Annotated in this window: 81 protein-coding genes, 1 rRNA gene and 1 pseudogene (1 of these 83 running past the window's edge); 37 read left to right on the top strand and 46 right to left on the bottom strand. The window is 57.3% G+C overall.

Translation table 11 applies throughout. The features are described 5' to 3' along the window. Positions 1-73: ribosomal RNA gene (locus H9I52_RS20450) — 16S ribosomal RNA — on the bottom strand; the annotation flags it as partial. 1,318 nt (positions 74-1,391) lie between these two features. Here H9I52_RS20450 and H9I52_RS20445 point away from each other — a divergent pair. From H9I52_RS20445 to H9I52_RS20385, 13 genes are all read left to right on the top strand, one after another. Beyond that, positions 1,392-1,952 carry an NUDIX hydrolase gene (locus H9I52_RS20445; RefSeq protein WP_187455388.1) on the top strand — a complete coding sequence of 187 codons (561 nt, stop codon included), beginning with the start codon at positions 1,392-1,394 and terminating at the stop codon, positions 1,950-1,952. Positions 1,953-2,313: 361 nt separating this feature from the next. After that, positions 2,314-5,361, top strand: coding sequence for a SusC/RagA family TonB-linked outer membrane protein (locus H9I52_RS20440; RefSeq protein WP_187455387.1), 3,048 nt, complete (start codon positions 2,314-2,316; stop codon positions 5,359-5,361). Between the two features lie 27 nt (positions 5,362-5,388). Continuing rightward, positions 5,389-7,041: a RagB/SusD family nutrient uptake outer membrane protein gene (locus H9I52_RS20435; RefSeq protein WP_187455386.1), complete on the top strand. Its 1,653-nt coding sequence runs from the start codon at positions 5,389-5,391 to the stop codon at positions 7,039-7,041. A gap of 54 nt (positions 7,042-7,095) precedes the next feature. Continuing rightward, entirely contained in the window at positions 7,096-8,748 is a 1,653-nt protein-coding gene (locus H9I52_RS20430) for a glycoside hydrolase family 28 protein (RefSeq protein WP_187455385.1), read from the top strand. Positions 8,749-8,787: 39 nt separating this feature from the next. Further along, complete coding sequence (locus tag H9I52_RS20425) at positions 8,788-10,716, top strand: glycoside hydrolase family 88 protein (RefSeq protein ID WP_187455384.1); 1,929 nt, start codon at positions 8,788-8,790, stop codon at positions 10,714-10,716. 576 nt (positions 10,717-11,292) lie between these two features. Further along, positions 11,293-12,969 (top strand): sodium:solute symporter family transporter, encoded by a 1,677-nt coding sequence (locus H9I52_RS20420; protein ID WP_187455383.1) that lies wholly within the window; start codon positions 11,293-11,295, stop codon positions 12,967-12,969. Positions 12,970-13,323: 354 nt separating this feature from the next. Then, positions 13,324-14,064, top strand: a complete 741-nt coding sequence (locus tag H9I52_RS20415; RefSeq protein WP_222940589.1) for a rhamnogalacturonan acetylesterase — start codon at positions 13,324-13,326, stop codon at positions 14,062-14,064. 116 nt (positions 14,065-14,180) lie between these two features. Next, positions 14,181-14,945 carry a rhamnogalacturonan acetylesterase gene (locus H9I52_RS20410; protein ID WP_316248060.1) on the top strand — a complete coding sequence of 255 codons (765 nt, stop codon included), beginning with the start codon at positions 14,181-14,183 and terminating at the stop codon, positions 14,943-14,945. Continuing rightward, complete coding sequence (locus tag H9I52_RS20405; protein WP_187455380.1) at positions 14,942-15,895, top strand: pectinesterase family protein; 954 nt, start codon at positions 14,942-14,944, stop codon at positions 15,893-15,895. Before H9I52_RS20410 ends, H9I52_RS20405 begins: the two co-directional genes overlap by 4 nt. A gap of 2 nt (positions 15,896-15,897) precedes the next feature. Next, on the top strand, positions 15,898-16,896 hold the full coding sequence (locus H9I52_RS20400) for a pectinesterase family protein (protein WP_187455379.1): 999 nt from the start codon (positions 15,898-15,900) through the stop codon (positions 16,894-16,896). A 61-nt stretch (positions 16,897-16,957) separates the two neighbouring features. After that, on the top strand, positions 16,958-18,601 hold the full coding sequence (locus tag H9I52_RS20395) for a glycoside hydrolase 43 family protein (RefSeq protein WP_187455378.1): 1,644 nt from the start codon (positions 16,958-16,960) through the stop codon (positions 18,599-18,601). Between the two features lie 609 nt (positions 18,602-19,210). Then, a complete protein-coding gene (locus tag H9I52_RS20390; protein ID WP_187455377.1) occupies positions 19,211-22,531 on the top strand; it encodes a SusC/RagA family TonB-linked outer membrane protein in 3,321 nt (1,106 codons plus the stop codon). Between the two features lie 38 nt (positions 22,532-22,569). Then, on the top strand, positions 22,570-24,417 hold the full coding sequence (locus H9I52_RS20385; protein WP_187455376.1) for a RagB/SusD family nutrient uptake outer membrane protein: 1,848 nt from the start codon (positions 22,570-22,572) through the stop codon (positions 24,415-24,417). Between the two features lie 132 nt (positions 24,418-24,549). On the opposite strand, the gene H9I52_RS20380 is transcribed toward H9I52_RS20385, so the two are convergent. Then, positions 24,550-25,587 (bottom strand): LacI family DNA-binding transcriptional regulator, encoded by a 1,038-nt coding sequence (locus H9I52_RS20380; protein WP_187455375.1) that lies wholly within the window; start codon positions 25,585-25,587, stop codon positions 24,550-24,552. Positions 25,588-25,895: 308 nt separating this feature from the next. On the opposite strand from H9I52_RS20380, the gene kduD reads away from it, so the two are divergent. The 13 genes from kduD to H9I52_RS20310 all read left to right on the top strand — a co-directional run bounded on the left by kduD (position 25,896) and on the right by H9I52_RS20310 (position 40,920). Further along, a complete protein-coding gene (gene kduD / locus H9I52_RS20375; protein WP_187455374.1) occupies positions 25,896-26,666 on the top strand; it encodes a 2-dehydro-3-deoxy-D-gluconate 5-dehydrogenase KduD in 771 nt (256 codons plus the stop codon). Between the two features lie 26 nt (positions 26,667-26,692). Next, positions 26,693-27,514, top strand: a complete 822-nt coding sequence (gene kduI / locus H9I52_RS20370) for a 5-dehydro-4-deoxy-D-glucuronate isomerase (protein ID WP_187455373.1) — start codon at positions 26,693-26,695, stop codon at positions 27,512-27,514. 44 nt (positions 27,515-27,558) lie between these two features. Further along, positions 27,559-27,912, top strand: a complete 354-nt coding sequence (locus H9I52_RS20365; protein ID WP_187455372.1) for a cupin domain-containing protein — start codon at positions 27,559-27,561, stop codon at positions 27,910-27,912. A gap of 30 nt (positions 27,913-27,942) precedes the next feature. Further along, complete coding sequence (gene pelA / locus H9I52_RS23115) at positions 27,943-30,030, top strand: pectate lyase (RefSeq protein WP_262386160.1); 2,088 nt, start codon at positions 27,943-27,945, stop codon at positions 30,028-30,030. A 10-nt stretch (positions 30,031-30,040) separates the two neighbouring features. Further along, positions 30,041-31,564 carry a tagaturonate reductase gene (locus tag H9I52_RS20350; RefSeq protein WP_187455371.1) on the top strand — a complete coding sequence of 508 codons (1,524 nt, stop codon included), beginning with the start codon at positions 30,041-30,043 and terminating at the stop codon, positions 31,562-31,564. Next, positions 31,564-33,216, top strand: coding sequence for a UxaA family hydrolase (locus H9I52_RS20345; RefSeq protein ID WP_187455370.1), 1,653 nt, complete (start codon positions 31,564-31,566; stop codon positions 33,214-33,216). Before H9I52_RS20350 ends, H9I52_RS20345 begins: the two co-directional genes overlap by 1 nt. 13 nt (positions 33,217-33,229) lie before the next feature. After that, positions 33,230-34,720: a glucuronate isomerase gene (gene uxaC / locus H9I52_RS20340; protein WP_187455369.1), complete on the top strand. Its 1,491-nt coding sequence runs from the start codon at positions 33,230-33,232 to the stop codon at positions 34,718-34,720. Continuing rightward, positions 34,635-35,645 (top strand): sugar kinase, encoded by a 1,011-nt coding sequence (locus H9I52_RS20335; protein ID WP_139517634.1) that lies wholly within the window; start codon positions 34,635-34,637, stop codon positions 35,643-35,645. The genes uxaC and H9I52_RS20335 overlap by 86 nt, the downstream gene beginning before the upstream one ends. Before the next feature lie 23 nt (positions 35,646-35,668). Further along, the gene (locus tag H9I52_RS20330) at positions 35,669-36,325 is read left to right on the top strand and encodes a bifunctional 4-hydroxy-2-oxoglutarate aldolase/2-dehydro-3-deoxy-phosphogluconate aldolase (RefSeq protein ID WP_139517633.1); all 657 of its coding nucleotides are present in this window, start codon (positions 35,669-35,671) and stop codon (positions 36,323-36,325) included. Between the two features lie 6 nt (positions 36,326-36,331). Further along, positions 36,332-37,654 carry an MFS transporter gene (locus H9I52_RS20325; RefSeq protein WP_139517632.1) on the top strand — a complete coding sequence of 441 codons (1,323 nt, stop codon included), beginning with the start codon at positions 36,332-36,334 and terminating at the stop codon, positions 37,652-37,654. Then, entirely contained in the window at positions 37,654-38,115 is a 462-nt protein-coding gene (locus H9I52_RS20320) for a nuclear transport factor 2 family protein (RefSeq protein ID WP_139517631.1), read from the top strand. Before H9I52_RS20325 ends, H9I52_RS20320 begins: the two co-directional genes overlap by 1 nt. A gap of 103 nt (positions 38,116-38,218) precedes the next feature. Further along, on the top strand, positions 38,219-39,244 hold the full coding sequence (gene fbp, locus H9I52_RS20315; protein WP_139517630.1) for a class 1 fructose-bisphosphatase: 1,026 nt from the start codon (positions 38,219-38,221) through the stop codon (positions 39,242-39,244). A gap of 137 nt (positions 39,245-39,381) precedes the next feature. Further along, positions 39,382-40,920, top strand: coding sequence for an aldehyde dehydrogenase family protein (locus H9I52_RS20310; protein WP_187455368.1), 1,539 nt, complete (start codon positions 39,382-39,384; stop codon positions 40,918-40,920). A gap of 111 nt (positions 40,921-41,031) precedes the next feature. Here the strand turns inward: H9I52_RS20310 and H9I52_RS20305 are convergent, their stop codons facing one another. Together H9I52_RS20305 and H9I52_RS20300 are read right to left on the bottom strand one after the other, a co-directional pair. After that, positions 41,032-41,430, bottom strand: a complete 399-nt coding sequence (locus H9I52_RS20305) for a hypothetical protein (RefSeq protein ID WP_187455367.1) — start codon at positions 41,428-41,430, stop codon at positions 41,032-41,034. 65 nt (positions 41,431-41,495) lie between these two features. Beyond that, complete coding sequence (locus H9I52_RS20300) at positions 41,496-41,663, bottom strand: DUF2256 domain-containing protein (RefSeq protein WP_187455366.1); 168 nt, start codon at positions 41,661-41,663, stop codon at positions 41,496-41,498. A gap of 102 nt (positions 41,664-41,765) precedes the next feature. Here H9I52_RS20300 and H9I52_RS20295 point away from each other — a divergent pair, with 102 nt between their 5' ends. Beyond that, on the top strand, positions 41,766-42,494 hold the full coding sequence (locus tag H9I52_RS20295) for a class I SAM-dependent methyltransferase (protein ID WP_187455365.1): 729 nt from the start codon (positions 41,766-41,768) through the stop codon (positions 42,492-42,494). Positions 42,495-42,589: 95 nt separating this feature from the next. Here the strand turns inward: H9I52_RS20295 and H9I52_RS20290 are convergent, their stop codons facing one another. Continuing rightward, positions 42,590-43,471 carry an NAD(P)H-binding protein gene (locus tag H9I52_RS20290; protein WP_187455364.1) on the bottom strand — a complete coding sequence of 294 codons (882 nt, stop codon included), beginning with the start codon at positions 43,469-43,471 and terminating at the stop codon, positions 42,590-42,592. A gap of 142 nt (positions 43,472-43,613) precedes the next feature. Here H9I52_RS20290 and H9I52_RS20285 point away from each other — a divergent pair, with 142 nt between their 5' ends. Both H9I52_RS20285 and H9I52_RS20280 read left to right on the top strand, forming a co-directional pair. Beyond that, positions 43,614-44,294: a TetR/AcrR family transcriptional regulator gene (locus H9I52_RS20285; protein ID WP_187455363.1), complete on the top strand. Its 681-nt coding sequence runs from the start codon at positions 43,614-43,616 to the stop codon at positions 44,292-44,294. A 279-nt stretch (positions 44,295-44,573) separates the two neighbouring features. Continuing rightward, positions 44,574-45,128: a hypothetical protein gene (locus H9I52_RS20280; RefSeq protein WP_187455362.1), complete on the top strand. Its 555-nt coding sequence runs from the start codon at positions 44,574-44,576 to the stop codon at positions 45,126-45,128. Positions 45,129-45,267: 139 nt separating this feature from the next. On the opposite strand, the gene H9I52_RS20275 is transcribed toward H9I52_RS20280, so the two are convergent. Then, positions 45,268-46,476: an anhydro-N-acetylmuramic acid kinase gene (locus tag H9I52_RS20275; RefSeq protein ID WP_187455361.1), complete on the bottom strand. Its 1,209-nt coding sequence runs from the start codon at positions 46,474-46,476 to the stop codon at positions 45,268-45,270. Between the two features lie 339 nt (positions 46,477-46,815). On the opposite strand from H9I52_RS20275, the gene H9I52_RS20270 reads away from it, so the two are divergent. After that, positions 46,816-47,265, top strand: a complete 450-nt coding sequence (locus tag H9I52_RS20270; protein WP_222940587.1) for an acyl-CoA thioesterase — start codon at positions 46,816-46,818, stop codon at positions 47,263-47,265. Positions 47,266-47,374: 109 nt separating this feature from the next. Here H9I52_RS20270 and H9I52_RS20265 read toward each other — a convergent pair whose 3' ends face one another. From H9I52_RS20265 to H9I52_RS20255, 3 genes are all read right to left on the bottom strand, one after another. Beyond that, on the bottom strand, positions 47,375-47,917 hold the full coding sequence (locus H9I52_RS20265; RefSeq protein ID WP_139517620.1) for a DinB family protein: 543 nt from the start codon (positions 47,915-47,917) through the stop codon (positions 47,375-47,377). A gap of 205 nt (positions 47,918-48,122) precedes the next feature. Further along, positions 48,123-49,106 carry a pyruvate dehydrogenase complex E1 component subunit beta gene (locus tag H9I52_RS20260; protein WP_139517619.1) on the bottom strand — a complete coding sequence of 328 codons (984 nt, stop codon included), beginning with the start codon at positions 49,104-49,106 and terminating at the stop codon, positions 48,123-48,125. Positions 49,107-49,250: 144 nt separating this feature from the next. Continuing rightward, on the bottom strand, positions 49,251-50,978 hold the full coding sequence (locus H9I52_RS20255; protein ID WP_187455360.1) for a tetratricopeptide repeat protein: 1,728 nt from the start codon (positions 50,976-50,978) through the stop codon (positions 49,251-49,253). Positions 50,979-51,221: 243 nt separating this feature from the next. On the opposite strand from H9I52_RS20255, the gene H9I52_RS20250 reads away from it, so the two are divergent. Continuing rightward, complete coding sequence (locus H9I52_RS20250) at positions 51,222-51,440, top strand: PspC domain-containing protein (protein WP_187455359.1); 219 nt, start codon at positions 51,222-51,224, stop codon at positions 51,438-51,440. Here H9I52_RS20250 and H9I52_RS20245 read toward each other — a convergent pair. From H9I52_RS20245 to H9I52_RS20185, 13 genes and pseudogenes are all read right to left on the bottom strand, one after another. Further along, entirely contained in the window at positions 51,375-52,487 is a 1,113-nt protein-coding gene (locus H9I52_RS20245) for a glycosyltransferase family 2 protein (RefSeq protein ID WP_262386159.1), read from the bottom strand. The genes H9I52_RS20250 and H9I52_RS20245 overlap by 66 nt on opposite strands. After that, entirely contained in the window at positions 52,468-52,803 is a 336-nt protein-coding gene (locus H9I52_RS20240) for a YbaB/EbfC family nucleoid-associated protein (RefSeq protein WP_139517614.1), read from the bottom strand. The genes H9I52_RS20245 and H9I52_RS20240 overlap by 20 nt, the downstream gene beginning before the upstream one ends. Positions 52,804-53,271: 468 nt before the next feature. Further along, positions 53,272-53,946 (bottom strand): flavodoxin, encoded by a 675-nt coding sequence (locus H9I52_RS20235; RefSeq protein ID WP_262386158.1) that lies wholly within the window; start codon positions 53,944-53,946, stop codon positions 53,272-53,274. Positions 53,947-54,107: 161 nt separating this feature from the next. Next, complete coding sequence (locus H9I52_RS20230) at positions 54,108-54,623, bottom strand: nuclear transport factor 2 family protein (RefSeq protein ID WP_187455357.1); 516 nt, start codon at positions 54,621-54,623, stop codon at positions 54,108-54,110. Between the two features lie 69 nt (positions 54,624-54,692). After that, positions 54,693-55,145, bottom strand: a complete 453-nt coding sequence (locus H9I52_RS20225) for a cupin domain-containing protein (RefSeq protein WP_187455356.1) — start codon at positions 55,143-55,145, stop codon at positions 54,693-54,695. A gap of 61 nt (positions 55,146-55,206) precedes the next feature. Next, complete coding sequence (locus tag H9I52_RS20220) at positions 55,207-56,802, bottom strand: carboxylesterase/lipase family protein (RefSeq protein WP_187455355.1); 1,596 nt, start codon at positions 56,800-56,802, stop codon at positions 55,207-55,209. Positions 56,803-56,874: 72 nt separating this feature from the next. Further along, entirely contained in the window at positions 56,875-58,041 is a 1,167-nt protein-coding gene (locus H9I52_RS20215; protein ID WP_187455354.1) for an aldo/keto reductase, read from the bottom strand. A 27-nt stretch (positions 58,042-58,068) separates the two neighbouring features. Continuing rightward, positions 58,069-59,049, bottom strand: a pseudogene (locus H9I52_RS20210) (aldo/keto reductase). A 566-nt stretch (positions 59,050-59,615) separates the two neighbouring features. Continuing rightward, the gene (locus tag H9I52_RS20205; RefSeq protein WP_187455353.1) at positions 59,616-60,512 is read right to left on the bottom strand and encodes a helix-turn-helix domain-containing protein; all 897 of its coding nucleotides are present in this window, start codon (positions 60,510-60,512) and stop codon (positions 59,616-59,618) included. A 242-nt stretch (positions 60,513-60,754) separates the two neighbouring features. After that, positions 60,755-61,606: an aldo/keto reductase gene (locus H9I52_RS20200; RefSeq protein ID WP_187455352.1), complete on the bottom strand. Its 852-nt coding sequence runs from the start codon at positions 61,604-61,606 to the stop codon at positions 60,755-60,757. A 407-nt stretch (positions 61,607-62,013) separates the two neighbouring features. Beyond that, positions 62,014-62,547, bottom strand: a complete 534-nt coding sequence (locus tag H9I52_RS20195) for a hypothetical protein (RefSeq protein WP_187455351.1) — start codon at positions 62,545-62,547, stop codon at positions 62,014-62,016. A 473-nt stretch (positions 62,548-63,020) separates the two neighbouring features. Further along, the gene (locus tag H9I52_RS20190) at positions 63,021-63,938 is read right to left on the bottom strand and encodes a DUF5996 family protein (RefSeq protein ID WP_187455350.1); all 918 of its coding nucleotides are present in this window, start codon (positions 63,936-63,938) and stop codon (positions 63,021-63,023) included. Positions 63,939-64,012: 74 nt separating this feature from the next. Then, positions 64,013-64,738, bottom strand: a complete 726-nt coding sequence (locus tag H9I52_RS20185) for a M48 family metallopeptidase (RefSeq protein ID WP_187455349.1) — start codon at positions 64,736-64,738, stop codon at positions 64,013-64,015. 272 nt (positions 64,739-65,010) lie between these two features. Between H9I52_RS20185 and H9I52_RS20180 the strand changes: the two genes are divergently transcribed. Beyond that, on the top strand, positions 65,011-65,598 hold the full coding sequence (locus H9I52_RS20180; protein WP_187455348.1) for a cupin domain-containing protein: 588 nt from the start codon (positions 65,011-65,013) through the stop codon (positions 65,596-65,598). Positions 65,599-65,715: 117 nt separating this feature from the next. Here the strand turns inward: H9I52_RS20180 and H9I52_RS20175 are convergent, their stop codons facing one another. The 22 genes from H9I52_RS20175 to H9I52_RS20070 form a co-directional block, all read right to left on the bottom strand. Further along, positions 65,716-66,246: a TetR/AcrR family transcriptional regulator gene (locus H9I52_RS20175; RefSeq protein ID WP_187455347.1), complete on the bottom strand. Its 531-nt coding sequence runs from the start codon at positions 66,244-66,246 to the stop codon at positions 65,716-65,718. A gap of 177 nt (positions 66,247-66,423) precedes the next feature. Beyond that, positions 66,424-68,694, bottom strand: coding sequence for an NADP-dependent malic enzyme (locus H9I52_RS20170; protein ID WP_187455346.1), 2,271 nt, complete (start codon positions 68,692-68,694; stop codon positions 66,424-66,426). 54 nt (positions 68,695-68,748) lie between these two features. After that, a complete protein-coding gene (locus tag H9I52_RS20165) occupies positions 68,749-69,078 on the bottom strand; it encodes a DUF3861 domain-containing protein (protein WP_187455345.1) in 330 nt (109 codons plus the stop codon). 40 nt (positions 69,079-69,118) lie between these two features. Further along, positions 69,119-70,324, bottom strand: coding sequence for a 3-oxoadipyl-CoA thiolase (pcaF, locus tag H9I52_RS20160; RefSeq protein WP_187455344.1), 1,206 nt, complete (start codon positions 70,322-70,324; stop codon positions 69,119-69,121). Positions 70,325-70,330: 6 nt separating this feature from the next. Next, positions 70,331-71,689, bottom strand: coding sequence for a 3-oxoacid CoA-transferase (locus H9I52_RS20155; protein WP_139517606.1), 1,359 nt, complete (start codon positions 71,687-71,689; stop codon positions 70,331-70,333). A 24-nt stretch (positions 71,690-71,713) separates the two neighbouring features. Next, complete coding sequence (locus H9I52_RS20150) at positions 71,714-72,955, bottom strand: 4-hydroxybenzoate 3-monooxygenase (protein WP_187455343.1); 1,242 nt, start codon at positions 72,953-72,955, stop codon at positions 71,714-71,716. Between the two features lie 4 nt (positions 72,956-72,959). Next, positions 72,960-73,346 carry a 4-carboxymuconolactone decarboxylase gene (gene pcaC, locus H9I52_RS23110; RefSeq protein ID WP_139517604.1) on the bottom strand — a complete coding sequence of 129 codons (387 nt, stop codon included), beginning with the start codon at positions 73,344-73,346 and terminating at the stop codon, positions 72,960-72,962. 9 nt (positions 73,347-73,355) lie between these two features. Next, positions 73,356-74,135, bottom strand: coding sequence for a 3-oxoadipate enol-lactonase (gene pcaD / locus H9I52_RS20140; protein WP_187455342.1), 780 nt, complete (start codon positions 74,133-74,135; stop codon positions 73,356-73,358). A gap of 6 nt (positions 74,136-74,141) precedes the next feature. Continuing rightward, on the bottom strand, positions 74,142-75,500 hold the full coding sequence (pcaB, locus tag H9I52_RS20135; protein WP_187455341.1) for a 3-carboxy-cis,cis-muconate cycloisomerase: 1,359 nt from the start codon (positions 75,498-75,500) through the stop codon (positions 74,142-74,144). Positions 75,501-75,513: 13 nt separating this feature from the next. Next, positions 75,514-76,080 carry a protocatechuate 3,4-dioxygenase subunit alpha gene (gene pcaG / locus H9I52_RS20130; protein ID WP_187455340.1) on the bottom strand — a complete coding sequence of 189 codons (567 nt, stop codon included), beginning with the start codon at positions 76,078-76,080 and terminating at the stop codon, positions 75,514-75,516. Between the two features lie 2 nt (positions 76,081-76,082). Further along, positions 76,083-76,808 carry a protocatechuate 3,4-dioxygenase subunit beta gene (gene pcaH, locus H9I52_RS20125; protein WP_187455339.1) on the bottom strand — a complete coding sequence of 242 codons (726 nt, stop codon included), beginning with the start codon at positions 76,806-76,808 and terminating at the stop codon, positions 76,083-76,085. 13 nt (positions 76,809-76,821) lie between these two features. Then, positions 76,822-77,955, bottom strand: coding sequence for an FAD-dependent monooxygenase (locus tag H9I52_RS20120; protein WP_187455338.1), 1,134 nt, complete (start codon positions 77,953-77,955; stop codon positions 76,822-76,824). 62 nt (positions 77,956-78,017) lie between these two features. Then, complete coding sequence (locus H9I52_RS20115; RefSeq protein ID WP_139517598.1) at positions 78,018-78,779, bottom strand: cyclase family protein; 762 nt, start codon at positions 78,777-78,779, stop codon at positions 78,018-78,020. 52 nt (positions 78,780-78,831) lie between these two features. Next, positions 78,832-79,128, bottom strand: coding sequence for an antibiotic biosynthesis monooxygenase family protein (locus H9I52_RS20110; protein ID WP_187455337.1), 297 nt, complete (start codon positions 79,126-79,128; stop codon positions 78,832-78,834). A gap of 94 nt (positions 79,129-79,222) precedes the next feature. Beyond that, positions 79,223-80,137, bottom strand: coding sequence for a fumarylacetoacetate hydrolase family protein (locus H9I52_RS20105; RefSeq protein ID WP_187455336.1), 915 nt, complete (start codon positions 80,135-80,137; stop codon positions 79,223-79,225). 43 nt (positions 80,138-80,180) lie between these two features. Continuing rightward, positions 80,181-80,939 (bottom strand): SDR family NAD(P)-dependent oxidoreductase, encoded by a 759-nt coding sequence (locus H9I52_RS20100; protein ID WP_187455335.1) that lies wholly within the window; start codon positions 80,937-80,939, stop codon positions 80,181-80,183. Continuing rightward, complete coding sequence (hisD, locus tag H9I52_RS20095; RefSeq protein ID WP_187455334.1) at positions 80,923-82,215, bottom strand: histidinol dehydrogenase; 1,293 nt, start codon at positions 82,213-82,215, stop codon at positions 80,923-80,925. The genes H9I52_RS20100 and hisD overlap by 17 nt, the downstream gene beginning before the upstream one ends. Before the next feature lie 51 nt (positions 82,216-82,266). Continuing rightward, positions 82,267-83,370, bottom strand: coding sequence for an alpha/beta hydrolase family protein (locus H9I52_RS20090; RefSeq protein WP_187455333.1), 1,104 nt, complete (start codon positions 83,368-83,370; stop codon positions 82,267-82,269). Positions 83,371-83,411: 41 nt separating this feature from the next. Then, a complete protein-coding gene (locus tag H9I52_RS20085; RefSeq protein WP_262386157.1) occupies positions 83,412-84,365 on the bottom strand; it encodes a VOC family protein in 954 nt (317 codons plus the stop codon). A gap of 50 nt (positions 84,366-84,415) precedes the next feature. Next, the gene (locus H9I52_RS20080; protein ID WP_187455331.1) at positions 84,416-85,903 is read right to left on the bottom strand and encodes a glycoside hydrolase family 1 protein; all 1,488 of its coding nucleotides are present in this window, start codon (positions 85,901-85,903) and stop codon (positions 84,416-84,418) included. 3 nt (positions 85,904-85,906) lie between these two features. Next, positions 85,907-86,374 (bottom strand): hypothetical protein, encoded by a 468-nt coding sequence (locus tag H9I52_RS20075; RefSeq protein ID WP_187455330.1) that lies wholly within the window; start codon positions 86,372-86,374, stop codon positions 85,907-85,909. 262 nt (positions 86,375-86,636) lie between these two features. After that, positions 86,637-87,539, bottom strand: a complete 903-nt coding sequence (locus tag H9I52_RS20070; RefSeq protein ID WP_187455329.1) for a helix-turn-helix domain-containing protein — start codon at positions 87,537-87,539, stop codon at positions 86,637-86,639. Between the two features lie 536 nt (positions 87,540-88,075). On the opposite strand from H9I52_RS20070, the gene H9I52_RS20065 reads away from it, so the two are divergent. The 4 genes from H9I52_RS20065 (at position 88,076) to H9I52_RS20050 (ending at position 97,910) form a co-directional block, all read left to right on the top strand. Next, on the top strand, positions 88,076-90,931 hold the full coding sequence (locus H9I52_RS20065; RefSeq protein ID WP_187455328.1) for a TonB-dependent receptor: 2,856 nt from the start codon (positions 88,076-88,078) through the stop codon (positions 90,929-90,931). 147 nt (positions 90,932-91,078) lie between these two features. After that, positions 91,079-92,695 (top strand): glycoside hydrolase family 43 protein, encoded by a 1,617-nt coding sequence (locus tag H9I52_RS20060; protein ID WP_187455327.1) that lies wholly within the window; start codon positions 91,079-91,081, stop codon positions 92,693-92,695. A 64-nt stretch (positions 92,696-92,759) separates the two neighbouring features. Continuing rightward, the gene (locus H9I52_RS20055) at positions 92,760-94,325 is read left to right on the top strand and encodes a GDSL-type esterase/lipase family protein (protein ID WP_187455326.1); all 1,566 of its coding nucleotides are present in this window, start codon (positions 92,760-92,762) and stop codon (positions 94,323-94,325) included. A 228-nt stretch (positions 94,326-94,553) separates the two neighbouring features. Further along, the gene (locus H9I52_RS20050; RefSeq protein ID WP_187455325.1) at positions 94,554-97,910 is read left to right on the top strand and encodes a glycosyl hydrolase; all 3,357 of its coding nucleotides are present in this window, start codon (positions 94,554-94,556) and stop codon (positions 97,908-97,910) included. Positions 97,911-98,039: 129 nt separating this feature from the next. Here H9I52_RS20050 and H9I52_RS20045 read toward each other — a convergent pair whose 3' ends face one another. Then, positions 98,040-99,047: an SDR family oxidoreductase gene (locus tag H9I52_RS20045; RefSeq protein ID WP_139517585.1), complete on the bottom strand. Its 1,008-nt coding sequence runs from the start codon at positions 99,045-99,047 to the stop codon at positions 98,040-98,042. A 60-nt stretch (positions 99,048-99,107) separates the two neighbouring features. Next, complete coding sequence (locus tag H9I52_RS20040) at positions 99,108-100,187, bottom strand: NAD(P)-dependent alcohol dehydrogenase (RefSeq protein ID WP_187455324.1); 1,080 nt, start codon at positions 100,185-100,187, stop codon at positions 99,108-99,110. A 586-nt stretch (positions 100,188-100,773) separates the two neighbouring features. On the opposite strand from H9I52_RS20040, the gene H9I52_RS20035 reads away from it, so the two are divergent. After that, on the top strand, positions 100,774-102,082 hold the 5' portion of the coding sequence (locus H9I52_RS20035) for a tachylectin-related carbohydrate-binding protein (RefSeq protein ID WP_187455323.1). 1,151 nt of this gene lie beyond the right edge of the window; the window shows 1,309 of its 2,460 coding nt (coding positions 1-1,309); its start codon is at positions 100,774-100,776; its stop codon lies beyond the right edge, outside the window.

The following is a 102,082-nucleotide window of genomic DNA, read 5'->3' as shown; positions in this document are numbered from 1 at the left end:
CCGCCCGTTCGACTTGCATGTATTAGGCCTGCCGCTAGCGTTCATCCTGAGCCAGGATCAAACTCTCCATTGTATAAGTTACTTGCTGCCTTTGCCGAAGCAAAGACCATGTCGAGTGCTGATCCGACCCGTATTACCGAGCGTGATCGATTTTGTTACGCTGGATGCCGGGCGGCCCGAAAGCCGCCCGGCCCTATCCTTTTGTCTTTTCCAAACATTCAAAGAACGTGTGCCCGCCCCGTTGGGCCGACCTGGCCGCGGCCTGCGCCGCGTCTGCTGTACTCCGTTTTTCCCGCCGCCTTTCGCTTGGGGGGACAAAGGTACAACCTTTTTGCTGCCATCCAAGCAAGAAGCGAAAAAAATTTACTTCGTTTCGCCGGCCCTGCTGGCCTGACTCCCTTCCTTCCGAAGCGGGCTGCAAAGGTAACACCGCCTGGCCGCCGTTTGCAAGCCCCCCGCGAAAAATATTTTTCGGCGGCCGGTGCCCCACAAACCCGGGCCGCATCTGCCCAAAAGAGCCCCGCCCGCTTCCCGGTTGGGCCTGCAAAGATGCACGACTCGCTCCCTTTTAAGCAAGAGGTAATGTGTTATTAATACGAGAGTGCTTGATAGACAGAGAGTTTATTTTTAATCGAGGCTACAATTATTCTACAACAGGCATTGATAGAATGAAGGGTAGGATCCTAGGTAAGCTCGGATCTTAATTATTCCGCTTTCCCAATAAGCCAAGGATATTAAGTTGTGTTAGAATCGCAACCGTATTTCGATATAAAATGGATCAGAGAGATTAAAAGAAGCTAGCTAGACGCTGTGGCTTATGAGAAAGCTTGACGTACCTTATCAGTGGTTTGGGCTATCAATAAGTTAATATGATGCTTACGCCATTTGCTTTGTAAACGGGTTATCTCCGAAATGACAGTAGGAGAGATGGCGGCTAAATACCGGCAGTCGAGAGTGATGCTTGTTTTACCACTGCGCCGAGCGTGGCGTAGAGCCTGCAATAACTCATTGCCATTATCCGAATCCGAATCGGTAGGAATTAGCAAATAGGTTTCGGGCAAGATTTCGTGGAAGACTGGCATGGGTGGGAAGTTGGGTGGTTGTGGACAAAAGGGGCTGTTAAGTTGTAAGCTCAGTTGGGGGATCTGGGCATACTATATAATATACGGACTGAGAGTCGAACAGGTAATAGCGAGGGATAATGCATATGCTTACCTATAGCCTAATAACCGATAAACGATTTGAAGTATTAAAACAGGGAGCAAGGTTGGTCAGGAGTCGCAGAGGGTAAGAAGGGTGCGGGTCTGGACATAGATGATTGGTGCTTAATAAGATACGTAAGCTTGTCAATACTAAGCCTAATTTGCGGTTTCAGATGTTCTGCTGTTGATATGAAAAACGAAATCCAGCCTTGGGAGACGCTAAAATCCGATATTGTATTTGACCATAAATGGTATCAGTTGCGTCGCGATTATGTAAGGCTACCGAACGGGCTTGAACTAGACGATTATTTTGTAAGTGTGCGGCGTAATGTGGCCCTCACTTTTCCTTTGACGGACGACAACCACGTCATATTTGTACGTCAGTATAAGCATGGTGTGCAGGATATCTTGATAGAACTGCCTGGGGGAGTGATAGATGAGGGAGAAATCGAGCCTCTAGAAGCGGCCAAGCGTGAGCTGTTAGAAGAAACAGGGTATGCGTCTGATAACATGCAGTTTCTACTTCAAGTGGCTGATAACCCCACCAAAGACACCAATAAGATTTACTTTTTCTTGGCCCGAAACGCCCACCAAGTGAGCGCGCAAAACCTAGATCGTACCGAAAATATCGAAGTGGTGAAGGTGCCAGTGGCAGATGTTGAAGGAATGATCATGAGTGGACAAATCCGCGTATCTGGCTCCGTTGCATTGTGCTTATTGGCTTTAAAAGAACTAGAAAAAGAAATTTAGTGTAAGCGACAGTCAGTCAATAGGTTATGTATTAATCATTCACGGCTCTGAATCAGAGCGAAATTGCTTGGCTACTCTTGAAATGAGCTGCAAAAACGATTGAGTGGTATCGATATAATCTAACTCTCAGCAAGAGCTGGAATTAAGCCCAAAGCGGCTTTAAGTGCTAAAACCGCTTTTGAAGCAGCTGCATAAAGCCACAAGGATAGCCCGAATCACGCTTGTGGCAACGTTCCCGATAACGATTGCATAAATATTGAAGGCGCTTCGCCTTCGAAAACCGAATTATTGCTCTAACCTTAAGTGGGACGCGTGGCCTACCAAGTGTGCTGATTTCTTAAACAAGTTAAATTTTGACAACATGAGGAAGTCTTTACTGATGGTGCTCCTGTCTTTATGGATGGGTACACAAGCGATGGCCCAACAAAATCACCCGATTACCGGGCGGGTGTTGGATGCAGCCACGGGCGACGGCTTGCCGGGCGTAACGGTTGTAGTAAAAAATACCACGATTGGCACGGGCACTGATGGCACTGGCAACTTCTCACTCAGCGTGCCCGACAATGCTACTCTGGTGCTCAGCTACGTGGGCTACATCACTGAAACGATCAGTGTAGGCGATAAAACTACTCTGAGCGTGAAGCTGAAAACCGACCAGAAAGCTTTGGATGAAGTAGTTGTGATCGGCTATGGTGAGGTGAAGAAGAGTGATGTAACCGGCTCTATTGTTTCGGTAAACCCTGAGGACATCAAGAAAACGCCTTCAGCCAACGTAATGGAATCATTGCAGGGCCGATTGCCGGGCGTAGATATTACGCGCAGCAGCGGTGCCACCGGTGCAGGAGTGAACGTAACCGTGCGCGGCAACCGCTCCCTGACGGCCAACAACGGTCCGTTGTTCGTGGTAGATGGCGTACAATACACTTCTATACAAGACATTAACCCCAATGATATTCAGTCGATGGAGGTGCTGAAAGACGCGGCTTCCACGGCTATTTACGGTTCACGCGGAGCCAACGGCGTCATTATCGTGACCACCAAGCGCGGCGCCGCTGGTAAGACGCGCGTTTCTGTAAACTCCTACATTGGCCAAACGGAAGCTATTTATTATCCGCACGTCAACGATGGAACAGGCTACATCGCCCAGAAGCGGGAAGCCAACCGCACCACTGGTTTGTGGAGCAGCCCCGCCGACGACGCCAAAATCTTCACGCCAGCAGACGCCGCAACGATTGCCGCGGGTGGCACAGGCTACAACTGGCCAAGCTTATTCCTGAAAAAAGGCACGCAGCAGGAACACCAAGTGGGAGTTTCGGGCGGGTCGGAGAAGACCAAGTTCTACACTTCCTTCGACTTCTATAACGAGCAAGGCATTCTGCGCATGGACAACCTAAACCGGTATTCCTTGCGCTTCAACATCGACCAAGCCATCAACGACAAGGTAAAGATTGGCTTGCAGAACCAGCTAACGTATTTCAACCAAAATGCCCGTCGCGACCCACTTAACATTGCCAATAAAATTGATCCGTTGGGCGCACCCTACGATGAAAACGGCAACGTGGTGGTATTCCCAAACAACGGCAAAGATATCAACCCGCTTTCGGACGAAGTAGCCGGCAACTACCAAAACAACGCTCGCACAACGCGCACATTCACAACGGCTTACGTTGATTATCAGATTGTGCCGGGCTTGAGCCTGCGGTCGAATCTGGGCCTGACGCTGTCGAACTCCCGCACGGGTATTTATCTGGGTTCCAATACTGTAGACCGCGCCGGCTCGGTGCCGCTCTCGTCGTACGGCACGCAGTATGACACCAACTGGAGCTGGGAAAACATTCTGAACTACACCAAAACCTTCGGCGACCACTCCCTGACGGTTACCGGCATCACGTCGCTGCTTACGTTCAACACCGAAACATCGCGGGCCCAAGGGGCTAACCAGCTGCTGGCTTCACAGCTTTATTATGCGCTGGGCAACGCCAGCCAACAGTTGGGCATCAACAGCGCCTACCAGAACAGCAAGCTGATCTCATTTGCGGGACGGGTGCAATACAACTACAAGAGCCGCTACCTCGTGACGCTGACCGGTCGGGAAGACGGCTCATCGAAGCTGGCTGCAGGCAATAAATGGGCATTTTTCCCATCGGCGGCGGTGGCTTGGCGCATCATCGAAGAAGACTTCATGAAGGATATCTCGGTGCTGTCGGACTTGAAGCTGCGCACCAGCTACGGCATCGCTGGCAACTATGATATTCCGCCTTATTCGTCGCAATCAGTACTTACACGCATTCCGTTTGGGTACGGCGAAACTTCGGCGCCGGGCTACGCATTCAGCTCGCGTATTGGCAACAACGCCTTGGGCTGGGAATTGTCGGGCACGGCGAACATTGGCCTCGACTTTGCCTTCCTGCAAAACCGGCTCTCGGGCTCGGTGGATGTGTACCAGACCAACGCTGGTATCAAAAACTGGATTACGGGCGAAGAAGGTGGTCTTTTGCTAAATCGCTTTCTGCCAATGACTTCTGGGGTAGGGTATATCACTCAGAACATCGGCAAAACCCAGAACCGTGGCATCGAGCTAGGCCTGAACGCACGCGTTATCGACAAGCAGGATTTCAAATGGAACGTGCAGGCTAGCTGGTTTAAGAACCAAGAGAAGATCGTGTCGCTGGCCACCGAAGCCAATGACATTGCCAACGGCTGGTTCATTGGCTCGCCAACGCGCGTGTTTTACGACTACGAAAAGATTGGCATCTGGCAGACTGCCGAGGCTGATTTAGCCAAAACCTTCGGTCAGAAACCCGGCCAGATTAAAGTGAAGGACCAAGACGGCGACGGCAAAATCACGCCGGCCGACCGCAAGATTCTGGGTTCGGCCCTGCCGAAATGGAACGCCAGCTTCAGCAACGATTTCAGCTACAAAGGCTTCGACTTGTCGTTGCAGTGGTTTGCGCGCTACGGCCAGATGCTCAACTACGAATACAACCAGATATTCGACCCCCAAGGCATCGAAAACAGCTCGAAGCAGGACTACTGGACACCCGAAAACCCGACTAACAGCTACCCCCGGCCAGATGCCAGCGTGTCGAAGAGTAGCATGCAGTATTTCAGCACGTTATCATACCGCGATGGCTCTTACCTGAAGTTGCGCGCCGTAACGTTGGGCTATAACATTCCGGCCGCTTTCCTACAGAAATTCTCGATGTCTTCGGTGCGGGTGTACGTGCAAGGAAAGAACCTGGCAACGTTCAGCCACATCAAAGACTACGACCCCGAACGGGCCGCCGCTGCTGTAGCCGGCCCGCCCAGCACGGGCCTTACCAACGCTTCGGCTGCGCCTTCCAACACGGCCGCGCTGTCGAATCCAATTCCGCGGGTGCTGACTGCTGGAATTAACATTAATTTCTAAATCGTTGATAATCAAATAGATACTAAAATGAAGTCTTCAACGATCAAATTAGTCTTGACAGCCAGCTTGCTCACGGTACTTTCCACGGCCTGCGACAAGCAGCTAGACGAATACAATCCATCGGGCCTCACGGCTGAAAACGTCTATACGACGCCCGCTGGCTTCGAAACACTCGTGAACGCGGCCTATTCGTACACGCGCTGGTGGTATGGAAAAGAGGATGGCTACGCTCTGTCGGAACTGGGCACCGATTTGTGGCTGCGCGGTGCCGGCGACGTATATCCCGAGCTGACCGACTATACGTCCAACCTGCAATCCAACCAGAAAGACGTTGATACAGAGTGGGGGCGGCTCTATGCGGCCGTGAACGTGTGCAATGCGGGGATCAAACGCATAGGCCAGTCGGGAATGAGCGATGCGCAGCAGAAGATCCGCGAGGGCGAACTGCGTTTCCTGCGGGCTTTTTATTACTGGCACATCGTCGAAACGTGGGGCGGCGTGCACTTCACCACCGAGCCTACCGAAGGCGTGCAGACCACTGCCAACAAAACGCCAATAGAAACTTTCTACAAGCAAATATTTGAGGATCTGACAGTTGCAACGGCCAATCTGCCTGCTACAACTACCGATTATGGCCGCGTGACTAAGCCCGCCGCTGAGGCTTTCTTGGCGAAGATGTATCTCACTCGCGGCCAAAATAAGGAAGCCGGCGACTTGGCCGAAAAGGTAATCACTAGTTACACCTTTGCGTTGCAGCCTAAATACGCCGATTTGTGGTCAATGACGAATCTGGAGAACAAAGAGATCGTCTGGGCCGTCAACTACTCCAAAGACCTGAACCTCAACGACCGCGTGGATGCCACTTTGTATCCCGATGGTCACCCGCGCGGCGCCAACAACGGCCATCTGCTCTGGACGATGAAGTACGACGACCAGCCCGGCATGACCCGTGACATCGCCAACGGTCGCCCGTTCAACCGCTACATGCCGTCGCTGTTCCTGCTGAATCTGTTCAACGAGAAAATTGATTCGCGCTACGCCGCCTCGTTTAAAACGGTCTGGATTGCCAACAACTCGGCTACGGCGGGTATCAAGGTGGGCGACACGGCTGTTTTCGCTTCTAAATACATCATTCCGGCTAGTGTGCAGGCCAGCAAAAAGTATCGCACTTGGGACCAAAGCAAAGTGTACAAAGCCAACGGCGCGGCGGCCGGCGACCGGTTGCACTATGTGTGCCTGAAGAAATTTGACGATCCAACCCGGCCCACGGTAGCGGAGGAGCAAAGCGCCCGCGACGTGTATGTAATCCGGTTGGCCGACGTGTATCTGGTATCGGCGGAAGCCGCATTCAAGCAGGGCAACACGACGAAAGCCCTGGAACGCATCAATCAGGTGCGGCAGCGTGCCGCCATTCCGGGCAAGGAAAAGGATATGCTAATCACGGCTTCGGACTTGAGCCTGGACTTCATTCTGGACGAGCGGGCGCGCGAGTTGGCCGGCGAGCAGTTGCGGTGGTTTGACCTGAAACGCACCAACAAGCTGGTCGAGCGGGTACGCAAATACAACCCCGAAGCCGGCGCCAATATTCAGGATTACCACACGCTACGGCCCATACCACAACGCCAACTGGACGCGATTCAGAATAAAGCGGACTTTGCGCAAAATCCTGGTTACAACTAATTTATCTTCTCTGGTCTGCCTGGTTTAACGCCGGGCAGGCTTTTTCTTTTCTCCATGAAAACTTCCCTTTCCTCTGCGTTGCTGGTCTTGGGCGGCTGCTTTGCCCTCACAACGGCTTCAGCGGGCACCACGCCTAATTTGCCTACCGTCAAGGTTCCGGAGTTCCGCAAGGATACTGTCAACATCACCAAGTTTGGCGCGATACCCGATGGCCTCACCAAAAACACCGCCATTCAGCAAGCCATTGATGCGTGCAGCAAAGCAGGCGGCGGAGTGGTATTGGTGCCGCGCGGCCATTGGGTGACCGCTGGCCTTGAGATGCGCAACAACGTGAACTTGCACCTGGCCAAAGGAGCGTTGGTACAGTTCAGTGATCAACACGCAGATTACCACCTGATTAAGACTAGCTGGGAAGGCGTAGATGCCGTGCGTAACCAAGCCCTGATCTACGGCGAAAACCTCGAAAACATCGCCGTTACGGGCCAAGGTGTATTCGATGGCGCTGGGGCAACGTGGCGGGCTGTGAAGAAGAGCAAGCTGACCGAAACGCAGTGGAAACGCTTGGTAGATGGCGGTGGCGTGGTGAACGACAAAAAAGACACTTGGTACCCGTCGGCACAGGCGCTGAAAGGCTCCACGATCACGGAGGCGTTCTACCTCAAGCCTGGGCAAGATGTGAAGGACTTTGAAAATATCAAGGATTTCCTGCGGCCCGATATGCTGGTTTTGGCCAAGAGCAAACGCATTCTGCTGGAAGGCGTGACGTTTCAGAACTCGCCGGCGTGGTCGTTGCATCCGCTTATGAGTGAGGATATTACAGTACGCAACGTAACCGTGCTCAACCCCGAATACGGGCAAAACACCGATGCTATCGACCTCGAATCTTGCAAGAATGGCATCATCGAAGGCTGCTCGTTCGATGTGGGCGACGACGGCATCTGCATCAAATCGGGCCGCGACGAACAGGGGCGCAAGCGCGGCATGCCGACCGAGAATTTCATCATCCGCGATACCAAAGTATACCACGCGCACGGCGGCTTCGTGATCGGCTCTGAAATGTCGGGTGGGGCGCGCAATCTCTACGTCTCCAACTGCACGTTTATGGGCACCGACGTGGGCCTGCGCTTCAAGGCGGCTCGCGGACGCGGTGGGGTAGTGGAGAACATCTTTATCGACAACATTGACATGAAAGATATTGTAGGTCAGGCAATTATCTTTGACATGTACTACATGGCCAAAGACCCCGTGCCGCTGGCGGGCGAATCGACGGCGCCGCCTGTCATCAAGCCCGAACCGTTGAACGAAGGCACGCCCCAGTTCCGACACATCGAAATCAAAAATGTCACCTGCAACGGCGCCGAAACCGGCATCATGGTGCGCGGCCTGCCCGAAATGCCTATCAAGGACATTTCCATCGAAAATGCGGTGTTACAGAGCAAAAAAGGCCTTTTATGCATCGAGGCCGAGAACATTCGCCTCAAGAATGTGACGCTGCTTTCTACGGAAACCAAGCCGGTGTTGGAAGTCCAGAACAGCAAAGACATTACCTTGGATAACATTCGCTATACGCCCGGTGCCGAGCTGCTGATGCGCATCACCGGCGACCGCGCCAAGAACATCAAACTCGTGAACACCGACCGCTCGAAAGCTAAAAAGGAGCTGGAGCTGGGCGATAAAGTTTCCAAAAAAGTACTGAGCCTACGCTAGAACGCATAGTTTGGTAAATAATTGATAATCAGATATTTGATGAAAAAGGTATTTCTTTCCAGCGGTCTTCTGCTCAGCTTGCTGACGGCCAGCCCTGAGCTTTCGGCGCAGCAGCGGCCCATGTCGCAGCGCATGGCCGATGCTTTCATCTCGTGGCACCCCGATTCGATCATGATCGGCACGCGCAAAACGGTGCGTTGGGACTACGAGCAAGGGCTGATGCTGAAGGCGTTGGAGCGCGTTTGGAACCGCACCGGCGACGGCAAGTACTTCACCTACATCACGAAGGACTTGGACTTGTTTGTGCAGCCCGACGGCACCATTCGCACCTATAAACTGGAAGATTATAACCTCGACAACCTCACCACCGGCCACGCCTTGCTTACGCTCAGCCAGGTGTCGTTGCCGGGGAATGAAAAGTACCAGAAGGCAGCTCAGCTGCTGCGCAAACAGCTTGATGGTCAGCCGCGTACCAAAGCTGGCGGCTTCTGGCACAAGAAGATTTATCCAAACCAGATGTGGCTGGATGGCTTGTACATGGCCGAGCCGTTTTACGCCGAATACAGCAAGGTTTTCAATCAGCCGCAGGGCTTCGACGACGTAGCCAAACAGTTTGCGCTGGTCGAGAAAAACTTGGTCGACCCCAAAACCGGCCTGATGTACCACGGCTACGACGAAAGCCGGGAGCAGAAGTGGGCCAACAAGCAAACCGGACAGTCGCCAAACTTCTGGGACCGCGGAATGGGCTGGTACGCGATGGCGTTGGTAGATGTGCTGGATTACTTCCCGGCCAATCATCCGCAGCGCGCCCAGCTTATCAAGGATGTGCAGCGCCTGGCGCCCGTGCTGGCGAAGTACCAAGATCCCAAAACCGGTACTTGGTCGCTGGTCGTGGATCAAGCCATGCGCAAGGGCAACTACGCCGAAGCTTCGGGCAGCAGCATGTTTGTGTACATGCTGGCCAAAGGCGTGCGCATGGGCTACCTCGACAAGAAATACATGGCCGTGGCCCAAAAAGGCTACGACGGCCTGCTGAAAACATTCGTGGCAACCGAAGCCGATGGTGGGCTGGCCTTCAACGGCACCGTGAGTGTAGGCGGCCTCGGCGGCACCCCGTACCGCGATGGCAGCTTCGAATACTACCTCAGCGAGCCCCTGCGCAAGAACGACTTGAAGGGCGTGGGACCGTTCATATTGGCGAGCACCGAAATGGAAATCGCGGCCGAACAGGGCGTGGGCAAAGGCAAAACCGTAGCCGTGGATAACTATTTCAACCACGAGGTGCGCAAAAATCCGCTAAGCGGACAGGAGGAAACCTGGCACTACACCTGGGACGAGCGCACGCACGGCGGCTTCTACTTCTGGGGCAGCCAGTTCCGTGAGCTTGGCGCCAAAACCGTGATGGTGCCTACCGCGCCTACGGCGGCTTCTCTGAAAGGCGTGGACGTGTACATCATCGTAGACCCCGACTCCAAAAAGGAATCGCCCAAGCCCAATTTTGTGCAAGCGGCTGACGTAAAGGCCGTTAGCGATTGGGTAAAAGCCGGAGGGACCTTGGTATTGATGGCCAACGACACCTCTAACTGCGAGATTCCGCACTTCAACGAATTAGCCAAAGCTTTCGGAATGAGCTTCGTGCCCAAAAGCCTGAACATGGTGCAGGGCAATCAGTTTGAGCAAGGCCGCGTGGATATTCCGGCCGGCAATGCCATTTTCAAGAACACGAAAGCAGCTTATATCAAGGAGCTGGCACCTATAAGCACGCAGGGCACCGCTAAAGCACTGGTTTCCAAGGGCAGCGACATCATTATGGCTACGGCGAAGGTGGGCAAAGGAACCGTCTTCGCTGTGGGTGACCCGTGGCTGTACAACGAGTATACCGACGGGCGAAAGATTCCGGCGGTGTATCAAAACTTCAATGCCGGTAAAGATCTGGCAACCTGGCTGCTGCAACAGACTGGGAAATAGGAAGTTGTACAGCCACAATCATTGTTTCGGCCCTGCGTAAGTATCTGTTTAGTAGATACTTACGCAGGGCCGATTTTTTGGCAAACTGCTGCTGCTTTGAAGTACTCCTTTGGTTTGTAATGCTTGGTTGGTGGACACCCACCGAGGCAGTCGCCACGGGCTGCGCAGGCTTACCGTAACAGCTGTCAAGCCCGGGGTCGCCGATTGCTGGAGCCAATGCCGTCCAAAACCAATTTGCGGGCGGCTCAAACCTCGATTGCTCAAATCGGAATAGATGCGATAATTAGCTCTTCAATTAGAAAAAAGTAGCATTTTACACTCCCAAATCACAAATGCATGCTGGTTTCACTTGCTGCCCACCATCAGACCGCTTGCTCTTGCCTTCTTACAATGGCGATGCACGAATTGCATATTTCCACATGCATACTGTCTGATAACACGGCAGGGCTAGCCATATGTAAAACTTTCTCCTGATTTGTCATGCCCTTGACGTCGGCCTAAAACGATTGTTAACCGAGTAATTTCTGCTTTTCTCTAACCCACAACCGCCTTTCTTCCTGCTTTTATCAGCTCATCATGAACCAGCTCGCCACAGCGGATTACGTTGTTTTTCTAGTCTATTTCCTGATCGTATCGACGTACGGTATCTGGATTTATAGGCGCAAACTGGCCCACGCCGGCCCCCAAGACTCCAAAGATTACTTTCTCGCGGAAGGCTCGCTGACGTGGTGGGCCATCGGGTCTTCCCTGATCGCCTCCAACATCTCGGCCGAACAAATGGTCGGCATGGCCGGCTCGGGTTTCAAAATGGGTCTGGCCATTGCCACTTACGAATGGATGGCCTCCATTACCCTCATTATTGTGGCCGTGTTCTTCATCCCGATCTACTTGAAGAACCACATTTTCACGATGCCGCAGTTCCTTAATCAGCGCTATAACAGCACTGTAGCCATGATTATGGCCATTTTCTGGCTGATGCTGTATGTGGTCGTAAACCTGACTTCTATCCTGTACCTGGGCGCCATCGCCATCAACAGCGTATCGGGCATCAGCATCACAGCCTGCATGTACGGGCTGGCCATCTTCGCCATCTTCATTACCCTGGGCGGCATGCGGGTAATCGGTTTTACGGACGTAATTCAGGTGTTCTTTCTGATTCTGGGTGGTCTGGCTACTACGTATTTGGCCTTGAATCTGGTGGCTGAGCACCAAGGCTCTTCGGGCGTGTTGAATGGACTAGCCATCATGAAGACGGCGGCCAACGACCACTTGCACATGATCTTCGATCGGTCGAACCCTAACTACATGGACTTGCCGGGCCTGACTGTGCTCGTCGGCGGCATGTGGATTGTAAACCTCAACTATTGGGGCTGTAACCAATACATCACGCAGCGCGCCTTGGGTGCTGACTTGCCCACGGCCCGTTTTGGCCTGCTATTCGCCGCTTTCCTGAAGCTTCTGATGCCCGTTATCGTAGTGCTGCCGGGTATTGCAGCGTTCGTACTCTACAAGCAGAACCTGTTCCAAACTGAGATGATGCAGGGCGGCGAAATCAACCCCGACCGCGCGTATCCGGTGCTGCTCAACTTGTTGCCGGTAGGTCTGAAAGGCTTGTCTTTCGCCGCTCTGACGGCTGCCGTAGTAGCTTCGCTGGCGGGTAAAGCCAACAGTATCGCTACCATTTTCACGCTCGACATCTACAAGAAGGTAATCAACCCGGAAGCCAACGAGCAGCGCCTCGTAATCGTCGGAAAAATTGCCGTAGTAGTGGCCATGATCCTGGGCGTTATCATCGCTCCTCACTTAGGCATCGACAAAAAAGGCGGTTTCCAGTACATTCAGGAATACACAGGCTTCGTGTCGCCGGGTATTTTTGCGATGTTCATCCTCGGTTTCTTCTGGAAGAAAACGACTGCTAACGCGGCCTTGTTTGCCACGATCGGGGGCTTCCTGCTGTCGGTAGTGCTGAAGTTCCTGCCGGGCTTTGCAGACCTGTCTTTCCTGTCGCCGTTCGGTTTCTCTATCAAGAACCCAGAAGGCGTGTACGAGATCCCGTTCCTCGACCGGATGGGCTTTGTGTTCGTTTTCTGCATCATTGCCATGATCATCATCAGCCTGATCGAGAACTCACAAGGCAAGAAAACCAAGGGCCTGGAAATCGATCGGAGCATGTTCAAAACCTCCCGCGGCTTTGCCATTGGCTCCATGATCATCTTTGCCGTCATCACGGCGCTGTATACCGTATTCTGGTAATAGGTAAGTATTTGTATATCAAATACTTGTGTGTAGTACAATCGCGCCAGGTTTCGTTAAGTCGGAGCCTGGCGCGATGCTTTTCTACCCAACCCCTTAGGCGGACTTAGCAGAGGGTGTTTGGCAAACGGCAACCCATAGGGCTGGAGTCAAGGCACAAAATCTGCGCTACCGGTAATGCGTTCGGGAATGGTTTGTCAACGTTCCCGGCAACGATTGCACAAATAATCTTGCCGTTGGGCGCCTTCTGCTTCTCAAATTCGGCGTACTTGCCCAATTCGGACAACTTGGTGCATTTCTGCTTCTCTGCTTATGACTAACCGCTTGTTGCCTGCCGTGTGGCTTTTGGGGCTGATGCTGATGGGTTTTACGGCCTCGCCTCCGGCCAAAATCAAGGTGTACCTGATTGGCGATTCCACGATGGCGAATAAGGAGGTGAAAGCCTTTCCCGAAACAGGGTGGGGGATGCCATTCGCCGTGTTTTTCGACGAGACCGTGACCGTTGATAACCGCGCCCAGAATGGTCGCAGTACCAAAAGCTTCATCGCCGAAAACCGTTGGCAGCCAGTTGCTTCTGACCTGAAACCCGGCGACTACGTGCTAATTCAGTTTGGCCACAACGACGAGGTGCCGACCAAAGCCACATACACGCCCGAGGCCGATTTTAAAGCCAATTTGGTGCGCTTCATCACGGAAACCCGCAGCAAAAAAGCGACGCCCATCCTGATTACGCCCGTAGCGCGGCGCAAATTCGACGCGACCGGCAAAATTGAAGAAACGCATGCCGCGTACGCGGGCCTTGTGCGTACCGTCGCGCAGGCCAACAATGTGCCGCTGATTGATCTGGACAAGGAAAGCCAAGAGATGCTCCAGCAATTTGGCGTCGAAAATTCCAAGCTGCTGTTCAACCACTTGGCGCCGGGCGAGCACCCCAACTACCCCGACGGGCGTGAAGACAATACGCATTTCAGCGAGCTAGGCGCCCGCAAAATGGCTGAGCTGGTGCTGGCCGATATTCGGAACCTAAAGCTGGAATTGGCCGATCGCATCGTGCGACGCGAAGTGAAAACCACCGTTGACCCGCAGGCGCGCTAAAGCGTATTGTTTATAAATGTTTGATTGTCAAATACTTGCCCATAAAGTAGTTGCGTGACTTTCTCCTTATGTTGATCAGAATATTGAAGAATGCTTGGCCAGTTGCCTTGCTACTCTTGCTGGCCTTTGTTCAGGCGCCGCCCAAGAAGATCAGGCTTTATCTGATTGGCGACTCGACGATGGCCAACAAGATCAAGCAAACTTTCCCGGAAACGGGTTGGGGCATGCCGCTGGGCACCTTTTTCGACTCGACAGTAGTAATCGACAACCGCGCCCAGAACGGGCGGAGCACCCGCACCTTTCTGGCCGAAAACCGCTGGCAACCCGTCGTGGATGCTCTGCAGGAAGGGGATTACGTGTTTATCCAATTTGGACACAACGACGAAGCCGAAAACTACCCCGACCGCTACACGCCGCCGGCCGACTACCGCAAAAACCTGATCAAGTTCGTGACCGAAACGCAGCGCAAAAAGGCCAATCCGGTATTGCTCACGCCAATTACGCGCCGCAAATTTGACAAGGACGGGCACATTATGGAAACCCACGTTGCCTATTCGGCCGTGACTGTGGAGGTTGCCCGGCAGTATAAGGTGCCGCTGATCGACCTCGACAAAATGAGCCGCGAACTGGTGCAGCAATTTGGCGTCGAAAACTCCAAGCTGCTGTACATGCAGCTTGCGCCCGGCGATCATCCTAACTACCCGCTGGGCCGGAACGACAACACTCATTTTACCGAGCTGGGCGCTCGCAAAATGGCGCAACTTGCTGTAAATGAAATAGAAGCGCAACGCTTGCCTTTGGCTGAGCGCATTGCCAAGCCCCTACCCAAAAATGCGGTGCCGCCGCCCGCTGGCAAGGACGCGCAACCAACTACCCCATGAAAAAAACACTAGCATTCTTCTGCCTGAGTTGGCTGTTGCTTGGCCGCGCCTTCGGTTATGATTTCGTTGTGGCGCAGGACGGCAGCGGGCAGTTTCGCACCGTGCAGGAAGCCTTCAACGCGGTGCCCGATTTTCGGAAGAAAGTCACGACTATCTTCATCAAAAAAGGCACTTATAAGGAAAAGCTCATCCTGGCCGGATCGAAGAATTTCGTCAAAATCATCGGCGAAGACCTGAACCAAACCGTGCTGACGTACGACGACTACAACCAGAAGAAAAACATCTTCGGTGAAGACAAGGGCACGTCGGGCTCGTCGAGTATTTACATCTACGGCGGCGATTTTTCGGCCGAAAACATCACCTTCCAGAACAGTTCGGGGCCAGTAGGGCAAGCGGTGGCCGTGTGGGTGGCCGGCGACAAGGCCCGGTTTAAAAACTGCCGCTTCTTGGGCTTTCAGGATACGCTGTATACTTTCGGCTACGGCAGTCGCCAGTACTACATAAACTGCTACATCGAGGGCACAACCGATTTTATTTTCGGCTCATCGACGGCGTTTTTTGAGGACTGCACCATTTTCTGCAAGAAAGGCGGCTCCTTCGTGACGGCCGCTTCCACGCCCGACAGCGTGCGGTACGGCTACGTATTCAAGAATTGCAAAATCACCGGCGAAACGCCCGCCGCCAGCTATTACCTCGGCCGACCGTGGCGGCCTTACGCCAAAACGGTGTACCTCAACTGCGAGCTCGGCGACCTGATCAAGCCCGAAGGCTGGGACCCCTGGGGCAGCGAAAGCAACAAGAAGACGGCCTATTATGCTGAGTATCAAAGCAAAGGCAAAGGTGCCGCTCCCAAACAGCGCGTACCGTGGTCGCATCAGCTCACGGCTGCCGAAGCCGAGCAGTACAGCCGCGACAAGGTTCTGCGCAACTGGAATCCTACGCTAGACTAGCCATGCGCTTACTTCCTCTGCTATTAGCTTTCGGCCTGCTGCTGCCCGCGCCACTCGTACACGCCCAAGCGGTTTCCGCGTCTTCACGAACAAACCCGCCGATCACGCACCTGACCGTGGCCCAAGACGGCTCTGGTGATTACAAAACCATACAGGAAGCGGTAAACGCCGTGCCCAATCAATCGCTGGTTCCGATCACCATTGAGGTTAAGAAGGGTATTTACCGCGAAAAACTCGTGGTGCCGAGCCCCAAAACGCATATTGTGTTGGTGGGAGAGGACAAGAACACCACCGTCATCACCTACGACGACCACTCAGGTGTCAACGGCATTGATACCTTCTCGTCGCATTCGGTGCTGGTGCAGGCCAATGATTTCGCTGCTGAAAACATCACGTTTGAAAACACTGCGGGCTACACAGCCGGGCAAGCCGTCGCCTTGCATGTGGAAGGCGATCGGTGCTCTTTCCGCAACTGCCGAATCGTGGGCAACCAAGATGTGCTGTTACTGGCTACCGACAACAGCCGACAATATTACCGCGACTGCTACATCGAAGGCACAACCGATTTCATCTTTGGGGCATCCACCGCTGTTTTCGATCATTGCACGGTACACAGCAAGAAAAACTCCTTCGTTACTGCTGCCTCAACCACGCCGCAGCAGAAGTTTGGCTTCGTATTCCTGAACTGCAAGCTCACCGCCGACACTACTCTAGCCCAGAAGGTATATCTCGGGCGGCCTTGGCGCCCCTACGCGAAAGTGGTGTACATCAATACCGAAATGGGTAGCCACATCACGCCGGCGGGCTGGGAAAACTGGCGTAACCCAGCGAATGAAAAGACAGCCTACTACGCTGAGTACAAGTCGTTTGGGCCAGGAGGTAATGTCAAAAGCCGCGTGGCATGGTCGCACCAACTCACAAAAAAAGAAGCCAAGCAGTACACACTCAAAAATATCTTCGGTGGTCAAGTCCCGTGGAATCCGGTGGAAACAATTAAGTGATTAATAGTCAATATGTTGCGTGTTTTATGCTTATAGATTGCTCTTGCTTGACCTTTAGCTCATGATTCAGCCCTACCGACTTTATGTACTCGCTTTCTTTGCCGCCTTTCTAGCGCCGGAACTGTCATCGGCGCAAACGCCAAGTGCATCGTTGTCGAAAGTATGGGTGCCGGATTTGGGCAACGGAACCTACAAAAATCCAGTGCTTTACGCCGACTACTCCGACCCGGATGTAGTGCGCGTTGGCTCCGATTATTACCTGATTTCTTCCAGCTTCAATGCCGTGCCGGGCTTGCAGATTCTGCACTCTAAAGACTTGGTCAACTGGACGATAATAGGAGCGGCGTTTACCAAGCAGTTGCCTCTGGCGCGCTACAACGAGGTGCAGCACGGCAACGGCGTGTGGGCGCCGGCCATTCGGTACCACAAAGGGCAGTTCTACATCTATTACCCCGATCCGGACTTGGGAATATTCGTGACGCGCGCTAAAAACCCAGCCGGACCGTGGGAAACTCCCGTGTTGGTAAAGGAAGCCAAAGGCTGGATCGACCCCTGTCCGCTTTGGGATGAGGACGGTAAAGCGTACCTCGTACATGGTTTTGCCGGTTCTCGCGCGGGCATCAAAAGCATTATTGCGGTGAGCCCCATGAGCCCCGACGGTCTGCGCCTTATCGGAGACGATGCGCTGGTATTCGATGGCCACGGCAAACACCCAACGATCGAAGGACCAAAGTTTTACAAACGCAACGGCTACTACTACATCTTCGCACCGGGCGGCGGCGTGCCCACCGGTTGGCAGGTAGTGATGCGCTCCAAAAACGTGTTTGGCCCCTACGAAGACCGCATCGTGATGGACCAAGGCAAAACGCCCACCAACGGCCCACACCAAGGCGCCTGGGTGGATACCCCCAGCGGCGAAAACTGGTTTATGCACTTCCAAGATCAAGGCCCCTACGGCCGCGTGGTGCATTTGCAGCCCATGAGTTGGAAAAACGACTGGCCCATCATTGGCGAAGACCCCGACGGCGACGGCAAAGGCCAGCCCGTGCTTACGCACCGCAAACCCGCCACAAAAGGCCAGGCCCAGCCGCAGGCCACGCCAGCCACCTCCGACGAATTCAGCAGCAACACGTTGGGGCTGCAATGGCAATGGCACGCCAATCCGCAGGATTACTGGGCGTATCTCAATGGGCCACAGGGCTTTCTGCGCCTCTACTCGGTGATGTTGCCTGAAGGCTTCAAAAACTTCTGGCAAGTACCTAATTTATTGCTGCAAAAGCTTCCTGCTGAGGTATTTACGGCCACCACCAAGCTTACTTTTACGCCGCGCGTTGAGGGCGAAAAAGTGGGCCTGATTATGATGGGTATGGACTACGCGTATGTGGCCGTGACCAACCAAGGCGGCAAGCTTCAACTAAGCCAAACCGTCTGCCAAAATGCCGATAAGCAAGCGCCGGAAATCACTACCGCCCCCATTGCCGTGCCGCAGGCCGAGCAGCCGCTCTACTTGCGCGTGGCCGTGAAGCCCGGCGCCAAATGCCAGTTCAGCTATAGTTTTGACGGACAAAGCTTTCAACCCATTGGCGCTGATTTTCAGGCGCGTGAAGGCCGATGGATAGGAGCGAAGGTTGGGCTGTTCTGTACCCGCAGCACCAAGTTCAACGACTCGGGCAATGCCGACATTGATTGGTTTCGAATTGAATAATATAAAATATTGATAGTCAAAGGTTTGTAAACCAACTCAAGCATTCTTTTGTGAGCGGTCTAACGTTATAAGCTCTACGCAGCAGTGAAGAAAACATCAGCTGCTGCGGGCTCGCTCAAGAGTCAAGGCATAGCTTTGTATTAATAAAATACAATTTGATTTGCACTTAGCGACTGTAAAATGACGGTAGTAGCAGGAGGGTGCAGAAAGGTGTTTGTTTAAAAATACCGTACCGAAATTACACTAAACCGTGTTTGCTTGACCCGTGGCAACGTTGCCGGCAACGATTGCATAAATAAAAACCAGGGGGATGTTCCCTTTTCATGCGAACTACCCTAAACTTAATGAAGAGAAGGCTCAGGCCCAGAGTACAAAAGCCTATGGCCATTCTTCGAATAGTTTACTAAATGATATTTCAGTAGAAGGATACTTATTCTAGCCAAAACTGCGGCTTGTTGCAGTGCCCAATCAGTGGGGTACGCAAAGGTATGCAGTGGTTTCAGAGCAAAGGTTTAAGTTTATATATCACATTGATTGTCAATTATTTAAATAAGGCTTTCTAGAATACCAATTTCCAACCCATAAGATCCCCACTCACAATTTGTACGAATGAAAAAGCACCTACTGTTTCTTTGGCTGCTGTTTAGCGTTGCGCTAGCGGCGTCGGCGCAGCAAACACAGCAGCGCCGCATCCAAGGGGTGGTCACCTCAACTGAAAAGAACGAAACCCTGCCCGGCGTAACGGTAGTGGTACAGGGTACGACCAACGGCGCTAGCACCGACGGCGAGGGTAAGTTCAGCCTGAATGTTCCGGCCGGCCAAGCCGTAACCCTGCATTTTAGCTACGTCGGCTTCTTGGCCAAAGACGTGGTAGTCGGCGATCGTAGCGAGATCAATGTGCAGCTGGCACCGGATACGAAAGCCCTGGATGAGGTAGTTGTTATTGGCTACCAAGAAGTTAACCGTCGCGACGTAACCGGCTCAGTATCGTCGGTAAGCGCTCAGCAAATCAAAGACATCCCGGTAAACTCCGCCGCCGAAGCCCTGACTGGGCGTTTGGCGGGCGTGCAGCTAACCAGCGCTGAGGGTTCACCCGGCAACAACAACGTACAGATTCGGGTGCGCGGTGGCGGCTCCATCACGCAGGACAACTCACCTCTTTATGTAGTAGACGGGGTGCAGATTGAGAACGCACTGTCGGTGCTGGCACCCCAGGACATCGCCTCCGTCGACGTGCTGAAGGATGCTTCGGCCACGGCTATCTACGGTGCTCGCGGTGCCAACGGTGTAGTAATTATCACGACCAAAAGTGGCCGCGAAGGCCGTACGCAGGTTACCTACAACGGCTTTGCCGGCTTTCGCCGGATCACTAAAAAGCTGGATGTAATGGGCCCAGCCGACTATCTCAACTGGGAATATGAGCGGGCGCAGTTGACGGGCACCGGGGCCAGCGTTTCGGGTGGCACGAGCACTTTCAAGAGCGTTTTCGGTTCGACGAACTTCGCCAGCGATACGCTCAACCGGATTCGCAACTCCCCCTTCCGCAACTGGCAGGACGATGTGTTTGGCCGCGATGCTTTCCAGCAAACCCACAACGTATCGGTAAGCGGCGGTTCGAAGGCCACTACCTATTCGCTGAGCCTGACCAGCAACAAAGAAGATGGCATCCAGATCGGATCGAGTTACAAGCGTAAGCTGGTGAACTTCCGCCTCGACACCAAGGCCAGCGACCGGCTGCGTTTGGGCGTAAACGTACGCTACAACGACCAAGTAAACTACGGCGCCGGCACGGGCGCGGCGCTGGGCACTTCCAGCACCGGCCAAACGGTGAATACGGGTTCCAGTGTAACCTCGCGTCTGCGCAACGCCGTGCAGTACTTGCCTTTCGTGCTGCCTTCGCTCAACGGAGCGGCTGGCGCCGACCCAACGGCCAACTTCGACCCGGATTTCTTTACCAATTCGAGCCTTGTAAACCCGGTGCTGGCCATCAACAATGAATACCGCGCCGACAAGCGCCGCACCTTCAACCTGGGTGGCACGGCGGCGTTCAACATCACGCCGAGCTTGGTGTTTACTTCGACGGGCGGGTTCGACCTTACTTATAACGACTTAGGTACCTTCAACGGCTTGTATTCGCCCACGATCCGGCAGGCGGCCGGCGGCTACCAAAACCTGCCTTTTGTGACAATCACCAACGGCAACACCGCAACGGTCAACAACTCCAACGTGCTGAATTACACGCTCAAAGCTACGGGCAAGCATGCGTTGAACGTGTTGTTGGGCGAAGAAATCTATCAGCAGCGCACCACTCAGCAGTTTGTGCAGGTAAACTTCCTGCCAGCCGACATCACGGCCGAACGGGCTTTGGCCAACATCAACCAGGCCGTGCTGCCAGTGGGTACGGTAGCGCAGCCAGTGTTGCCCTCGACCAGCATTCCGGTTGATTACCGTCTGCTTTCGGGCTTCGGTCGTGTCAACTACTCCTACGATGACAAGTATTTGGTGACTCTTTCGGCTCGTGCCGACGGTTCTTCGAAGTTTAAGCCCGGCAACCGGGTGGGCGTTTTCCCGGGCATCTCGACCGCGTGGCGCATTTCAAAGGAAGAGTTCTTCCAGTTGCCCGCCATCTCGGATCTGAAACTGCGCTTGAGCTACGGCCAGGCCGGCAACAACCGCATTCCCGACTTCCTGACCGACCAGCTTTTCCAGGCGGGCAACGTATCGTACGCGCTCAACCACATCACCACGCCTGCTACGGCCGCTACCAACCTGGCCAATCCTGACCTGAAATGGGAAATCACGACGACCCGCAACGTGGGCGTGGATTTAGGGCTGTTTAACAATCGCGTGCAGTTTACGGCGGATGCCTACTACAACACCACCAGCGACCTGCTGGTGCAAGTGCCGATTCCGGGCTTCTCGGGCTATACGTCTCAGTATCAGAACGTTGGGTCGACTTCGAACCGCGGTATTGAATTGCAGCTGAGTGGCACAGTCATGCAGACCAAGGATTTCAACTGGTCGGCTACGGCCAACGCTTCGCTCAACCGCGGGCGCATCGAGTCGCTGGGCAGCGGCTTGCAGGAAATTCAGAGCATTCAGTCGGGTTGGGCCGGCAGCGCCCTGTCGGGTGCTGACTACGTGGCCCGCGTAGGTTCGCCGGTAGGCCAGATGTACGGCTACATCACCGACGGCTTCTATACCGCCGACGATTTTGAAAGCTACAACTACGCCACACGCACGGGTGTGCTGAAGTCAGGTATCGCCAGCGACGCCAGCGTAACCGGTGTGTCGCCCATTTCGCTGGGTTCTATTAAGCTGAAGGACATCAACGGCGACGGCGTGGTAAACGAATCCGACAAAACGGTAATTGGCAACGCCAACCCCAAGCTGATCGGCGGTCTGAACCAGCAGTTCGCTTACAAAGGCTTCGATGCCAGCGTGTTCCTGAACTTCGTGCTCGGCAACGACATCTACAACGCCAACAAGATTGAATTCACGACCAGCACGGCCAACACTTCTTACGCCAACTTGCTGAGCGTGATGAACAACCGGGTGCGCAACATCGACGAAAACGGCGTTCTCATCGCCGACGCGGCCACCTTCAACCGGGTGAACGCCAACGCCTCAATCTGGTCGCCGGTGCGGGGCAACTACTTCCTGCACTCCTACGCGGTGGAAGACGGCTCGTTTTTGCGCGTCAACAACGTGACGATGGGCTACTCGCTGCCCAAAGGACTCATTTCGCGGGCCAAGCTAACCCAGCTTCGCTTCTACGTGACGCTCAATAACTTGTACACCTTCACCAAGTACTCGGGCTATGACCCAGAGGTGAACACGCGCCGCGGCACGCCCCTCACGCCAAATGTCGACTATGCGGCTTATCCGCGCAGCCGGGCCTTCCTGTTCGGTATTAACCTGGGCTTGTAATCGTCTTATTGTCAAGTATTTGCGCTAGTATCATTCATATGAAATCTTTCATTTCCACATACCGGGTTGCGACGGCCGCACTTCTGCTGGCGGCCGTGACGGGGCTGACTTCGTCCTGCAAAGACTACCTCAACGTCGAACCCATGACCCTCAGCACCACTGAGGCTACTTTCAGCACCGTGAGCGGGGCCACCAGCGCCGTGCTCGGAGCTTACGATCCGCTTTCGGGCGACAACAGCTACGGTACCCGCATCAACATGTACTTCCCCTACGACACCGACGAAATGATCAGCTCGTCGGGCACGTTCGACACGGGGCGTCGGGGCATTGCGCGCTACAAGGCGTTCGCCAGCAACACGGAAGTAATCAACCCCTGGAACAACCTGTACCAAGGAGTGGAGCGGGCCAATATCTGCATCAAGAACATCCCGGAGATGGCGCTGTACACCAGCGGCTCCAGCGCCGACACGGCGGCTCTCCACCGCCTCCACGGCGAAGCCCTGACGCTGCGGGCACAATATTATTACGAGCTGATTCGCAACTGGGGCGACGTGCCGGTGCAGTTTAACCCGTCTACGCCGGGCCAGGATTTCAAGCTGCCGAATGCCGACCGTAACGCCACTCTGACGCAGTTGATCGCTGACCTGCTGACTGCCGAAAAGCTGGTGCCGTGGCGCTCGCAGGCCGGTTTGGTAAACGAGCGCATTACCAAAGGTGCCGTGAAAGCTTTGCGGGCGCGCCTCGCGTTGCAGCGCGGCGGTTATTCGCTTCACGGTACCGCCATGACGCGTGCCTCCGATTACCTCGATTACTACAAGATTGCCCGCCAAGAGTGCCTGGATATCATGGGCAAACGCGGCGAGCACACTCTCAACCCCAGCTTCTCGGACTTGTGGCTGAGCGTGAACCAGCAGCGTCACGACGTGGCCAACGAGATCATGTTTGAAGTAGGCATGACCGGCTCCACGGCTACCGGCGACTCGAAGCTGGGCTACTACAATGGCCCGCGCCTCAACGCCTCGACCGTGTACGGCTCGACGCAGGGCGCCGTGACCGTGGTGCCCACGTACTTCTACGCTTTCGACTCGACCGATGTGCGCCGCGACGTCACGATTGCTCCCTACCAGATTCCGGCCAATAACAACCAAGCTGGGGTAGCGCTGAATACGATTTACGACGGCAAGTTTCGCCGCGACTGGCACGTTCCGGCGCTGCCCGGCACCAACAACTACCTCGGGTACAACTGGCCGATCATCCGTTTTGCCGATGTGCTTTTGATGTTTGCGGAAGCCGACAACGAACTAAATGGTCCAACTACGGCAGCCGTTGCGGCCCTGAAGGAAGTGCGGACCCGCGGCTTTGGCGGCAACGCAACCCGCGCGTCTGCCAACCTCAAGACCAGCACGAAAGACGAAATGTTCAACGCCATCGTGAACGAGCGTCTGTTGGAATTTGGCTCCGAAGGCATCCGTAAGTACGACTTGCTGCGGTGGAACCTGCTGGCTCAGAAAATCAGCGAAACCAAGACCAATCTTAATTTGATGCGGACCGCGGCCAGCCCTTACCAAAACGTGCCGCAGTACCAGTACTACCGCGTCGTAAACGGAGTGATCCAGTGGACCCGGTCTTTCTACCGTCCTTCACCGGCCAACACGACCGCCCCTTCGGGCACCACGCGCGTAAACTGGCGGCAGGCCATAGATGCGCCCTATGTATCTAACCTTCAGCCCAATGGCACCAGCGTAACGCTGGGCACTACGACCACCGTCAGTGCCGGTAGCGGCCTGGCAGCTGAGTACGTACCGGGCCAGGGCAAAGAACTGCTGCCCATCCCCCAGACTACTTTGGATACCGATGCCGCGCTCAAGCAAAACGCGGGTTACTAACATCGAGTAGCTCTTATAAAACAACAAAGGCTTCGTCACTGACGAAGCCTTTGTTGTTTTATAAATAATTGATTATCAATTATTTATAAACGCGTTATAAAACTACGGATGGTGCTGCTTGGGTATTTGTTGCTATACAAGATGCGCCTGTTTGTTGACGGGCCGCGACGATTCGCGCACGATTAGTTCCGTCGGGATTTTGACCGTGCCGATAGGGGCGGCTTTCTGCTTGCGCTCGATCAGATCGATGAGGCGTTCGGCGGCTACTTGCCCGATTTCCTGCGCGGGCTGCACCACTGTGCTCAGCGACGGCGACAGCAAGTCGGCCACGTTTAGGTTGGTAAAACCAATCAGCGACACGTCTTCCGGAATGTTTACGTGGCGTTGCCGCAAGGCCGTTAAGCAGCCCATGGCGAGCCGGTCGCTGGCGGTAAAAAAGGCATCCGGGGTAGGCGACAGCGACATCAGATCGTCCACCATTGGGCCGACTTCATCGGGGCCGAAGGTGCCGTAACGCACCAGGTTTTCATCGAAAGGCAAGCCGTACTGCTCCAGCGCGGCCCGGTAGCCGGCCAGGCGCTCCTGCGTGATGGAAAGCCACGGCGGAATAGTCAGATGCGCAATGCGCCGCCGACCGGCTTTGATTAAGTGTTCGGTTGCGGCGAAGGCCCCCGCAAAATTGTCCGCTACAACCTGCGTGGCCTCTAATTCAGCCGATACTCGGTCGAACAAAACCAGGGGCAAGCCCTTTTGCTGAATCTCTTTCAGGTGCGAAACGTCCGAGGTTTCACTGGAAAGTGAAATCAACAGCCCATCCACCTTCCGGGCCATCGATTGCTGCACGTTGGCCACCTCCCGCTCGTACGACTCGTGCGTCTGGAAGATAATTACATGGTAGCCACGGTTGTACGCAATGGCCTCAATGCCGTTGATGGCTTGCGAGAAAAACGGGTTGGCAATCTGGGGCACAATCACGGCAATTGCCCGGCTAGAGCTGCCTTTTAGGCTCAGGGCAATGGGGTTGGGCCGGTAGTTGAGCCGCTCGGCGCACTCCATGACCAGCCGCTTGGTTTCGGGGTTGATCTCGTAACTGCCGCGCAAGGCCCTCGACACCGTGGAGGTGGAAATGTTGAGGGCGCGGGCTATATCTTTTATGGTGAAAGTATCCAATGCAAGGAAGGGAAAGGACTAGGGTTGGAAATATCAGCTTCGCAAAATCCAAGAACTGCCGAAACCAGTTCCGCAACTTTTCAAGGCCTGAATGTAGAACTCGCTTCCCAAATTCAACTTATGGCCTATACGAATTATTGTCACGCCCGCTATCGGCAACGTTCCCGACAACGATTGCGCGAATAAAGATGATGATACTCTTCCTTTTGGTTTTACCATCCTGTAATCTTAAGAAAGGTAATTGCCAGTGAAGACTACTGGAAATACACCTTATTTCTCCGAAAAGTTTATAAATCAGATTCACCTGCATGAGTAATGCCTCGTTGTTTAGCTTAGAAGGCAAAGTCGCTCTGGTGACGGGCTGCAACAAAGGAATCGGGCAAGCGATGGCCGTTGGCCTAGCCGAAGCCGGCGCCGACATCATTGGCGTGTCGGCTTCGTTGGCCTTACAGGGCAGCGATACGGCCCAGCAGGTGCAGGCGCTGGGCCGCCGGTTTACGGCCTACCAAGCGGACTTTAGCCAGCGTGGTCAGGTAGACGCCTTTCTGCAACAAGTGCAGCAGGATTTTCCGCGCATCGACATCCTTATCAACAACGCTGGCACCATCAAGCGCGCCCCCGCGGCCGAGCACGCCGATGCGCTGTGGGACGAAGTGCTGGCCATCAACCTCGACGCGCCCTTCCGCTTGGCCCGTGCTTTGGGCGGACGGATGCTGGCGCAGGGCAGTGGCAAGATCATTTTCACGGCTTCTTTACTTACGTTTCAGGGCGGCATCAATGTGCCCGGCTACGCGGCCAGCAAAGGTGCTATCGGCAGTTTGGTGAAAGGCTTGGCCAACGAATGGGCCGGCCGTGGCGTCAACGTCAACGCCATCGCCCCCGGCTACATTGCCACCGACAACACCGAGGCTTTGCGCAACGACCCGGAGCGCTCGCAGAGCATTCTGGGGCGCATTCCGGCCGGGCGGTGGGGCACGCCCGCCGATTTCAAAGGGCCTACCGTGTTTTTGGCCTCGGCCGCAGCCGATTACGTACACGGCACCATCCTGACCGTTGATGGCGGTTGGATGGGTCGTTAACTTAACTTCTTGATTAAGAGTAGTATATGAAGCAATACATCGCCGTTAGTCCGCGGGAAACTGCCCAGATGAACACCGCTGAACTGCGGGCACATTTTCTGATCGAAACCTTGTTTGTGCCAGGCTCCGTGGAGTTGGCGTACACTCATTACGACCGCATGCTCGTGGGTGGCGCCGTGCCCCAGGGCACCGAAGCGTTGACGCTGCCCTGCCCCGATACGCTGAAGGCCAACTACTTTCTGGAGCGACGCGAGCTGGGCATTCTCAACATCGGCACGGCGGGCCAAGTAACCGTGGACGGCACGGTTTACGACCTGGGCGAGCAAGATTGCCTGTATGTGGGCAAGGGCAGCCGCGAGGTGAGCTTTAGCGGCGAAGGCGCCCGGTATTACCTGCTATCGGCGCCGGCGCACAAAGAATATCCGACCACCGTGCGCACCCAAGCCGAAGCCACGCCCGTGGAATTGGGCAGCCAGGAAACGGCCAATCAGCGCACCATCTACAAGTACATCTACAACGAAGGCATTCCTAGCTGCCAGCTCGTGATGGGCCTGACCCAGCTCAAGCCCGGCAGCGTTTGGAATACGATGCCGGCGCACGTGCACGACCGGCGCATGGAGGCTTATCTCTACTTCAACCTGCCCGCTGGTCAGCGCGTGCTGCACCTGATGGGCGAGCCTCAGCAAACGCGTCCGTTGTGGGTGAGCAACGAGCAGGCCATCCTCTCGCCGCCGTGGTCGATCCATACGGGGTGCGGCACGGCGGCTTACACCTTCATCTGGGGCATGGCCGGCGAAAACCTCGAGTACACCGACATGGACCCCGTACCGCTCGACTCACTTCAATAACCCAACCGCTACCTGTTTCCTTTTCTCCTTTTGATTTCGCTCGCATGAAAACGCTGGTTCCGAACCTGTTTGTAGAAGACCGAGAGCTTACGTGGGAAACCGTAGGCGAGGGCGTGCGCCGCAAAATTCTGACCTACGACGCCAACATGATGCTGGTGCGCGTGGCCTTCGAGCAGGGCGGGGTAGGAGCTATTCATCGCCATGTGCACACGCAGATGAGCTACGTCGAAAGCGGCGTGTTTGAGGTCACGATTGCCGATGAAAAGAAAGTCAACAAGCGCACGCTGCGGGCCGGCGATTCTTTTTATGCCCCGTCCAATGTGTGGCACGGCGTCGTGTGCCTGGAGGCCGGCGAATTGCTGGACACATTTACGCCGATGCGCGAAGATTTTGTGTAATTTATAACTATTTGATTGAGAGATAGTTACATGAAATGGTTTGGTAAAATAGTTGTTCTGCTGTTGCTGACCTTGGTGGGCCATACCGGTTTCGCAACCGGCGTGCGCCTCGTGGTGGCTCCCGACGGCTCCGGCAACTTCCGAACCATTCAGGAAGCCATCAACAGCTTGCCCAATACGGCTACTGAGCAGCGGGTAATTGCCATTAAGAAAGGTACTTACAAGGAAAAGCTATTCATCGACGGCAAAAGCCATATTACGCTGCAAGGCGCCAGCGAAAAGGGCGTGATCATCACCTTTGCGCAAGCCCGCGACGCGTGGCGCTGCGACCCCGTAGCCGGCGCCGACGACTGGGGCGTAGGCACGCTGAACATGCGCAACAGCCCCGACATCACGCTGGAAAACCTCACGGTCGTGAACAGCTACGGCTTCGACGCGCCGGGCGATGTAACCATCGACTGCGCCACCGACCCCAGCCACAAGAGAACCATCAGCAAGACGGGCCACCAGATGGCCTTGCGTACCCTACCCGGCACTACCCGCCTGATTGTGCGCCACTGCACGTTTCGGGCCTTGGGCGGCGATACCGTCAGCCCCTGGGACGTGGACGCAGGCCTCTATTATTTCAAGGACTGCACCATGGAAGGCGGCGTCGATTTTTACTGCCCGCGCGGGTGGGCTTACGCCGAAAACTGCCGCTTCATTTGCCACAGCAAGGAGGCCGCCATCTGGCACGATGGCTCCAATAACGAAGACTCAAAAACCGTTTTGAAAAACTGCACTTTCGAAGGCGATAACGGCTTCAAACTTGGTCGTTACCACCGCGAATCGCAGTTTTACCTCATCGGCTGCCGCTTCGCCAACAACATGGCCGACGTAGATATTTATCACGCCAAATCGGGTCCGGGCACGCCGAAATGGGGCCGGCGCGTGTACTACTATAATTGCCACCGCAAGGGTGGTGATTATGCTTGGCACAAAGACAACTTAGCAACGGCTGCCAACGCGCCCACTGTCAAGCAAATCAACGCCGACTGGACGTTTGGAGGCCGTTGGTACCTCGATGGTCGTCCGGCCACGGTGGCTTTGGCGCCTTCCAACCCCGCCAAAACCTATTCTACACTGCCACTGTCGGTTACGACGGATAGCATTGCGGAGAAAATGCTGGTTTATCAGCGGAGCGTAGGGGGCTGGCCGAAAGCCGTAAACGACGTCAAGGTCAATTACGAGCACCCAATGAGTGCCGCCTTGAAAGAAGCCACGTTGCGCGATGCCAGCCGGATCGACGCCACCATTGACAACGACGCAACGACCCGCGAAATCCGCTACTTGGTTGCCGCATTCAAGAAAACGAACAATGCGCTTTACCTCGCCGCCGCCGAGAAAGGCATTCGCTACCTGCTGAAAATGCAGCACGCCAACGGCGGCTTCCCTCAGTATTACCCAGACTCAAGCCTTTACCGCGCCCAGATCACCTATAACGACGAGGCCATGATTCGGGCCCTGCGCATCCTGAAGGCAGTTGCCGAACGCAAGGAAGGTTTCGAGGTGGTCGATCAGAGCCTGGTAGCCCCGGCCCGCTTGGCCGTGGAGCGGGGTATCGATTGCATTTTGAAGACGCAATACGTGCAGAACGGCAAGCTCACGGCCTGGTGCGCCCAGCACGACCGCCGCACATTGCAGCCCGTGAAAGCACGCGCGTTCGAACTGGCCTCGCTGAGCGGCGATGAAACCGTAGGCATCGTGCAGTTTCTGATGGATGTCGAAAACCCTTCGCCCGCCGTCAAAAAGTCGATTGAGAGCGCCGTGGCTTGGCTTAACGAAGTCAAGATGACGGGTTTTGCGCTGAAAGAAATACAGGACCCAAGTCAGCCCACGGGCCGCGACCGCATCATCGTGCCGGAAACCGGCGCGGCGTTGTGGGCGCGTTTCTACGACCTGAAAACCAACAGACCCATTTACGTCGGCCGCAACTCGGAGGTAAAATACAGCTTAGCCGAAATTGAGAACGAGCGACGCGCTGGCTACGTCTACGCAGGCACTTGGCCGGCTAAGCTGCTCAACCGCGACTTTCCGAAGTGGAAGCAAAAATGGGAAAACGGAGAAAGTAAATTATAAGTACTTGATTATGAATACTTTATCAAAAGAAGTCGCGCTCGGAATGCAGAGTTCCTCCGTTGCGATGCCTGAGGCGGCCTTGTTTGAGTTGCCCGAAAAAGTCATCCAGTTTGGCACCGGCGTGCTCTTGCGCGGCCTGCCCGATTACCTCATCGATAAAGCCAATCGCCAAGGCATCTTTAACGGCCGCATTGTGGTCGTGAAATCGACGGATGGTGGTGATATTGACGCGTTTAACCGCCAAGACGGGCTGTATACCTTGTGCATTCGCGGGGTAGAAGACGGCCATATGGTGGAAGAAAACGTGGTGTGCTCGGCCATTAGCCGCGTGCTGTCGGCCAAAAGCCAATGGGAAGAGATCCTGCGTTGCGCCGCTAACCCCGAGTTGCAGGTGGTGATTTCCAACACCACTGAAGTCGGCATTCAGCTCGTGCCCGACGACATTCGGCAATCGCCCCCGCAATCGTTCCCTGGCAAGCTGCTGGCGTTTCTGTACGCGCGTTTCAAGGCTTTCGACGGCGATAAATCGAAAGGTCTGGTGATCGTGCCCACCGAGCTCATCCCCGAAAACGGTAGCAAGCTGGAAGCGATTCTGCTGGAGCTGGCCCACCGCAACGGGCTGGAAAGCGAATTTCTGGACTGGCTGGAAACGGCCAATACCTGCTGCAATTCCCTCGTCGACCGTATTGTGCCGGGCCGGCCCGACTCGGCTACCCAATTGGCTATGGCTGAGCAACTTGGCTACGAAGACGAGTTACTGACCATTTCGGAAGCCTTCTTGCTGTGGGCCATCGAGGGCGACGACCGGGTGCGGGAGGTACTTTCGTTTCACGAAGTGGACAAGGGCATTTCCATAAAGCCCGACATCAACTTGTTCCGCGAATTAAAACTGCGCCTCCTCAACGGCACGCACACGCTAAGCTGCGGCCTGGCTGTGCTGAGTGGCTTCGAAACCGTGCGCCAAGGCATGGAAGACGATTGTGTCGGCACGTTCATCAGCAACCTGATGTTATCGGATTTACTGCCCGGTATTCCGTATCCGGTTGACGAAAAAGTGGCCCAGCGCTTTGGTTTGCAGGTAATGGACCGCTTCCGCAACCCGTACATGGAGCACCGTTGGCTGGCAATCACGATGCAGTACACGACCAAAATGCAGATGCGCAACGTGCCTACTTTGCTGCACTACTACAAGCGCTTCAACACGGTGCCTCATTATGTGGCGCTGGGCTTTGCGGCGTATTTGTTGTTCATGAAAGGCACGCAGCAGCGCGAGCAGACGTGGTACGGCGAATTAAATGGCGAAACCTACCCAATACAGGACGAAAAGGCCGGTTATTTTGCCGATCTATGGTCACGCTTGGGAGCGGAAGAAGTGGTGAACACGACACTGCAAAACCAAGCACTTTGGGGACATGACTTAAGCCAATTGCCGGGATTTGCGAAGCGCGTAAGCGACAATCTGCTCGAAATGCAGCAGAAAGGCGTGCACGCTACCGTGGCAGCCCATCTCAACAAAAAGGTTCTTGTAAAATAATGAAACACTTAGTAGCCAAAATCCATCCTGCCGACAACGTGCTGGTGGCCCTGACGGACTTACCCATCGGGACCCCCGTAACGTGGGACGGTACGACTGTGACGACCACGGAGAAGATTCCGGCGAAGCACAAACTGGCGCTGCAAGCCCTCGAACCCGGCGACTCCGTGACCATGTACGGCGTGCTGGTAGGCAAAGCCCGGCACGCCATCAAGCTGGGCGGCCTGCTGACCACGGCCAATATTCAGCACGCTACCAACACATACGACGAGCACCAGGAGCGCCGCGCCGCTTGGACCCCACCTACAGTGGACAAGTGGCAGGAGCGCACTTTCATGGGCTACCACCGCTCCGACGGGCGCGTGGGCACGGCCAATTACTGGCTCGTGATTCCGCTGGTGTTCTGCGAAAACCGCAACATTCAGGTTCTGGAAGAAGCTTTGGTGAACGATCTGGGCTATGCTCGCCGCAAAAGCTATCAGCCTCAGACGCAAGAGCTTATATCGCTGATGCAAGCCGGTAAGTCGGTAGAGGAAATTCTGCAAAGCGACTTTGGTGGCACCGATACCCGCTATAACAAGCCGAAGCTTTTCCCGAACGTCGACGGCATTCAGTTCCTATCGCACGAAGGCGGCTGCGGCGGCATTCGGCAGGATGCCCAGACGCTTTGCGGCTTGCTGGCGGGCTACATCACGCACCCCAACGTCGCCGGTGCGACCGTGCTCAGCCTGGGTTGCCAGAACGCCCAGGTAAGCATGCTGCAAGAAGAAATTCAGAAGCGCAGCCCCAACTTCGACAAGCCGCTGTTCATTCTGGAGCAGCAGAAAATGGGCACCGAAGAAACGCTCGTGAGCACCGCGCTTCGCCAGACGTTTGTGGGCTTGATGCAGGCCAATGCCAACCAGCGCCAGCCCGCGCCGCTCAGCAAACTGACGATTGGCTTGGAGTGCGGCGGGTCCGATGGTTTCTCGGGCATTTCGGCCAACCCCGCTGTAGGGCACGTTTCCGACATGCTCGTGGCACTGGGCGGTTCGGTTATTCTGGCTGAATTTCCGGAGCTGTGTGGCGTAGAGCAGGAACTCGTCGACCGCAGTGTGGACCAAGCAACGGCCGAGCGTTTCAGCAGCCTCATGAAAGCGTACGGCGACACCGCCATTGCCGTTGGCTCGGGCTTCGACATGAACCCTTCGCCCGGCAACATCCGCGACGGCCTGATCACCGACGCCATGAAATCGGCGGGGGCAGCCCGCAAGGGTGGCAGCTCGCCTGTAGTGGCGGTGCTGGATTACCCCGAGCTGGTGACCAAACCCGGCTTAAATCTGCTCTGCACGCCTGGCAACGACGTGGAGTCGACAACGGCCGAAGTAGGGTCGGGGGCGAATGTGGTGCTGTTTACGACGGGCTTGGGCACGCCAACCGGCAACCCCATTGCACCCGTGGTGAAAATTTCGAGCAACACGGCGCTCGCCCAGCGCATGCCTGACATCATCGACATCAACACCGGCACGGTCATCGACGGCGAAGAAACCATCGAGCAAGCCGCCGAACGCATTCTCGATTACGTGGTGCGCGTCGCCAGTGGCGAGGAGGTAAGCGCCGTGCGACACGGTCAAGCAGACTTTATTCCCTGGAAGCGGGGTGTATCACTTTGATTATCAAATAGATATGAAAAAGCCCTTTTTGAACGAGGATTTCCTGCTGCAGACCGAGACGGCCCGCCAGCTCTACCACGAGTTTGCGAAGCAGATGCCCATCATCGATTACCATTGTCATCTGCCTCCCGATCAGATTGCCGAGGACAAGCAGTTCGAGAACTTAACTCAAATCTGGCTCTACGGCGATCACTACAAGTGGCGCGCCATGCGGACCAACGGCATCGACGAGCACTTCATCACCGGCGACGCATCCGACTGGGAGAAGTTTGAGAAATGGGCCGAAACGGTGCCGTACACGGTGCGTAACCCGCTCTACCACTGGACGCATCTGGAGTTGCAGCGCTACTTCGACGTGTACGAAATCCTCGACAGCACAAGCGCCCGCCGCATCTACGACGAGTGCAGCGCCAAGCTACGCACGCCGGAATATTCGGTGCGCAACCTGATGCTGAAGATGAACGTGCAGACCGTCTGCACGACCGACGACCCGGCCGATTCGCTGGAGCATCACCGACTGATCGCGGACAGCGGTTTCCCCATCAAAGTGCTGCCTACGTTCCGCCCCGATAAGGCGATGGCCGTGGAAGACCCGGCTACTTACAACCAATACCTTGATAAGCTGAGCGTTGCGGCCAGCGTGGAAATCCGCAGCTACGGCAACCTGCTGACGGCTTTGCAGCGACGCCACGATTACTTTGCCAAGCTCGGCGGCCGCCTCTCGGACCACGGTTTGGAGCAGATATATGCCGTTGATTATACCGACGCCGAAATCAGCGACATCTTCGACAAGGTCCGCAGTGGCCAAGCCCCGGCTCCCGACGAAACCCTGAAGTTTAAGTCTGCGATTCTGGTGGCGCTGGCCGAAATGGATTGGGAGAAGGGCTGGACGCAGCAGTTTCACTTGGGCGCCCTTCGCAATAATAATTCGCGGGCATTGCGCAATCTTGGTCCCGATACCGGCTGGGATTCCATCGGTGATTTCTCGCAGGGGCGCGCGCTTTCGACTTTCCTCGACCGCCTCGACACGCAGGATAAGCTCACCAAAACCATCCTTTACAACCTGAACCCCGCCGATAACGAGCTGATTGCCACGATGGTAGGCAACTTCAACGACGGCACCGTAGCGGGCAAGGTTCAGTTCGGTTCGGGTTGGTGGTTCCTCGACCAGAAGGACGGCATGGAGAAGCAGATGAACGCCCTCTCGAATATGGGCTTGCTGAGCCGATTTGTGGGGATGCTGACCGATTCGCGCAGTTTCCTATCTTTCCCCCGCCACGAATATTTCCGCCGCATTTTGTGCAACCTGATCGGCAATGACGTCGAGAACGGCGAGCTGCCCGACGACATGAAATGGCTGGGCCAAGTGGTTCAGAATATCTCTTACGGTAATGCCAAAGGCTACTTTGGCTTCGAGAATGAAGCAAGTCATAACGTTCGGCGAAATAATGATGCGGTTGTCGCCCCCGCTGAATTACCGGTTAGTTCAGACCAACAATCTTGAGGTTAATTACGGCGGCGGCGACGCCAACGTAGCGGCATCCGTAGCGCGGTTGGGCTTGCCTGCCGCGCACGTTACCTGCTTCCCCGACAACGAGTTAGGTTACGCGGCCGCGCAGTCTTTTCAGCGCTACGGGGTCAGCATGGAGCATACCGTGTTTCGTGGCGACCGACTGGGGCTGTACTTTTTGGAAGTCGGCGCTTCGATGCGGGCCAGCAAAATCGTGTACGATCGCTTCGATTCGGCATTCGCTAAGCTGCAACCCGCGTGGTTTGACTGGTCCAATATTCTGAGCAACGGGCGCTGGCTGCACTGGACGGGCATCACGCCAGCTATTTCGGCTTCGGCTGCCCAGGCTTGTAAAGAGGCCATTCAGGAAGCCCGGCGCCGTGGCATTACGGTCTCGGCCGACGTGAACTACCGCCGCAACCTGTGGCAATACGGCAAGAAAGCGCAGGACGTAATGCCGGAGCTGGTAGCTGGCTGCGACGTGGTGGTTTGCACCGAAGGCGACGCCGAAGACCTGTTCGGCATCACGCCGCGGGTGGACGCCGCCAACCGTTTCGTTTCCATGGCCGAGCAACTCATGCAACGCTTTCCGCAGATAAAGCAAGTAATTGCTACTGAGCGCGAAACGCTTAGCGCTTCGCACAATCGTTTGAAAGGCGTTCTGTTCAACGGAACTGACTATATTGAAACTCCAGCCTACGATATCGTGCCCATCGTGGACCGCATCGGCGGGGGCGATGCTTTCATCGGAGGTTTCATTTATGGTTCGCTGACCTACCCCACTGAGCAGGAAGCGCTCACCTTCGGCGTGGCGGCCTCGGCACTTAAGCATACCGTCCACGGCGACGTCAACCTGATGACTGCGGCCGAAGTGGAACCCGTCATGCAGGGCAATACTTCCGGCAGGCTTCTTCGATAACTACTTGATAATAAAATAGATACATGGCTCGATTTTCTTCTGCTGAAGTGCTGGATGCGGTGCTGCGGTACCCCGTGGTACCGGTATTTTACCATGCCGACGTGGCGTATGCCAAGCGCATTCTGCAAGCTTGCTACGACGGCGGCTTGCGGGTGTTTGAGTTCACCAACCGGGGCGCCAACGCCTTCGACGTGTTCTCACAGCTCCAGACTTTCGTGCAGGAACAGTGCCCCGACATGCTGCTCGGCATCGGGACCATTTACACGGCGCAGGACGCGGAGCGCTTTATCGAAGCGGGAGCCGATTTTGTGGTGCAGCCCGTTACGACGGCCGAGGTAGCCGCCGCTTGTCAGCACAACGACGTGGCGTGGCTGCCCGGCGCCATGACCCTCAATGAAGTGTACAACGCTACCCAGTTGGGCGCAAAGCTGGTCAAGATTTTCCCTGGCAACGTGGTGGGCCCCGGCTACATCAAGGCGTTGCGCGGCCCCATGCCCAACGTCAAACTCATGGTAACCGGCGGCGTGGAGCCCACCAACGAAAGCGTAAGCGAGTGGTTTGGGGCCGGCGTCAATGTGGTCGGGATGGGTTCGCAACTCTTTAAAAATGCCGACGATACCCAAGCCTTGGTGGCCCAGATTTCCGGGCTTATGCAATTTGTAAACTCGCTACCTAAGTAAATTCCCATGGAAACTAAACTCGGAAAATACCGCTGGACGGTGGTGGCGCTGCTCTTTTTTGCCACCACCATCAACTACCTCGACCGCCAGGTGATCGGGCTCCTGAAGCCCACGTTGGAAACCGAGTTCAAATGGACCGAATCTGACTATGGGCACATCGTGATGGCCTTTGCCACGGCTTATGCCATTGGCTTGCTGGGATTTGGCCGCGTCATCGACCGAATTGGGACTAAAAAAGGGTACATCGCTTCGATCATTGCCTGGAGTGCGGCGGCCATTGCGCATGCATTTGCCACCAGCACGTTTGGATTTGGGGTTGCGCGGGCGGCATTGGGGTTAGGAGAAGCGGGCAACTTTCCGGCAGCTATCAAAACAGTGGCCGAATGGTTTCCAAAAAAAGAACGGGCATTAGCTACCGGCGTTTTCAACTCGGGCGCCAACATTGGGGCCGTGGTAGCACCTATCATGGTGCCCCTGATTCTGGGTTGGTACGGGTGGCAGGAAGCATTTATCATCACCGGTATTATTGGCTTTATATGGCTGGCCTGCTGGTGGAAGTTTTACGAGATTCCTTCGCGGCAGCCCAAACTCTCTACCGCTGAGTACGAATACATCCACAGCGACAACGAACCCGAGCCCGGCGAAGGCGATCACAGCCAAAACGTTTCGTGGAGCAAGCTGCTGAGCGTACGCCAAACGTGGGCTTTCATCTTCGGGAAGATGCTCACTGACCCGATTTGGTGGTTTTTTCTGTTCTGGCTGCCCTCGTATTTTTCTACCACCTTCAAACTCGACCTCACCAAGCCTAGTTTGCCGCTGGTCGTTGTGTACACTTTCACTACGGTGGGCAGCATTGGCGGAGGCTATCTCTCATCGTACCTGATTCAGAAAGGCTGGACCGTGTTTCGGGCCCGTAAAACGGCTATGCTGATTTTCGCCCTGCTGGTAGTGCCCATTGTACTGGCACGCTACGCCACCAACATCTGGATGGCAGTGGCCCTGATCAGCTTGGCGGCCGCGGCACACCAGGCTTGGAGCGCCAATATTTTCACTACTGCTTCCGACATGTTTCCGAAGCGGACGGTAAGCTCGGTAGTGGGCATCGGCAGCATGGCGGGCTCCGTAGGCGGCATTTTGTTTCCGCTGATTGTGGGGTATTTGCTGGATAGAGCCAAAGCCTCCGGCGACATCAACACGGGCTACAACATCATTTTCCTGTTGTGCGGCAGCGCTTACCTCGTGGCTTGGTTCGTGATGCATCTGTTTGCGCCGCGCATGGAAGAAGTGCACCTCGAAGAATCGTCTAACAAACCCGTAGCCGTTTCCTAATGAAAAAGCTCCTGTTGTTCGCTGCGCTGCTCGTGCTGGGTTTCAGTGCGCTGGCCCAAACCAAGAAAGACATGGCTGCGGTTAAAGAAGTAGAAGCACTTGAGCGTCAGCGCTTTGAGGCGCAGGTCAAGAAGAATTATGCCTTTCTGCAAAATGCCTTCAGCGACGATCTGGTGTATACGCACTCCGATGGCCATCAAAACAACAAGACGGAGTACATCCAGTCGATCCGCGACGGCAAAAGCCAGTACGGCAAGATCGACGTGGAAGCCCTGAACGTGCGCAGCTACAACGACGGCCAGACGGCCGTGGTCAACGGCCTGATCACCATCACCAACACCGTGGACGGCCAACCTAGCGCGTCCCATCTGAAGTACGTGGTGGTGCAAATCAAAGACCCCAAAAAGGGGTGGCAGGTAGTGCTCTGGCAATCGCAGAAGCAACAGCCAGCCAAATCGTAGTATCACAAGTATTTGATTTTCAAGATGTTATAAGTGGAGGCGCGGTGCGCCGTGCCTCCGCTTGTACGTACTGCTCCGCATTCCCTAACCAAACTGCAAGGCTATGTCCAATCCTCTACAAGAAAATGTGCTGGCCAACCCAGTTGGTACGACGCTCGACCGCTACATTATGCGCAAGCAGAGCGAGTTTCCGTTTGCAACGGGCGAGCTTTCCCAGCTATTGCGCGACATCGCCTTGGCGGGCAAAATCATCAACCGCGAGGTAAACCGCGCCGGCCTGATTGACATTGCAGGTGCTTTTGGCAACCAAAATATTCAGGGTGAGCAGCAGCAAAAGCTGGATGTGGTGGCCAACATTCGCTTTATCCGGGCTCTCAAAAACGGCGGACAGGCCTGCGCTATTCTCTCGGAAGAGGAAGACGACATCATCTATACCGGCAACGACCAGGGCAAATACGTAGTAGCCATGGACCCGCTCGACGGCTCGTCCAACATCGACGTGAACGTCAGCATCGGTACCATTTTCAGCATCTACCGCCGCGTGACGCCCGTCGGAACGCAGGCGACCAGGGAGGATTTTTTGCAGGGTGGCCGCAAGCAAGTCGCGGCGGGTTACGTGCTCTACGGCTCTTCCACGATGCTCGTGTATACCACGGGCCATGGTGTGGCAGGCTTTACCTACGAAAACTCGCTGGGCGAATTCTTTCTCTCGCACCCCGAAATTCGCATTCCGCAGGATGGCGCCACCTTTTCCTGCAACGAAGGCTATTGGTATCAGTACCCCGAATCGATCCGCGCTTATCTCACTACCTGCAAGCAGCGCGGCTACAGCGGACGCTACATCGGCTCGTTAGTGGCTGATTTTCACCGCAACCTGTTCAAAGGCGGCATCTACCTATATCCACCGACCGAGAAAACGCCCGAGGGCAAGCTGCGGTTGCTCTACGAGTGCTACCCGCTGGCGCTCCTGATCGAGCAGGCCGGCGGACAGGCCCAGTCCGGCCACGAGGCCATTCTGGACATTGAGCCGGTGTATTTTCACCAGCGGTGCCCGATATATGTTGGCTCCACGGATATGGTGAAAGAGGTGCTGTCTTTAGCCAACGCCGCCCACGAGGCCGCCTGCTAACCGCTGGGCGACAATTTCCGCCTCTTGATTGTTAAAGAAGCCAAGTGTATAAGTCTCTGTTAAACAAACACTTACTAAGATAGCGCTCTCTTTTCCGCAACCAACTCTGCCAATACCCGAAACCTCATTTCTTTCTCATGCCCAAAATCGTTTCACCCCAAGTTGAATACGAAGGCTTACTGACGCAGGTCAAGCAAATCGCTCCCGAAATATTCGACCAAAACGGTCGCTTTCTAAACCTGCTGGAAGGCCGTTGGCAGGAGCCCGGCACGCCCCGCGATTTTGTCTCGCCAGTGGATGGCCGCACGCTGGGCGCGCTGCCCATGCTCGACGGCGCAACAGCGCAACGTGCCGTAGAATTTGCCAAAAGCGAAGCCGCCGTGTGGGGCAAAACCGACCTCGACGAGCGCCGCGCCAAAGTGCAAGACTGCCTGAACTTGTTGCGTGACCACGTCGAGCTGATCGGCAAGCTGCTCATCTGGGAGATCGGCAAAACCTACAAGCTGGGCTTCACCGACATCGACCGCTGCATCGACGGCGTGCAATGGTACGTCGACGGCATCGAGGACATGCTCGGCAAACGCACCCCGATCGGGTTGGTGTCGAACATCGCTTCTTGGAACTACCCCATGTCGGTGCTCATGCACGCGGTGCTGGTGCAGGTGCTGTGCGGTAATTCCGTTATCGCCAAAACGCCCACCGACGGCGGCTTTATTTCGCTGAGCCTGGCGTTTGCGCTGGCCCGGCGGGCGGGCTTGCCCGTTACGCTCGTAAGTGGCCCCGGCGGCGAGCTGAGCGACGTGCTGGTAAAAAACCAAGCTGTTGATTGTCTGTCGTTTGTGGGTGGTCGCTACAATGGTCGCAACATCGCCGACGCCCTCGGTTCGGTGCACAAGCGCTACATGCTGGAGATGGAAGGCGTGAATACCTACGGCATCTGGGACTATTCCGATTGGGCAACCTTGGCCGACCAGCTCAAAAAAGGCTACGACTACGGCAAGCAGCGCTGCACGGCATACGTGCGCTTCGTGGTGCAGCGGCAGCAGTTTCCGAAGTTTCTGGAAACGTATTGGAACGTGATGCACTCGTTGCGCGTGGGCAACCCTACGCTAGTGGACAACGCCGACGACAAGTTGCCGGATCTGGCCTTTGGCCCGGTTATCAACGCCAACCAGGCCAAAGACCTGGACCGCCTGTACGTCAATGCATTACAAACTGGCGCTACGCCGTTGCTGGAAGGCCAGCTCGACGACAGCCTGTTTTTGCCCGACCAAGATCGCTCGGCCTATTTTGCCCCGCGGGCTCTGGTAAACCTGCCGCGCCAAAGCGAACTGTACTTCAAAGAACCCTTCGGTCCCATCGACAGCATCGTGCTCGTGGACCGTATAGAGGAGCTGGTAGGGGAGATGAACATTTCCAATGGCGCCTTGGTGTCGGCCATTGCCAGCGACGACGAGAAGCTGGCCCGCCGCACGGCCAAGGAAGTTCGGGCCTTCAAAGTGGGCATCAACAAACTGCGCTCGCGCGGCGACCGCGAAGAAGTATTCGGCGGCATGGGCGAATCGTGGAAAGGCGCTTTTGTGGGCGGCAAGCTGCTCGTCGAAGCCGTTACCAACGGCGACCAACCAATTCTGGGTAATTTCGAAGACGCATTATTGCTGCCCGAAAATCCCTAGGCTTATTACATAAAAACTTGATTATAAATGTGTTATGGAATATAAAAAGCCCCCGCTAAGTTGTTAGCGGGGGCTTTTTATTGCTATCAATAGGAGGTTGGTCTCTATCGCTTAATGCACAATCCGTAGCTCATACTCTTCAGCGCCGCCTTTCTTTGAAGGGTCAGGTTTGCTGAATGCCCCGACGCGGCTGGGGCCGTAGCCGAGGTTTACTTTTACAAACTCGTTGCGCGCGGGAAGCAGCCCGATGATCTCCTGACGCAGAATATCCAGGTCATCGCGCATGTTTTGCAGGCGTTGCTCTACTTCGTCGGCGTGCTGGTCGAAGTTGCCGGTAGCGGGGCGTTGCTCAAATTCCTGGGCCGATTGCTCTACGCTTTGGTCGTGGCTTTGCAGGTTGCGGGCCTCGATCGTGGCTTTGCGCAGATCTTCTTCGGCCTCCAAGTAAGCGAGAACTTTGTCTTCGAGCGGAACAAGGGCAGGATCAAGGTAGTCGAGGTTGCTAGACATGGCGGAAAGAAGGAGAGTGGTTGGTTGCTCAAACAACGCAAAGCGCCGCGCGAAGGATACATGGCCTAGGGCTTCGGGCGGTTGCGCTGGCACTTTTCGCCGCAATATTTTACCTCGTCCCAGCACGCGCGCCACTTTTTGCGATAGGCAAACGGCCGCCCGCACGTCGCGCAGATTTTGGTTGGCAGCGTCGATTTGGTGTAACGTTTGGCCGGATCGAAGGAGGAAGACATAACAAGTTACAGCACAGTGACACCTCGATAACTCTCCTCGGTGCCGCGGGGTTGCGTATACCGCTCGGCGGGTGCTTTCTCAACCCGCCGTATCTTCGTGCCATGCCAAATTCTACTGCTCCCGACGTGCTGGGCCATGCCCTGCAAGCGTACCTCAACGGTCAAAAAAAGGCCGCGCTCACCGTACATTCCAACGTGGCCGAAGACGAGCCCTTGCCGGCCAGCTATTTTTTTCGGTCGCTGTGGGAAATGCCCCAGCTCGAGCGTACGGCGCTGGAAGAGTGTCGCGGGCGCGTGCTGGATTTGGGCGCTGGGGCCGGCTGCCACGCCCTGGAGCTGCAAAGCCGCGGGTTTGTGGTAAAAGCCGTGGACGTGTCGCCGGGTGCAGCCCAAGTGATGGAAGAGCGCGGCGTGCGGCAAGTAGCCTGTCACGATCTGTTTCACCTGCCCACTACCGACGAAAACTACGATACCATTCTGATGCTGATGAACGGCATAGGCCTAGTCGGGACGCTGGAAGGCCTGGAGAAATTTCTGGCTCATGCCCACAAGCTGCTGGCACCCGGCGGCCAGATTCTGGCCACTTCCTCCGACATTTCCTACCTCTACGAAGACGAAGAAGGCGCGCTGGTCCTGAATCTCAACGGTCCGTATTACGGCGAAGTAGAATACACCATGAGCTACGGCGACGAGGCCGGACCTACCTTCCAATGGCTGTTTGCCGACGCCACCATCTTGCAGGATTACGCCGAAGCCGCCGGTTACGAAGTCGATTTTCTGGACGAAGACGAGCAAAGCCAATATCTCGTCCGGCTGACCTTGCGGGCTTAATGACTTTATTTATAAGTGATTGAATGTCAATTATTTGGGTTTTAGGCACCCGATGTCGCAAACCTAACGGAAGTCCATTCTCCAACGGGCCGGGGCTAAAACGCAGCTGCAAATTCCCGCGCGAAGTCCTCCACTTTTACGGTGCCCATCACGTGGGGCTGGTGCCGGTCGTAGTCCTGCCGCAGCGTGCCGTTGTGAATGCTGGCTCCCAATTCCACGTAGTTGGCGGCGATGTGGGCCGGAATGCCCGCTTGTTCTAGGCCCTGTTGGGTTTGTTCGTCGGAGAAAGTCAGCCATTGCAGATCCGGCTTGCCAATGGCAGCGCCCAGGGCCTGCGCGGTTTCGGTGGCCGTACGCTCGTCGCTGGCTACGTAACGAACCGTTGTGCCGGTTGTCGCGGCTCTGGTCAGTTCTTCGGCTGCGGCTGCCGCAATGTCTTGGGGGTGGGCCCATACAATTTTATCGTCGCCGCCGTAGTTGGAGCCAATCAGGCCCATTCCTTTTATCATGCCCACAAAGCCGAACAGGTTGTAATAGAAGGAACCAGCGCGCAGGTGCGTCAGCGCGACGTTGGGTAGCTTATCCAAGAGGCCCTCAACTTCATGCGAACCGAGAATGAAGCCTGTGCCTCGGTCCAAATCGGCGCCCCAGCTGCTCAGGTGCACCACCCGTTGCACACCCGCCTGTTCAAGGGCCTGAGCGTAGCTGTGGCCCACGTTCCGATAATAGGCCAATACATCGGGAGCGGCCATATTGGGCGGCACCATTGCATACACAGCTTCGGCGCCGGCAAAGGTGGCAGCCAGAAACGAAGCGTCTTCTAGGGAGCCGATGGCGGCAGTCGCGCCCAGAGCTTCGATGGCGGCTTGCCTTTCGGCTTTGCTGCTAATGACCGTCACGGCGTGGCCTTTGGCAACTAACTCCTTGGTGAGCGGCTCGCTGATGTGCCCTAGCGAACCTGTTACGATGATTTTCATGGCGAAAAGATAGAAGATGATAATGGTTGATAAATATACTATACGGTATAGTATATTTAATGTGACACTGATAAAAACATACGGAATAGTATAAGAGCCCAGCTAGAAAACAGCGTGCAGAGAAGAGATAGTGCGTATCCGGATGGGAAATTCGATTTTTGCAGTGGGTTTGGCGTATCGCCAGACCTTCGTAGATACAAAAGAGATGGCCAAACGCGGGTCCGAGCTGCGGACGCATATGCTACACGCTGCCAAGGCGGTGTTTTTGGAAACCGGCTTCGAGCGGGCGTCGATGGACCGCATTGCCGCGCACGCCGGCACAACCAAACGCACGCTGTATGCGCACTTCGTCCGCAAGGAAGACCTGTTTCTGGCCGTTTTCGACCTGGTGCTGGACTTGCAGCTCGATCACTTGAAAGGACCGGCCGACTACGCCCACGACCCCGGGCAGGCCTTGGTGCTGTTTTGTGCACGCTTTCTCGAAACTGTGCTGTCGAGCAAGCCAATACGCCTCTTCCGGCTGGCCATCACCGAAGCCGAGCGGTTTCCACAGGGAGCCGTGCGCCTGCACGAAGCCATGTTTGAGAACGTGCAAGCGCGGGTAGCACTTTTCCTCCACGAACGGTTGGGTGTAGCGGACGCAGAGAGCCAGACGTTAGCGCAGGGTCTGTTAGCGCAATTGCTGTACCCGCGCTTTACCCGGGCCCTCTTCGGCGCGGATGAACCAGCGGCGACGTGGTCCGAAGAACTAGGCGCGAGCCCCGCCGTGGACCTCAACGCAATCCGGCAGGTGGTCGGGAGCCTCGTGCCACTCACTGCCTAACGTTTGGCTACGTGCTGGCGGATAATTGCTCTCTGCGGAGGGGACTAGTCGCTGGTAAGCTCTTTACTTTGACCCGAGCGTTTCTCGCTTTCGTCACACTCTGTGGCAAAATAGATATGTAGCTCGGTTAGGCGCTTGAATTGTGAATTTGCTAGAGTGCGCTTATAACTTATCTTACGTTAAGCGACTTTTTCCGGATCTCGCCTATCTTCCGGCTTCCCGTTGGTTCTGATTTTTGTCCACTCGCGCGGTGTATTGGCCCCGTTGTTCGTCCCGCTCATGAAGTCCTTTCTGCCCGTTCTCCTGCGAACGAGTTTGGCCACCAGCCCCCTGCTGCTCGGCACGCAGTGCCACCAGCCGCAAGACCCCATGCCTGTGTACCAGCTGCCGCCGGCCACGCAAACCGGGGCCAACACCTTCGGCTGCCTGGTCAACGGGAAAGCCTTTATCCCCAACGGGTCAGATGGCAATCGGGGAGCGCCGTTTACCGTCGTGTATGAGCCTTCCTACCAGGGTGCCTTGGTCATTCGGGCCTTTCGGTACACGAAAAAAAGCGATCAGAGTACGCGGCAGGACCTGGTGATTGGGGTAGACGGCGTTCAAGGACCGGGCCGCTACCCGCTAAACCGTCGGTATCAGGAAGGCACCTTTAGTGCAAATGGGGCGCCCTGTGACTTTTACGCCGGCGATGCGCATTACCGCACCGGCGAGTTGGTCATCACGTACTTGAACAAGCCCGCCGGCATCATCGCCGGCACGTTTCACTTCACGCTCTACCAGCCCGGCTGCGACTCGTTGATTGTTACGGAAGGCCGCTTCGACAAACACCTGTAGCGAGGAAAGAGGCTGTCCGAGAAGTAAACGTTATGTTTACCAAGGTCTGCTCGAATACGAAACAGCATCATTTTCCATTGCTGTTCCAAAGGCGACAGTACTATTACCTCCCAAAAAGATTTTGTAACGCGGGCTAGTCTCAATGTGCGAAAGAAATTTTCCCCATCGACACGGCCGGAATGCCCGCCCGTCCCTGACCGAAGGCAGCGGGATCGCCAGCAATACTTTCATTGGCGAGCGTAGCAAACAGCACGGCTTCCTTTGCGTCGGGGTGGATGCCGAGGTCTGCGGTGGTATGAAAGGTGCACATCGGTAGCTGTTTTTGCAAAATGCTCATTAGCAACGCATTGTGCATACCGCCGCCGCTGGCATAAATAGCCACACCAGGCGCTGTACCGGCAGCGAAGCAGCGATGAACGGCCTGCACAATTCCGGCGGCCGTGAACTGCGTAAGCGTCGCCAGCAAATCGGTGGGAGGCAAGGCGGTGGTGTTGCTGCGTTGCTGCGCCTGTTCCACGTACGCCGGGCTAAAAAGCTCGGGACCAGTGGTTTTGGGAAACTCAGCGGCGAAGAACGGATGCGCCAGCAATGCCTGGAGCAGCGGCTCACTTGCTTGGCCTTGCGACGCCAGGGCACCGTTTTCGTCGTAGCTTTTGCCCGGAAAGTGGCGCTGGGTAAAGGCATCAAGCAGCGTATTACCGGGGCCTACGTCCGTGGAAAAAATAGCGTCCAGCGCCAGCGAGCCCGGCAGAAAAGTAAAGTTGGCAATGCCGCCCATGTTGAGCAGGATGCGATCCTGGCCGGCTTTGGAAAACAGTAGATAATCGCCGTACACGGCCAGCGGCGCGCCCTCGCCGCCGGCAGCGACGTGTTTTTGCCGAAAATCGCTGAGCGTCAGGATGCCGGTGCGTACGGCCATGTGGTCACCGTCGCCAATTTGCAGGGTCGCATTGGGGAAACCCGCCCGTACCTGCTGACTGCGCGGGGCGTGAAACACGGTCTGGCCGTGGCTGGCGATGCAATCCACTTCAGTGGGCGCGATGTTCCACTCGCGCAGGCAAGCCAGCACCATATCGGCCTGCAACAGCGCCACCCACGGGTTAAGCACGCAAAGCAACTCAAAGTCGATGTGGGATTTGGCAAATACTTCTCGCACTTGCTCTTTCACCTCCGCCGCGTAAGGGACTGTAGCAAAGCGCTCTACCTGCACTTTTGTGGCCATGCCATGCCCCGAAAACCGGCACAGCGCCACGTCCAGCCCATCGAGTGAGGTGCCCGACATAAGGCCGATGATGCGCCGTTCAGGTTGCTGAGCGACGGCAAAAAGGTGCTGTAAATTAGGGTTCATGGGAAGCGGCTTACACGAGAGGTGCGGTAAATATGGCGACACTCCCGGATTTTTTGTAATTAACCAGCCGAAGCGGATATGCAGCTACTCAGCGCCGATATGGGCAATGAGGCAGTATGTAGGAGTTCGATTGTAGTAATAAATTAGTTCTAGTTAGTTTAAAACTATATTACTTATTGTCAATTGTATAGTTCTGTAAGTCAATGATTTGCAGTTGAGCCTTGAAAATGCTTGCCCTTTTGCCGGTCGCGAAAGGGCTTTTTTGTGGACGAGCCGTACAAGGCAAAAGCTATCAATTGTGGCGCTTCCTCTATTTGTTAAGCTTCGACGTATTCCCAAATGTCTTTCGAAAGGACCTTTACCGTGATCTGGGCCGATATGGACCCGAACGTGCACATGCGGCACAGCGCCTACAACGATTATGCGGCCCAAACGCGGCTTGACTTTTTGGCCCAGAATGGGTTTTCGATGCAGAAATTCGCGGAGCTAGCCATCGGCCCGATTCTGTTTCGGGAGGATACGCGCTTTATGAAGGAAATTCACCTGAGCGAAACGATTCATGTAACGTCCGAGCTGGCGGGCCTCAACGAAGATGCTTCGCGCTGGCGCATTGTGCACATCATCCGCAAAAGCAACGGACAGGTGGCCGCTTCTGTAACCGTCGATGGGGCGTGGCTGGACCTGAAGCGACGCAAACTAACCGTGCCTCCCGCCGACTTGGCTGAACTGATGCGTGTAGCGCCCCGCCACGAGAGCTACGCCGATATTGTGAGGAAGCCAAGCGAGTAGCAGCGCTGGTCGCCATCAATTGCTTCCGCCAAGAACTACCCTTCAGCCCTCCGGCTGTGCTCAGCATGACAGGTATGATTTCCGGTGCAAAAACTTGGTAATCAGATAATTACTTGGTATTTATCTGCTGCGTGATGCGCTCCATCTGGCGTTGGTGGTGCAGCACATGGTCAAGCATAAAATCCAGCGTTTGGTAGATGTTGAGCATGCCCGAACGCGGATGCCGGAAAATGGCGCGGTCGAGTAGCTTCGAGGGAAACTCGTTGAGCATCTGCTCAAGCCGCCGCCGCACGCTTTGCCACTGCGACTGCAGCTGCGGCAGAGATGGCACCTCCGCGGGAGTGAGCGCGGCAAGCTTGGCGGGCGTTTTGAACTTAGCAAAGGGAACCCTGAGCAGCACACGCAGCAGCGCGGAGCGCCAAAACGACCCAAACCCCGATTTCTGCAAACTCTCGGCTTGCAGCAGCTTTTTATCGATGTACTGAGCAATTCCTGTTTCGGCCACTACCAGATGCTGAATAACCTGATCGGCTGACCAATGCCCCGGCGCGGGGCTCAGGTGTGATTTGTCGCCCAACGCCGCCGCCGCTTGCAAGAGCCGATCTGTGGCGTGTTCGAGTTGTTCAAAACGGATGTGCAAACGGTGATTCATGGGGTGGGAAGGCTGGGTGGGGTGGAAGAGAGGCTTCCCAAAAGATACGAATAATCCAAAGGACGTATAAAAGTGCCCAGCAGGGTTTGGCGGCTTTCGCTAAGGCCTTAAGTTTGTCGGCTGAACTCAATAAAAAAGCCCCGTTGCTTGCAACGGGGCTTTTTTATTATTGCTATAAGTATTTGATTGTCAAATGCTTATAGAGCTATGCTTTTTGATACATTACCTCTTTCACGGCCTTCACCGTGCGGGCCACGTTTGGTAGCGACGCCTCGATGAGGGTAGGAGCGTAGGGCAGCGGCACGTCGCCGCAGGTAATGCGCACGACAGGGGCATCGAGGTAATCGAAGGCACGACGCTGCACCATGTAGGTCAGCTCCGAGCTGATGCTGGCCAGTGGCCAAGCTTCTTCCACGATCACCATGCGGTTGGTTTTCTTCACCGACTCGATAAGCGTATCATAGTCGATGGGGCGCACCGAGCGCAGGTCAATTACCTCAGCTTCAATGCCTTCCTTGGCGAGCTCGTCGGCGGCGGTCAGCACGATTTTCATCATTTTGCCGAAGCTCACCAGGGTTACGCTCTTGCCCTGACGCACCACGTTGGCTTTGCCAATGGGCAGCAGGTATTCTTCTTCCGGCACCTCGCCCTTGTCGCCGTACATCAGCTCCGATTCCATAAAAATCACTGGATCGGGGTCGCGGATGGCGCTCTTGAGCAAGCCTTTCGCGTCGTAGGGATTGGAAGGAACGACTACTTTCAGACCGGGCGTGTTGGCAAACCAGTTCTCGAAGTTCTGAGAGTGCTGCGACGAGAGCATGCCGGCGTTGCCAGTTGGTCCGCGGAACACGATGGGACACGAATACTGACCGCCCGACATCGAATAAAACTTCGCCGCCGCGTTGATCACCTGGTCGATGGCCACGAGCGAGAAGTTGAAGGTCATGAATTCGATGATCGGAATCAGCCCGTTGACGGCTGCGCCTACGCCGATGCCGGCAAAACCCAGCTCGGCGATCGGGGTATCAATCACTCGCTCAGCGCCGAACTCGTCGAGCATGCCTTGGCTCACTTTGTAAGCGCCGTTGTATTCAGCCACTTCTTCGCCCATCAGAAACACGCGCGGATCGCGGCGCATTTCTTCGGTCATAGCTTCACGCAGGGCTTCCCGGAATTGGATGGTCCGCATAGTTGATAGCAGAAAGTCGAAAAGTCAGAAAGAAAAAGCCGGAAATTTTCCGGCCCGTAAAGCTACGATGTGCAGCCCGTACGGGCAAATGAATACTATAACGAAACTCCCCGCCGCAAGTGAGGCAGGGAGTTTCGTTTTTATTCAGCGTACTGCCTCCAAAAACGTTTTAGAGCTGGCGAAATCCCGAAATTCCAGATCTTCCACGGCGCGCTGAGCAAACGCCCGGTCAACTTGCACGGCGCGGCGCAGCTGCTGGCCCATTTCGGCTTCGTTCTTGGTGCGGGCGGCAATTACGGCCAGGCAGTAATAAGCCATCGGATCGTTGGGTTTCAGTACCAAAGCTTCCTGGTAAAACTTGGCCGCGCCAGGGTAGTTATCCTTCAGCAAATAGATCAGGCCGCGATTCATCGTGTTCTGGTAGGTTTTGCTGCTGTAGCTCATGCTGCCCAAAGCATCGTCGAGCTGGCCGATTTCAATTTCAAGGGCGGCTTTGTCGGCAAATACCTTATCCAGAATGGGATGCGTGCCGCCCAGCTTGATGGCGTAATCGTAGTTCTGGAGCGCTTCCAGGCGGTCGTTGGCCCGGTGATAAGCCGCGGCTACGTGGTAAAACATCTCGGCGGTGGGGTTGCGGTGGGCGGCCAGCGTGAAGTTGGTGGCCGCGCGGCGCAGGTAAGCGCGTCGCACCTTGTCGCTCACTTCCTTCTCCGAGCGCTGAAGCAGCACCACACCCAAGTTATGGTACGCCTGCCAACTGCCGGTCATGGCCACAGAGGTTTCGTAGATGCGCTGTTTTTCGGCCAGCAGCGGCGTAAGCGTGGCCGAATACCGCAGTTCCTCCGGCGTAAGTGCGTCGCCTTCGGTCTGCTTCTCCACGATCTTTTTGGAAAGCAGATAAATCTCCGAATCGTAACGCTTTGGCGCAGTGTACTTTACCGCGACGGTGCCAAAACGCATGACCGGGTAGATGTATTCCTCCAGGTAGTCGAAGAAAGAAAGCTTGTGCAAGCTTTTTTCCTTTTGCTCGTAGCTGCCCGGCGTGTCGTTGATCAGCAGCACAACCGAATCGATCTGCTCGGGTTTCAAGGCCGAGGTCTGCACTTTGTTGAGAAACAGATCCCAACGGCGGTGATAGGCTTGGCTTTCAAACTGAATGTTGCGCACCGAATTCAGGTACGAATCGGTATCTACGCGGTGCTTGTAGTATTTGGTAAGGGCCTGCACGCGCTTGTCGGCCAAGCGCGGATCGTGGCGGTCGAGGGAGTCGGGCGAGTGGCCGGCCACAATCATGACCTTCTCCGTGTGCTGGTTGGCTTCAATAAAATCTTCCAGGGCAGTCACGTTGGTACCCAAGTAGTTGCGAATGCTGGATTGGCCGGCGTCGAAGTAAAACGGCAGCACGCGGGTGCCGCTCATGTTGTTGTCGGCGGTTTCGGGCAGCAGCTCAATGGTAGTGTCCTGCCGTACTACCAAGCGGCCCGTCGTGACGATGCCGCGGGCCAGCCGCATCTCTTTGCCTTTCAGGCGTTTGCCGCCTGACTGTATCTCGCGCACCACGGGCACCGCCACCAGTTCACCCGGACTTTTGGCGGGCGTGTACGGAAACGAAAACTGCTTCGTAATAACAAGTTGGTCTTTTTTCTGCTCGTCGTAGGTGTATTCGCCCAGCAGAAAAGGCAGGCGGCCCACCGTATCTTGGTTTAGGCCGTTATTGTAGCGGTAACTTAGGTTGAGCTCGTAAACTTTTCCCTTGCGCAAATGCTTAGCAGGAGAGCGAGCCGTGACGCTGAACAAGACATTCTCGCCATTACTCTCTAGTACCGAAGGATTTACCGTAACTTCCTGACCGGTCTGTGCAACCTTCAACATCTTGGATATCGTACAACTCGGTAACGCGGACGCAGCAACAAGCACCAAGGCAGAGGGCAACAGGCGAAGGAAAATTCTCATACGGTAGGAACGCGGGTCAGAAAGGCTGGTCAACAAACGCAAAAACTACCTTTTGGGGTTAGAAATTGTGTTGCTTTCGCAAGCAGGTGCTTGACGACCGCTCGGTTTATTGTTATTTTGAAGTGTAATAGTCGGCACGTCCGGCTGTATTGCGAAGGAGCTATGAAAAAAATCACGAACTTCATCGAGAAGCAGAGCTTCGGAGTCTGCAGCACCTTGGGGGACCGTCTTGGCTTCTCGTCCAGCAGCGTACGGCTGTCTTTTGTGTACGCCTCGTTTTTCACTTTCGGTTCGCCCATTGTCCTGTACTTTGCCCTAGCGTTCTGGATGAACGTGCGCCGCGCCATGCGCCGCCAGCGCAGCACTGTCTGGGATCTGTAACTCGCCAAACGTCCGTTTGCCCTGGGCAAAATACGCCCACACCAAGCTGCCGTTGAATACGCCCTGCCGCTCAGCCGTGCGTAGTTTGTGAAGGGAAGCTTTGCGCTGTAACTTCCAGTAAGTCAACTGGTTATAAAAATCGCGGTGCGCACGCAGAATAGCGCCTGCCTCCGCGGCTGCGCCTTGCAGCAAAGAGCGCAACGCGGCCACCCAATCCAATATCACTCGGCTGATCATGGTGCCAAGTAGCTCAGCTTCAGCCGTATTCTTATACACCAGCGCCAAGCCGTTGCGGTAGTTAAGGTAGGTTTTGCGCGGGTTGGACTTGTGCAGTGTGCCACCCCCAACGTGGTACACCGTGCTGCCGCCATGATACCACACTTCCAGGCCGGCGTTTTGCAGTCGCCAGCACAGGTCGATTTCCTCCATGTGAGCAAAAAACGCCTTTTCGAGGCCGCCTTGGGCGTGCCATGCCGAGGCCCGCACCATCATGCACGCACCCGTGGCCCATGCCACCGGCCGCGCATCGTCATACTGGCCACGGTCGATTTCCAGTGCATCAAAGAGACGGCCGCGGCAAAACGGATAGCCCAGGCGGTCGAGGTAACCGCCGCCGGCACCGGCGTATTCGAAGCGCTCGGGGTCGTGAAACGCTCGGATTTTGGGCTGGCAAGCGGCCACGGTCGGCCGCTCTTCCAGCAACGAGCGCAGCGGCCGCAACCACCCCGGCGTGACGGCTACATCGGAGTTGAGCAGCACGTAATACGGCTCGGCTACCTGCTGCAGAGCCTGGTTGTAGCCTTCGCAAAACCCTAAGTTGCTGCTATTCTGAATGATATGAACAGACGGAAATTCTTTTTGTAGCACGGCTACGGAAGCATCAGTGGAGGCGTTGTCGGCCACTACAATGCGGGCGCCGTCGGAATTGGCCAAAACAGAAGGCAGGAACTGCCGCAGCAGTTCCTGCCCATTCCAATTCAGAATCACCACGGCCACATCGGCGCACGAAGCCACCGCCGTCTCCGCACTAGAGCCCAAAGTTGCCAAGATCGAGACCCGGAATATTGGGCAGCAGCCCGGAGGTCTTGTTTTTGAGTTCTTCCTTCGCTTTTTCCGACACGTCATCCAGGGCCTTGTTCACGGCCGCTACCACGAGGTCGGCGAGCATGTCGCGGTCTTGGGGGGTGAGGAGCGATTCGTCGATTTCCAGTTTCAGCAGGTGGCGTTGGCCGTTGGCCGTGGCCTTTACCAGCCCGCCGCCCGACTCGGCGGTGGCAGTCAGAAACTGTAATTCATTCTGGGCCTGCTTCATTTTGTCCTGAAGCTCTTTGACCTTGCCCATCATGCCCATCATATCAAACATAAGCGTAAAATCTGTGTTTCCAGCGTCTGGAAGCGGTTTTGAAAAGTGAATTGATGCTGAGTTTGAGTTGCATCATGTTGTGAACATCAGCAACCTGCCGACTCTCAACTCTCGTTGAAATGGCCAAAATCGGTTTCCTGCTGCGTCAAACCAGCAGGGAATCCACCGAAGCTGCAATTTACGTGAAACATGCTCACCGAGGCAGCCTGTTTGTACAAGCCATTGGAGTCTGCGTGGCAGGCTGCTGTTTTCGACGAAAGAACCAAGAAGAACTAAGGAGCCTAGTCGTTTATCGAAAACAGTGGCTTATAAAACCACGGCCCTAAACTTCGTAAGAAGCTTAGGGCCGTGGTAGGTTAGAGATAAAAGTGCACTCAGCAGCAATGCGTTACCTAGTTGCCATTTGGGTTATGACTCAGCTTTTCTACTCGATTAGGATAAAAGTTAGGTATCGATTTTGGCGTTTTGCTACTTGTGTAGCAGGTTGATTTTTTTCAACCATTCTCTTATTTCGTTCCGCACCTGCTTTTCTTTATTTCCCTCCATCACGAAATACACGCCGTCCCTTTCCACGCCGCCTCGGCTTGAGAAGCCTTCTAGGACGGTGCTTTGGGGAGCCAGCGCCCGGACCGTCTCGAAACTGCTGCCTACCCCATAACCCGCATTGGTATTGAACGGTACAAGGGTTTTGCCGCGCAGGTCATACTGCTTCAGAAAGCTTTTTACCGGCGGCGGCAACTGCATGCCCCAGGTTGGAAAGCCCACAAAGACCACGTCGTACTGCCCCAGATTGGCAATTTTGGTGCGCAGGGGCGGCAGATAGCCGGTCTCGTTTTCATGGGCTACCTGTTGCACCGTGGCTTGGTAGTTTTCAGGGTAGGACTTTTCCGGTTCCAGCGCCACCAAGGTTCCGCCGACCATTTGGCGAATGAAGCTCGCCACGGCCTTGGTGTTGTTGGTGCGTGACAAATACACAATCAATATTTTGTCGGGATTCAAGGCAGATTTTGCATTGGCTTTCCCGTCCTCTGTTTGAGCGAAAGAACACGCTGAAATCAACAGAAAGAACGCCACAAACCAGCATGCCATGACAGCCAAGAGCCGCGCGTTACGTTGCAGTTGACGGTTAACCTGCATTTCCATCGGCTGGCGGTTTAGGTTTAGAAGGATTATAAATGGTAGCAAGTATGAGAGCGGTAAGCCAGCAGTACGCTGGTCTACCTCGTTAGCTTAACCAAACTGCCGGCTGCCAATCACGCGCGCACGTTTGGAAGGTTACGCCGGTTCGGCTAGATAGATTGGGGTTAGTGTTGCGGCGGCTGATTGGAGTTGTTCGTCAATTTAAGCGGCCGGGCCAGATGCGAGAACGTGAGCGAGCCCATCTTCCATTTGCCGTCCTCTTTGAGGTAGACCTCCGTCACCATAAAGGGATTGATGGCTTCGTTGCCCCCGACCATGGCCACCAAGTCAATGTCATTGAGCAGGATGGCGGTGTTGCCAAAGATGTTGACGGAAGCGGCGTAGACTTCGGCTTTCTTATACCAAATCATGCCGCCTTTGATAACATTCAATTCCTGATTTTTCCCCCAGCTGCCGCCCATGTGCACAAAAACGCAGTTTTCTTTAAACAGCCCATTTAACGCCGCTACGTTTTTGTCGGCCATCCAGGTCCATTTGGTTTTGGAGAGCGCCAGGAGTTCCTGTTCCTCTTTGGTGAAGGTGGTGGGGGCAGGGCTTGGCAATTTGGCCTGCGCAAAAGAGAGCTGCAGGCCCGTGAAAAGCAGAACCAAGGCTAGAAAAAGCGTTTTTACAATGTTCATTGGGTTATGTATTTACTTACCAGTGGAAAAATGAGGCTGGCCTACCAGGCATCTATCGTAACACCTCCTTTATTTGCTGCTGCGGTATTCGGCATCCGTTACCCTTTTCAACCAGATGGTTTTCCCTTTTTGCGTAGGGGTCGTGGCCAGGTACGCAAAGCTGCTCTTGGGTGCGGCTCCATGCCAATGTTCTACGCCGGGCTGGCATTTGATGACCTGCCCTTGCTGAACCGTTTGGCGGGGCTTGCCCCGCTCTTGGTAGTACCCGATGCCTTCGGTAATCAGCAGGATTTGTCCGGCTGGGTGAATGTGCCAATCCAGTTTGGCCCCGGGGGCAAAGGTGGCCGTGGCAATGCTGTAGTTGAAGACACTATCGGGCTCACTTAATTCTTTGAGCCACACCGTTCCCGTGTGATTATCGACGGTAGCGATTTCCCCTTTGGGAAAAATGGACGTTCGTTGCGCTGCTGCCGGCATCGACAGCGCGAGCACAAACAACAAGGTCGATACTGCTACTTTCATGATGTTATTTTCAAAGAATTAGGGTTCTTTCTATGTCAGGTGACAGAAGCTTCGGCCTGCGTTAGCGTAGGGTTCCCGACGTGACGGCCTTTTCAATGACATCCAACCTGGCTTTCTTGGGATCGGGTTCGCCCACGGCCGACCCATCGGAGCGAAACTCGAGAAGCTCGTTCTTTTGGGGATCGTACGCGGGCCATTTCGGCAGGCCCTTTCCGTTCGGGTTCCCGGTTTTGGCAAAGTTTACCCAGTAAGTGTTCATCAGCTTGGCTACGGCTTGGTCTTTGGGTGCCACAGATGCGCTGTTTGTAATTATCAGATTGTCAAATACATATGGAATCTCGGAGGCATGGGCCGCGCCAAAGCGCATCATCGGTTGCAGCGCGGGCGAGACGTAGGAGAACAGATAGAGGTACGCCGGATTGCCCTTGGCAGCAACGGCTTTCGCCGTAAACCGGGCCGGCTCGGCCCACACCTTGTCCGTGTTGACCTGCGTGAGCATCTGGGCCAACTCAGCATTCCCCTCCGGGTCGTAAACTGCCGCCGCTTCGGCCTTCAGGTTTCCGAATAGCGCCAGCAGTTGCTCCTTGGAAGCGGCGTTGACAAAGCCTGCCGGCACTTCCGCACTATTCGACCCGATCAGGATCGGAACGCCGGCCTGCCGACCGGCCTTGTAGGCGCTTTCGGCCGTTTCTACTACGAGCTTGCCATCAAGAATCGGCCCGGAATAGGTGGGCGGACCACCCGGGCCTGCTGTTTCCTGCCCGTCATCCACCACCTCGGCCGCGCTGAGCGCCCGCAGTTTGGTCAGCGCCGCGGCGTCTGCCCCCGCGATAGCATAGCGCTTGGCGAAGTTTGCGCCGATGCTTTCCGCCGAAACAGGATAGTGCACATCCGCGTTTTCCTGGTTGAGAGGGCGCCCGGTGAGCACGCCATCCCGGCCGCCCCCAGACTCGATGATCGCTTTATGAAACAGCCCTTTCGCCGCGGGGATGGTCAGGAGAGACTGCACGGAAACCCCTCCCGCCGACTCGCCAAAGAGGGTGACGTTGCTGGGGTCGCCCCCGAACTCCCCGATATTCTGTTGAATCCACTGCAAGGCCGCGATCTGATCCATGTAGGCGTAGTTGCCTGTATAGGCATTGGAGTTTTCGCGACTAAGGGCGGGAAACGCAAAAAAACCGAGGCGCCCCAACCGGTAGTTTAAGGACACCAGCAGCACGTCCTGCTTGGTAAAAGCGGCGCCTGAAAAATCAGGGCCGGCCCCGCTGCCGAACACAAAGCCCCCGCCGTGAATCCAAACCATTACGGGCAATTTGGATGTCTTCGTGGCCGAAGCTGGTTTCCACACGTTGAGAAACAAGCAATCTTCGGAAGAATTTTTCGACATGCCGGCGCCGCGCGGCCAGCCAGCCTGCGGACAATCCGCACAGAACTTGTTGGCTTCCCGCACGCCCTGCCAGGCAGGGAAGGGGCGGGGAGGGCTCCACCGATTGGCACCAACCGGGGCCGCTGCGTAAGGTATTCCCTTAAAGACGGACACATCGCCTTCGGTTATCCCGCGCACGACGCCGGCGGCGGTGCGAACCGTAGGCAGGGGTTGTTGTGCCGGCAAGGCGTGAGTAAGCAGGAAGGCGAATCCCAGAAGTAGTCTTTTCACAGTGTGCTCGTTTATAGGGTTGCTGGCTCGGTGCCACCGATGGAAAGGCGGGCGGTGCCGACAAAAGCAGGACTACTGTTTGGCTGCTGCTTCCACTCCGGAAAATTGGAGCACCATCGGCGGCAGCCGTTCGCCTCGGACCTGAATCTGGGCCAGTTCTGCGCTGAATTGCTGGAGTTCATCGGCCGTAAACCGGACCGCCTCCGCCCCGTTGTTTTCCAGCATATGCGCCATCTGGGTAGTGCCAGGGATGGGCACAATCCACGGTTTCTGGGCCAGCAGCCAAGCCAAGGACAGTTGGCCGGGCGTGGCTGCTTTCTGATTTCCCCAGCGTTGGAGTAGCTTCACCAGGGCCAAGTTGTTCGGCAGGTTCTCCGGCGCGAACCGCGACTCCATGCCGCGAATGTCGCCGGGCGCAAACCGGGTTTCGGCGTCGAGGGCCCCGGTAAGAAATCCCACGCCCAGCGGACTCCACGCCACGAACCCGATGCCGAGCTCCTGGCAGAGGGGCAGCACCTCCGCTTCCGGCCCTCGCCAGAGCAGCGAGTATTCGTTCTGAATGGCCGTCACCGGATGGATAGCGTGTGCGCGCCGGACGGTTTGCAGGCCGGGCTCGGACAGGCCGTAATGCAAGACTTTACCCTGCTTGATTAGGTCTTGGATGGCGCCGACCACGTCTTCAATGGGCACATTGGGGTCGACCCGATGCTGGTACAACAGATCGATGCGGTCGGTGCGCAAGCGTTGCAGCATGCCTTCGACCACGACCTTAATATGGTCGGGTCGGCTGTTCAGGCCCGGTAGCCGCTGTCCGGTTTTCTGGTCGATGTTCCAGCCAAACTTCGTTTCAATGACGATTTTGTTGCGGAAGGGTGCCGCTGCTTCGCCCAGAATCCGCTCCACCTCAAACGGGCCGTACGCCTCCGCGGCATCGAATAAGGTGACGCCGTGGTCGTAGGCAGTCTGGATGATGTGGTGCATTTCGGTCCGGGAAGGAACCGTCGTCTGGTAGGTCCGACTCATATTCTGGACGCCCAGGCCGACGCTCGACACTTCCAGGGTACCCAGCTTGCGGCGCCCACTCACACGGTTTTTTGTGGAAGCGGATGAAGCAAAAGAAGGCGGAGTAGCCACGGTGCAAGCGACGGGTAGCAGGACGCCACCCGCCAAGATCAAACCTGCTTTTAGCAGGTCGCGGCGGTTGAGGCCCGCCGCCCGTTGTTCGGTTGAGTTGTCCATGTTTTGTGAGCTAGGCTGAACCGACCCTTACCGGTTGATCATTTTCTGCTGCTGCTCCGAGTAGCGGGCGCCTTGGATGTAGATCTTGGCGCCTTCCTCTTCGATTCGCTGTAACTCGTTGATAGTTAGCTTCAATGCTGCGCCGCCAAGGTTTTCTTCCAGCCGGTGCAGCTTGGTGGTGCCAGGAATCGGGGCAATCCAGGGCTTCTGAGCCAGTAGCCAAGCTAACGCGACCTGGGCCGGGGTAGCGCCTTTCTCTGCTGCGATACGGCCGATGAAGGCTACGAAGTCTTGGTTGGCTTTGCGGTTCTCTTCCGGGAAGCGCGGTACGGTATTGCGGAAGTCGGACTTGTCGAACTGGGTGTTCTGGTCGATCTTGCCCGTCAGAAAACCCTTGCCCAATGGACTAAATGGTACGAAGCCGATGCCCAACTCTTCGAGCGTGGGCAGCACGCTCTGTTCGGGCTCGCGCCACCACAGGGAGTATTCGCTTTGTAGGGCCGACACGGGCTGCACGGCGTGGGCGCGGCGGATGCTCTCAGTGCCTGCTTCCGACAAGCCGAAGTACTTCACCTTGCCCTCCTGAATGAGGTCTTTTACGGCCCCCGCCACGTCTTCCATCGGCACGTTGGGGTCGACGCGGTGCTAGTACAACAGATCGATGTAGTCGGTCTTCATGCGCCGCAGGGATTGCTCGACAACTTCCCGGATGCGCTCCGGGCGGCTATCCAGCCCTAACGGGGGCTTGCCCTCTTTGAAGCCGAACTTGGTGGCAATAACCACTTGGTCGCGCACCGGCGCCAGGGCCTGGCCTACCAGCGTTTCGTTGAGTTCCCCGTAGGCTTCGGCCGTATCATAAAAAGTTACCCCACGGTCAACAGCCGTTCGGATCAACTGGATGGCCTTGTCGGAGGCCGTCACTGAGCCGTAGCCGAAGGTCAGGCCCATGCAGCCCAAGCCCAGGGCCGATACTTCTAGGCCGCTGGGGCAGAGTTTTCGCTTTTCCATCGGGTATGCTGATCTAAAATGTAAAACACTCCACCGCTCTCCCGCGCTAGCGACAGGAGCTTAGCGCAACTCCTTGAAGCACCGGATGTAGCCCGTATCCAAACAGGATAAGGGTTAATTGCTTGTATATCAGGCTATTGTTTGTCTGTGGCCTTTAAAGCAAGTGGCTGTGAGCAGGACAAAGATCCGAATGCCCGAGACGGCAGTTAAATAAGATTCAAACCAAAGAGTATGAATATCAAACAGAAGCGGACCAAGCGGATCAAACCGAACTAATGCCCGCCCGGTAGAACCGTCTGCGGCCGGCGGCGCAGTTCTCATCACAAGCGGCGGAGCCAGCGCCACGCCCAAATACCACCGACCTGCTTCCTCAACGTGCGCCGAGAGCCGTCGGCTAGGGCGCATTTGCATTGGGAAATGGATCAGACTACCTAGCGAAGCCCCTTTTTAATTAGTTTAAAAACTATACACTGTAACCTTGATGAGGGTGGCGGTGGTAGTGCACTTGCGGCCAGTATACTCACGATAGTAGCTACTGAGACCATGGTCAGCTACCCGCCTCTGTCTCACGTGGTCTTGCGGAACACTTGCGGGGTAGTACCGGTGTGCTTCTTGAAGAAGTTGTTGAAATAGGTGGGATATTCGAAACCCAGGCTATAGGCAATTTCAGCCGTACTCCAAGAGGTGTGGTGCAGCAGGGCTTTGGCTTCGCCAATAACGCGCTCGGCAATGTGCGCGGTGGTGGGCTTGCCGGTGGCCTCCTTCACAGCTCGGTTCAGGTGGTTGACGTGCACGCCCAGTTGCTGGGCGAAATCCTGCGCGGTTTTCAGCGGTACCGCCTGAGCAGGGCTTTCCACCGGAAATAACCGTTCCAGCAACTCCAGAAACAGGGCCGTTATACGCGCCGACGCATTTTTGTGCTGCACAAAGCTCTCGGTAGGCTGCATGCGCAGCGCCTCGTGGATGAGCAGTTGGAGGTAGGTGCGAATCAAGTCGCCCTTGTAGAGATACTCCGTGCCTTGCTCAGCCAGTATTTTCTGGAAGATACCCTTCGTATAGGCCGCCTGCTCGTCGCTGAGGTGGAAGATGGGGGTGCCGCCAACCTTGAACAGCGGCGACTGCTGCAGGCTTTCCGACCGGTCGTTTTCCTTCATAAAGGCCTCGGTGAAGAGGCAGGAATAGCCTTTCAGCCAAGGTTCATGGAGCTCGACGGAATACGGAATGTGCGGGTTGGCAAACATCAGGCACGTGCCGTTCAGCTCAAGGCTGCGGTCGGCGTAGTGCACGGTACAGTGGCTGGTCACCAAGCCCACCTTGTAGAAGTCCCGGCGGCGGTACGAGAGACTGGGGTTGACGGCGGTATCAACCTCATAGGCCTTGAAGCCTTGCAGTTTCAACTCTTGGGCCGTAACCTCTTGGTGGGAACTGACCGCTTTGGTTGTAGGAGCTACTTGGTGGTCCATGGCGCTAGTACGAAAATGACAGCATTGTACAGGTAATTCGCTGGGTGGTTTAAGATATGAAAAACAACTCTTCAGCGGGGCTACTGCTCATGGGCGGCTTGCTGCCAATTTTCACGCCCCTTCAACGCTTGCTCCTAAATCAATTAAAGCGATGTACTGCACTGGGCAAAACTTAGGTAACAGGAGGAGTAGTAATAGTTGTCAAGTGGAATCGCTGCCGCATTAGACTTGGTCTGCCGGGACTACTCGTGAATTTTTCGCTCGCTAATCCACTTTACCATGGCCGGGTCGCGGTGGTCGAAGAAGAGGCTGGCCTTCGTATCGAGCGTGGCAATGGCCTGCATATCTTCCGGGCTCAGTTCGAAGTCGAACACATTGAAGTTCTCGGCCATGCGCTCGGGGCGCACCGACTTGGGAATGGCTACCACGCCGCGCTGCGTGAGCCAGCGCAGCACCACCTGCGCCACCGTTTTCTGGTGCTTGCGGGCAAGGCCTTGCAGCAGCTCGTTATGGAACAGGTCGTTCTTACCCTCCGCAAACGGGCCCCAAGACTCTATCTGCACGCCGTTGTCGACCATGAACTGCTGCGCGGCCACCTGCTGGTGGAAGGGATGGGTTTCCACCTGGTTGACGGCCGGCTTCACGGCCTGGTGCACGAGGAAGTCCATGAGGCGATCGGGCGGAAAGTTGCTGACGCCAATGGCCTTGATACGGCCTTGCTGGTAGAGCTCCTCCATGGCCCGCCACGCCCCGTACACGTCGCCGTAAGGCTGGTGCAGCAGGTAGAGGTCCAGGTAGTCGAGCCCGAGCTTTTGCAGCGAGGTTTCAAAGGCGGCCTTGGCCCCTTCATAGCTGGCGTCCTGCACCCAGAGCTTGGTGGTGATGAACAACTCCTCGCGCGCCACGCCGCTGCGCTGGATGGCCTTGCCCACGGCTTCCTCGTTCATATACGACGCGGCCGTATCAAGCAGCCGGTAGCCGGCTTTAATGGCTTCCAGTACGCTGTTTTCGCATTCGGTGGGGTCGGGCACTTGGAAGACGCCAAAACCCAGCAGGGGCATTTTTACCCCGTTGTTCAACTCAACGGTTTGCATTGGTTTTCTTTAAAAAGATGGTTCAAAAGCTGTATCCGGCAGTGGCTGGGGAGGCATGCCCATCCGGGTACGTATCAGGTGGGCGCAACGGCCCAGCCGCTTCAAATGTGCATGACAAAGGTCTGGCGGTTTGGACAGGCCAAAAAAAGAGAATCAAACTGATTAGTATAAATTTCAAACAGGGTGTGGGCTAAATTTGGCCGCCGGCGTGCGTGATGAGATCGAGGTAAGCCAATGGTCGAGACATCCCCGTCTTATTTGAGCTGTGATATTGCTGTTTTATAAATGCTTGATAGTGAAGTGTTTGTGCTTTGCCTGGCATTGGGTGTCCCGGCAACTGGTTGTGGGGCAACGTGATAAAGCACTCCCAGGCTACACAAGAATGAAGCGTGCGCACGAAGTAGCTTTCACACACTGCGCCGTTGCCTTCCCCGGCCGATTTCCAGTTCGCCAGCCGGCCCGGGTTGCCGGAAGTAATACCGAAAGCAGCGCTTGGGCACGGGAGTACGCAGGCGCACGGCCTCGTGAAAAACAAGCTGGAGGTAGCTACGGAGGAGCTCGTGTTTGAAGCGGTACGCCGTATGTTGCTCAACCAGCATCTTCTGGAACAGGCTGGTAAGATACACCGCCTGCTCGTCGCGGAGTGAGAAGGCCCGCGTTGGGTGATTATGGAACAACGCCCATTCTTCCTGGATTCTGGTACGACCGCTCTCCTGCACAAACGCTTCGGAAAACAGGCAGCCATAGCCTATCTGGGGCGTCGCTGTTATGCTGTACGGAGTACCGAAGAACAAGCACGTGCCGTTTCGTTCGATTACCTGATCAGCGCACTGTAGCTGACGCGGGCCGGTTAGCAGGTAGATCGTATGGAAGTCGCGGCGGCTATGTGCTGGCACCGGGCCGGTGACGGTGTCTATTGGGTAAACTTTAAACCCTTTCATAAGTAGGCAACTGGCATTCAGGTTGGGCAGCGTCGCTCAAGGCCATCCGCTAGCGTGCTAGCATGGTAGCAAGCCGGTAGCCTCTGCTGCGGGTACTACCCAAAGCCGTTCTCCGTAGCTGCGCCTGTCTGTAACGCCGGACTGCTAGAAGAAACAAGACGCGCAGCAAGCTTGGCTTGGTAGGGCAAAATTCCGCTGGTCCGGCTTAGGTAAATAATAAGAATCAAACCAATGAGTGTAAGATTCAAACAGACAGCACACAGCAAGCCCATCGCCGGCTACCAGGCAAAAGATTACAGCGAATAGCTTTAAGCCTACTTGGTTCCCCGAAGAAACCTAAGCTGCCAAAATACCAGCAGGGCTTGGCTGGTATTCTCCGAGTCTGGAGCTGGGATGTTGGGGTGCTATAAGCTTGCCATTTAAGTAGTTATTCCGTGGCAATGGCTCAGAGTCGAGGTGCCTGCGTGGGCGGTTCAGGGGCGTTCCAATGCGGCCCGGTCCCAGTGAGCAAGGTCAGCGGCGGCCGCGTAAGTACTTTGTAAGAAATCGAGCACGGCCTGCTGCGGGTCGGTTGCCATGCGGGCTGCTTCGTAAGGCAGAAAGAACTCGCCCATTTCCGAGCTGTAAAACGCCTCGGCGGGCTGAATCTTGGCGGTGGCTAGTTCGGGAAGGCCGGGGTAGGCATAGCTGTAGAAGGCGGCCTCTTGCCCGTTGCCGCCCGGCCACCAGCCGGCCGCAATTTGTTCGGCGGAGTACGACTCGCGCGTGACCCAATCGGCTAGGTGAGGCAGACCGCCGGGGTGCGGGGGCGCCGGCCGACCCGAAAAGCGGGTCACGGCCATATCGAAGCTGCCCCAGAAAAAGTGTACCGGGCTGCACTTGCCCGTGAAGCGCGCCCGAAACTCGTGCAGCAGCCGATCTACGGAGAGCATCACGTCCCAGAAGCGGCCCACAGCAGCCGCGTCATAAGCATTATGATGCTGGTCTTCGGCGAAGGGCGTTACGTCTTCGACCTCCACGGGCACGGGCCAGAGCCTGACGGCAATGCCAGCCTCGCGTAGCAGGGCGCGGTAGTGGCGGTAGAAATCGGCTACCGAGCGGGGGTAAAGCTCCATTTCTAGGCTGCGCCCGGCGCAGGTGTGCACCCGCAACGTATGCTGACGGAAGTCGAACACTACCTCGCAGGAGCCCGCTGCGTAGGGCATGGGACCAGTGGACAGGCCGCGGGGCGTCACGTAGAGCGGTACCTGCCACCAGTGGTTGAGCATGGGGCTCAGGGCCAGGCGGGTTTTGCCCACGATTTGGGTCCACCGGTGCAGCGTCTCGCGTGTGGCCGTCCAGGCATCTGCCGGCAGCGCAGGCCAAGGGGAAGTAGCGGAAGAAACACTCATGGCAGAGAAGATACCGGGAAAAAAGGACAACCGGAAACCAAGCCTGTCCCTGAGCCGAGTAATCGAATCGCTCGTCAGTCGGCATCGGCACCCGCCGCCGAGCCCAGCAGCACCCGGTTCAGCTCGGCCTTGTGCTGCCGCCAGGTGGGCATAAACTGATCCATCAGGCCCCAGAAGCGGGCGTTGTGGAGTCGCTCGTGCAGGTGCACCAGCTCGTGCACGACCACGTACTCCAGGCAGGCCAGCGGCCGTTTGATCAGCTCCAGGTTCAGCCAAATGCGCTTTGCCTGAATGTTGCACGTGCCCCAACGCGTTTTCATCTGCTTCACGGCCCACGCCCGGGCCTGCACGCCTACCACAGGCTCCCACTGGGCCACTAGGGCGGGCAACTGCGCTTTCAACTGCGCCCGGTACCAAGCTGTGAGCACCTGCGCCCGTTGGGTAGGGGTGCTGCCGGTAGCCACGTACAGGTCCAGCAACCCCTCTGCCTCGCGCAACGCGACCCGCGGCCGTCCGGCACCTTCGTGGACCTGTAGCTGGTAACCGCGGCCTTGGTAGAAATGCGTTTCGCCCGATGCGTAGGCGAGGGGCGTCGGCCGTTCGAGGGCGGCAAATCGGGCCTGATGCTTCCGAATCCAGGTTTGCCGGGCGGTCACAAATTCGGCGATAAGCGCTACCGGCATGCGCAAGGGGGCCGTGACGCGCACCCGTCCGTCAGGAGCATACACGGTCAGGCGCAGGCGCCGAACGGGCTTGCGAATGAGATCGACTTCTACTTCGGCGAGCTGGACGAGGGGCATGAAAACGGCAAACTACGATGATTAGGCCCGCGAAGGTAACACGCCGCCTACCAGCAAGCCGAGCGCCGCCCTTGTAAGTGGCCCAGCGTCTGTAATAAGATTGTAGGGGTAACGCTTTGACTGTAAGTTGATTATAAGAGGTCGATAATGAATTTGAATTTGCAGGATAGTATATTTACTATGTTCTGCTAACCTGCTCTGCGTTTGCTGCCCCAGCCAGAATTATCACTATCCGATGCCCAAATCCGGCTCATCGCTAACCCGCTACTGCTATGAATCGAAACCATTTTTTGCAGGCCTGCTTGGCTACCGGGGCACTGCTGGCATTCCCCATGACGCTGGCGGCGCGGGCAATGCGTCGCCCTCGGGTAAGCAAAGGTTTTGCTGTGAAGGCCACCGAAGACCGGTTTAACCAGCCCATGTCTCTGTTCGAAGGCGACACTTTCCTGACCAAAATAGCCACCGCCGATACAGACGGCGACCTCTACGTATTTGAGTCGCGCCGCGTGAAAGAGGGCGGGCCAGCGCACCATTACCATTTCACCCAAGACGAATGGTGGTACGTGCTGGCTGGCGAGTTCCTCATCAAAGTGGGCGATACGATTTACGAAGCCAAAGCCGGCGACAGCGTGTTTGGGCCGCGCATGGTGCCGCATAGTTTCGCCAAAGTAGGCGCCAGCGAAGGCCGGTTGCTGATGATTTTCCAGCCCGCCGGCAAGATGGAGGAGTTCTTCCGCAAAATCAGCCAGGGCGTCACGCGCAACATGTCCGAAGCCGAGCAGGATGCCTTCCGGGAGGCGCACGGCTTTAAGCGCGTCGGTCCTCCCCTCCGGCAACCCAAGCGCATGGTTGACAGATGAAATAAGCTGGCCGGATGCTTTCAGCTAAGCATCAGAATGCTCAAAACTGCCAGGATAAGATCACGTAGTAAACCTTTTGGTTATACAAGCAATTGATATACAGTTACTTGTATAAATCTAGTTTTGGCGGCCATACTTGGTTTTGATAAACTCCAGCATGTCCTGCATCTGCTCCTGTGGGTTGGCTGCCTGTACTTTCCACAGGGTTTCCACGAGCAGCAGTAGCAAGTGGGCTTCCTGCTCGGGCTGCGCATACCCTAGTTGCTCGAACGCTTTTTGGAGTAACGCGGGCAAGGGCTGCAAAAACCGGGCGTGCTGCTTGCGCGCAAATTCAACTTCCGTCAGGCGGGCCTGTAGCTTCCAGAATGCGGGCTCCTTCTGCACCAGCTCGTAGGGCAAATCGATCATGTTGTGCACGAAGGCCAGGGCATCTTCTTCCGTCAGGCGGCCCCGAACTTGCTCCACCACCCGTTGGTAGCCCGTGGTAATGATGGAAACCAGTAACTGCTCCTTGGTACCGAAGTGCTTGAATATCAGGGCTTCCGATACGCCTGCTTCCTTGGCCAAAAGTTGCGTGGATACTTGCTCGTAGCCACGGTCAGCGAACAGCCGCAAAGCAGTTTGGGCAATCAGTTGTTTACGGCTCATAGGTCCTGAATTCTTCGCTACGACCTGCTAGGCCTGTTCTGGGGGCGCAAGATAAGCCGTCTTGCTAAGGCAGAAAAGCTACAATACTGGTACATACCGCGCCCTGCCGCCCGTAAATCTACCCCGGCAACAACTGATTCAGGCATTCCTGAGCCAGCCAGGGTTGAATAACTGACCTCAGGCCTGATCCTGCGCTTCGACCACGGCAATGGCGACCATGTTGACGATTTCGCGTTCCGACGAGCCCAATTGAAGCACGTGCACCGGCTTGCGCAAGCCCAGCAAAATGGGCCCGATGGCCTCAAAACCGGCCGCAGACCGCATGAGGTTATAGGCGATGTTAGCGGCCGACAAATTGGGGAAAATGAGCGTATTGGCGCCTTCTTCCACGAGCTTGCTCAGCGGGTGATTTTGCCGCAATAAGTCAGTGTCGAAGGCCAAATGCGCCTGGATTTCGCCGTCTACCAACAGATCGGGGTGCTTCTGTTGCAGGAGCTGCACGGCCTGCTGCATCTTTTCGGCATCGGCTCCTTTGGCGCTGCCGAAGTTGGAGTAGGTGACCAGCGCAATCCGCGGCTTGATGTTGAAGCGCTGCACGGCGCGGGCCGTCATTTCCGTGATTTCCACCAACTCCTCGGCCGTCGGATCGAAATTCACGGTCGTATCCGAAAAAAACAGCGGTCCGCGCTTGGTGAGTAGGATGTACATGCCCGACACCTTCTTCACCCCAGGCTCGCGGCCGATGACTTGCAGAGCCGGCCGGATCGTGTCGGGGTACTTGCGCGTGAGGCCCGAAATCAGGGCGTCGGCCTCGCCGGTTTCCACCATCATGGCACCGAAATAGGTGCGCGCCTGCATCAGCTCCCGCGCTTCCGGCGCACTGACGCCTTTGCCGTGCCGTTGCTGGTAAAACAGGTCGGCAAACCGCTGCACGAGCGCCGCCTGCTCCGGCGCGCGCGGGTCCAGCACGGGCGTGTTGCCCAACTCCAGGTGATTTTGCGCCATCAGGCGCTGAATCACGTCCGGGTTGCCCAGCAAAATGGGCAGGGCAATGCCAGCATCCTTGACCTGTTGGGCCGCTTTGAGCACCTTCAGATTTTCGGCATCCGCAAAGACGACGCGCTTGGGGTTGGCTTTGGCTTTGCCCAGAATGACGCGGGAAATGCGCGTGTCCTGCCCCAGGCGCCGGGCTAATTGGCCTTGGTATGCATCCCAATCAGTGATGGGAGCCTGGGCCACGCCCGATTCCATAGCCGCCTTCGCAACCGCCGGAGCCACGGTGCCCAGCAAGCGCGGGTCAACCGGCTTCGGTATGATGTAGTCGCGGCCAAACAACAGATTATCAGTTCCATAGGCCATGTTTACCGCGTCGGGCACCGATTTCTTGGCCAGTTCCGCCAAGGCGCGCACGGCCGCCAGCTTCATGGCTTCGTTGATCTCGGTGGCGCGCACGTCCAGGGCTCCGCGGAAGATGTAGGGAAAGCCCAGCACGTTGTTGACTTGGTTGGGATAGTCGGAGCGGCCGGTAGCCATGATGAGGTCGGGGCGGGCTGCCACGGCTTCCTCGTAGCTGATCTCCGGCGTCGGGTTGGCCATGGCAAAGACAATGGGGTTGTCGGCCATGGCGCGTACCATGCTCTGTGTTACTACGTTGCCTTTCGACAAGCCCACGAACACATCGACCCCCTCAAACGCTTCTTCCAGCGTTTGCAGGTCACGCGCGGTAGCGAACTGCCGCTTGCGCACGTCGAGATCCGGCCGGTCGGACCGGATTACGCCTTGGCTGTCGCACATCACCACGTTCTCGGCCCGCGCGCCCAGGGCTAGGTAAAGCTTGGTGCAGGAAATGGCCGACGCGCCCGCGCCGTTGATGAGAATGTGAACCTCAGCGATGTTTTTGCCCACTAGCTCCAGCGCATTGAGCAGCGCCGCGGCCGAAATAATGGCCGTGCCGTGCTGATCGTCGTGCATGATGGGGATGTTCAGCTCTTGCTTGAGCCGTTCCTCAATCTCGAAACATTCCGGCGCCTTGATGTCTTCCAGATTGATGCCGCCGAAGGTGGGCTCCAAGAGCTTTACCGTGCGCACGAATTCGTCAACGTCTTTGGTATTGAGCTCTAAATCAAATACATCGATGTCGGCGTAAATCTTGAACAAGAGGCCTTTGCCTTCCATGACGGGCTTGCTGGCCGCTGGCCCGATGTCGCCCAGCCCCAGCACGGCCGTGCCGTTGCTGATGACCGCGACCAAGTTGCCCTTGGCCGTGTATTTATACACGTCTTCGGGGTTGTCGGCGATGGCCAGGCACGGCTCCGCTACGCCAGGCGAGTACGCCAGCGACAGATCGCGTTGGGTGCTGTAGGCTTTCGTCGGGATGACTTCGAGCTTGCCGGGGCGGCCTTGCGCGTGGTAGAGGAGGGCATCTTCGGGCCGGATTTTCTCGTTCATGAGGGGCTAGTTACGGGTAACGGAGTAGCGGGCGCCAGTAAGCCGACGCAGCTTCTAAAGTATGTTTTCCGGACCAGAGGTGCCGACTTGCGGAGTGGCTTTCAGCTTTTTCATAAACGCGCCGAACGCTTCGCCAAACTCTTCGAAGAGCGGATGCTTGCGGTTTTTGAGCATCACTTCACTGAACATCTTCAAACCAATCGCGAACTCGGCTTCTTGGTTTTTGTCATTAAAGAGGCCCTTGCCCTGCTGTCGCTCGATGATCGAGAATATATTGTCGTGATTGGTAAACTCGAGAGTCAGAGGTTCGTGCAGCGGCGTATCGGCTTGCGGGCCAGCTACATGCTCTAATTGAAGGCGATAACGATGCGCTCGTTTTTCCATGTTGGTTGAGTTGATTCTCGTGAAAAAGGCAGCAGAAGCGTTAGGCCCGTTCAATAATAACGGCATAGCCCTGCCCGACGCCCACGCACATCGTGACCAGCGCCCGCTGCTTGTTTTGCTTGTGCAGCTCTAAAGCCGCAGTGTTGAGAATGCGTGCGCCGCTCATGCCCAGGGGGTGGCCCAAGGCGATGGCCCCACCGTTGGGGTTGATGCGCGGGTCGTTGTCTTCCAGGCCTAGGGCCCGGCTGCACGCCAAGGCCTGCGCGGCAAAGGCTTCGTTGAACTCCACAAGGTCGATGTCGTTCAGGGTCAGGCCGGCTTTTTTGAGCGCCATCTGGGAGGCTGGTACCGGGCCGATGCCCATGTAGCGGGGCTCCACACCGGCCACGCCCATGGCTACGATGCGGGCACGCGGGGTGAGGTTGTGCTGCTTGAGGCCCGCTTCCGACGCCAAGAGCAAGGCGGCGGCCCCGTCGTTCAGGCCGGAGGAGTTGCCGGCGGTCACAGTGCCGTTCTTCCGGAAGGCCGGCCGCAGCTTGGCCAAGCCGTCCAGGGTTGTGTTCGATTTGATGAACTCGTCGTGCTCAAAGAGTACCGGTTCTCCTTTGCGCTGGGGAATGGGCACGGGCACGATTTCTTCGGCAAAGCGGCCGCTGTCGCGCGCCTTTCCGGCCCGTTGGTGCGATTCGTAGGCAAATTTGTCTTGGTCTTCGCGGCTGATGTGGTCGCGCTCGGCCAGGTTTTCGGCGGTTTCGCCCATGGCATCGGTGCCGTAAAGCTCCTCCATCTTGGGGTTGACGAAGCGCCAGCCGAAGCTGGAATCTTGCATTAGCGAGTCGCGCCCGAAAGCCGTGCTGGCTTTGGAAATGACCAGCGGGCCGCGCGTCATGTTCTCCACGCCACCCGCCACAAACAAGTCGCCGTCGCCGGCCTGAAGGGCGCGGGCGGCAGCAATGGAAGCCGACAGGCCCGAGGCACAAAGCCGATTGACCGTTTCGCCGGGCACCGAAGTCGGTAGGCCCGCCAGCAACAGCGCCATGCGGGCCACGTTGCGGTTATCTTCGCCCGCTTGGTTGGCGCAGCCCAAAATCACGTCGGCAATGCCGGCCGGGTCCACCGACGGATTGCGGCGCAGCAGCTCCTGGATGACGAGTGCGGCCAGGTCGTCGGGGCGGACCGCTGCCAACGTGCCTCCGAAGTTGCCAATGGGAGTACGAATTCCGTCAACTATAAATGCTTGATTCATAAGTATTTATAAATGAAGCTCGGTTACCCGTTCCTGGAACTGGGCGCTGGTTTTGGCCCGAACTTCCGCCAAGGTAGCACCTGGCATCAATTCCAATAGGGTCAGCTGGCCTTCCTCAAAGCCAAACACGGCCAAGTCAGTAATGACCAAATCAACCACGCCGGACGCGGTCAGCGGTAGCGTACAAGCCGGCACAAGCTTGGAAGTGCCATCCGGGTTGGTGTGCGTCATGGTGATGATGAGGCGTTTGGCGCCGCGGGCCAAGTCCATGGCGCCGCCTACGCCCAGCAGCGGTTTGCCCGGCACGGCCCAGTTGGCTAGGTTCGCTGCTTCGTCTACTTCGAGGCCGCCCATGATGGCCACGTCCACGTGCCGCCCCCGGATCATGCCGAAGGAATCGGTGCTGTCGAAATAACTGCTGCCCGGCAGCGCCGTCACCGGAATCTTGCCCGCGTTGACGGGATAGTCCATGGCGCCCCCGCCGTCGGAGGGAGCGGGGCCGACGCCGAGCATGCCGTTTTCGGTGTGCAGAATGATGCCGTGCTCCGGCTCGATTAAGTCGGCTACGAGCGTCGGAATGCCAATGCCCAGGTTCACCACGTCGCCGGGGCGCAGCTCGGCCAGGGCGCGGCGGGCCATGTTCAGGCGCGGCTCATCCACCCGTTTCGCCGCGCTAACCGACACGGAGCTACCCAAATCTTCGGGCGTGAGCGTGGCTTGCACCAAGTAATCGACAAAGCAGCCGGGCGTGTGAATGCTACTGGGTTCGAGAGAACCCACGGGCACAATTTCTTCGACTTCAGCAATCACCAGATCGGCAGCCGTAGCCATGGCCCGGTTGAAGTTTTGCTCCGTCATGCGGTAGACGAGGTTGCCTGCTGTGTCGGCTTTCCAGGCCCGGATAAAGGCCACATTGCCCCGAATGCTTTTCACAAATACCTGCTCCACGCCGTCGAGCACCTTGGTTTCGAGGCCCTGCGTGATCAGCGTGCCCGCCGCCGTGGGGGTGTAGAAGCCGCCAATGCCCGCCCCACCAGCGCGGATGGCTTCGGCCAGCGTGCCTTGCGGCAGCAACTCATACGCGACTGTGCCCGACTGAGCCGCTTTGACGGCGTCGGGGTTGCTGGTGAAAAACGAGCCGATCATCTTGCTAATCTGGCCGTTGCGCAGCAAGCGCCCGCCGCCCAAGCCGGGTTCGCCTACGTTGTTGCCGATGAAGGTCAGGTTCTTGGTGGCCGTTTCGGCCAAGGCGTGCATCAGGTGCACGGGGTTGCCGGTCATGCCAAAACCCCCTTGCAGCAGCGTATCGCCATCCTTCACCATCGCCGCCGCTTGGGCTACGCTCACTTGGGGTACCGCTTTCATGCTAATAGGTTCAATACGTGATGGTTACAAGATTTCGCCGGGTACCTGTTCCGCCACGGCTTCGCTGGCCCGCCGGGCGGCAATGCCCACGTAGTTTTCGGCAATGACTTTGGAAGCGGCCGGGCAGGTGGTGAGCAGATCAAACCGCGATTGCTGCAAATGTTGGTCGAAGGCGGCCTTGCCGGGCAGCAGGTGCAGCATCTCGGTCATGTAGTTGGAGAATTCCTGGACCCGCCACACCCGGCGCATGCAGGCCGCCGAGTAGCCCTGCAACAAGGAGGCATCGCCGGCCTGATACCAGGCCCGTAGCGCGTCAAACAGGCTCTTGGTGTCGGCAACGGCCATATTCAGGCCTTTGCCGCCGGTGGGCGGCACGATGTGCGCCGCGTCGCCGGCCAAAAACAGGCGGTGGTACTGCATGGGCTCCGAAACGAAGCTGCGCATGGGCGTAATCGACTTTTCCAGAATGGGGCCTTCCTGCAAGGTCCAGCTGCTTGTGCCCAAGCGCGCATGCAGCTCGGCCCAGATCCGCTCGTCCGGCCAATCCTCCAAGGTGTCGTCGACGCCGCACTGCACGTAGAGGCGGCTGCGCTCCGCGGAGCGCATGCTGTGCAGGGCAAAGCCGCGTTCGTGGAAGGCGTAAATCAGCTCGTCGGTACTCGGAGGCACCTGCGCGATAATGCCCAGCCACGAGTATGGATACGTTTTGTCGTAGACTTTCTGCAACTCGGCCGGAATGGCGGCGCGCGAAATGCCGTGAAAGCCATCGCAGCCGGCCACAAAGTCGCATTCTAGAATGCGGGCTTGGCCTTGGTAGGTGAAATGGATGCGCGGCGAATCGGTTTCGAGCCCTTCTATTTTGGTGGCTTCGGCTTCAAATAATAGCTCGCCGCCAGCTTCCAAGCGTTTGGTAATGAGGTCTTTCACGACTTCGGTTTGCGCATAAATCGTCACGCATTCGCCGTCGGTCAGCTCAGAGAGCGCTATGCGGTGGCGGCGGCCGTTGTAGCTCAAAATCACGCCTTCGTGCACCAAGCCTTCGCGGTCGAGGCGGTCGGCAGCTTCGGCCTCACGCAGCAGATTCACGGTGTTTTGTTCCAGCAGCCCGGCCCGCTGCCGGCTCTCCACCCGTTGGCGGCTGCGGTTTTCCAGCACTACCGAGGTAACACCTTGCAAATGAAGAAGTTGTGAAAGCAGCAGGCCGGCAGGGCCGGCACCGATAATGCCCACCTGGGTGCGGCGGGTAGCCGGGAAAGCGGTTTCCATGGGCTTAAAATTCAAGGTTGAGGGCAGCAAACACCTTTTCGGCCGCGTGGTAGGCAGCATTGGCGGCGGGCAGACCGCAGTAAATGCCTGATTGCAAGAGCACTTCCTTGATCTCGGCAATGGTTACGCCGTTGTTTAGGGCCGCGCGTACGTGCATCTTGAACTCGTCTTCCCGATTCAGGGCGATGAGCATGGCCAGCGTAATCAGGCTGCGTTCGCGCCGCGCCAGTTCGGGCCGCGTCCAGACTTCGCCCCAGGCGTAGCGGGTGATAAAATTCTGAAAATCACCGTTGAAGGCGTTGACATTGCTTGTGGCTTTGTCAACGTGTTCGCTGCCCAGCACCTCGCGCCGGACCTGCATCCCCGCGTCGTAAATTTCTTCCTGGTTCATGGGGTGGGGTTAGAAATGAAGAAAGCGCCGCACCGCCGCGTTGAAGGCCGGGGCGGCTTCGATGTTGGCCAAGTGAGCCGCTCGCAACGGCAGCAAGTGGGCGTTGGGGATGTGCTGGGCTAGGTATTCGCCATCTTTCACCGTAGTCACTGGGTCTTCAGTGCCGGCGAATATGTAGGTGGGGGCCGAAATGCGGCGCACATCCTGCCAGAAGTCGGCGTCGCGTACGGCCGCACAGCAAGCAACATACCCGATGGGAGAGGTGCGCTGAAAAGACTGCAGAATACGTTGTACCTCAGTGGGTTGGGTCTGCTGAAACTCAGGCGTAAACCACCGCCCGATTGTCGCTTCCGCCAAGGCGTCTAAGCCCTCTTGCTCCACCTGCTGAATGCGGGCGTTCCAGCCTTCTGCATTGCCTATTTTGGCGGCCGTGTTGCTTAGGATCAGCTTATTAAGCCTTTCCGGGGCATAAATGCCGAGCCACTGACCAATTATTCCTCCCAAGGAAATACCGCAGAAATGCACCCGCTCTAGCTGCAGGGCGTCCAACAAGGCCAACACATCGCGCCCGAGCAGCTCCGCCGAATAAGGGCCGGGCGTAACCGCGCTTTGGCCGTGGCCCCGGGTGTCGTAGCGCAACACTTGAAAATGGGCAGTTAGGGCCGGAAGCTGCGCATCCCACATCGTGTGGTCGGTGCCCAAGGAGTTGGAAAAAACCAAAACCGGCGCGGTCGCGGGGCCGGTCAGGGTGTAAAATACAGGACCTGTCGCAGTAGAAAGCAGGGGCATGGCCGATCAGGTTGTAGAAGTGGAGGTATGGAAACGGGCTAGTACTTGGTCAGTGAAAAACTGACTTAGCCCCGTCGCCCGGTGTGCATCGAAGACATGCTCTAACGCATTGGCGTTAAGGTATTTATAAATATCGAAGTGTTGCGCTAAGCACTCCCGGAGGTGCAGGCCTTCGCGTTGCGCCCGGCGGCTGGCCTCCTCCACGAGTTGGTGGGCTTCGGCTTTGCCCAGCTTGGGCGTGAGCAGGGCCGTTACGTCTTCGGCATAAATCAGTCCTTGCGTAAGCTCCAGGTTGCGGAGCATGCGTTCGGCGTTGACTTCCAGGCCGCTAATCAGCTCGTTGGCGTGGTTGAGGGCGGCGGCGGTCAGGCGCACCAGTTCCGGCAGCACTTCCCATTCGGCGTGCCAGGCCCCGGCGGCGCGCTCCTGCTCGTGGTGGGCGAGGCCAGCTAGCAGCGTGCCCACTAGCGCCGGGGTGCGCCCCGCAATGGCAACGGTAAAGGTGGCCGAAACCGGATTGCGCTTGTGCGGCATCGCTGAGGAGCCGCCCTTGCCGGGAACCGCCGCTTCGGCCACTTCGCCCACTTCCGTCTGCATCAGCAGAATGAGGTCCTGCGCCATTTTGCCCAGGTTGCCGCACAGAATGCCCAGCTTAGCGGCGAAGTCAACCAGTCGGTCGCGTTGGCTGTGCCAAGGCAGCAAGGGCGCGGCAAGTCCCAGCGCCTCCGCCATGTGCGTCACGACGGCCGGGCCGTGTTCGCCCAAGGTGGCCAGCGTACCCACAGCTCCGCCCAGTTGCAGGGCAAAGGTGTTTTGCTGCGCAAATTCCAGCCCCTGCCCGGCGCGTAGCAAGGCCTCAAGCCAGCCCGCCACTTTGTAGCCAAACGTGATCGGGCGCGCCTGTTGCAGCAAGGTGCGCCCGATCATAACCGTATCGCGGTGAGCACTGGCTAGCTTGGCTAGCTGGTTCTGTAACTCATTGTTTTTGTGCGTGATATAAGTAGTTGCCGCTTGCAGTTGCAGCATCAGGGCCGTGTCCAGTACGTCCTGGCTGGTAGCCCCGAAATGCACGTATTTGGCCGCTTCCGTATCGCGTTGCGCCACGCGCTGGGTTAGCGTTTTAACCAGCGGAATCGCAGGATTACCGGCCAACAACGTCTGCTCGGCCAAGGCTTCCGGGTTCCACTCGGTTTCCCGGCACACGGCCGCAATGACCTCGGCCGCGTCGGCTGGAATAACACCCAAAGTGCCTTCCGCATTGGCCAGGGCACGTTCAAAGGCAAGCATATAGGATACCTGCGTCTCGGCCGAGAACAAGTTTTCTATCTGCTTGTCAGTGAATATGTTATGGGAAAGGCCGGCCATCTAATTTGAAAAGCTACAGATCAAAAAACACCGTTTCGCCTTCGCCCTGTACCCGAATATCGAAGCGGTAGCAGGGCAGGCCCGGCCCGGCAACACGGGGGGCGAGCAAGGTGGCGCGCCGGTCGGAAGGCACCGAATTCAATACCGGATCGAGGGCATTGGCCCCGGCCTCATCCGCAAAGTAGAGGCGGGTGTAGAGGTGGCTCATCAGGCCGCGCATGAACACCAGCACGTTGATGTGCGGTGCCTGTCCTTCCACCGACCCAGGCTTAATGGTTTGAAAACGAAAGGCTTGGTCGCGCTCCGTGCCCGTTCCAATGCGCCCGAACCCGCCGAAATCAGGGGCATGATAGCGGCCTGTAGCGTCGGCTTGCCAGATTTCCACCAGCGCATCATTGATTGGCTGCCCAACGCCATCCAGCACGCGGCCTTCCAACGCAATCAACTCGCCGGGTGTGTGCGCTTCGGCCAGCGTCGCACCGGCGATGCTGGTGTGCGGAAAGCCGTATTGCCGGGCCGCAAGGCCATAGGCGAAATAGGGCCCGGCGGTTTGCGAAGGAGTTTGGGTCAAGAGGCTCATAATCAACGGGTTTCAAAAGGCGTTTCCAGGGGGCCGCGCAGCACCAGGTTGAACTCGTAAGCCAGGGCGTAATCGGAAATGCTGTTGTCGATGTCGAAGCGGCAAATGAGCAATTCGCGGCCTTTGGGCGGAGTGCCCAGGAAAATCGGGTCGATGTCCTGAAGCGGGTCGCCGGGGAAGTACATCTGCGTCACGAGGCGGGTGGCGATGTTGGGCCCAAACAACGAAAAGTGGATGTGGTGCGGGCGCCAGGCGTTGGGGTGGTTGCCCCACGGGTAGGAGCCGGGCTTGATGGTCATGAATTGGTAGCGGCCCTCCGCATCGGTGCGCACCCGTCCGCCGCCGAAGAAATTGGGGTCGAGGGGTGCGTCGTGCTGGTCGCCTTTGTGCACGTAGCGGCCGGCGGCATTGGCCTGCCAGATCTCCACGAGCGTATCGGGCACGGGGCGGCCAAACTGGTCGAGCACCCGCCCCGCCACAATGATGCGCTCGCCCAGCGGCTCGCCATTCACCCGTCCGTTGCGGGTCAGGTCATGGTCGAGGGGCCCCAGGCATTCGGGCCCGTACACCGGCCCGGTTAGCTCCGAAAGCGTGTGCTTAAGTGGCACCAGCGGCTGCGACGGCGCCCGCAACACGCTGGACTTGTAAGCGGGAACCAGGTAGGGCGGTTGCACTTCCCAATCGCGCGGTTGGAACGCGGTGGGCGCCGCCGAAAGTAGATTTTCCATGGAAATATCGCGTTTAGATGGGCGCGCCCATGCGGCCCGAGGCCTGCCCGATGAGCGCGGCGACGTTGGCTCCTTCCGGCAAGCGGCCCTGCCACTCGAGCTGCTCCCACTCGCTGACGGTATTGGAGTTTTCTACCACCATCTTGCAGCGCTCGAAGCGCCGAGCCATAAACTGCTCCAGCACGGCAGCCACCGGCTGTTCCGTCCGTAGCAGCTCGGCCAGCACGACCGCGTCTTCGATGGCGAGGCTAGCGCCCTGGCCCAGCTGCGGAATGGTCGCGTGGGCCGCATCACCGATGATGACTACGCGGTTTTTATACCACGGCGCCGGCATGAGCAGGGTTTCCAGGGGGCGGTATATAATGCCCTCTGGATCAGTAATTTGCTCGGCGGCCTGGCGCACCAGCGGGGCCGAATAGTCGGCCAGCAGCGCCTTCATGCGGGGCAGCAACTGCTCGGTTGGGATAACCGGATTTTCGCCCTCGCTCGACAGCAGGAACATGTACATCCGGTCTTTCGTCATCGGAATTAGGCCCACGCGCGTGTTGCGCCCCATGTACATGTGGCCGGTGGTGAGCTCGGCAGGCCGGTCGAAGGCGTAGCGCCACACCGATTGCCCAACGTAGCGCGCCTTTTGCGGCCCAAACAGCAGGCTGCGCACCTTCGAGTTTACCCCATCGGCGCCCACAACCAAGTCGTACGCGGCGGTGCTGCCATCCGTGAACGTCACGTCCACACCATCTTCGCGGTTGTCGAAGCTGCTCACGCTCAGGTTCATGCGGCATTTCACGCCGTGCGCCTGTGCGCCATCGTGCAGAATGGTGTGCAGGATGCGGCGCGAGATACCGTTGTGCGGTTGAAAGCGCCCCAGCGGCGGCGGCCCCACCGAGGCAAACTTATGGCCGTTGGGCGCGTGCAAGTCAATGGGTCCGTAGGGGGAGCCCTGTTCGAGGCACGCATCGGCCAAACCCAGCGTATCCAAGGCCCGCAAGGCATTGGAAGGCTGGATGATACCGACTCCGTACACGTCGAAGGCGGGATGCAGTTCCGCAATGTCCACTTCAATGCCGGCCTGACGCAGCGCCACGCCGGCCGATAAGCCGCCAATGCCGCCGCCAACGACGAGAACTTTGTTAACCGATGCCATGACTACTCTAAATCTAAATTGGATGGGTGGGAATAGGAGACGAGGAAAGGGTAAGCTAGTTGTTAGTCTTCAAAAATGGCCACCGCGCGCGTCCAGCCGGCGCTCCCGCCTTTGATTTTGGCGGGAAAGCAGGCCACCTTAAAGCCGAAGGGCGGGAGCTGGTCGAGGTTGGCCAGCTTTTCAATTTGGCAATATTCTTTTTCGCGACCTACGTAATGTGCGGCCCAAATCACGCCGGGGCGAGGGTTGGCGTGGTAGTCGGCGGCTTGCAGGTGCAAAGGCGGATCCCAGCCCCAGCCGTCGGTGCCCATCACCTTAATGCCCTGATCAATAAGCCAATGCGTGGCTTCGGCCGAAGCACCGACGTGGATCTTGACAAAATCATCGTCGTGCAGGCGCTTATCGGCATCGCAGCGGATGAGCACAATGTCGAAGGGCTTGAGCGTGTAGTTGATAGCCGCGAGCTTCTCCTTCACGTCTTCCGTGCTGAAGCAGTAGCCATCGGGTTTGTCGGTGAAGTCGAGCACCACACCGTCGTGAAAAAACCAGTCCAGCGGCATCTGCTCAATGGTGCGCGAGGGTTTGCCTTCGCTGGTGGGGAAGTAGTGCCAAGGGGCGTCGATGTGCGTGCCGGCGTGGCCCGTCAGGGTGATGACTTCGCCGGCGGGGCCGTTGCCCTCCAAGAACACATCGGCGGAGGCGCCACCAAAGAGCTTAGACCCCATTTTGCGGGCGCCTTCCTGGTGGTTTTCGTACTCAATGCTAGTAGGCAGCGGCTCCTTGATATCGGTAGAAATGGTCACCGAAAGGTCAATGATTTTCATGGCGGGAAATGGTGAGGATGGGTGTAAATCTAAGTTTGCAGAGCGCGGTAGCTTACCGTTCCGAAATAAGCCGGAAGTGCTCCACGGCGGGCGGAGTCGCGAAAAACGACCCAATCAGCGCGCGCCACTGGCCAAAAAGCGGCGATTGGCGGAAGCCCTCTGTGTGGTCTTCCAGCGTTTCCCAGCGCACCAGCAGCACGTATTTGTGGTCGGTTTCGATGCCCCGCTGCAACTCGTGCCGCACGTAGCCTTTGGCCTGGCTGATAATCAATTCGGCTTGCGCAAACTGCGCTTCAAACGCAGCCTCCTGGCCGGGCACAATGTCGAAAATGGCAACTTCTAAAATCATCGGTCCTAGTGGCTAAAGTATGTATCCAAATAGGCTGCCGGCAGGGCCGCCCTTCTGCAACCTATTTGGAAAGACACGCACTTAGAAATTTTGCTTAGATAATCTGGTTGCGCAGCACGCCCAGCCCGTCAATTTCCAGCTCGATTACGTCGCCGGGCACCAGGGCACTGTGGGCTTCGAAGTTGGTTTCAATCAGGCTGCCCCAACCCACTGTCCCAGAGCCGATTATGTCGCCGGGGTACAAATTGACGTGGTTTTCAGAGGCCCGCTCAATCATTTGCCCGAAGGTGTAATGGATCGTGTTGAAGTTACCGTCGCAGATGGTCTGGCCGTTGATGCGCGAGGTCATGCGCGCGTTGAAGCGGCCGTCGCCGTTCAGGAGCGGCTGCATTTCGTCCTTGGTCACGAGGTAAGGCCCGATGCTGTTGGCGAAGTCCTTGCCTTTGGCCGGGCCCAGGTTGCAGCGCATTTCGCGGGCCTGAATCGCGCGGGCCGTGAAGTCGTTGAAAATCGTGTAGCCGAAAATATGGGCGTCGGCTTCGTCGGCTTTGATGTTTTGTCCGCGCTTGCCGATAACGCAGCCCATTTCCAACTCGTAGTCCAGGCGGGTTTCGCCCTGGGGACGCGGCACATCTTGACCGGGGCCATAAATCGCTTGGTGGTTGGTGAAGTAAAAAATAGGCATCTCATACCATTCCGCGGCAATTTGGTGGCCAAACTTAGAAGAGGCATTTTTGAGATGTTGCTCGAAGCTGATGTAGTCGCGGAAGCTGCGCGGGTTGGGCAGGGGAGCCAGCAGCTGCACGTCTGCCAGCGCGTGGGTGGGCGCGGCGGCCTGCCAGTTATTCTCTTCAATGAGCTGGAAATACTCCTCGTGCTTGTCGATAAAAGAGAGCATATCGGCGGGCAGCGCGCCGCTGCTCACTTGCTGCATGTCCACGACGCCGCCGTCCTGCAACCAGCCCGCCCGGGCCGCGCCTTCCTGCGTTTTAAAAGTGACCAGCTTCATAGAATAAGTAGTAGAAAGGGTGGGAGAAAAATGGTGACAAAGGCTAGCGGAGCGGCCGGCCACCGTCAACGGGGAGGATGGAGCCGGTGGTAAAGGTGAGCGTGGTGGCCAGGGCCAACACGGCGTTGGCGACATCACCTGGGGTCGCCAGTCGGCCGAGCGGGGTGGCCTCCACTTGCGCTTGCAAATAGGCGGGGTCTGCGCGGCTGGCGTACTCGCCCAGCACCCAGCCCGGCGACACCGACACCACCCGGATGGCCGGAGCCAAGGCCCGCGCCAGCGAGCGCGTCATGCTGTCCAGGGCGGCTTTGGAGGCGCAGTACGCTACGTTGCTGCCGATGCCCGTTTGGCCGGCGACCGATGAGATATTGACAACCAAGCCGTTGCCACTGGCGGTGAGCAGCCCCTGACAGGCCCGGATCATGGCAAAGGCCCCTCGCCAATTCGTCGTGAAAATGCGGTCAATCCATTCGTCCGATAACCCCTCGAGATCGTCGTGGGGCACGGGCGTCGTAATGCCCGCGTTGTTGATCAACATATCAAGCCGCCCGTAACGCTCAGTCACAAAATCGGATAATTGTTTGAGGGTCTGACTGTTATCAACCGGCGCTTGAAAAACTGCGTGACCGGTACCGGGCAGCTGCGCCAAGAGAGTCTCGGCTTTGTCGGCGTTGGTGTTGTAAGTGATGACCACAGATGCGCCGGCCGCGGCCAGCGTCTGGCAAATGGCCGAACCAATGCCACCGGCACCACCCGTCACCACGGCCACGCGGCCGCTTAAAGGGCTAAGCGACAGGCTCATGCTGCCCGTAGCGTTCTACCCGCAAGTCGGCCTGGGCCTTGTGGCCCCAGAAGTTTTCGATGGCGCACAGCCGCGAGCAATACTCGCCCACTAAGGCGCTCGCTTCCGCGGTGCGCACTTCTTGGTAGGAGCAGGTTTTCAGGAACTTACCTACCCACAAGCCGCCGGTGTAGCGGGCCGCACCCTTGGTCGGCAGCGTGTGGTTGGTGCCGATGACCTTGTCGCCGTAGGCCACGTTGGTGCGCGGACCCAGGAACAGGGCGCCGTAGTTGGTCATGTGCTCGAGGAAGTAGCGCGGGTTTTCCGTCAGCACTTCAACGTGCTCGTTGCAGAGGCGGTCGGCTTCGGTTACGAGTTCCTCCACGGAGTCCACGAGTAGTACTTGGCCGTAGTCGCGCCAGGCTACGCCGGCTATGTCGGCCGTAGCTAGGGTCTGGAGCTGGCGATCTACTTCGGCGATGGTAGCATGGGCTAGCTCTTCGCTGGTAGTCAGCAGAATAGCGGGGGAAGTGGGGCCGTGCTCAGCTTGGCCGAGTAGGTCGGTGGCGCACATTTCGGCGTCGGCGGTGTGGTCGGCAATGACCAGGATTTCCGTCGGACCGGCGAACAAGTCGATGCCCACCTGCCCGTAGAGTTGGCGCTTGGCTTCGGCCACGTATGCGTTGCCGGGCCCCACAAGCATGTCGACGGATGCTACGGTTTCGGTGCCCAAAGCCATCATGGCCACGGCTTGCACCCCGCCGAGCAGGTAGATTTCGTCGGCCCCGGCCAGGTACATGGCCGCAACGGTTTCGGCCGGAATCTGCCCGTTGATGGGCGGCGTGCACGCAATCACGCGCTTGACGCCCGCCACTTTTGCCGTGAGCACGCTCATGTGAGCCGAGGCCACCATGGGGTAGCGTCCGCCCGGTACGTAGCAGCCCACGCTGCCTACGGGAATGTTGCGGTGGCCCAGGAACACACCGGGCAGGGTTTCCACCTCCAAATCGAGGATGGTGGCCCGCTGCTTTTCGGCAAAATTCCGCACCTGCGCCTGGGCAAATCGAATATCATCGAGCACGCTCGGCGCAATGCCGCTCAGGATGTCCTGAATCTGCGCTGGTGAGAGCCGAAAGCTCTCGGGCGCCCACTTGTCCAGGCGCTCCGACAGGGCCCGCACGGCTGCGTCGCCGCCCGTGCGGATGTCGCTGAGCATGCCTTCGACCGTTGCCCGCACCTTGGCGTCGGCCTCGCCAGACTCGGCGTAGGTGATGCCTTTTTTGATAACCTTAACCATGGTGATAAGGGTTATTGTTAGTTTATTTATAAATACCTGATTATTAAGTATTTATGATAATTGCTCCTGCATCCAGTCAAACAAGGGCAGCACCTTCGTCATGTTGTCGACGTGGCAGTGGGCCGAGCCGGTGCTTTCCTTGGGCACGATGTGCAGGTACTTTTCGCAGGTCAGCTCGTCAAACATGGCCTGGGCCTGCGACACGGGCACTTGCCGGTCGTCGCCGCCATGGGAAATGTAGGTGGGGCACTGAATCTGGCCCGCGATGCCCGCCATCTTGAAGTGCTCCAGCTTGCCGCGGGCTTCGGCCATGTCTTTCACGCCCACGATGTGGCAGAGCACGCGCGAAAGCGGGTGGCTGTCGGGGCGGTTGGCCCACACATCGTAGTAGCTGTACACGGCGCTCCAGATGCCGCAAGCCCGAAAGCGGTGCTCAAAAGCGGCCGAGCGAGCAGCCATGTAGCCGCCCATGCTCACGGCCATGATACCAATGCGCGCGGGGTCTACGTCGAGGTTGGCAATGGCCCAGTCAAAGGCGGCCGTGGCCGGCACGTTGTAGTCGTAGCGGGTGAGCATGTCGCGCAGGCGCAACGACTCGCCCTGGCCCGGTCCGTCGAGAATCAGCAGCGAGATGCCCCGGTCATTGAGCATTTCGTACGGGCCAAAAAACAGCTCCTCGGCCGTAGAGTCCAGGCCCCCGAACATAATCACCAGCGGCCCTTTTTTCTGCCCCGGCACCTCAAAGAAGTAGCCCGACATGATTTGGCCTTCGAAGGGAATTTCTACCCGACGCGGGGGGTGTTCGGTCAGTTCCATGGCCTTGCGGAAGGCGGCTACTCCCTTGCCGTAGGTTTCGTTTTTGCGGCGGTCGTCGGGTTGCAAAAAGAACTCGGCCATGCGGAAGTAGTTGGCGGCCCGCAGGTACGTGGCGTGCGCCGTAATGCTACGGTGTTCCTGCATCGCGGCTTCGGCCTCGGCCAGCACGGTATCGCCGGTTTGGTTCCAGCTCTGGTAGAAGCTCTCGAAGTCGCCGGGCGTAATACGGCTGGCGGCCTCCAGGCATTCGTTGAATTCGCCGCCGCCGAAGTGCGCCTGCGCCAGGATGCGTACCAGCTGGTACGAAAACATATAATGCTCGGGAAAGTAATGCCACATGGCGAAATAGCTTGGTTATGAATGGATTGGGCCGAGATCGGCTACGCCACTTCTCCTTCTTTGGTCTTTATCGAGCCGTGCTCGGCCTTGAAGCCGCCATCGGCCTTCCAGGGGTTGGTGTTGCCCCAGGCGTCGTTGGGGTTGTCTTTGAGGTAGTGCACATCCGGGCCGTGGTCGGGGGCGAAAATCAGGCGGGCGCCAGCGTAGAACTCGAAGCGGTTGCCGCCCGGCTCGTCGATGTAGATGAAGAAACCCTCGTCGGCTTTGTGGCGGGTAGGGGCCCCCATGGCCAACGTGTAGCCGCTCTCAATCACGTAGTCGCAAGCCAGCAGCACTTCTTCACGGCTGTCGAAGGCGAAGGCCACGTGGTTGAGCGCGCCCATGCCCGGCTGAATGTGCGGGTCGGTGAAGATGGCAATGTCGTGCGACAGGTTGCCGATGCTAAAGAGCCCGCCCACCGGCGGAATCTGGTCGGTGATGCGCACCTCATCGGGGTTTTTTAGGCCCAGGCCCTTCCAGAAAGCTTTTTCGGCCGGGTAGCTGGTGGTGTTTAGCGTTACGTGGTCGAAGCGGCGGGGCGAGAGGCCGCGGCGGCGGTTGCTGGCGTAGCGGTCGGTGAAGACGCTACCCCGCTCGCCGGTTTCCTTGAGCCACACCACGTCCCAGAACACCTCGTGCAGGTGCCCATCCGGCGACTCGAAGCGGTAGGCGCGGCCGTGGCCCAGGTCGCCGTCCGTCCAGCCCCGGCCCGCGCCGGTGCTCTCCAGGTACGCGACCACGTCTTCCAGCGCCTCGGGGCTGTCGGCGCGCCAGCCCAGGTGGCCTAGGCCGGGCGTGTCGCGCTGCGTGAGCTTGAGGGTGTGGTGAAAGTAGTCGCCCCAGCAGCGCAGGTACACGGAAGTGTCGTCGCGCCCGGTTTCGTCGAGCCCCGCTACGTCGGTAAAGAACTTTACCGAAGCCTCCAAATCGGTGGTATACACCTCAATGTGAGCCATTTGCGAAAGGTAATGTGGGTTGCGTGCCATAAGCTTGAAAGCCCCGAGGGCTACTTAGGTTGTTGTTTCAGAATAGATTGATACAGGTAGTAGCTCTGCTTGGGAATGCGCGTGAGGGCGGGGCTGGTGCGGTCCACGCCCACGAGCCCGAACTTGATCGAGTAGCCGAAAATCCACTCGAAATTGTCGGCGTAGCTCCAGTGCAGATAGCCCAGGGTTTTGGAGCCGGCGGCCAGCGCCCGCTGCACAGCCGCTAGGTGGCCCAGCAGGTACTGGCAGCGGCGGGCGTCGTTAATTGTGCCGTTGACCACGGCCTCGTCGGGCTCGCCGTAGGCCGCGCCGTTCTCGGTGATGAGCACCGGCACGTTCTGGTAGTCGGCTTTGAGGCGCATCAGCAAGGCATAAAGCTGGTCGGGCCGGCTGGGGCCATTGTTGCTGGTGGGGGCGGGCTCGGGGTTGAGGCCCAGCCAGTTCACGCCCAGCGGGGCCGTGGGGTCGACCTTCACGAAGGCCGGCGCGTAATAATTCACGCCCAGAAAATCGGGCCGGTTGGCTTTCAGCAGCGCCAGCTCGGCCGCCGTGGGCCGGAAGGTTGGGTTGTATTTCTGGAGCGAGTCGAGGGCCCGCCGGGGGTAGCTGCCGCGCAGCACGCCGTCCAGAAACAGGCCGTTCAGCAATTCGTCCTGCAAGGGCACCACGGCCGTCTCGGCGGCATTGCCCGGCGTGAAGGGCAGCACGGGCGAGAGGTTTAGCGTGATGCCCACCTGGCCCGGCAGCTTGAGGCGGTGGTAGGTGGCCACGGCGCGGGCGCTGGCCAGCAGCATGTGGTGCGCCCCCGTCATGCCCGCCGCGTAGCGCACGTTGGCCGGGGCCTTGCTCTGCTCCAAGTTCATCAGATAATGCTGCACGAAGAACTCGATGTAGGGCTCGTTGAAGGTGATGAACTTCTTCACCTTCGGGCTGAAGTGCTTGAAAATCACCTCCGCGTACGCCGCGTACCAGTCCGCCGAGGCGGGGTTGGCCCAGCCACCTTTTTCAATCAGCGCCTGCGGCAAATCGAAGTGGTAAAGCGTCACCACTGGCTCGATGCCAGCAGCCCGCAGGTCGGCAATGAGCTGGTCGTAATGGGCCAGGCCCTTGGCGTTCACCGCGCCCGTGCCCTGCGGCATGATGCGCGACCAGGCAATGGAAAAGCGGTAGGAGTTCACCCCCAGCGCCTTCATCAGGGCAATGTCTTTGAGGTAGGTGGCGCGGTCGTACATGTTGTCGGCCACGTTGCCCGTCTCCTTCTTGCCAATGGTGAATTGGGTGACGCCGATTTTATTCGCCATAAAATCCCAGTTCGACTCACCCTTGCCATCGGCCTGATAGGCGCCTTCCACTTGGTAAGCGGCCGTGCTGGTTCCCAGCAGAAATCCCTTCGGAAAGCGGATAGAGCTGGCCGCCGGTACTTGCGAACCAGCAACTGGCGCTTGCGCCATGCTCATGCCCCCGACCAGGAAACCTAAGAGGCAGCCCCAGATTTTTTTATATTTCATAAGCTACAGGCTGGCCGAAGCCGCATCGTTCAGTGAGGAATTATGAAGCTTTAGTGCCCGTCGCAAGGCCACGAACGAGGCCAGATACCCAACGCCTGCCCCCGTAGCGGCCGACAGTAGCAAGGATATAGCCTTGCTAATCAGATGGTTATCGCTTATCATAAACTGCGCCACCAGCAAGGCTACCAGCACCGGTACCGCAAATAGTAGCCCGATGCCCACGCCATTTAGCACGGCAGCCGGCAACCAGCCCAAGCCACTTGGTCGGCCCGGCAACGTGGCAAATGTGGCAATGGTAGTAGCGAGCGCCGAAATGAACACGGCCGGCAACAAAAGCGTCAGCAAGTTGGGCGCGCCCCCTTTTACATTGATGGCCGACACCGGCAACAGAATGAAAAAAGGAATCACGGCATTGATGACCAGATTGGCCAGCGTTGCGGTACGCGCATTGCGCTTTCGGAAAGCTTGCATTGGCGGAAGGATTTAGGCCATCGCACTGCTCGTGCGTACCTGTGCGGGAACACATTTGAAGTTGGTAAGTGAGTGTTAACTCACATATGCCGACAAAACAAAAGTATGTCCTTATTCTCCGAAGGGCTATGCAGATTCCGGCTTTTACTATGTAAATTCAATCCCGACCGTATGTGCTAGGTTTTCCAGCCGTCGGAGTGAGCAGAACATGACCGAGGCCGGTAGCTCAGTGAGCTACAAGAGGCTCATGGGTGAGTGTATCTTACTTCGAGAGCTTGTATTCTTTGGGGGTGGTTTGGGTTTTGGCCTTGAAAAAGCGACTAAAATTGCTGTGGTCCTCTTTGCCCAGCTTGAAGGCTATCTCGCTGATGCTCAGTTCTGATTGTTTCAGTAACGCCTTGGCTTCCAGCAATACCATGTCGTCGAGAGTATCCTGTGCGGAGCGGCCTGTAGTGGCCTTCACGCACTTGTTGAGATGGTTGGGCGATACAGCCAGCAGCTCCGCGTAGGTAGATACATTGTGCTTTTCATAGATGTGCTGCATCAGAGCATTCTTGTATTGCTGGGTGATGCGGGCCGCGGCGTTGGGGCCGGTTTTCTCACTGGGGTCGGCATAGCGCTTCAACTCAAAAAATAGCGTCAGCAAGTATACGCGGGCCAGGTCGAGCACGTCGGGCCGGCCGGCATTGAGTTCTTCTTCCATCTGCTGCATAAGGTGCAGAACCCTAGGCATTACGGCCTCTGGCACATGCACGAGGGGGTTGCCGGTAAAGCGCAGAAAAGGAATTTCCGCAATGACCTCGGGCTGCACAAACGACTTGGTGAGTAGGTCCAAATCGAAGTGGCAGAAAAAGCCCGTGCTGTCCGGGCTCATAAACTCGTGGGTGGTGATTTGAGTGGCTGGCAGAAAGAAAAAGGTGTTTTTGCCCAAATCATACTCATTCAGGCCTTTGCTGCGCCGCGTCCGGCCCTGCGTAAGAAAAATGAAATCGTGAACCGTTTTGCGGTGAGGGGCGAGGGGAAAAGGAATGTGCTCCAGATGCGTTTCGAGCCGATTGATATGAAATACGTCGTTGAGGGCCGTGAACTGCCACTCGTCCCAGGTTTCAAAGTGGTGCCGGCCCAGGTCGGCAGGATTAAACAGCGGAATCGATTTCGATTTCATAAAGCAGGGTGTTGGTATAAGTATTTGATTATCAAATACTTATATGCATTGGGTTTGTTCAGTCACCAGTATAAATGCGTCTTAGCAGTCTGAGTCAATGCTATGAAAGTGGTGCAGGCATTGAAGACCAAGATCAGTTGCTGATGCAGATAGTCGTTGGGCTGGCTTCATTTCTATCTGAGACGAGTCAAAAAATAAGGAAGCTAAGTGCAAGTGAAGGGGAAAGTGGGGCGCATTTCGGATTGAATTTGCCAATTGGATTGAATCTGCACAACAAATGCCGGAATATACATAATGATCCGGTAGGTATGAGCATACATTTGTTCAATTCAATACGGTGAGTTATTACTCACTAACCAAGTTCCTACATATTCTTTAGTAGACCCTTGCCCTCAAGTTCTTCCGGGCTTCTCCGTCATGTGGCGGTTGCCTGCCAACTGGCCAAGTAACGGGAGCTTCTTTCTGCCGCATTCGCGTTTCACACCTTCATCTTTTCAATCATGAACACAGGTTTTACTCGGCCACAACCTCGGCTTATGACCCGATTGCTGCTGTTTTTTCTGCTGGCATTAATGGCCGGGCAAGCTCTGGCGCAGAGCACTGGCGATCTTACGGGGCGGGTGACGGACAGCAAAGGCACCGGGCTACCTGGAGCGACCGTAGTGGTGAAGGGCACCAACAACGGCACCTCCACGGATGCGACCGGCGCTTTTACCCTCAAAGGCATCGCGTCCGGAAACGTTAGCCTCACGATTTCTTTCGTGGGTTATGCAACGAAAGAGGTACTGGTGCCTCTGGATAAACAGGGCGACAACCTGACCATCAGCATGACCGACGACAGCAAGTCGCTGGATGAAGTGGTGGTAACAGGCGTGTTCGACCAACGCACCAAGATGGAATCGTCGGTCGCCATTTCGACCCTCAACGCTAAGCAAATGCAGCTGCTGGCGCCTACCAGCGCCGCCGATTTGCTCAAAACCGTGCCGGGCGTGTACGTGAACCAAGCGCGCGGCGAGATCAACAACACTGTGTACACGCGCGGCATTTCGGCGGGCTCGATTGACAATGCCAACGGCTACTACTACGTGTCGCTGCAAGAAGACGGGCTGCCGGTCACCAACGTGAACCTGGGCGTGGACAACTACCTGCGCGCCGACGTGACCGTGGCCCGCCTAGAGGCGGTGCGGGGCGGCACCGCTTCTATTCTGGGCACCAACTCGCCGGGCGGCATTTTCAACTACGTTTCGAAAACCGGCGGTCAGAAAACGGAGGCGGAAATCCGCACCAAATTTGGCTTGGAAGGAAACGGCAAAAACCCTTATTACCGCGCCGACGCCAACCTAAGCGGCCCGCTAAATGCGGCCAAAGACCTGACTTACAGCATCGGCGGTTTTTACCGCACCTCGCAGGGCGCCCGTTACCCCGGCTACCAGATGAACAACGGCGGCCAGGCGAGGGGCAACATTGTGAAGAACTACGCGACCGGCTCTTTGAAGCTGTACGGCAAGCTGCTGCTCGACCACAACGCGGTGGCGGAGTTTATTCCGTCGCAGAGCTTCTCGGACCCCAAAATCCTGTCGGGCCTTTCGGCCACCGACTCGTATTACTTACCCAATATTTCAGTGCCTTTCCCCATCAATAGCGGGGAAACACGCACGTTCAACACCACCGATAAAATCTACAACCGGGACCGCAGCATCGGGCTGCTCTGGACTCAGGACTTGGGCCACGACCTGACACTGACCAACAACTTTCGGTATTCTAACCAGGCAACCACGGTGAACACGCCGTCGGTGGTAACCCCGATTTCAACCACGGGCTTGCTGTTTTACGCTATTCCGCACCTGCTGGGGCGGTTTGGTACCTACACCTTCACCGACCAGACCAACGGGCAGGTGCTGGGCACGGTCACGCAGTCGCCTAACATCATCAACGGACAGTTTGCGGGCTTCAACTTCACGCCGGGGGCCAACAACAACTTCCCCGGGGCCAACGTGCAGCCCAACTCGTTGTTTTTCCTGCCCATGTTCTATCAGGACACGCACATTCAGAACGTGCTCAATCGTTTTGACCTCACTAAGAAGCTCGACAACATGAGCTTTACTCTGGGAGGCTTCTACGCCAATACCTTGGTTGATCGTGTGGGCGGGGCCACCGACGCCGGCATCGGGTTTGGCACCATTCAGAACCAGCCCCACCTCACCAACATCACGCTGACAGGCTTCGACGGCAAAACTTACCAGGTGACCGACCCCAACGGCATCGTGGACGTGGGCCGTGATGGCATCAACCACAACCACGGCCGCCAAGAGCAGATTGCCCTCTTCTTTGGCCACAGCTGGAAGCTGACGCCCAAGCTGAACTTCGACTACGGCCTGCGTTACGAGCACACCCACCACACCGGCTACAACGTGCAGCCCGTGGCCAACCCGCTCCGGAATGACCCCACCTACGGCGGCCGCGACGGCAACCCCCTGACGCTGTACGACAACGGCGGTGGCACCGACGGCAGCCCGTTGAACTTCGACCAGACCTTCAAAACGTTCTCGTATACGGCGGCCCTCAACTATGCTTTCAGCGAACACTACGCCTTGTATGGTCGCTACTCCAACGGCCGTAAGTCGCCGGACCTGACGTATTTCTTTGCCTTGAATACGCCGTTTTTGCGGGATAACCCGAACGCCTTCTCGCAAAAAACCGAGCAGTTAGAGTTCGGCTTCAAGGTAAACACCGCCAAGCTAAGCGGCGCCCTCACGCCCTTCTACAGCCAGTTGAGCAACGTAGCGACGGTGCAAACCTTCACCAACGCCGACAACACCACTTACACGCCTCCCGTACAGTTTGCCCGCTACAAGACCTACGGTGTGGAAGCGGAGGCCAACTACGCCCTGACCACCAACCTGTCGGTGCGGGCCACGGCCACCGTGCAGACCTCGGAAGCCACCAAAATCAGCAGCTGGATATCGAACGGCCCCGGCCCCCAGGACGACGTGCTGGTAAGCTATTCGGGCAACGAAACCGACAACAATGCCAAGCTCATGCTGAGCGCTGCCCCCACTTACACGCTGGGCAAATTCCTGGCTCAGGTGAACTGGTTTTACCTCGGCGACCGCCAAGCCAACGTGAGCAACGCCTTCAAGCTGCCCGGCTTCAGCCAGTTTGATGCCACAGTAGCCTACGATGTGAACGCTCATTTTCGCCTTCAGGGCAACGTCAACAACATTTTCAACACCTACGGGGTGCTGGGCTGGGTAGGCCCCGGCGGCTTCCCGGCCGCGCTCGACCGCCAAGCCTTTACGCCCCAGTACGTGCAGGCCAACCCCAACGCGGTATACGCCACCCAAGGCTCAATGCCCCGCGCGTACTTCCTGTCGGCCGTTTACAAGTTTTAAGAGCCTGCGGTACTGCTCCTCTCTTGCGCGTGCTTCCATAGCATGGCGGCAAGAGAGGAGCAGTACCGTTAATGGGCCTGTAGATTATGTATTTACATAAGTACTTGATAATAAAACACTTATGTACAATAAAGACATTCGCTTTGCATGAGAAAGCACCTCGTTGCGCTTCTGTTTTGCCTGGGGGTGGCCGGAGGTGCGTTGGCGCAGCCTGGCACGGGGTACCACAATCCGGTGTTGCCCGGCTTTTACCCGGACCCTAGTGTGTGCCGGGTGGGGGCTGATTTTTACCTGGTAAACAGCAGCTTCGAGTACTTTCCGGGGGTGCCCATTTTTCATAGTAATGACCTAGTGAATTGGGAGCAAATCGGGTACGTGCTCAGCCGCCCGGCGCAGTTGCCGCTGGCAAAAGCCGAAGCTTCGCTGGGCATATTTGCGCCGACCATCCGGTATTACAACGGGACTTTCTACGTGATCACGACCAACGTCATGGGCGGGTGGAATTTCCTGGTGACGGCCAAAAACCCGGCCGGTCCGTGGTCCGACCCCATCTGGATTCAAACCAATGCCGAAGGCGGTCCTTTCATCATCGATCCGTCCCTGTTTTTTGACGACAATGGCAAAGTATATCTGACAACAACGGGTCGTCAAGCCGGCGTGCCCAGTATTCAACTGGCTGAAATTGACGTGACTACCGGCAAGCTCCTGACCCAGCAAACCGGCATCTGGCCCGGTACCGGCGGTCGCTACCCCGAAGGGCCGCACCTGTACAAGAAAGACGGCTGGTACTACCTGCTGATTGCCGAAGGAGGGACCGAATACGGCCACAAAGTGACCATTGCGCGCAGCAAGGCCGTTGCGGGGCCTTACCTCAGCAACCCCGCCAATCCCATCCTGACTCACGCCCAGGTGAGCGCCCAAGACAACCCGATTCAGGGCGTCGGCCACCCCGATCTGGTGCAAGCGCCGGACAACTCTTGGTGGATGGTCGCGTTGGGATTCCGCGTGATTGGGCCCCGTAGCAACCATCATATTCTGGGCCGCGAAACGTACTTAGTTCCGGTCAGCTGGCCGGCCGGCGAGTGGCCGGTGGTCAATGGCAACGGCACGCTGGCCGAAGACATGAAGGTGCCGACTTTGCCGCAACATCCGTTTCCGGCGGCCCCGGTGCGCGACGACTTCAACGCCGGCAAGCTCGGCTGGGCCTGGAACTTCCTGCGCAATCCCGACCCGACAGCCTATTCTCTCACCGATAAAAAAGGCTTCCTGCGCCTGCGGGGCAACGCGACTACGCTGGACAGCACCTTGGGCTCGCCAACTTTCGTGGGGCGCCGCCAGCAGCACTACGATTTCACAGCTACCACCGCCCTGGAGTTTACGCCCCAAGTGCCGGGGCAAGAAGCCGGACTCACGGTGCTGATGAACAACCGCCACCACTACGACCTCTTCATTCGGCAAGCCGGCGGCCAGCGCCACTTGGTGCTGGCCTATACGCTGGGCCGCGTTCGCCATGTGGAGAAGGAGGTAACGCTGGTACCAGGGCCCGTACAACTGCGCGTGACCGGAACCCGGCCAGCTTATACTTTTTCGTATGCTCAAGGAAATCAAGGCTTTAAGCAGATCGCAACGATCGATGCTTATTTGATAAGCTCAGAAACGGCCGGAGGATTTACGGGCGTCTATCTGGGTCTGTACGCCACGGCTGCGGGCAAAAAGTCTTCCTCTGACGCCCTGTTTGACTGGTTTGGTTACGCGCCGAAGTAGGCCGGCAGTCCGGCCTTCGGACTGTTCGCCATTGCTTTTAATAAACAGAAACCCTTTTCACCACATGAAGAAGTTTTCGCTGGGCATGCTGCTTTTCTGTGCCTTTACTGCTCGGGCGCAACAGGTGATTCCGCTGTATACGGGCAAGGCGCCAGGCTCGGAAACCTGGACTTGGACCGAGAAAGAAAATACGCAGAACATGTTCAACACCCGCGTGGTGTACAACGTGACTTCGCCCACGCTCACGGCCTATTTGCCGAGCCCAAGCCAGGCCACGGGGACGGCCATCATCATTTGCCCCGGCGGTGGTTTTCACACGCTTTCCATCGACAGCGAAGGCAATGACGTGGCCAAATGGTTGCAAGCCAAAGGAGTAGCGGCATTTGTGCTGAAGTACCGGCTTGTGCACAGCCTCACCGACGACCCGGTGAAGGAAAGCTTCGCCCTGTTCAGCGACCGCAAAAAGCTCGACGCCATCAACGCGCCGGTGGTGCCGCTGGCCATTGCCGATGGCAAAAAAGCGATGGAATACGTGCGCAGCCACGCGCAAGAATTAGGAATACTGCCCAATCAGATTGGGTTGATGGGCTTTTCGGCCGGCAGTACCGTGGCCGCGGGTGTGGGCTACAGCTACACCGCTGCCAACCGTCCCGATTTTTTGGCTCCTATGTACGCCTACCTCGGGGCCTTGCCCAAGCAGCCGGTACCCACTGATGCGCCGCCGCTTTTTGCCGCTGCCGCCAGCGACGACCAACTCGGCCTGGCGCCGCAAAGCGTGCAGCTGTACAGCGATTGGCTGGCGGCGGGCAAGCCGGCCGAGTTGCACGTATACGCCAAGGGCGGCCACGGTTTCGGCATGCGTCAGCAAAGCCTGCCCACCGACACCTGGATTGATCGTTTCGGCGAATGGCTGAAGCTACAGGGCTTGCTCACCCTCCAGCACCTGCCGCCGGGTGTAACGATGGCGACCATCGACGGCGCCCGCAAGCGCCAAGAGCTATTGCTGCGCACCGATTGGGCCAACCTGCAGCGCTATGCAGCCGCCAATCAAAAGCTGCCCGCCCCCAAAGCAGGGGAGCGCCGGGTGGTAATCATTGGCAATTCCATCACGGAAAACTGGGCGCGCGACGATTCCGCGTTTTTCAAGGCGCACAACTACATCGGCCGGGGCATCAGTGGCCAAACCACTCCGCAAACGCTGGCCAGGTTTCGGCAGGATGTCATTGACCTTCACCCGGCGGCGGTAGCCATTCTGGTGGGCACCAACGACGTGGCCGAAAACACCGGGCCCTATCACCCGGCCACCACGCTGGGCAACATCCAGTCGATGGTCGAGCTGGCCCAGGCCCACGGCATTCGGGTGGTGTTGGGGTCGGTGCCGCCTGCCTACGACTTTCCGTGGCGCCCCGGCTTGGCACCCGCGCCCAAAATCATCGCCCTCAACCAGCAGCTAAAAGCCTATGCCGCTCAGCATAAGTTGGTGTACGTAGACTACCACACGGCGCTGGCCGACGAGCGCCAGGGCATGAAAGCCGCCTATTCCGCCGATGGCGTGCACCCCAACCTGGCCGGCTACCGCGTGATGGAGCCGCTGCTGGAAAAGGCCGTGGCCGCTGCGCTCAAGAAGTAGGCGCGGGAATGAATGAGGCACAGAAAACAAAGCACCCTAAAAGGCCGCCAGATACCACGGCTCATCCAATGGAAAGCAGGGGCTTGTTGAATGTCAGTGGATCTGCGTTTGGTAACTTATTGACTGTTAGATATTTGTAAAATAAGCCTTGGCAGGGCCGCGACACCCTCCGACAGCATTGCCACGAGCCTGCACACCCTGAAAAGGTTGCTCAACTGACTCCTTATTATGAAGCACTCTCTGATCGCCTTTTGTCTGCTGCTCTCGACTGCTGCCGTCCGGGCGCAAACGCCTGCGGAGTGGCCAGCTGCTTTTCAGGCCCCGCCCCAGTCGGCCAAGCCTCGGGTGTGGTGGCATTGGATGAACGGCAACGTGACCAAAGAAGGCATCACCAAAGACTTGGAGTGGATGCAGCGAGTGGGCATTGGCGGCATGCAGCAGTTCGAGGCCAACCTGGGCACGCCGCGCTTGGTGAAAACGCCCGTGGTCTACGGCTCCGAGGTGTGGAAAGACGCCCTGCACCACACCGCCGCCGAGGCCAAACGCCTGGGTCTGGAGTGGACGCTCTCGGCGGCTGGTGGCTGGAGCGAAACCGGGGGGCCGATGGTGACGCCCGCCGAAGCCATGAAAAAGATCGTGTGGAGCGAAACCCGCGTGACGGGCGGCCAGCTTTTCCGGGGCAAGCTATCTGCCCCGCCCGCCGTGGCTGGCCCAATGCAGGACGCCGCCTTAGTCGACCCGCAGGCGGGCCCCGATGCCCCCAAGCCGCCGTCGTTCTATAAAGATTTTTCGGTGGTCGCCTACCGGCTGCCGGCCACCGACGTGCCCATGCGCGAGCGCAAGCCCACGCTTACGGCCAGCGACGGCAAGGCCAACCTTACCTCACTCACAGATGGTTTACTGAGCACGAGTACGACCGTAAAGGTGGCGCCCGGCACCAATACCGCGTGGGTCCAGCTTGAGTTTGTCCAGCCTTTTCGGGCAGAAGCCGTGACGGTGGGCGCTCACCTGCTGGGCGGGTTCAACCCAGTACCCGCCAGCGGGCAGGTGCTGGCCAGCAACGACGGGAAGAATTTCTGGCCCCTGGCTACGCTGCCAGGCGCCGTGCACCGGCCCGCGCCGCAGCTGACGTATTCCTTCCCGGCTACTACGGCGCGGTTTTTTCGGGTTGAGCTGCGGCCGGTAGCCAAGGATATCTACGACATTTCGGCGGGCCTGAATGCGGTGCTGGGCAACACCAAGCCCCCGACAGAGTATGCCGTAAGCGAAATAGAAGTGCTGACCGGCGCGCGCGTAAACCGCTGGGAAGACCAAGCAGCTTTTGGCCTGATGTACGAGTACCAGTCGGTGCCTACTGCCCTCACAACCAACGCGGTATCGTTGGGCCAGGTAATAGACCTAACCAGCCGGATGCGGCCCGACGGCTCGCTCGATTGGCAGGTGCCGGCCGGCCGTTGGGCCATCCTGCGCATGGGTTACTCGCTCACTGGCATCACCAACCACCCGGCCCCGCCCGAGCTAACCGGACTGGAGGTTGATAAGTTTAGTAAAGCGCACGTTACCAGTTACTTAGAAAACTACTTGGCACCCTACCTCAAAGCCGTAGGTGACCAGCCTGGCCCGCAATACCTGCTGCTCGATAGCTGGGAAGCCGGCGTGCAAAACTGGACCGACCAGATGCTGCGCGAGTTTAACGCCCGCAACGGCTACTCGGCTACGCCCTACCTGCCGGTGCTGGCCGGTCGGGTGGTGGGCAGCGCCGAGGTCAGCGACCGTTTTTTGTGGGACTGGCGCCGCACGATTTCCGACCTTTTGGCCGACAACCACTACACCACCATTGCTGAGCTGGCCCATAAAAAAGGCATCAAGCTCTACGCCGAGGCGCCTGGGGCGGCCCTGGGCACACTCGGCGACGGCCTCAAAAGCAAGGGCCGGGTGGACATTCCGATGGCCGAATTTTGGACGGAAAACCCCGGTGGGTTCCGCGCCGAGCATCAGGCCGACGTGTTGGAAGCCGCTTCGGCCGCCCACATCTACGGCAAGCCCATCATTGCCACTGAGTCCTTTACCGACGTCTCGCGGCCCTACGGCCCGCCCGCCTACCTTAAGTACATGGCCGACCACTATCTGGGCCTGGGGGTGAACCGCTTCGTGATCCATACCTCTGTGCACCAGCCGCTCGACAGCCTTAAACCGGGCATCACGCTGGCTATTTTCGGCCAGAACTATACCCGCCAGAACACCTGGGCCGAGCAGGCCGGGGCCTGGAATGCCTACCTGGCCCGCTGTTCGTACCTGTTGCAGCAAGGGCAGTTTGTGGGCGACGTGGCCTACTTTATCGGCGAGGATGCGCCTACCGTGGCCCCGTTCTGGCAGTCCCAGCGCCCGGCCGTGCCCGAGGGCTACAAGTTTGACTATGTCAATGCCGAAGTGCTGGCCACGGCCAAAGTCGAGAACGGCCGCCTGGTGCTGGCCAGCGGCATGCGCTACCGCGTGCTCGTGCTGCCCGATCGCCTCACCAAGACGACGCTGCCGCTGCTGCAAAAACTGCAGGCGCTGGTGGCCGCGGGCCTGGTCGTGTCGGGTCCGAAGCCGGTGGCCTCGCCGGGCTTGGCCGGTTACCCCGCCGTGGATACGCAGGTGCGCACCTTGGCTACCGAGCTTTGGGGAGGCACCGACGGTCAGGCTAACCTGCTGAATACCTACGGCTTAGGCCGCGTGTACTGGGGCAAACCGCTGGCCGACGTCCTGATGGCGCTGCAAACACCCGAAGACTTGGCCTACAGCAAGCCCCATCTCAACACGACCCTGAGCTGGATTCACCGCCAGGACCAGGGGCAGCACGTCTATTTTGTAGCCAACCAGCAGTATCAGCCGGAAAACCTGGACGTGCGCTTCCGCGTGACGGGCCTTGTGCCGGAGCTCTGGCACCCCGATACGGGCTTGCGGGAGCCGGTGAGCTACCAAATCGCCGACGGGTTCACAACGGTGCCCTTGCGGCTGGAGCCCTACGGGTCGGTGTTCGTGGTGTTTCGGCAGGCTGCCACGGCATCTTCGGCGGCTGTGCCTTATGCAGTGCCGACGCTCGTGCAGACGCTGGCCGAAAATTGGCAGGTGAGCTTTCCTAAGTTGTTTAATAACACCACGTTATGGCGGCCCGCTGCGCTACAGTCGTGGACGGCCTCGGGCGACAGTACGCTGCGCTATTTCTCTGGTACTGCCACGTACCAGCACGAATTTAAGGTGGCTAAGAAAGCGCTCGGCGGCAAGCTGCTGCTGGATCTGGGGGAGGTGAAGGAAATCGCGGAAGTCAGCCTGAACGGCCAGCCGCTGGGCATTCTCTGGAAAGCTCCGTTCGTAGTCGACATCAGCCCGGCCGTGAAAGCGGGCACCAACAAGCTGGAAGTAAAAGTTACCAACCTCTGGACCAATCGGCAGGCCGGCGACGCCCGCCTGCCCGTGGGCCAACGTGCTACCTTCGCTACCAACGCCATTTTCGGAAACGTCTTGCCCGTGCCGCCGCCTTTGCCCTCGGGGCTGCTGGGGCCGGTCGTGATTCTGAAACAGGAAAGACGCATCCAATAAGCGGCCTATGCGCCCAAAAGCACAAAAACCGGGCGAGCCTAGGCTCGCCCGGTTTTTGTGCTTCGGCGATAAATAAATGCTACAGCATGTGCCGTAGTTTATTTTAATAAATATTTTATAATCAGACAGTTATGGCATGCCCTTGCCGCCTGCCGATCCGTAAACTTGGCCGGTGGCATAGCTGGCGTCGCTGGCGGCCAGCTGCACGTAGATAGACGCCAGCTCCGCGGGTTGGCCGGGCCGGGCCATGGGCGTGTCGCCCCCGAAGTTTTTCAGCTTTTCCTGCGTAGCTCCCCCGCTGACTTGCAGGGGCGTCCAGATGGGGCCCGGCGCCACGCCGTTGACGCGGATGCCTTTCGGCGCCAGCTGCTTGGCCAAGGAGCGCACAAAATTGGTAGTCGCCGCCTTGGTCTGGGCGTAATCGTACAAATCCGCGGAAGGGTCGGTGGCCTGCTCGGAAGTGGTGCCGATGATGGCCGAGCCGGGCTGCAAATGCGGCAAGGCCGCTTTGATGATCCAGAAAGGCGCGTAAATGTTGGTCTTCATCGTCCAGTCAAACTGCTCGGTCGAGATGTCGAGGATGGAGGCATGCGCCTGTTGCCGGCCCGCGTTGCTCACCACAATATCGAGTCCGCCCAGTCCGCGTACGGCCTCATCGACTAGCTTTTTGCAAAACGCCTCATCGCGCAAGTCGCCCGGAATGGCAATGCCCTTGCGGCCTTCTTTCTTGATAAGCGCAATGACTTCTTTGGCGTCCGCTTCTTCGGCCGGCAGGTAATTGATGGCCACGTCGGCTCCTTCGCGCGCATATGCGATGGCCGCGGCACGGCCCATGCCCGAGTCGCCGCCCGTGATCAGGGCCTTACGCCCGGCCAGACGGCCGGAGCCTTTGTAGCTGGTTTCGCCGTGGTCGGGCCGCGGGTCCATCTGGCCCGCTAGCCCCGGCCAGGGCTGCGACTGGCCTTTGAAGGGCGGCTTGGGGTATTTGGTGGTAGGATCGGTGAGGGGAGCGGCCGCCGATTCGGCGGGCAAGGGCGCGCCTTCGGCCGGCAGAATCGGCGCCACGGCCGCCACGGCCAGGCCGGCGCCCAGTCCGTTGATAACTTGGCGTCGGCTGAATTTATTTTCTTCGTTCATGGTGTCAGGTGATGGTTGGCTCTGGTTGGTTTGGTAGAATTGATTTGGGCTGCTGAATGGCTATTCGGAGCCTTTCAGGGATTGCATATCGATGACGTAGCGGAAGCGTACTTCTTCGTCCTGCATCTTGTCGAAGGCGTCGTTGATGTCCTGCATCTTGATCATTTCCACTTCCGGCAAAATGTTATGCTCGGCGCAAAACTCCAGCACTTCCTGCGTTTCAGCAATGCCCCCGATGATGGAGCCCGCCACAGACCGCCGGTGCATGGCTACTTCCTGGTTGTCGAGCGGCGCTTTGTAAGGGCCCAGCAAGCCTACGGTCGTGATCACGCCGTTGCGCTTGGCCAGCTTGACGTAGTCGTTCACCTCGAAGGCGTCGGGAATGGTGATGAGAATGAAATCGAACTTCAGCTCGTGGGCCTTCATGGCGGCCGCGTCCGACGAAATAAGGACCTCGTGGGCGCCTAGTTTCTCGGCGTCGGCTTGCTTTTCCTTGTCGCGCGTAACGGCCGTGACGGAGGCGCCCAGGGCCCGCGCGAGCTGCACGGCCATGTGGCCCAACCCGCCGATGCCCACCACAGCCACGCTCTGGCCGGGGCCCACCTTCCAGTATTTCAGCGGCGAATAGGTGGTGATGCCGGCACACAGGATGGGCGCCGCCGCCTGCGGATCCAGGCCCTCAGGGATGCGCAACACAAAGTCTTCTTTCACCACAATGTTGGTCGAGTAGCCGCCAAACGTGTTGAAGTCCTTGTTCTGCGGCTTCATGTAGCCGTTGTAGGTTGCCGTCCAGCTCACGGGGCCTTCGCAGTAGTTTTCTTCTTTTTCCTGGCAAGCCGGGCACACGCCGCACGAGTCGATCATGCAGCCGACGCCTACCAGGTCGCCGACCCGAAACTTGGTCACGCCGCTGCCCGCCTCGACCACCCGGCCGATGATTTCGTGGCCGGGCACGCAGGGGTAAATGGTATTGTGCCAGTCGTTTTTTACTTGGTGCAGGTCGGAGTGGCAAACGCCGCAATACAGGATGTCGATGTGCACTTCGTCGGCTTTCGGAGCCACGCGCTCGATGTCCATGGGCGCAAGTTTGTTGAATACAGAGCCCGTGGCTCCGTAGGCTTTCGTGGGGAAAGTTTGCATAGAAAGAAAGCAGGCGGTTTGGTTGGGGGAGGGGCACCGGGGAAGCCGGCGGGGTGATCCGTTCAACGCGGCCTTGCGGCCTAACGTTACGGTTCAGGCTGAAGTCGCCAAACGGGCTCCGCTAAGCTGGCGCTGGGATATAGCCTGAGCCGAAAATTTGGCCGCCGCCGTAAGCAAACAGCGAAGCATTTGTATAAATACGTAGCGGCAAAATTCAGTATTCGCCCAAGCGACAGCGCTCGACGGTTCTTCGCATCAATGCTTCCAGACCGCTATCGGCCTGCGGTGGCCTTAAATTCTATGAGGTAGTATGCGGTCTTGTTTATAAGCAATTGATATATAGATAGTTATACAAGAAAAGGCTTGCCGCATTGCTGCGGTACGCCAAGCGCTTGCACTTCTCGCGACTTGCCCGTGAATCCATGCCCCGCGTGCCCGTTCGGGCTACCGTTCAACATGAATTATAAAAATTATATATTTTAATTTACTAATAATAAATTGTACTTTGTTGCTTTGCGACTGGGCTGAGCGCCCAATGAAAGCACTGGAGAGAATCGAGTAGAGGAATCGCTTTAATCTATAGATCATGAACTTAGCCGTCTTGTTGCTAAAGTGCAAAAACGAACCGCGGGTAACTACCTTGACCCGCGATCGCATTCATCAGCTAACCACCAACGTGGCCGGCTATTTACAAGATCAGTCGGGTGGGCGGGAGGCACTCGAGTTTCGCGTGTTCGACTGGTTTGAGCTGCCCCAAACCAGCGACGACTGGAACGCCCTGCAATTCAATGCGGGCGCCACCGTGGTGCCCCTCGTGGAGCAGGGGCTGGGAGTGGATCTTTCGCCCTATGGCCATTTTGTGCTGGTGATCGACAAAGCCGATGCCCACAGCGCAGCCTGGAACACGCCCGGCCCGCTGAAGTACAACCACATGGCGGCGCAAAGCCTGAACCCGGCCATTTTGGGCCATGAGTTGGGCCACATGTACGGGGCCACCCATGCCAACCTGGATACGCCCACTGCCGCCCTGCCCTTTCAAGAGTACGGCGACCAATATTGCATCATGGGGCATGAGGGCAACAAGTTTACTTTCGAGGAGGAGCCCTTGCATGCCGTTGGCGGGCCGGGTATGACTGCCTCAACCCTGATCGGCTGCGGGTGGCTGGACTTGGCCCAACCCCACGTAACGCACGATTTGAGGGGCGCTCTTTCCTTACCTCCTCACCAGGCAACCGTCGCGCTAACGCCCTTACAGGGCGCCCCTCCGACAGCCTACGCCGGGTCGCCGGTGGTGGCCTTGGCAGATAGTCTTGCCGGCAGCCAACGCTTGCTTGTGGAGTATCGGGCGCGACAGGGGTGGGATCAGGGCTTTCCGAACGGCGCCCCCGGACGGGTGCTCGCGCACCTTACCAACGGCGCCAAACCGGGTGCCAGCACCCTGCTCATTGGAGCGATGATGGCGCAGGCCGGTGCCCAGATGTATTTGCCGCAGGCGGCCGTGACCGTGAAGGTAGCGGCGTATGATGCAGGCAGCAATGCCGTTACGCTCGCTTTTTCACGCCTCAACCCGCAGCTGGCCCACGTGTTTTCGGGTGGCGACGGCGTCATCTATGCCGTGGTGGACAACGGAGACCTGATGTGGTTTCGGCACGACGGACGCACCGACGGCAGCTTCCGCTGGACGGACAATAATCCGCGGAAAGTGGGCACTGGCTGGAACGTGAAACACGTATTCTCAGGTGGTGATGGCGTCATCTACGCGATTACCCCCAACAACGACTTGTTGTGGTATCGGCACGAAGGCAGGGGCGATGGCAGTTTCCGGTGGGCCGACAACGCGGGCCGCAAGGTGGGCGTGGGGTGGAACATGAAACACGTGTTTTCGGGCGGCGACG

The organism is Hymenobacter sp. BT491, from assembly GCF_014349165.1.
GTDB lineage: Bacteria > Bacteroidota > Bacteroidia > Cytophagales > Hymenobacteraceae > Hymenobacter > Hymenobacter jejuensis.
This window is presented reverse-complemented; position numbering and strand designations above follow the sequence as displayed.

Excerpts from the sequence above, each read along its gene's own strand:
- H9I52_RS20120 (WP_187455338.1), bottom strand. The coding sequence starts at position 77,955 with ATGGCATCGGTTAACAAAGTTCTCGTCGTTGGCGGCGGCATTGGCGGC.
- H9I52_RS20295 (WP_187455365.1), top strand. The coding sequence starts at position 41,766 with ATGCCAAATTCTACTGCTCCCGACGTGCTGGGCCATGCCCTGCAAGCG.
- H9I52_RS20275 (WP_187455361.1), bottom strand. The coding sequence starts at position 46,476 with ATGAACCCTAATTTACAGCACCTTTTTGCCGTCGCTCAGCAACCTGAA.
- H9I52_RS20235 (WP_262386158.1), bottom strand. The coding sequence starts at position 53,946 with ATGGAAATGCAGGTTAACCGTCAACTGCAACGTAACGCGCGGCTCTTG.
- H9I52_RS20085 (WP_262386157.1), bottom strand. The coding sequence starts at position 84,365 with ATGGCTCACATTGAGGTGTATACCACCGATTTGGAGGCTTCGGTAAAG.
- H9I52_RS20445 (WP_187455388.1), top strand. The coding sequence starts at position 1,392 with ATGAAAAACGAAATCCAGCCTTGGGAGACGCTAAAATCCGATATTGTA.
- H9I52_RS20325 (WP_139517632.1), top strand. The coding sequence starts at position 36,332 with ATGGAAACTAAACTCGGAAAATACCGCTGGACGGTGGTGGCGCTGCTC.
- H9I52_RS20400 (WP_187455379.1), top strand. The coding sequence starts at position 15,898 with ATGCGCTTACTTCCTCTGCTATTAGCTTTCGGCCTGCTGCTGCCCGCG.
- H9I52_RS20105 (WP_187455336.1), bottom strand. The coding sequence starts at position 80,137 with ATGAAGCTGGTCACTTTTAAAACGCAGGAAGGCGCGGCCCGGGCGGGC.
- H9I52_RS20320 (WP_139517631.1), top strand. The coding sequence starts at position 37,654 with ATGAAAAAGCTCCTGTTGTTCGCTGCGCTGCTCGTGCTGGGTTTCAGT.
- H9I52_RS20440 (WP_187455387.1), top strand. The coding sequence starts at position 2,314 with ATGAGGAAGTCTTTACTGATGGTGCTCCTGTCTTTATGGATGGGTACA.
- H9I52_RS20405 (WP_187455380.1), top strand. The coding sequence starts at position 14,942 with ATGAAAAAAACACTAGCATTCTTCTGCCTGAGTTGGCTGTTGCTTGGC.
- H9I52_RS20300 (WP_187455366.1), bottom strand. The coding sequence starts at position 41,663 with ATGTCTTCCTCCTTCGATCCGGCCAAACGTTACACCAAATCGACGCTG.
- H9I52_RS20345 (WP_187455370.1), top strand. The coding sequence starts at position 31,564 with ATGAAACACTTAGTAGCCAAAATCCATCCTGCCGACAACGTGCTGGTG.
- H9I52_RS20420 (WP_187455383.1), top strand. The coding sequence starts at position 11,293 with ATGAACCAGCTCGCCACAGCGGATTACGTTGTTTTTCTAGTCTATTTC.
- pelA (WP_262386160.1), top strand. The coding sequence starts at position 27,943 with ATGAAATGGTTTGGTAAAATAGTTGTTCTGCTGTTGCTGACCTTGGTG.
- hisD (WP_187455334.1), bottom strand. The coding sequence starts at position 82,215 with ATGGTTAAGGTTATCAAAAAAGGCATCACCTACGCCGAGTCTGGCGAG.
- H9I52_RS20215 (WP_187455354.1), bottom strand. The coding sequence starts at position 58,041 with ATGGACAACTCAACCGAACAACGGGCGGCGGGCCTCAACCGCCGCGAC.
- H9I52_RS20180 (WP_187455348.1), top strand. The coding sequence starts at position 65,011 with ATGAATCGAAACCATTTTTTGCAGGCCTGCTTGGCTACCGGGGCACTG.
- H9I52_RS20330 (WP_139517633.1), top strand. The coding sequence starts at position 35,669 with ATGGCTCGATTTTCTTCTGCTGAAGTGCTGGATGCGGTGCTGCGGTAC.
- H9I52_RS20365 (WP_187455372.1), top strand. The coding sequence starts at position 27,559 with ATGAAAACGCTGGTTCCGAACCTGTTTGTAGAAGACCGAGAGCTTACG.
- H9I52_RS20240 (WP_139517614.1), bottom strand. The coding sequence starts at position 52,803 with ATGTTTGATATGATGGGCATGATGGGCAAGGTCAAAGAGCTTCAGGAC.
- H9I52_RS20065 (WP_187455328.1), top strand. The coding sequence starts at position 88,076 with ATGACCCGATTGCTGCTGTTTTTTCTGCTGGCATTAATGGCCGGGCAA.
- H9I52_RS20060 (WP_187455327.1), top strand. The coding sequence starts at position 91,079 with ATGAGAAAGCACCTCGTTGCGCTTCTGTTTTGCCTGGGGGTGGCCGGA.
- H9I52_RS20265 (WP_139517620.1), bottom strand. The coding sequence starts at position 47,917 with ATGAATCACCGTTTGCACATCCGTTTTGAACAACTCGAACACGCCACA.
- kduI (WP_187455373.1), top strand. The coding sequence starts at position 26,693 with ATGAAGCAATACATCGCCGTTAGTCCGCGGGAAACTGCCCAGATGAAC.
- H9I52_RS20415 (WP_222940589.1), top strand. The coding sequence starts at position 13,324 with ATGCTGATGGGTTTTACGGCCTCGCCTCCGGCCAAAATCAAGGTGTAC.
- pcaF (WP_187455344.1), bottom strand. The coding sequence starts at position 70,324 with ATGAATCAAGCATTTATAGTTGACGGAATTCGTACTCCCATTGGCAAC.
- uxaC (WP_187455369.1), top strand. The coding sequence starts at position 33,230 with ATGAAAAAGCCCTTTTTGAACGAGGATTTCCTGCTGCAGACCGAGACG.
- H9I52_RS20070 (WP_187455329.1), bottom strand. The coding sequence starts at position 87,539 with ATGAAATCGAAATCGATTCCGCTGTTTAATCCTGCCGACCTGGGCCGG.
- H9I52_RS20115 (WP_139517598.1), bottom strand. The coding sequence starts at position 78,779 with ATGAAAATCATTGACCTTTCGGTGACCATTTCTACCGATATCAAGGAG.
- H9I52_RS20175 (WP_187455347.1), bottom strand. The coding sequence starts at position 66,246 with ATGAGCCGTAAACAACTGATTGCCCAAACTGCTTTGCGGCTGTTCGCT.
- H9I52_RS20045 (WP_139517585.1), bottom strand. The coding sequence starts at position 99,047 with ATGAACGAAGAAAATAAATTCAGCCGACGCCAAGTTATCAACGGACTG.
- H9I52_RS20280 (WP_187455362.1), top strand. The coding sequence starts at position 44,574 with ATGAAGTCCTTTCTGCCCGTTCTCCTGCGAACGAGTTTGGCCACCAGC.
- H9I52_RS20395 (WP_187455378.1), top strand. The coding sequence starts at position 16,958 with ATGATTCAGCCCTACCGACTTTATGTACTCGCTTTCTTTGCCGCCTTT.
- H9I52_RS20350 (WP_187455371.1), top strand. The coding sequence starts at position 30,041 with ATGAATACTTTATCAAAAGAAGTCGCGCTCGGAATGCAGAGTTCCTCC.
- pcaB (WP_187455341.1), bottom strand. The coding sequence starts at position 75,500 with ATGGCCGGCCTTTCCCATAACATATTCACTGACAAGCAGATAGAAAAC.
- H9I52_RS20185 (WP_187455349.1), bottom strand. The coding sequence starts at position 64,738 with ATGCCCCTCGTCCAGCTCGCCGAAGTAGAAGTCGATCTCATTCGCAAG.
- H9I52_RS20155 (WP_139517606.1), bottom strand. The coding sequence starts at position 71,689 with ATGAAAGCGGTACCCCAAGTGAGCGTAGCCCAAGCGGCGGCGATGGTG.
- H9I52_RS20150 (WP_187455343.1), bottom strand. The coding sequence starts at position 72,955 with ATGGAAACCGCTTTCCCGGCTACCCGCCGCACCCAGGTGGGCATTATC.
- H9I52_RS20335 (WP_139517634.1), top strand. The coding sequence starts at position 34,635 with ATGAAGCAAGTCATAACGTTCGGCGAAATAATGATGCGGTTGTCGCCC.
- H9I52_RS20165 (WP_187455345.1), bottom strand. The coding sequence starts at position 69,078 with ATGGAAAAACGAGCGCATCGTTATCGCCTTCAATTAGAGCATGTAGCT.
- H9I52_RS20425 (WP_187455384.1), top strand. The coding sequence starts at position 8,788 with ATGAAAAAGGTATTTCTTTCCAGCGGTCTTCTGCTCAGCTTGCTGACG.
- H9I52_RS20050 (WP_187455325.1), top strand. The coding sequence starts at position 94,554 with ATGAAGCACTCTCTGATCGCCTTTTGTCTGCTGCTCTCGACTGCTGCC.
- pcaH (WP_187455339.1), bottom strand. The coding sequence starts at position 76,808 with ATGGAAAATCTACTTTCGGCGGCGCCCACCGCGTTCCAACCGCGCGAT.
- H9I52_RS20190 (WP_187455350.1), bottom strand. The coding sequence starts at position 63,938 with ATGAGTGTTTCTTCCGCTACTTCCCCTTGGCCTGCGCTGCCGGCAGAT.
- H9I52_RS20255 (WP_187455360.1), bottom strand. The coding sequence starts at position 50,978 with ATGTTGAAGGTTGCACAGACCGGTCAGGAAGTTACGGTAAATCCTTCG.
- H9I52_RS20225 (WP_187455356.1), bottom strand. The coding sequence starts at position 55,145 with ATGAAAGTAGCAGTATCGACCTTGTTGTTTGTGCTCGCGCTGTCGATG.
- pcaG (WP_187455340.1), bottom strand. The coding sequence starts at position 76,080 with ATGAGCCTCTTGACCCAAACTCCTTCGCAAACCGCCGGGCCCTATTTC.
- H9I52_RS20075 (WP_187455330.1), bottom strand. The coding sequence starts at position 86,374 with ATGCAAGCTTTCCGAAAGCGCAATGCGCGTACCGCAACGCTGGCCAAT.
- H9I52_RS20090 (WP_187455333.1), bottom strand. The coding sequence starts at position 83,370 with ATGTGGCATTACTTTCCCGAGCATTATATGTTTTCGTACCAGCTGGTA.
- H9I52_RS20250 (WP_187455359.1), top strand. The coding sequence starts at position 51,222 with ATGAAAAAAATCACGAACTTCATCGAGAAGCAGAGCTTCGGAGTCTGC.
- H9I52_RS20195 (WP_187455351.1), bottom strand. The coding sequence starts at position 62,547 with ATGAAAGGGTTTAAAGTTTACCCAATAGACACCGTCACCGGCCCGGTG.
- fbp (WP_139517630.1), top strand. The coding sequence starts at position 38,219 with ATGTCCAATCCTCTACAAGAAAATGTGCTGGCCAACCCAGTTGGTACG.
- H9I52_RS20100 (WP_187455335.1), bottom strand. The coding sequence starts at position 80,939 with ATGAGCCTGTCGCTTAGCCCTTTAAGCGGCCGCGTGGCCGTGGTGACG.
- pcaC (WP_139517604.1), bottom strand. The coding sequence starts at position 73,346 with ATGAACCAGGAAGAAATTTACGACGCGGGGATGCAGGTCCGGCGCGAG.
- kduD (WP_187455374.1), top strand. The coding sequence starts at position 25,896 with ATGAGTAATGCCTCGTTGTTTAGCTTAGAAGGCAAAGTCGCTCTGGTG.
- H9I52_RS20080 (WP_187455331.1), bottom strand. The coding sequence starts at position 85,903 with ATGAAATATAAAAAAATCTGGGGCTGCCTCTTAGGTTTCCTGGTCGGG.
- H9I52_RS20260 (WP_139517619.1), bottom strand. The coding sequence starts at position 49,106 with ATGCGGACCATCCAATTCCGGGAAGCCCTGCGTGAAGCTATGACCGAA.
- pcaD (WP_187455342.1), bottom strand. The coding sequence starts at position 74,135 with ATGCCCCTGCTTTCTACTGCGACAGGTCCTGTATTTTACACCCTGACC.
- H9I52_RS20110 (WP_187455337.1), bottom strand. The coding sequence starts at position 79,128 with ATGATTTTAGAAGTTGCCATTTTCGACATTGTGCCCGGCCAGGAGGCT.
- H9I52_RS20390 (WP_187455377.1), top strand. The coding sequence starts at position 19,211 with ATGAAAAAGCACCTACTGTTTCTTTGGCTGCTGTTTAGCGTTGCGCTA.
- H9I52_RS20200 (WP_187455352.1), bottom strand. The coding sequence starts at position 61,606 with ATGCAAACCGTTGAGTTGAACAACGGGGTAAAAATGCCCCTGCTGGGT.
- H9I52_RS20270 (WP_222940587.1), top strand. The coding sequence starts at position 46,816 with ATGTCTTTCGAAAGGACCTTTACCGTGATCTGGGCCGATATGGACCCG.
- H9I52_RS20205 (WP_187455353.1), bottom strand. The coding sequence starts at position 60,512 with ATGGACCACCAAGTAGCTCCTACAACCAAAGCGGTCAGTTCCCACCAA.
- H9I52_RS20285 (WP_187455363.1), top strand. The coding sequence starts at position 43,614 with ATGGGAAATTCGATTTTTGCAGTGGGTTTGGCGTATCGCCAGACCTTC.
- H9I52_RS20040 (WP_187455324.1), bottom strand. The coding sequence starts at position 100,187 with ATGCAAACTTTCCCCACGAAAGCCTACGGAGCCACGGGCTCTGTATTC.
- H9I52_RS20230 (WP_187455357.1), bottom strand. The coding sequence starts at position 54,623 with ATGAACATTGTAAAAACGCTTTTTCTAGCCTTGGTTCTGCTTTTCACG.
- H9I52_RS20055 (WP_187455326.1), top strand. The coding sequence starts at position 92,760 with ATGAAGAAGTTTTCGCTGGGCATGCTGCTTTTCTGTGCCTTTACTGCT.
- H9I52_RS20435 (WP_187455386.1), top strand. The coding sequence starts at position 5,389 with ATGAAGTCTTCAACGATCAAATTAGTCTTGACAGCCAGCTTGCTCACG.
- H9I52_RS20290 (WP_187455364.1), bottom strand. The coding sequence starts at position 43,471 with ATGAAAATCATCGTAACAGGTTCGCTAGGGCACATCAGCGAGCCGCTC.
- H9I52_RS20385 (WP_187455376.1), top strand. The coding sequence starts at position 22,570 with ATGAAATCTTTCATTTCCACATACCGGGTTGCGACGGCCGCACTTCTG.
- H9I52_RS20430 (WP_187455385.1), top strand. The coding sequence starts at position 7,096 with ATGAAAACTTCCCTTTCCTCTGCGTTGCTGGTCTTGGGCGGCTGCTTT.
- H9I52_RS20170 (WP_187455346.1), bottom strand. The coding sequence starts at position 68,694 with ATGAACGAGAAAATCCGGCCCGAAGATGCCCTCCTCTACCACGCGCAA.
- H9I52_RS20305 (WP_187455367.1), bottom strand. The coding sequence starts at position 41,430 with ATGTCTAGCAACCTCGACTACCTTGATCCTGCCCTTGTTCCGCTCGAA.
- H9I52_RS20310 (WP_187455368.1), top strand. The coding sequence starts at position 39,382 with ATGCCCAAAATCGTTTCACCCCAAGTTGAATACGAAGGCTTACTGACG.